General features: G+C 46.1%; 92 protein-coding genes, 1 pseudogene and 1 CRISPR repeat array (1 of these 94 running past the window's edge). Of the genes and pseudogenes, 45 read left to right on the top strand and 48 right to left on the bottom strand.

Annotation, left to right across the window (positions count from 1 at the left end; genetic code table 11):
- Positions 1-160: 160 nt before the first annotated feature.
- The 9 genes from FTO70_RS04780 to FTO70_RS04740 form a co-directional block, all read right to left on the bottom strand.
- The gene (locus FTO70_RS04780) at positions 161-856 is read right to left on the bottom strand and encodes a hypothetical protein (RefSeq protein WP_255334561.1); all 696 of its coding nucleotides are present in this window, start codon (positions 854-856) and stop codon (positions 161-163) included.
- Between the two features lie 437 nt (positions 857-1,293).
- Complete coding sequence (locus FTO70_RS04775) at positions 1,294-3,567, bottom strand: bifunctional DNA primase/polymerase (protein ID WP_255334560.1); 2,274 nt, start codon at positions 3,565-3,567, stop codon at positions 1,294-1,296.
- A 2-nt stretch (positions 3,568-3,569) separates the two neighbouring features.
- The gene (locus FTO70_RS04770) at positions 3,570-3,749 is read right to left on the bottom strand and encodes a hypothetical protein (RefSeq protein ID WP_255334559.1); all 180 of its coding nucleotides are present in this window, start codon (positions 3,747-3,749) and stop codon (positions 3,570-3,572) included.
- A gap of 174 nt (positions 3,750-3,923) precedes the next feature.
- Positions 3,924-4,115: a hypothetical protein gene (locus FTO70_RS04765; protein ID WP_255334558.1), complete on the bottom strand. Its 192-nt coding sequence runs from the start codon at positions 4,113-4,115 to the stop codon at positions 3,924-3,926.
- Positions 4,112-4,258 (bottom strand): hypothetical protein, encoded by a 147-nt coding sequence (locus FTO70_RS04760; protein ID WP_255334557.1) that lies wholly within the window; start codon positions 4,256-4,258, stop codon positions 4,112-4,114. Before FTO70_RS04760 ends, FTO70_RS04765 begins: the two co-directional genes overlap by 4 nt.
- Positions 4,259-4,467: 209 nt before the next feature.
- Positions 4,468-5,637 (bottom strand): site-specific integrase, encoded by a 1,170-nt coding sequence (locus FTO70_RS04755; RefSeq protein ID WP_255334556.1) that lies wholly within the window; start codon positions 5,635-5,637, stop codon positions 4,468-4,470.
- 239 nt (positions 5,638-5,876) lie between these two features.
- Positions 5,877-6,239 (bottom strand): hypothetical protein, encoded by a 363-nt coding sequence (locus FTO70_RS04750; RefSeq protein WP_255334555.1) that lies wholly within the window; start codon positions 6,237-6,239, stop codon positions 5,877-5,879.
- A gap of 448 nt (positions 6,240-6,687) precedes the next feature.
- The gene (locus tag FTO70_RS04745) at positions 6,688-7,086 is read right to left on the bottom strand and encodes a DUF1699 family protein (RefSeq protein WP_255334554.1); all 399 of its coding nucleotides are present in this window, start codon (positions 7,084-7,086) and stop codon (positions 6,688-6,690) included.
- 853 nt (positions 7,087-7,939) lie between these two features.
- Entirely contained in the window at positions 7,940-8,896 is a 957-nt protein-coding gene (locus FTO70_RS04740) for a hypothetical protein (RefSeq protein ID WP_255334553.1), read from the bottom strand.
- 181 nt (positions 8,897-9,077) lie between these two features.
- Between FTO70_RS04740 and FTO70_RS04735 the strand changes: the two genes are divergently transcribed.
- The 11 genes from FTO70_RS04735 to FTO70_RS04685 all read left to right on the top strand — a co-directional run bounded on the left by FTO70_RS04735 (position 9,078) and on the right by FTO70_RS04685 (position 24,360).
- Entirely contained in the window at positions 9,078-9,338 is a 261-nt protein-coding gene (locus FTO70_RS04735; RefSeq protein WP_255334552.1) for a hypothetical protein, read from the top strand.
- Complete coding sequence (locus FTO70_RS04730; protein WP_255334551.1) at positions 9,335-9,550, top strand: hypothetical protein; 216 nt, start codon at positions 9,335-9,337, stop codon at positions 9,548-9,550. Before FTO70_RS04735 ends, FTO70_RS04730 begins: the two co-directional genes overlap by 4 nt.
- Before the next feature lie 889 nt (positions 9,551-10,439).
- The gene (locus FTO70_RS04725; protein WP_255334550.1) at positions 10,440-12,458 is read left to right on the top strand and encodes an S-layer protein domain-containing protein; all 2,019 of its coding nucleotides are present in this window, start codon (positions 10,440-10,442) and stop codon (positions 12,456-12,458) included.
- Positions 12,459-13,803: 1,345 nt separating this feature from the next.
- Positions 13,804-15,984 carry a CRISPR-associated helicase Cas3' gene (gene cas3 / locus FTO70_RS04720; RefSeq protein ID WP_255334549.1) on the top strand — a complete coding sequence of 727 codons (2,181 nt, stop codon included), beginning with the start codon at positions 13,804-13,806 and terminating at the stop codon, positions 15,982-15,984.
- 74 nt (positions 15,985-16,058) lie between these two features.
- On the top strand, positions 16,059-16,739 hold the full coding sequence (gene cas5c / locus FTO70_RS04715; protein ID WP_255334548.1) for a type I-C CRISPR-associated protein Cas5c: 681 nt from the start codon (positions 16,059-16,061) through the stop codon (positions 16,737-16,739).
- A complete protein-coding gene (gene cas8c, locus FTO70_RS04710) occupies positions 16,736-18,649 on the top strand; it encodes a type I-C CRISPR-associated protein Cas8c/Csd1 (protein WP_255334547.1) in 1,914 nt (637 codons plus the stop codon). The genes cas5c and cas8c overlap by 4 nt, the downstream gene beginning before the upstream one ends.
- Positions 18,646-19,494 carry a type I-C CRISPR-associated protein Cas7/Csd2 gene (gene cas7c, locus FTO70_RS04705; RefSeq protein WP_255334546.1) on the top strand — a complete coding sequence of 283 codons (849 nt, stop codon included), beginning with the start codon at positions 18,646-18,648 and terminating at the stop codon, positions 19,492-19,494. The genes cas8c and cas7c overlap by 4 nt, the downstream gene beginning before the upstream one ends.
- Positions 19,491-20,177 carry a CRISPR-associated protein Cas4 gene (cas4, locus tag FTO70_RS04700; RefSeq protein WP_255334545.1) on the top strand — a complete coding sequence of 229 codons (687 nt, stop codon included), beginning with the start codon at positions 19,491-19,493 and terminating at the stop codon, positions 20,175-20,177. The genes cas7c and cas4 overlap by 4 nt, the downstream gene beginning before the upstream one ends.
- A gap of 68 nt (positions 20,178-20,245) precedes the next feature.
- Positions 20,246-21,277 carry a type I-C CRISPR-associated endonuclease Cas1c gene (gene cas1c / locus FTO70_RS04695; RefSeq protein ID WP_255334544.1) on the top strand — a complete coding sequence of 344 codons (1,032 nt, stop codon included), beginning with the start codon at positions 20,246-20,248 and terminating at the stop codon, positions 21,275-21,277.
- A gap of 13 nt (positions 21,278-21,290) precedes the next feature.
- Entirely contained in the window at positions 21,291-21,578 is a 288-nt protein-coding gene (gene cas2, locus FTO70_RS04690; RefSeq protein ID WP_255334543.1) for a CRISPR-associated endonuclease Cas2, read from the top strand.
- Between the two features lie 164 nt (positions 21,579-21,742).
- Positions 21,743-23,494: direct repeats of the CRISPR family, unit length 32 nt; unit sequence GTCGCACCCTTCACGGGTGTGTGGATTGAAAT.
- Between the two features lie 287 nt (positions 23,495-23,781).
- On the top strand, positions 23,782-24,360 hold the full coding sequence (locus tag FTO70_RS04685) for a TetR/AcrR family transcriptional regulator (protein ID WP_255334542.1): 579 nt from the start codon (positions 23,782-23,784) through the stop codon (positions 24,358-24,360).
- 111 nt (positions 24,361-24,471) lie between these two features.
- Here FTO70_RS04685 and FTO70_RS04680 read toward each other — a convergent pair whose 3' ends face one another.
- The 5 genes from FTO70_RS04680 to FTO70_RS04660 form a co-directional block, all read right to left on the bottom strand.
- Positions 24,472-24,723 carry a hypothetical protein gene (locus FTO70_RS04680; RefSeq protein ID WP_255334541.1) on the bottom strand — a complete coding sequence of 84 codons (252 nt, stop codon included), beginning with the start codon at positions 24,721-24,723 and terminating at the stop codon, positions 24,472-24,474.
- 161 nt (positions 24,724-24,884) lie between these two features.
- Positions 24,885-25,568: an ABC transporter ATP-binding protein gene (locus tag FTO70_RS04675; RefSeq protein WP_255334540.1), complete on the bottom strand. Its 684-nt coding sequence runs from the start codon at positions 25,566-25,568 to the stop codon at positions 24,885-24,887.
- A gap of 21 nt (positions 25,569-25,589) precedes the next feature.
- Entirely contained in the window at positions 25,590-26,756 is a 1,167-nt protein-coding gene (locus FTO70_RS04670) for an ABC transporter permease (protein WP_255334539.1), read from the bottom strand.
- A gap of 120 nt (positions 26,757-26,876) precedes the next feature.
- Positions 26,877-28,046 carry an ABC transporter permease gene (locus tag FTO70_RS04665; protein WP_255334538.1) on the bottom strand — a complete coding sequence of 390 codons (1,170 nt, stop codon included), beginning with the start codon at positions 28,044-28,046 and terminating at the stop codon, positions 26,877-26,879.
- A 5-nt stretch (positions 28,047-28,051) separates the two neighbouring features.
- A complete protein-coding gene (locus FTO70_RS04660) occupies positions 28,052-29,221 on the bottom strand; it encodes a hypothetical protein (RefSeq protein WP_255334537.1) in 1,170 nt (389 codons plus the stop codon).
- 284 nt (positions 29,222-29,505) lie between these two features.
- Between FTO70_RS04660 and FTO70_RS04655 the strand changes: the two genes are divergently transcribed.
- Entirely contained in the window at positions 29,506-29,610 is a 105-nt protein-coding gene (locus FTO70_RS04655) for a TetR/AcrR family transcriptional regulator (protein WP_255334536.1), read from the top strand.
- 112 nt (positions 29,611-29,722) lie between these two features.
- Complete coding sequence (locus FTO70_RS04650; RefSeq protein WP_255334535.1) at positions 29,723-30,529, top strand: DUF169 domain-containing protein; 807 nt, start codon at positions 29,723-29,725, stop codon at positions 30,527-30,529.
- Between the two features lie 57 nt (positions 30,530-30,586).
- Here the strand turns inward: FTO70_RS04650 and FTO70_RS04645 are convergent.
- A pseudogene (locus tag FTO70_RS04645) lies at positions 30,587-30,910 on the bottom strand (IS1634 family transposase); the annotation flags it as partial.
- A gap of 183 nt (positions 30,911-31,093) precedes the next feature.
- On the opposite strand from FTO70_RS04645, the gene FTO70_RS04640 reads away from it, so the two are divergent.
- The 4 genes from FTO70_RS04640 (at position 31,094) to FTO70_RS04625 (ending at position 35,839) form a co-directional block, all read left to right on the top strand.
- Positions 31,094-31,783 carry a hypothetical protein gene (locus FTO70_RS04640; RefSeq protein WP_255334534.1) on the top strand — a complete coding sequence of 230 codons (690 nt, stop codon included), beginning with the start codon at positions 31,094-31,096 and terminating at the stop codon, positions 31,781-31,783.
- Positions 31,784-31,948: 165 nt separating this feature from the next.
- Entirely contained in the window at positions 31,949-34,042 is a 2,094-nt protein-coding gene (locus FTO70_RS04635) for a BACON domain-containing protein (protein ID WP_255334533.1), read from the top strand.
- Between the two features lie 358 nt (positions 34,043-34,400).
- Positions 34,401-35,243, top strand: coding sequence for a fumarate hydratase (locus FTO70_RS04630; RefSeq protein ID WP_255334532.1), 843 nt, complete (start codon positions 34,401-34,403; stop codon positions 35,241-35,243).
- Entirely contained in the window at positions 35,243-35,839 is a 597-nt protein-coding gene (locus FTO70_RS04625; protein ID WP_255334531.1) for a FumA C-terminus/TtdB family hydratase beta subunit, read from the top strand. The genes FTO70_RS04630 and FTO70_RS04625 overlap by 1 nt, the downstream gene beginning before the upstream one ends.
- A 198-nt stretch (positions 35,840-36,037) precedes the next feature.
- Here the strand turns inward: FTO70_RS04625 and FTO70_RS04620 are convergent, their stop codons facing one another.
- The 4 genes from FTO70_RS04620 to FTO70_RS04605 all read right to left on the bottom strand — a co-directional run bounded on the left by FTO70_RS04620 (position 36,038) and on the right by FTO70_RS04605 (position 42,105).
- On the bottom strand, positions 36,038-38,881 hold the full coding sequence (locus FTO70_RS04620) for a cation-transporting P-type ATPase (RefSeq protein ID WP_255334530.1): 2,844 nt from the start codon (positions 38,879-38,881) through the stop codon (positions 36,038-36,040).
- A 78-nt stretch (positions 38,882-38,959) separates the two neighbouring features.
- Positions 38,960-39,946 carry a polyphosphate kinase 2 family protein gene (locus FTO70_RS04615; RefSeq protein ID WP_255334529.1) on the bottom strand — a complete coding sequence of 329 codons (987 nt, stop codon included), beginning with the start codon at positions 39,944-39,946 and terminating at the stop codon, positions 38,960-38,962.
- 83 nt (positions 39,947-40,029) lie between these two features.
- A complete protein-coding gene (locus tag FTO70_RS04610) occupies positions 40,030-41,592 on the bottom strand; it encodes an MFS transporter (RefSeq protein ID WP_255334572.1) in 1,563 nt (520 codons plus the stop codon).
- Positions 41,593-41,796: 204 nt separating this feature from the next.
- On the bottom strand, positions 41,797-42,105 hold the full coding sequence (locus FTO70_RS04605; protein WP_255334528.1) for a hypothetical protein: 309 nt from the start codon (positions 42,103-42,105) through the stop codon (positions 41,797-41,799).
- A 37-nt stretch (positions 42,106-42,142) separates the two neighbouring features.
- On the opposite strand from FTO70_RS04605, the gene FTO70_RS04600 reads away from it, so the two are divergent.
- Complete coding sequence (locus FTO70_RS04600; protein WP_255334527.1) at positions 42,143-42,280, top strand: hypothetical protein; 138 nt, start codon at positions 42,143-42,145, stop codon at positions 42,278-42,280.
- A 113-nt stretch (positions 42,281-42,393) separates the two neighbouring features.
- On the opposite strand, the gene FTO70_RS04595 is transcribed toward FTO70_RS04600, so the two are convergent.
- Both FTO70_RS04595 and FTO70_RS04590 read right to left on the bottom strand, forming a co-directional pair.
- Positions 42,394-42,774 (bottom strand): hypothetical protein, encoded by a 381-nt coding sequence (locus tag FTO70_RS04595; protein WP_255334526.1) that lies wholly within the window; start codon positions 42,772-42,774, stop codon positions 42,394-42,396.
- A gap of 38 nt (positions 42,775-42,812) precedes the next feature.
- Positions 42,813-43,361 (bottom strand): HdeD family acid-resistance protein, encoded by a 549-nt coding sequence (locus tag FTO70_RS04590; protein ID WP_255334525.1) that lies wholly within the window; start codon positions 43,359-43,361, stop codon positions 42,813-42,815.
- 1,741 nt (positions 43,362-45,102) lie between these two features.
- Between FTO70_RS04590 and FTO70_RS04585 the strand changes: the two genes are divergently transcribed.
- The 4 genes from FTO70_RS04585 to FTO70_RS04570 all read left to right on the top strand — a co-directional run bounded on the left by FTO70_RS04585 (position 45,103) and on the right by FTO70_RS04570 (position 50,212).
- Positions 45,103-45,624 carry a DUF367 family protein gene (locus FTO70_RS04585; RefSeq protein WP_255334524.1) on the top strand — a complete coding sequence of 174 codons (522 nt, stop codon included), beginning with the start codon at positions 45,103-45,105 and terminating at the stop codon, positions 45,622-45,624.
- 92 nt (positions 45,625-45,716) lie between these two features.
- A complete protein-coding gene (locus FTO70_RS04580) occupies positions 45,717-46,187 on the top strand; it encodes a TIGR00725 family protein (RefSeq protein WP_255334523.1) in 471 nt (156 codons plus the stop codon).
- Between the two features lie 277 nt (positions 46,188-46,464).
- The gene (locus tag FTO70_RS04575; RefSeq protein WP_255334522.1) at positions 46,465-48,720 is read left to right on the top strand and encodes a DNA topoisomerase I; all 2,256 of its coding nucleotides are present in this window, start codon (positions 46,465-46,467) and stop codon (positions 48,718-48,720) included.
- 250 nt (positions 48,721-48,970) lie between these two features.
- Positions 48,971-50,212: an MBL fold metallo-hydrolase gene (locus FTO70_RS04570; RefSeq protein ID WP_255334521.1), complete on the top strand. Its 1,242-nt coding sequence runs from the start codon at positions 48,971-48,973 to the stop codon at positions 50,210-50,212.
- A 334-nt stretch (positions 50,213-50,546) separates the two neighbouring features.
- Here the strand turns inward: FTO70_RS04570 and FTO70_RS04565 are convergent, their stop codons facing one another.
- Complete coding sequence (locus FTO70_RS04565; RefSeq protein WP_255334520.1) at positions 50,547-51,521, bottom strand: hypothetical protein; 975 nt, start codon at positions 51,519-51,521, stop codon at positions 50,547-50,549.
- 364 nt (positions 51,522-51,885) lie between these two features.
- Here FTO70_RS04565 and FTO70_RS04560 point away from each other — a divergent pair, with 364 nt between their 5' ends.
- Positions 51,886-52,431, top strand: coding sequence for a ferredoxin domain-containing protein (locus FTO70_RS04560; RefSeq protein WP_255334519.1), 546 nt, complete (start codon positions 51,886-51,888; stop codon positions 52,429-52,431).
- Between the two features lie 60 nt (positions 52,432-52,491).
- Here the strand turns inward: FTO70_RS04560 and FTO70_RS04555 are convergent, their stop codons facing one another.
- Entirely contained in the window at positions 52,492-54,477 is a 1,986-nt protein-coding gene (locus tag FTO70_RS04555; RefSeq protein ID WP_255334518.1) for a DUF460 domain-containing protein, read from the bottom strand.
- A 271-nt stretch (positions 54,478-54,748) separates the two neighbouring features.
- Here FTO70_RS04555 and FTO70_RS04550 point away from each other — a divergent pair, with 271 nt between their 5' ends.
- Positions 54,749-57,742 carry a PAS domain S-box protein gene (locus tag FTO70_RS04550; protein ID WP_255334517.1) on the top strand — a complete coding sequence of 998 codons (2,994 nt, stop codon included), beginning with the start codon at positions 54,749-54,751 and terminating at the stop codon, positions 57,740-57,742.
- Positions 57,743-57,756: 14 nt separating this feature from the next.
- Here the strand turns inward: FTO70_RS04550 and FTO70_RS04545 are convergent, their stop codons facing one another.
- The 5 genes from FTO70_RS04545 to FTO70_RS04525 all read right to left on the bottom strand — a co-directional run bounded on the left by FTO70_RS04545 (position 57,757) and on the right by FTO70_RS04525 (position 61,605).
- Positions 57,757-58,680 (bottom strand): serine/threonine-protein kinase RIO2, encoded by a 924-nt coding sequence (locus tag FTO70_RS04545; RefSeq protein ID WP_255334516.1) that lies wholly within the window; start codon positions 58,678-58,680, stop codon positions 57,757-57,759.
- A 282-nt stretch (positions 58,681-58,962) separates the two neighbouring features.
- Positions 58,963-59,463, bottom strand: coding sequence for a type 1 glutamine amidotransferase domain-containing protein (locus tag FTO70_RS04540; protein WP_255334515.1), 501 nt, complete (start codon positions 59,461-59,463; stop codon positions 58,963-58,965).
- 120 nt (positions 59,464-59,583) lie between these two features.
- Complete coding sequence (locus tag FTO70_RS04535; RefSeq protein ID WP_255334514.1) at positions 59,584-60,768, bottom strand: PLP-dependent aspartate aminotransferase family protein; 1,185 nt, start codon at positions 60,766-60,768, stop codon at positions 59,584-59,586.
- Positions 60,769-60,823: 55 nt separating this feature from the next.
- A complete protein-coding gene (locus FTO70_RS04530; RefSeq protein WP_255334513.1) occupies positions 60,824-60,964 on the bottom strand; it encodes a hypothetical protein in 141 nt (46 codons plus the stop codon).
- Positions 60,965-61,356: 392 nt separating this feature from the next.
- Positions 61,357-61,605, bottom strand: a complete 249-nt coding sequence (locus tag FTO70_RS04525) for a hypothetical protein (RefSeq protein ID WP_255334512.1) — start codon at positions 61,603-61,605, stop codon at positions 61,357-61,359.
- A 159-nt stretch (positions 61,606-61,764) separates the two neighbouring features.
- Here FTO70_RS04525 and pncB point away from each other — a divergent pair, with 159 nt between their 5' ends.
- Positions 61,765-62,946: a nicotinate phosphoribosyltransferase gene (pncB, locus tag FTO70_RS04520; RefSeq protein ID WP_255334511.1), complete on the top strand. Its 1,182-nt coding sequence runs from the start codon at positions 61,765-61,767 to the stop codon at positions 62,944-62,946.
- A gap of 138 nt (positions 62,947-63,084) precedes the next feature.
- Here the strand turns inward: pncB and FTO70_RS04515 are convergent, their stop codons facing one another.
- The gene (locus tag FTO70_RS04515; RefSeq protein WP_255334510.1) at positions 63,085-63,834 is read right to left on the bottom strand and encodes a carbonic anhydrase; all 750 of its coding nucleotides are present in this window, start codon (positions 63,832-63,834) and stop codon (positions 63,085-63,087) included.
- Between the two features lie 58 nt (positions 63,835-63,892).
- Between FTO70_RS04515 and FTO70_RS04510 the strand changes: the two genes are divergently transcribed.
- The 4 genes from FTO70_RS04510 to FTO70_RS04495 all read left to right on the top strand — a co-directional run bounded on the left by FTO70_RS04510 (position 63,893) and on the right by FTO70_RS04495 (position 68,472).
- Complete coding sequence (locus tag FTO70_RS04510) at positions 63,893-64,303, top strand: GNAT family N-acetyltransferase (protein WP_255334509.1); 411 nt, start codon at positions 63,893-63,895, stop codon at positions 64,301-64,303.
- Positions 64,304-64,515: 212 nt separating this feature from the next.
- A complete protein-coding gene (locus FTO70_RS04505; RefSeq protein ID WP_255334508.1) occupies positions 64,516-64,899 on the top strand; it encodes a hypothetical protein in 384 nt (127 codons plus the stop codon).
- 211 nt (positions 64,900-65,110) lie between these two features.
- Positions 65,111-65,809 (top strand): dolichol kinase, encoded by a 699-nt coding sequence (locus tag FTO70_RS04500; protein WP_255334507.1) that lies wholly within the window; start codon positions 65,111-65,113, stop codon positions 65,807-65,809.
- Between the two features lie 509 nt (positions 65,810-66,318).
- On the top strand, positions 66,319-68,472 hold the full coding sequence (locus FTO70_RS04495; RefSeq protein ID WP_255334506.1) for a HEAT repeat domain-containing protein: 2,154 nt from the start codon (positions 66,319-66,321) through the stop codon (positions 68,470-68,472).
- Positions 68,473-68,944: 472 nt separating this feature from the next.
- Here FTO70_RS04495 and FTO70_RS04490 read toward each other — a convergent pair whose 3' ends face one another.
- The 4 genes from FTO70_RS04490 to FTO70_RS04475 form a co-directional block, all read right to left on the bottom strand.
- Complete coding sequence (locus FTO70_RS04490) at positions 68,945-69,229, bottom strand: DUF4405 domain-containing protein (protein ID WP_255334505.1); 285 nt, start codon at positions 69,227-69,229, stop codon at positions 68,945-68,947.
- 320 nt (positions 69,230-69,549) lie between these two features.
- The gene (locus tag FTO70_RS04485) at positions 69,550-69,837 is read right to left on the bottom strand and encodes a WD40 repeat domain-containing protein (RefSeq protein WP_369694330.1); all 288 of its coding nucleotides are present in this window, start codon (positions 69,835-69,837) and stop codon (positions 69,550-69,552) included.
- 654 nt (positions 69,838-70,491) lie between these two features.
- Positions 70,492-71,064 carry a hypothetical protein gene (locus FTO70_RS04480; protein ID WP_255334504.1) on the bottom strand — a complete coding sequence of 191 codons (573 nt, stop codon included), beginning with the start codon at positions 71,062-71,064 and terminating at the stop codon, positions 70,492-70,494.
- 684 nt (positions 71,065-71,748) lie between these two features.
- A complete protein-coding gene (locus tag FTO70_RS04475) occupies positions 71,749-72,594 on the bottom strand; it encodes a hypothetical protein (protein WP_255334503.1) in 846 nt (281 codons plus the stop codon).
- Between the two features lie 1,575 nt (positions 72,595-74,169).
- On the opposite strand from FTO70_RS04475, the gene FTO70_RS04470 reads away from it, so the two are divergent.
- The 7 genes from FTO70_RS04470 to FTO70_RS04440 all read left to right on the top strand — a co-directional run bounded on the left by FTO70_RS04470 (position 74,170) and on the right by FTO70_RS04440 (position 83,559).
- Positions 74,170-74,580, top strand: coding sequence for a transcriptional regulator (locus FTO70_RS04470; RefSeq protein WP_255334502.1), 411 nt, complete (start codon positions 74,170-74,172; stop codon positions 74,578-74,580).
- Positions 74,581-74,913: 333 nt separating this feature from the next.
- On the top strand, positions 74,914-76,011 hold the full coding sequence (locus FTO70_RS04465; protein WP_255334501.1) for a hypothetical protein: 1,098 nt from the start codon (positions 74,914-74,916) through the stop codon (positions 76,009-76,011).
- 57 nt (positions 76,012-76,068) lie between these two features.
- Positions 76,069-77,316 (top strand): hypothetical protein, encoded by a 1,248-nt coding sequence (locus tag FTO70_RS04460; RefSeq protein WP_255334500.1) that lies wholly within the window; start codon positions 76,069-76,071, stop codon positions 77,314-77,316.
- Between the two features lie 1,331 nt (positions 77,317-78,647).
- Positions 78,648-79,622 (top strand): ABC transporter ATP-binding protein, encoded by a 975-nt coding sequence (locus FTO70_RS04455; RefSeq protein ID WP_255334499.1) that lies wholly within the window; start codon positions 78,648-78,650, stop codon positions 79,620-79,622.
- Positions 79,623-79,654: 32 nt separating this feature from the next.
- Positions 79,655-80,992, top strand: coding sequence for a COG1361 S-layer family protein (locus FTO70_RS04450; protein WP_369694334.1), 1,338 nt, complete (start codon positions 79,655-79,657; stop codon positions 80,990-80,992).
- An 83-nt stretch (positions 80,993-81,075) separates the two neighbouring features.
- Positions 81,076-82,323 (top strand): ABC transporter permease, encoded by a 1,248-nt coding sequence (locus FTO70_RS04445; RefSeq protein ID WP_255334497.1) that lies wholly within the window; start codon positions 81,076-81,078, stop codon positions 82,321-82,323.
- 132 nt (positions 82,324-82,455) lie between these two features.
- Positions 82,456-83,559: a transglutaminase-like domain-containing protein gene (locus tag FTO70_RS04440; protein WP_255334496.1), complete on the top strand. Its 1,104-nt coding sequence runs from the start codon at positions 82,456-82,458 to the stop codon at positions 83,557-83,559.
- Between the two features lie 56 nt (positions 83,560-83,615).
- Here the strand turns inward: FTO70_RS04440 and FTO70_RS04435 are convergent, their stop codons facing one another.
- Positions 83,616-85,760: a CHASE4 domain-containing protein gene (locus tag FTO70_RS04435; RefSeq protein WP_255334495.1), complete on the bottom strand. Its 2,145-nt coding sequence runs from the start codon at positions 85,758-85,760 to the stop codon at positions 83,616-83,618.
- Positions 85,761-86,363: 603 nt separating this feature from the next.
- Between FTO70_RS04435 and FTO70_RS04430 the strand changes: the two genes are divergently transcribed.
- The gene (locus FTO70_RS04430) at positions 86,364-86,858 is read left to right on the top strand and encodes a YkgJ family cysteine cluster protein (RefSeq protein WP_255334494.1); all 495 of its coding nucleotides are present in this window, start codon (positions 86,364-86,366) and stop codon (positions 86,856-86,858) included.
- A 252-nt stretch (positions 86,859-87,110) separates the two neighbouring features.
- Here FTO70_RS04430 and FTO70_RS04425 read toward each other — a convergent pair whose 3' ends face one another.
- Entirely contained in the window at positions 87,111-87,269 is a 159-nt protein-coding gene (locus FTO70_RS04425; protein WP_255334493.1) for a hypothetical protein, read from the bottom strand.
- 402 nt (positions 87,270-87,671) lie between these two features.
- Here FTO70_RS04425 and FTO70_RS04420 point away from each other — a divergent pair, with 402 nt between their 5' ends.
- Both FTO70_RS04420 and FTO70_RS04415 read left to right on the top strand, forming a co-directional pair.
- Positions 87,672-89,057 (top strand): AAA family ATPase, encoded by a 1,386-nt coding sequence (locus FTO70_RS04420; RefSeq protein ID WP_255334492.1) that lies wholly within the window; start codon positions 87,672-87,674, stop codon positions 89,055-89,057.
- Entirely contained in the window at positions 89,038-90,519 is a 1,482-nt protein-coding gene (locus FTO70_RS04415) for a VWA domain-containing protein (RefSeq protein ID WP_255334491.1), read from the top strand. The genes FTO70_RS04420 and FTO70_RS04415 overlap by 20 nt, the downstream gene beginning before the upstream one ends.
- Before the next feature lie 49 nt (positions 90,520-90,568).
- On the opposite strand, the gene FTO70_RS04410 is transcribed toward FTO70_RS04415, so the two are convergent.
- The 8 genes from FTO70_RS04410 to FTO70_RS04375 all read right to left on the bottom strand — a co-directional run bounded on the left by FTO70_RS04410 (position 90,569) and on the right by FTO70_RS04375 (position 101,556).
- Positions 90,569-91,057, bottom strand: a complete 489-nt coding sequence (locus tag FTO70_RS04410; RefSeq protein WP_255334490.1) for a GbsR/MarR family transcriptional regulator — start codon at positions 91,055-91,057, stop codon at positions 90,569-90,571.
- A gap of 52 nt (positions 91,058-91,109) precedes the next feature.
- The gene (locus FTO70_RS04405; protein ID WP_255334489.1) at positions 91,110-91,427 is read right to left on the bottom strand and encodes a multidrug efflux SMR transporter; all 318 of its coding nucleotides are present in this window, start codon (positions 91,425-91,427) and stop codon (positions 91,110-91,112) included.
- A gap of 621 nt (positions 91,428-92,048) precedes the next feature.
- Complete coding sequence (locus FTO70_RS04400; protein WP_255334488.1) at positions 92,049-94,937, bottom strand: HEAT repeat domain-containing protein; 2,889 nt, start codon at positions 94,935-94,937, stop codon at positions 92,049-92,051.
- 1,369 nt (positions 94,938-96,306) lie between these two features.
- Positions 96,307-98,430, bottom strand: coding sequence for a CHASE4 domain-containing protein (locus tag FTO70_RS04395; RefSeq protein ID WP_255334487.1), 2,124 nt, complete (start codon positions 98,428-98,430; stop codon positions 96,307-96,309).
- Positions 98,431-98,873: 443 nt separating this feature from the next.
- On the bottom strand, positions 98,874-99,722 hold the full coding sequence (locus FTO70_RS04390; RefSeq protein WP_304364397.1) for a DUF1638 domain-containing protein: 849 nt from the start codon (positions 99,720-99,722) through the stop codon (positions 98,874-98,876).
- Positions 99,723-99,844: 122 nt separating this feature from the next.
- Positions 99,845-100,648: a DUF1638 domain-containing protein gene (locus FTO70_RS04385; RefSeq protein WP_255334486.1), complete on the bottom strand. Its 804-nt coding sequence runs from the start codon at positions 100,646-100,648 to the stop codon at positions 99,845-99,847.
- 245 nt (positions 100,649-100,893) lie between these two features.
- Positions 100,894-101,106, bottom strand: coding sequence for a hypothetical protein (locus FTO70_RS04380; RefSeq protein ID WP_255334485.1), 213 nt, complete (start codon positions 101,104-101,106; stop codon positions 100,894-100,896).
- Positions 101,107-101,151: 45 nt separating this feature from the next.
- Positions 101,152-101,556, bottom strand: a complete 405-nt coding sequence (locus FTO70_RS04375) for a pyridoxamine 5'-phosphate oxidase family protein (protein ID WP_255334570.1) — start codon at positions 101,554-101,556, stop codon at positions 101,152-101,154.
- A gap of 149 nt (positions 101,557-101,705) precedes the next feature.
- Here FTO70_RS04375 and FTO70_RS04370 point away from each other — a divergent pair, with 149 nt between their 5' ends.
- Positions 101,706-102,365 (top strand): nucleoside deaminase, encoded by a 660-nt coding sequence (locus FTO70_RS04370; protein ID WP_255334484.1) that lies wholly within the window; start codon positions 101,706-101,708, stop codon positions 102,363-102,365.
- Between the two features lie 173 nt (positions 102,366-102,538).
- On the top strand, positions 102,539-103,183 hold the full coding sequence (locus FTO70_RS04365) for a fasciclin domain-containing protein (RefSeq protein ID WP_255334483.1): 645 nt from the start codon (positions 102,539-102,541) through the stop codon (positions 103,181-103,183).
- A 133-nt stretch (positions 103,184-103,316) separates the two neighbouring features.
- Here FTO70_RS04365 and FTO70_RS04360 read toward each other — a convergent pair whose 3' ends face one another.
- A complete protein-coding gene (locus FTO70_RS04360; protein ID WP_255334482.1) occupies positions 103,317-103,757 on the bottom strand; it encodes a pyridoxamine 5'-phosphate oxidase family protein in 441 nt (146 codons plus the stop codon).
- A gap of 585 nt (positions 103,758-104,342) precedes the next feature.
- Here FTO70_RS04360 and FTO70_RS04355 point away from each other — a divergent pair.
- Both FTO70_RS04355 and FTO70_RS04350 read left to right on the top strand, forming a co-directional pair.
- Complete coding sequence (locus tag FTO70_RS04355) at positions 104,343-104,822, top strand: hypothetical protein (protein ID WP_255334481.1); 480 nt, start codon at positions 104,343-104,345, stop codon at positions 104,820-104,822.
- Between the two features lie 46 nt (positions 104,823-104,868).
- A complete protein-coding gene (locus tag FTO70_RS04350; RefSeq protein WP_255334480.1) occupies positions 104,869-105,393 on the top strand; it encodes a CIA30 family protein in 525 nt (174 codons plus the stop codon).
- Positions 105,394-105,478: 85 nt separating this feature from the next.
- On the opposite strand, the gene FTO70_RS04345 is transcribed toward FTO70_RS04350, so the two are convergent.
- From FTO70_RS04345 to FTO70_RS04335, 3 genes are all read right to left on the bottom strand, one after another.
- Positions 105,479-106,021, bottom strand: coding sequence for a DUF2227 family putative metal-binding protein (locus FTO70_RS04345; protein ID WP_255334479.1), 543 nt, complete (start codon positions 106,019-106,021; stop codon positions 105,479-105,481).
- Positions 106,022-106,138: 117 nt separating this feature from the next.
- Entirely contained in the window at positions 106,139-107,065 is a 927-nt protein-coding gene (locus FTO70_RS04340; RefSeq protein WP_255334478.1) for a GAF domain-containing protein, read from the bottom strand.
- Positions 107,066-107,673: 608 nt separating this feature from the next.
- Complete coding sequence (locus FTO70_RS04335; protein ID WP_255334477.1) at positions 107,674-108,777, bottom strand: HEAT repeat domain-containing protein; 1,104 nt, start codon at positions 108,775-108,777, stop codon at positions 107,674-107,676.
- Between the two features lie 391 nt (positions 108,778-109,168).
- Here FTO70_RS04335 and glgP point away from each other — a divergent pair, with 391 nt between their 5' ends.
- A complete protein-coding gene (gene glgP / locus FTO70_RS04330) occupies positions 109,169-110,854 on the top strand; it encodes an alpha-glucan family phosphorylase (RefSeq protein WP_255334476.1) in 1,686 nt (561 codons plus the stop codon).
- Positions 110,855-111,249: 395 nt separating this feature from the next.
- Here glgP and FTO70_RS04325 read toward each other — a convergent pair whose 3' ends face one another.
- The gene (locus tag FTO70_RS04325) at positions 111,250-112,425 is read right to left on the bottom strand and encodes a tetratricopeptide repeat protein (RefSeq protein WP_255334475.1); all 1,176 of its coding nucleotides are present in this window, start codon (positions 112,423-112,425) and stop codon (positions 111,250-111,252) included.
- Positions 112,426-112,665: 240 nt separating this feature from the next.
- Here FTO70_RS04325 and FTO70_RS04320 point away from each other — a divergent pair, with 240 nt between their 5' ends.
- Positions 112,666-114,186, top strand: the 5' portion of a protein-coding gene (locus FTO70_RS04320; RefSeq protein WP_255334474.1) for a PAS domain-containing protein. 393 nt of this gene lie beyond the right edge of the window; 1,521 of the gene's 1,914 nt are visible here — the first part of the coding sequence; the start codon lies at positions 112,666-112,668; its stop codon lies off the right edge, out of view.

Below are 114,186 nucleotides of genomic sequence, written 5' to 3'. Positions count from 1 at the left end.
CTAAGAACCTTGTACGTTTTAATGAGGATTCAACTCTTCTAATGCTGTTTTTCTCTGCCATGGGAAGACCAAGAAAGAGATATAAAATTAATGATATTAATTTATATGTTTACCTGCCGAAAGCAGGTTTTATATCTTTTCAAAGAATCTTTATAGTTTTTCATTTCTTCCAGGAAGGCAACCTTAATTTTACACCCACGGGCTTTACCCTAAACCCAGGCTTCCCGGGTTTCCTGCGTTCCTGTGATTTCAGGGCCTTACACAGCTTCTTAATATTCCCTTCCCCACCTGCGGGGGCCAGGACTCCCACACTAAACAGGGTTAAAAGCTCGCCATTTAGTAACTGCGCTTTCTCTGATGCCTTCTCCATGAGTTCAACCCTTTCACGCTGCAAGGCTGCCAGGATATCAGCCTTTGCCTGTGCTGCCTCAGTGAGTTCGTTTAATCCCCTGTCCAGGTCCACAAGTTCGCATACATTTCCCCCGGCTCCCTCAATTCCTTCGTTAGCCTTAAGCGTGCATCTTTCAAGGTCCCGGATAAGTGCCAGGGCTTCCGCGCCTTCCTGAGATAATAGATTAGTCCGCATACTAAGCTGGCAAAACGCTTCCAGGACTTCCACAAATGCCCGGGAAAAGGGTTTCATAGGGTCCGGAATACTTCCCTGTTCTTCGGCTGTTACGGCTATGTGACGGCTTGTATATTGGTACAGGATTTCACAGTATTTCTGGGAAGTGACATAATCAGGAAATGGCATTCTTTCCAGATTTTTTAATACGTTTCCCCATTGATAGCCGATTGCATCAAGTACTAAAGCGACTTTTTCCGCATATTTTTGGTTTTCGTCTATTTGTTGCATGGTTTATACTTCCACAAATTGAGGTTATTTTATGGCTTCCGTTAACGATTCATACGAATGTGATATTTTATAATGATGTCTACCGCCTATTTTTTCCCCACGTTTCCCCATATTTCCCCATTATTTCCCCATTTTTGAACCATATAATAATACTATATTTTCAATATCATTAGACAGGAAAATCACAGTAACACGTTAATTATTTCCCCAAAATGGGAAAATGATCCATCGTTTACAAAGTTACGTTTTACAAAGTCTATTTTTTACAAAGTTATTTTTTCTCTTAGAATATGTCTTAGTATTTTTTTCTCTCATTTTCCGGGCAAAATGGGGAAAAAATTCGCCCGATAGCGTTTTAGTGGGGAAAAAATGGGGAAAAAATGGGGATTAGCGGGGAAAAAATGGGGAAAAATTATCGAGTGACATCATCCAATAATTCACACCAATGTTATAAACTCCCCATCAAAAAGCTGCCATACGTCCACATTATCCACGTAAAACACCTTTTCTTTTCGCCCCACCCTCACACCTTCGCGCTCTTCCGCGCTCGTTGTTTCGTCCGTCATTGTGAGCCCGGGGCACTTTTCCAGTAATCCGCCGTGCTCCCTGTCCTTTCTGCCAATCAGGGTATTATACACGGTCTTGTATGCGTATCCTGTGCCTGTGGCTATGTTGTTAATATTGCTCCGGGGGTGCTGTGCTATAAACTGAATAATCCGCCTTTCCCTATCGTTCAGCTTTGACACAAGCCCGTCCTTCTGTGACTCAAAAAGCCTTTTTGCCCGGGTGAAGTCCTCAATATCTGCCAGTAAATACCCGTCTGTGTCTGTTTTCCTCTGCTGATACTTGAATATTGTAAACCCTTTAATCATGTCAAGAAACATGGGGAATAGGCGCGCATTCGACTTGTTTTTAAGGTCTATCCGGTCAACGAATGGTATTTTAACCTTGAATAGTCCAGTTTTCAGGGTTGCATAAATCCGCCTGCAGACTAATACCGCTGGGGTAACTTCAAGTATGAGCATTTCCCCGGCTGCGGCTTCCTTCTTCTGCATCTCAAAAATAGCGTTCTTCTGCGTCTCCCCTGCATCAGTTGAGAAAGTCAGTTGACGGTTTAAAAGCTGGTCCGAAACATTACTTTCCACGCTGGTTAAGTACCAATTCACGCGCGGGGGAATCGTCACATATTTTATTGCCTGATCCTTCACTGTGGCGTGTGTTGTAAAATCCTGGTAGTTAGTGGTTGCCCGCTTTATGACTTCTTCGAAATCCTCATTTGGCTCCTTATCATCAGAAAACAAGATCATCCCCTGAGCCAGATCCATATAATAAGCCGCCTTTGCTGAAAGGCTAGTTTCCCGTTTGTATCTCCGGGGGACTAAGTGGAGATGTGCTTTTAGTCCATGTGATTTCCCGCTTCCCGACTCCCCATTAACCGATATTTGAAGCCCTGCGGTATTTTCGCAAGACTGCCCGGCTATTGATACGGCTATGCCTTCCTGCGTGTTTTCGTCCCCTGTGTGCCGCCCCCTGATCACATTAAGGATGTACTCCACCGGGTCCCCTTCCGCAAGTATGCGCCGGGCTTCCTCTTCTGCTGCTTTAATCGCTTCTTCTGTCTGGTCTGCCTCGTCGTGATCCACGTCAAGCGGGTTAATCTCCGTTTCCTGTGGGCTTTCCGGCTGTTTCGGGGTATTCTTCTGGGTTGCCTTCTTCTCTTCCGGCTTCCCTCTGAAAGGACAGGCATCACACCGGCTTTTCATGTCCGGGGTTAAGGTATATCTCCCCAGCTTCTGTTGGATTGTGTCGCATTTCCACGGTTTGCCGATCTTATCCCCGAGTGGCCCTAACTCGCCCTCACACTGTGACCGGCTGTACCCATCCCGGAAAATGTACCGGCAAACCAGATCCATTGTTTCCGCCGTTGCTCCGTTTGCTTTGAGATCCGCCATCAGTGCGAGTGTCAGGTGTCTGCCTGTGCTTCCGTGCCATATCCCGGTATCGTGATATGTGGGGGATTGGTGCATTTTGTCCCACACTGAATAATACACGCAGGCATCCCGCAGGCATGGCTTGCACTTCGAAAGGATCACATTAAGCTGATTATTTGCGTTAAATAGTGCCTGTAGCCTGCCTTTAAATTCCTCTGGCATCTCCGGCAGGTCCGCCGGGGTCATTGGGTCATTTCCAAACCTGTACCGCGCTCCCGTCTTATGTTTGCTCGGGGGAAGCACTGCATTGCTACCATCGGAAAGAACTTCAATTCCTAAGTCGTGGTGTTTTTGTGCTTTCAGGTCAGGCACATACCTAAAAAAAATGTGACCGCGCCCTTTAGTTCTGCCGGACTGCATCCAGTTCCGGGTATCTATGCCGGCTGTGATTGCATCGGCGCCCGCCCAGATAGCTGGGTTCATATCGTCCACGTCTATAACGGTAACTCCCGATCTTTCCCCACACTGCAAGCCCATGTTGTACTTACTTCCCGCCTTCCAGAATTTCTTAATTTCCGCTTCGGTCCTGCAGGTTTTCCTGTGCTGCCAGTCCTTTTCTATTGGTGCCTTTCCGGGAGACAGTTTTTTACCTTTCGGGCTTGTTTCCGGTCCGTCCGGGTCGCTCAGTGGATGAATAATCCAGCCTAAGCCCGTGTATCTCTCCGCAGCTTCGAGTATGTCCGGCTCTGCCTGCGGTCCCTGTGACTCTTCGCCGCCCATAGTTAATACTCCCCCGAAACTCTGCAGGCAGCATAGACATCTTTTCGCCCCTCATAATCATCTTTCGGGGCTTTCCATGGGTTGAAGTCCCGCAGGGCTGCGCCATTCTTTCCCCGATAAGTTTCATCAGCCTGGAAGGTCACAATCTCGACCTTTCCGTGTTCATCCTTACTTGTATTCATTGTTCTAGCTCCTATTGGAGCCCGGACATGACCAGAAAAACAGGAACAAAGTTATATGCAGTTGCGTGCATAATATTAATTATGCAGGGTCAACTCAGTGGTCGCTCTCTGAACGGTGTTCCTGCTTTCTGGCCTGGTTGTTTGAGATATTGGTAGTATCTCAAATGCCCAGGCTCAATTAACTCTTCGAAGTCTCATGATCTCGTTTTCGATCGTGGTATTCCCGGCCCTGACGTTTTCAAGAATTTTTTTAACCTCGTCTACTGCCTCTTTTTGGATCGAGTAGAACATCTGAAAGGATTTGGGCAGGTGGGCGAGAATTTCCGGGTCAACTTCTTGAAAAATCTGTCCTATTTCTGCGCTCATGCTATCACCATCTGCTCAAACTTTCTTTCGATGAAAGAGCTTCTCTTCTCGAATCCGCGCACTTTTTCGAGCTTTGCAAAAAGGTCTGGCCTGAAATAGACCACCACTGGAATTTTATCTGTAGTTCTACCGCTTTTCGACATCTTAACACCTTATATTTTTACAATATATCATATGTCATGTATGTATATAAAACTTGGGCAAATCTATAGTTTCTACTTAGTAAGTAAGTAAACTATTGGTATACTACATAGGTCACATAGATAACATAGTTAACATAGATAACAGTAAAAAAGCCCGGCAAAGTACAAAAAGAGAAAAACAAAAAAAATGAATTAAAAATATAAAATAGTCATTGGAGTCGTTTTATCCTCTCCAACATTTCCGCCGTGAGTTCATTTAAAAACTGTTCCCTCAGAGCATCATTGCCCATTACTGCACCGATGCCACCATCGATTAAACTTGTTTTTGAATCCATTTCTAAGGCTGTCGCTTGATCCAGGACAAGGGAGCAAGTCGTGCAATATTTGGCTCCTATTGGGTTCTTTGTCTTGCATCTGGGACACTCCACCGGCTTAAGCTTCTGTTCAGTCTCTTTAGTGTCGTCTTCAATGATTCCATTCTTAAGAAGAATTTTCTTCTCTATGTCAGCCCCTGAAAGGTGTAAGTATGTCGCAGGCATCGCGCTTGTTTTCTCCCATCCGGCGAAAATTCGGAGCTCCATTTCATTAAAACCTCTTTTAGCCAAATCTGTGAGTCTTCCATGTCTAAATGCATGTGGATGAATATTTTTTGACATGTTTGATTTATCGGCTAATCCAATCAACATGGTGTTAACGCTTTGGGGATCAAGTCTTTTGAATTTCCCCCCCTGCTTTCTGTCCGTGACGAATAGCGGAGCATGTGGTTTATCCCTGTCCGGGTGTTGGTTCAGCCAGAGCTGCAAGTCCGGCACGGAATCGATTAACCGAATTCTTCTCATTCCGGTTTTACCGGAGACTATGAGGACCGCCCCGTATTTGTCAAAAGAAACCTGACTTATGTTAAGTCCTAAGATTTCCCCTATCCTCGCCCCAGAATCCCACATGAGCATAACAAGGGCTCTATTTCTCTGCGTGTTGGCATGATCTACCAAGACTTTGACATCATCCGGCAAAATCAGCTCGTCCACAGGTAAATTATTTTTCGGCTGCTTCGTTTTAATGTTCTCAAAAAGGTTTTCGGGTATGTCATAATCCCGGCGCAGGAAGTTGTAAAGGTTCCGAATCGCTATGAAGTTGTTGTGCGTGGTTGTTTGGCTTACCTGCTGCCTTCTGTGCAGGAAATAGTCTTCAATCTCACTTTTCGTAATTTCTGTAAAAGGCTTATTATCAAAAAAGTCCTTCAGGGGCACAAATTGCCAAAACTCGCCCTTTATTGTAGATTCCTTTTTACCCGCAAGCCGGCAATGCTTCTTGTATTGCTCGATTAGATCGGCGTTTTCTCCTATGAATTCAGGATAGAACTTAACCAGTTTAAACACTCCTAATATTTATAAAATATATAAGGAGTGCAAAGCATATAAATCTAAGTCTTCTCGCGTAAATCTGGTAAGACTCAAGATCTGTTCGCGCAGGCGTTCAGGGGTTCGAATCCCTTCTCCCGCACTAAGATCCCTATTTTTCTTTGGCATGAAAGTGTGGCATGTACTTTCATTTCTTTGTGCCTGTTATTCAGGGAATTTCATGTGCGTTTTCTTCCTTACTAATTTGCTGCCTTCCGTTACTTTAATGTTCTCATCGGCTTTACATAGTACAGATGCCTGCAACCCGGACAGTACATATCCATCTCTATTTTCAACCGGGTCACCAGATCGCAACAATAGGCAGCCGCAACCCTGTATGTTCTTTTGAGAATGCGGCATAGCTCCTTGACCTCGAACCCGTCGTGCACATAGGGCCGCATATTCCTCAGGACCTCGCGGGCAAGCTCATCTTCGGTCACTGTATCGGAAACTTCAATGTATTCAATCGTATACCTGGCTGCGCTGTCCAGGTCCGTGAATTGTTTTGTCTCCAGGGCATGCAGTTTAATGTTGCGGTACTGTTCGGTACCGCATACAGGGCAACGTGTTTTAATGTACACTTAACCACTCCTTGTTTTTACAAACATCAAAATACACCTGAAATATATAAAAAGTAATAAAGCGATATGAAAGTAATAAAAATTCAGGATGAAAAAAGGAACAGTTTTATTATTTTACTATTGTATTGGACTAAAATTACAACTGAGCCTAAATAATTTATAACTGTTTTTTGAAAAAAATCATAATACCCCCCTCAAAATTCCCACAAGTTATTTATATTTAGAAACTGTTTGCTAAATACCAGGTTCTTACGAACTTAGAAAAACGGAAAAACAAACCCACCAAAATGATCCAACCCATGCGATTGAGAGGAAACCCTATTCTAAAACTCTTATATAAACATGGGAAAACTAAAAAACGGAACTCAAACCCTATCAAAACCCTGTGGTCGAGAGGAAAACCCGGCCCTCTCGATCCCTGCTCTTTTCTCTAATCTTTTTCCTCAGGTTATGTATCCCTGGAAAGCATATAGGCAATCATTTCCGGGGTCAGTTTGTTTTCCTTTACAATCTTTTGTATCTCCTCGTCGGACGCGCCTTCCAGTTCTAATTTCCTTATATCTACAATAACGGAAGGCGGAGCTACATAGTATTCGTAGACGTCTGTCCTGTGGCCCCATACTTCCCCTTTCATAAGCTGGATTCCCTGTATTTCCAGGAACACTTCGGCTGACTTTGAAACCGTCCGACGGTAAGAGCCAGGAATCTGGATTACCTCAATTTTCGGGCAGGCTTCAACCAGCGCAAAGAGATCCTTGTTCGAGGGACGAAACGCCATGTGAACCACTCTTTCATTAGGATTAAGCGCGATAATCTCGCTTCTAGAACTGACTACACGTATCTTCATTAAAGTTCCCACTCCAGTATTTTTTTACTATTGTTACAGTACATACACTTTCAATAAATATTTTACCCTGAATATCTTTTATAAAACTTAAAAATAAGAATTTTTCCGACCCCCCGGCGTATAAGCTTCTGAAGCTTTCGATATAATGAGGCCCATGCAATGGATCCATCTGTTGAAAACTCACCATGTGAACCTGGAGCATAGAATACACCCAGGTATCAACCACACATATTGAGTGAATAAAAAAAGGAAGCAAGAATAGAAGAGTACCAGTTTCATCATATTGGAGACGAGTCGGAATAAAATACGTGAAACTGACCCATATATAAATGGACTTTATTACTAAATAAAGTTATGCAGCATCCAGCCAGAACAGGCAGGACCGTTCCTGGAGAATTAGAAACATCAACTTATTGGCGGAAAATCACCGGAATTTTGGAAGAGCAATAAATTAACACACCAGGTGTTGCAATATTTGAAGAGACAACTATGCAATAATATTATAAAGGTAGAATCACGTTAAACTAACGAAATAATATTTGATAGATGTATTAATAATATGAATTGAGAGTAACATTATGTGTTACATATATTTTCAAAAGTATTAAATACTGGAAGGTCGTAGTGTACATTGCGTTCTCATCCCTTTACCCCCTTAGCGAACACTTCCCCACACGAAAGAATGAAAACCGGGAATTAGGGATTAGGAATAAATAAACAAAAAATACAACCTCAACAACCAAACATCGAATTCGACATTTAGAATCTCTTCCTTGAAAAAACTCTCTTGCATGCCTTTCAGGAATTCCGGGTTTTCTCGGATGGGAGCGCAAACATTTCTGTTTTTAGAGCTTCATAAATCAGAATCGTTATTTGCAGACCCCCCGAATTTCAAAAACAGAATTAACCTCGATCCCGTCGAGGGTAAAGACTTCTGGGGCTTATCCTCCCATTCCTCCTCTCTTATTCCTGCCCCTGTTTCCTTTCCCTCCTTCCTCGAACTCTCTGCATAAAAGTTTTCGAAACTTCTTCCATCAGAATTTTCGTTCAAGTTTAAAATGACATCGATTTCGCTCTCAATAGCAAAAATCGCACTTTCAATATATCCCATAGATCTTTTTGCTATATCTTCAGTCACTTTAATGGAAGTTCCCAAATATTCGTCACGCTTTTCACTATTTAATCCTAAGCAGGAAATTGCATGTCCATTGATTTTTCCACAATTGTGCATCAGTAAATTCCGGACAGTTACAATCTTCGCCAGGTTCCTGAATATATCCGGGTCTGCCTGGTCTAAAATATGTTTAATGTTGAGGCCAAAAGCTTTTACATATAGTTCCTTAACCCGATCCAGGCTTTTAAAATCAGGTTCTTTTGCAAAAAGTTCACCAAATTTATATTTGCTATTGCTGTTCACAATCGAAACAAACCTGTCACGAAAATACGACTCGACAGCAGATACTGCCATAACAACGGACTGCTCGGGATACTGAGCGCAAAGTTCTTTCGATTTTCCAATATTATACCTGAAAGCACTCCCCGGATCCATACAGTATAAAAACTGATCAGTAACCACGCGTTTCACTCTAAAATTGTAACCCTGGTGACAGTCCCAACACAAGTAAACGTCTTGATCAACCTCTCGGTCTTTTGTTGCACAATAAGCGCAAGCTCCATCAAAATAACCTTCACACTGAATAGTGTAGCCACCATAAAAGGAACATTTTATAGCCACGTCAACATTATCAGAATCACAAAAGGGGCATCTCCCATTTTCATAAGATTCAACAATTTCTTTTTCAGTCAGCAAATGTAATCCCACTCTTCCTTTTTGATCGGGCAGTTTCTTATCTGCTCGTTAAAACTGTGAATAAACAAAAAAAATAAAAAAATAAAAAAATAAATTTATATCGCGCTACCTAATAAGGTATAAAAATAGACGTGCAACTAAATAAATTTTCCTATATTGTAATTTAATCACAACTTTTTCTGTGAACATTACACGCCCGAAAGCACCGAGACCTCAGTCTTTCGAGGAATGGAAAGCTGGCCTTAAATTCCACCTCGCAAAAAACAACATCACCGTAGAAGAGCTTCCGGACGGCTCCATAGTCGCCAAATTCGGAACCGAAAAACGGGTCATGACCCCCGAAATGCAACAAGAAAACTACCGGAACTACCTTGACCGGCTCTTTGCCCGCGAAACAGAAGAAGAGTCAAAAGAAGCAGTCGAGGAGGCAGCCAGCGCGTGAGACCCACACCCGAGCAAGAAGCGGATTGCAGAGCCCTGGCAAACATACCCGATTGGATATACGAGATACACAAAAAGAGTGGAAACACCCTCATGATCAAATGTGTGGACTTTGCGCGCAGGATGGTAGCCCGCTGGGACGCACAGGATCAGTCCCCACAGAAAAATCCGTGTGCCCCCCAGCAAAAAGAAATGTCCGAATGCTCGGTGTGATAGTATGAAATTGTTATCCTTACCTGAAATATTCAACAGAAAAAGAGTTACTGAACATAGGTCCATAACGCCGTTTACCAGGAGAGGACTCTTACTTTCGAGATCAATCCCTACCGTTTTTACTTCCGAAGCCCACTCGAATGTTTTGGGAGGTAGTAATTCAGAATTAGAGTGGGGGGTCACCAGAGAGGCTTCGGAGGCATTGGGTTTCGAAACCACAACAGTATGGAATTGTAAATCATATTAAAAAAAGTGTGCGAAATAAAGTTACGAAACAAAGATCAGTCGCGCCGTTGACCAGGGGAGGACCTTTTTTCCTGTGTCAGACCAACACCCCCGACTCCCCACAACCCGGTTCAAACCTGGGCAACGGCTCCCCAAATTTTCCTTTTGCCACCGAAGCTCAACAGGACGAGCAAGCCCCCCGTAAGGGCAAGGGTGGGGTTCGAATCCCTTCTCCCGCACTAAACTCATTGTAATTTTCCGGTTCTCTTTTAGGTTCTGTTTTCGCTCAAATTCTCTAATATTATCAAATTACTTTTAAGTGAGGCAAGTAGCAAGGTTATCGCCATCTTACTACGATTTGGTTCTTGATTTGATATGTGCCGTTGCCTACGATATTTCCTATTCAAGAAATACCATAAAATTTACAATCCTGGTCAGGACAGAGGACATCGGTAAACTCTGGTTTTGCTCATCGTTTTCCCATTAAGATCATATATATTATGGCTAATATATACTATCGATTAAATACAATTGGAGCACCGGATTTCCACCAAGCCAAAAGACAGGTCTGATCTGGTGAAGAATGGTGAAATCCTTAAGGGTTTGATCCAGACACTTCTTCTTACATACGATATATCTTAACAAACGTGGGGGGAACAATAAAATGAAGAGATTTGCAGCGGTATCACTGGCTGTTCTCATGCTTCTCACTGTGTTTGCATCAGCTGCAAGTGCACAGGATGTAATTGAGGTCCGCAGTTCAGTGTTCAATGGCACTGATATCGACGACATTATTGATACATATGGCGACGGTACCACCCTTTCAATCGATGCTTCTCGATTTCCAATATTCTACTATGACATTGACGACAACGTATCAACCGAGATTGTTTTCATTGTCGATGTTCCGGGCACTGAAAACAACGTCATTGGAGAGGGCGGTCTCATTTACGTAACTCAGATTCAGCCAATCAGATACGAATATGAAAACCCGGCTGCTGGCTGGGACAACTACAGCATGATCGGTTTCGGGGCACAGAAGGTCATCCCACTCAAACCTGACAAAGCTGACAAACTTGCCTGGCTCGTCCTTGACAGCGATGCCAAGTACACCCTCAGAACCGGCGAAACCCTTGATCTCGGTCATGGATACACTCTTGAGGCAAAGCAGGTCGATGTTAACGGGGAGAAAGTCTGGCTCCAGTTCAACAGGAACGGAGAATATGTAGACGATGAAATCATCTCAGTCGGTACAGATGGCAATACTACCGGTAGAACCTGGGACGTCGAACTCGATGATATCGAGGACGAAGACGATGTCGTTGTCCTCAGAGTCCACGTCAACCAGGTCTTCCAGGGCGCAGCCGACAGCATTGCCCAGATCGAAGGGCTCTGGCTCATTGACTACGCAAACGCAAGGACCATAGAGTCTGATGACGAATTCGGCGAATTAGATGATGTTTCCATCCTGGGAGACACCCTCATGGTTACCAACAAGGACACCATCACCCTTACCAGGGATAGCACAGACAAAATTCTTGAAAACGTGTCCTTCAAGACAGCTGACACCAGCTCCGATGTGCTCAGGTTCTATATCATGAGGGAAATCAAGTATCCAGGTGTCCATGTTATCGGGGGAGCAGCCTCCTTCGGTACAGGTAACTTCACATGGGATGCATCCAACTTTGCAGGCTTCTTCTACGACCTCGATGACAATGTCGAAACAGAATCCCTCAGTGTCTCCAACATTGACAGAAACGTGATTCCTGAAGGCGGCCTTGTTTACGAGACAAGAATTGAGAACGTTTCATACGAATACGATAATGTGGATGCTGGCTGGGACAAGTACCCTATCCTCGGATTCTTCGCACAGAAGTACATCCCACTCAAACCTGACAAAGCTGACAAACTTGCCAGGCTCGTTCTTGATAGCGATGACAAGTACACCCTCAGGACCGGTGAACTACTCGACCTTGGTGAAGGCTATTCTATCGAAGCCAGGCAGGTCGATGTTGACGGTGAGAAAGTCTGGCTCGAATTCACCAGGGACGGAGAATTCGTAGATGACGAGATCATCTCAGTCGCCACTGGCGCCAACACCTGGGAAGTCGAACTTGATGACATCCAGGATGAAGACGATGTTGTTGTCCTTAGAATACACGTCAACCAGGTCTTCCAGGGTGCGGCCGACAGCATTGCCCAGATCGAAGGGCTCTGGCTCATTGACTACGCAAACGCAAGGACTATAGAGTCTGATGACGAATTTGGTAAGCTCGACGATGTTTCAGTCGAGGGTGACACCCTTACCATCAGCAATGATAATATATTCACCCTGAGCATGGGCTCTGAAGAAGAAATCGCTGAAGGCATGTTCTTCAAAATAGGTGATACCCCTGTCAATGAACTCAGATACTTCCCATTCGTTGTGAGGATTCTTGGTGAAATAAACGAAACCGCAGGACTTCCAGAAGAGAATGAAACCGAAGTTGGAGAGAACGTAACTGAAACCCCGAGCGAGAACGTAACTGAAGAACCAACTGAGGAAGCAACTGAGGAAGCAACTGAAGAAGAAACTGCAGACAACAACGCCACTGGTGGAGAAGAAGGAGCTCCTGGATTCGGAGTTGTCCCTGGCCTTGTAGGACTCCTTGCAGTCGTCTACCTCTTCAGGAGGAAAAACTAAATTTCCTGATTGAAGGGTTTTCCTTACCCTTCTCTCTTTCAAATTCTTTTTTAAATTTCTTTTTGCAGATAACTTATTATTACTACGGGAGCACGAAGGGTCACGAATACCCCTACCTTCACTGGCTGTCCGACAATTACCACCAGTAATAAAGAAAATCCTTCTTTTTCGATTTAAAGGCTTTAAATGCCTTTTTTTATATGATTTTGCCCTGAAATTGAATTATCTGACAGCCTGTTTTATCTGACAGCCTGTTTTGGTTGGGGTTGCCGCCCGCAATTTGATTTTGCCGTCGCTTTTTTTCGGAAATTTCGGGAAGGGCCGCTAGCTTCGCAAGCGGTGAGGGCCCTTGTTGCCGATATTAAGAAAGAAATATAGAGCCCTTCTTTCAGTTATTGATACTCTTCTTTTGAAATGACGACAATAATACTGTCTTATCTCAGGGCACGAAATTTTTGAAGCAATAAAACTGCGTTCACAACAGGGACGAAAAGCTGAGAAAAGAAACAAAAGATGGAAAAAGCAGTAAAAGATGAGGAAACAGTATCAATAGGCTTGAGTGTTGAGTATAAAAGCTGGTAAGGTGGTTCACAAGGGCTATCCTGCACCAATGAAGTAATTACGGGTCAAGTTTGGAACCGTCCTGAATTTGCTCCATTTAACAGTCTGCACGCCAATGAAGTATATTACGGGATCGGGTTTGATACCGTCCTGAATTTGCTCCATTTAACAGTCTGCACGCCAATGAAGTATATTTCGGGATCAGGTTTTCAACCGTCCGAATTTGCTCCATTTAACAGCTTACTCCCCGGTGAACCAATCTATAATATGCAAGTAATATTATAAAATGCTGACGATAGTATTGTAGTTTGTTTATTCAGTTGTCCACTTTTCAGCCAGCTCTGTTAGTACCTAATTCATAAAAACCTTCGACTATTTAAAGCAATCATATCTATTATTATAATTAAATTTTGATTAAATATTAACAAACTTAAAAACTCAATCGTTAAATATCAGAAGAGAAAACTACCTTAAAATATTAAGAGAAAAACCATGAAAAATCCAAGAAACTAGGCAGAGTTCAAGACCTTTAATGATTACGGCGGGGACTGCATATCCAGGTTTATAAATAGAATTAACCGTCACGTAAAGAGTTGGGGAGTTCTTCCAACATGACTGCATGTTCTTCTGCTTGGAAGCCTGAATCTCATCTTATGTGAGACCTTAAGAAACCACTCTCTGCCCTACAATCTTGATTCCCCAGAAAATTCATTTTGAGTATATTGACCCTGTATCAATGAGAAGCGTGATCAGGGTTACAAGGATGACCACAGAGTGAAATACTATGTATTATGCTCATTCTACTAACGACACACAGGATAAGAATAACTGGCAACCCCTAAAAGATCATCTGGAAAATGTGGCCAATATTGCCTCCAGATTTTCCAGGGAATTCTATGCTGAACAATTGGGATATGTATCGGGACTATTGCATGATATTGGAAAATACTCACCTGAATTTCAGAGACGTTTAGATGGCGCCAACGTTAGAGTAGATCATTCAACTGCAGGGGCAAAAGAGGCTAGAAAACTCTATGGTGAGTTTCAAAGCAACATACTCGCATACATCATAACCGGTCATCATGGAGGCCTTCTCAATAGTGGAAGTACGGAATGTGGACTCCAAAAACGCCTACTTGAGACGTTTCTACCGGATTATTCAGCATACAAAAGTGAGATCCTAACTCCAAATATAAATGAATTTCGTCCTCGTCTTACTCCTATCCACAATGGGATGGGGTTTACGATTTCGTATTATATCCGTATGCTCTTTTCATGCTTAGTTGATGCCGATTTTCTGGATACCGAAAGATTTCTTTCACCTGATAAATCCTCTCTAAGAGGGAAATATGAACCTTTCGATACACTTTTTAAAAAATTCGATGACCATATGAATACTGTACATTTAAAGGCTGAAGATAACCCGATCAACAGATATCGAAGAGAAATCTATGAACAATGCAGAGAAAAAGCAGAATTGCCGCCACAGATGTTTTCTCTGACTGTCCCGACAGGAGGAGGAAAAACCCTCTCTTCAATGGCATTTGCTCTGGATCATTTAAAAAAGCACGATTTGAACAGAATTTTCTATGTCATACCATATACGAGCATCATAGAACAGAATGCAGATATATTCCGCAAGATCTTTGGAAACCAAAATGTGCTCGAACACCATAGCAATTATGATCCAAAAAACGAAAACTCTGAAAATACCGATATTGCACAGGAGAAATTGAAACTCTCATCTGAAAACTGGGATATTCCTATAGTCGTTACAACTAATGTACAGTTTTTTGAATCTCTCTTTTCCAATCGTGTTTCCAGATGTCGTAAGCTGCATAATCTTGCAAAGAGTGTGATTATTCTTGATGAAGCTCAGATGCTACCTACTGGCTTTTTGAAACCTTGCCTTGCTACGCTCTCTGAACTGGTTGTCAATTATGGATCAACAGTCGTAATCTGTACGGCGACTCAACCGAATCTTAATGGACTTCTGGACGAGAGAGTCAAGCCTGTTGAGATTATGCGTTCGCCTCAAGAACTGTATGAAGCATTCCGGCGAGTCCATGTGACAGACCTTGGGGATTTAGATGATTCTAATCTTTCAGCCAGACTAAACGCGCGTAACCAGGTTTTATGTATTGTTAATACCAGAACCCATGCGCAAAAACTGTATGAACAACTCTCTAGGTCTAATGGATGCTATCACCTGAGTGCAAGAATGTGTCCGGTTCACAGAAGAAATAAACTAAATGAGATCAAAGATCTACTAAAAAATGGGGCAGAATGCCGCGTTGTTTCCACCCAGCTTATCGAGGCTGGTGTTGATATTGATTTCCCTGCTGTCTACAGGTCTAAGGCTGGCATTGATTCTGTCTGCCAGGCTTCAGGAAGATGTAACCGTGAGGGAAAGCTGGATTTCGGAGAGGTGTATGTCTTCCGATCCACCGAAACCTATGGCAAGGCGACATCCTGGCAAAGCCGTGTTGCCGAGATTGGAAGTATGATTTTTGATGAATGGGATGATCCTTTGTCACTGCCTGCTATGAATAGATATTTCCAGAAACTTTATTCCTATGAAGGCGACGAGCTTGATAAAAAACGGATTCTACCTTCTTTTGAAGAACGATGGAGAGATATTGCATTTCCTTTTGAGGACGTGGCTGGAAAATTCAACCTTATTGAGAATAATACGCGGGATATTATTATTCCTTACGATGACAAGGTCAAATATATTATCAAACAGATCCAGCAGACTGGATTTCCCGGGAAATATATGCGACGTTTACAGGGGTATACAGTAAGCATTTATCTGGAAGAGTTTAAAGCACTGGAAAAAATCAATGCAATTTCCTCCATAGCTGACAGATTTTTTATTTTGGAGGGGGGAGAGGATTATTACTCTGAAAATATTGGACTTTTAAGCCGAAAATATGATAGTGAGAATCCATTATTTATTATTTAACAAGGTTATCTACTTATTATTCTTTACTATATACCGAAGAGTTATATCTTTAATTATTCATTCTATATGGTGAGGTGATTGGAATAGGATTTGGAATCAAACTGAAAGTATGGGGAGACTATGCCTGCTTCACGCGACCGGAAATGAAAGTTGAACGTGTAAGTTATGATGTCATAACTCCCTCAGCAGCGCGAGGACTTCTTGAAGCGATTTACTGGAAGCCTGCAATTTTCTGGAAGATTGACAAAATTCACGTTCTGAACCCTATCAAGTTTGACAATATTCGCAGGAATGAAAGGCCAGGAAAAATATCCGCACGTGACGTGAAAACTGCGTTAAAAGGAGGGGATGTTGCCCTTTATCAGGATTCAACGGCAGATACGGTTCAAAGGGCTTCCCTTGTTCTGCGTGATGTCTGTTATGTTATTGAGGCACACTTTGAAATGACAGATCGTGCAGGACCTGATGACACCATCGAAAAACATTACAATATTGCACTTCGGAGGATGAGAAAAGGACAGTGTTTCCATCACCCATATTTTGGCTGTCGTGAATTTCCTGTTCAATTTGAATTAATTGAAGGAGAAGTTCCTGTGTCTTATTATTGTGGAAAGAAAGACGGAGAAAGAGATCTTGGATTCATGCTCTATGATATTGATTTTTCTGACGAGATGAAAGCCGTCTTTTTCCGTGCCTGTATGGTAGACGGGGTGATTGATGTTCAGAAATGCCTGTGCTATGGGGGTGTCTCATGATTATCCAGTCCCTTTGCCGCCATTATGAGATCCTTGAAGGAGACGAGCACGTCAATATTCCAAGGCTGGGGTACAGCAGTGCCAAGGTCTCATTTGCCCTTGTCATTTCTTCTGATGGCATTCTTTCACATGTTGTTGACCTCAGGAGCGATGAAAAGAAGCCGAAGCCCAAAATTAGGGACGTTCCTATTCAGAAGTCTCGTTCTAGCGGAGTGTTTCCATATTTTGTCTGCGATAACGCAAAGTATGTTTTTGGTGTTGAAAAGCTGAAAAGAAGTGAATTTGAAAAGAGATTTGATCTTCCTTCGTCGGAGGGCAATCTTACTGAGTATACGATATTGGAGGAGAACGATAAAGAAGTCACTTTGGTATATAGACGTTCCAGAGAGTGCTTTGAGGCCTTCAGAGTCCTTCACCACAGTATACTGGATGGCCTGGATGATCCTGGAATCAGTGGATTCCTTGCTTTTCTGGACAGATGGAATCCAGAAGAATTTCTTGAAAATTCAAAGATTCTTCAGTACAAAGATGACCTTCTTGCTGGTGGAAACTGTGTTTTTGAGTGTAACGGGGAATTATTACATAAGAAAAGTATCGTGAGAAATGCCTGGGAAACTTATTCTCAGGATGAAAACGACGGCACAGTTATTGCCCAGTGCCTGGTAAGTGGAAAAGTGGAATCGACAGCCAAAGTACATCAAAAGATAAAAGGCGTTGTCGGGGCTCAGTCAGCAGGGGCTTCCCTTGTCAGTTTCAATGATGATGCGTTCTGTTCTTATGGAAAAGAACAGAGTTTTAATTCTCCTATAAGCGAATCATCAATGTTCAAGTACACAACTGCCCTGAATCATCTTCTTTCAAGCCAGAGTAATAAAATTCGGATTGCTGATACAACAGTTGTTTTCTGGGCTGAGACAAGTGAAAAATCCTGTGAAAATCTTGTGAAATTCTTTTTTGACACCCAGGAAACAGAGAAGAATGAAAATAATCTTGAAAGTGAGATGAACGAAGAAAAGGATGTCAGAGTCTCGCGAGTACAGGACTCCGGCAAGGCCAAACAGATCGAGGACATTCTTAATAAGGTCCGAATCGGCAAAAAAGTAAATCAAGAGGATATCGGGACGGATCCAGAGACGAATTTCTATATCCTTGGTTTGTCTCCTAATAATGCAAGGCTTGCCGTCCGTTTCTGGTTTGTCGATAGCATTGGGAACTTTATTGAAAAGGTAGCCCGCCACTATCTGGACATGGAGATCATCCGGGATGATTATAGTCCTCGATACGTCTCAGTATATCGGCTGTTGAATGAGACTGTCCCTCAGAGTTCAGAAAAAAAAGCAGCATCACCACTCCTTGGTGGCCTTGTTATGCGCTCGATCCTTAGCAATACGATCTATCCGATCTCTTTATACAGTGCGATTCTGAGCCGTGTGAAGGTAGAAGGTTCAATAAATTCTGTTAGAGCTGGTTTTATCAAGGCATATTTACTCAGATTGAGCAGAGTAGGATTATTGGATATAAAGCAGGATTTGATTACCATGAGTTTAAACGAGGAAAGTCCAAACGTGCCATATCGTCTTGGAAGGTTATTTGCTGTTCTTGAAAAAGCACAGAATGATACAAACAGAGAGATGAAGAGCACTATTAACAGCAAGTATTTCAGCAGCGCTTCTGCAACTCCTGCTGTTGTGTTTCCGGTGCTGTTAAAACTTGCACAACACCACATAGCCAAGTCTGAATGGGGTTTCAGATCAAATCAGCTAATAGAACAGATACTTTTGGGGGTGGATGAGTTTCCTGCATACCTGAATCTCGAAGATCAGGGTATGTTCATGCTTGGTTATTACCACCAACGTAAGGCATTTTTCACAAAAAAAGAGGTTCCTTCAATTGAGGAGGTGTCATCATGAGCGAAATCATAAAGAATCGATATGAATTTGTGTTGTTGTTTGATGTTGAGAATGGAAACCCTAATGGCGATCCTGATATGGGCAATATGCCCAGGGTTGATCCACAGACAGGTCACGGAATTGTCACTGATGTATGTCTCAAGAGAAAGATCAGAGATTATGTTGACCTTGTGAAAAGTGGAAACGCAGGCTACGATATATATGTTAAGTCCGGTGCCGTCCTTAATGATCAGCACAAGAAGGCCTACGATTACCTCGGAATAAATCCGGACTCGAAGAAACCGAAGGAAGATGAACTGACAAAATTCATGTGTCAGAATTTTTTTGACATTCGAACATTCGGTGCCGTAATGACTACGGAGATAAACTGTGGTCAGGTCAGAGGGCCTGTACAGTTTAGTTTTGGCCGCAGCATTGACCCGATCTTCCAGCAGGAAGTAACAGTTACCCGTTGTGCGGTCACCAATGAGAAAGATGCTGAAAAAGGCCAGACTATGGGCAAAAAACAGATTGTTCCGTACGGCCTGTACCGTGCAGAGGGATATATCTCCGCTCATCTGGCTAAAAGGACCGAATTTAGGGAAGAGGACCTGGAACTTCTCTGGGACAGTCTGATCAATATGTTTGAGCATGATCACTCAGCGGCAAGGGGAAAAATGTCCGCAAGAAAACTTATTGTTTTCAAGCATAACAATGAACTTGGATGCTGCCAGTCTCACGTCCTGTTCGACAAAGTGAAGGTGGAACGGCTTTCTCATGACCTTCCTTCCCGGTCCTTTGATGATTATAAAGTAACGATCTCTGGCGACATGCCAAACGGCGTTGAGTTGATCGAGAAATTATGATAGAAAAGAAATATGCCGAAGACGAGATGCTCTCGTTATCCGGCATACAACATTTCCATTTTTGTAAGCGCCAATGGGCTTTGATTCATATTGAGCGCCAGTGGGAAGAAAATCTTCAGACAACCGAAGGTCGCTTTCTCCATGAGCGTGTGGATAATCCATTCCTTAAAGAAAGCAGAGGTGACGTTGTGATGTCAAGAGCTTTTCCATTGGTTTCGGATCAGCTTGGGCTGTATGGTGTGGCAGACGTCGTTGAGTATATTCGCTCTGAAAATGGCATTTCTCTTCCTGGCTATGAGGGTTTTTGGAAAATGAATCCTGTAGAGTATAAAAGGGGTAAACCGAAGATTGACGAACGCGATGAAGTGCAACTCTGTGCACAGGCAATGTGCCTGGAGGAGATGTTTAATGTCAACATAAACTCCGCTGATTTTTATTATAACGAAATTCGGAGAAGAATTCAGCTTAATATAAGCGAAGAATTGAGAGCTCTTGTGATATCTTTGTCCGATGAAATGCATTATCTCTTTAAAAAAGGACTTACTCCACCTGCTGAAAAATCCCGAAACTGCAAATATTGCTCTCTTGTAGATGTCTGTGTCCCTAAATTAACGAAAAAGTCTGTTTCTGCTCGCTCGTATGTTAGCAAGCATTTTAACGATGCATGTACTGGTGATCCATAAGATCCTCCCATTTTTTCAAGAATTATTTATCTATCCAAACTTGTCTGTTAAGTAAAGGGGTTATATTCATGAGAAAATTGCTGAATACACTATATGTCACAACCCCCGAATCCTATCTTTTTAAAGAGGGGACGAATGTTGTTATTAAGGTAAAAGATGTTGAAAAGTTTCGTATTCCGATACATAATCTTGAGGGTATAGTTTGCTTTGCATATATGGGCGCCAGCCCTCAGCTGATGCGACTTTGCACTGACAATAATGTAGGCCTATCTTTTTTAACCCCGAATGGAAAATTTCTGGCGCGCGTTCAAGGGAGAGTAAGAGGGAATGTTCTTCTGCGGCGTACTCAGTACCGAAAAGCAGACAGTGAAGAAGATTCTCTGGATCTCGCTAAGTGTTTCATTATAGGAAAAGTCGTCAACTGCCGGACTGTTCTTGGGAGAAGCATCCGTGACCACGGAGACGTAGTAGATACCAATAAAATCCGTTCAGTTGATGATTTGCTGATAGAAAATCTCAAGAATATTGATTCCTGTTTAAATTTGGATTCTCTTCGTGGAATTGAGGGAAATTGTGCAAAATTTTATTTTGGTGCATTAGACGAACTTATTCTTAAGCAAAAGGATAATTTTTTCATACATCATAGGAATCGGAGGCCTCCTCTTGACAATATGAATGCACTGCTGTCTTTTTTGTATACATTGCTTGCTCATGATGTTGAATCAGCTTTGGAAACTGTTGGGCTTGATCCATATGTCGGCTTTTTCCACACTGACCGTCCTGGAAGGCCCAGTCTTGCGCTTGACTTGATGGAGGAACTCCGGCCTTTCATGGCTGACAGACTTGCATTGAATATGGTAAACCTCAAGCAGATTGATGCAAAAGATTTTCTAAGAAAGGAAAACGGAGCTGTCCTCATGACTGAAGATGGAAGGAAAGAAATACTGGCAACCTGGCAAAAGAGAAAACAGGATCAAATTACCCATCCTTATTTAAATGAGAAGATCCCCGTCGGGTTGATTCCGTATGTGCAAGCAATGTTGTTGGCTCACTATTTAAGGGGAGACATTGATGGTTATCCGCCATTTTTTATGAATTGAGGTGTTTTAAGTGATGGTATTGGTAACGTATGATGTGAATACAGAATCACAAGGTGGAAAAAGCAGACTGAGAAAGGTGGCAAAAGAGTGCGAAAATTACGGACAGAGGGTCCAGAACTCTGTATTTGAGTGCCTTGTAGATCCTGCTCAATTTGCACAGCTTAAACATTATTTATGTGATATCATGGATGAGGAGAAAGATAGTCTCAGATTTTATTATTTGGGTAAAAATTGGAAAAATCGGGTGGAGCACTTTGGTGCAAAAAAGGGGTACGATCCGGAAGGTTTATTAGTCGCATAATCTCTGCGAACCTATAGTGAACATTGATTTGTTGGGAGGTTCGCAGAAAAAATTAGTTCATCATATTTATTTTTTGTGGCTGTTTATCGCTGAACTCAAAAAAGTATATTTTAGAAAAAGTATCTATATCAACGAGGTTGATGTATAATCTGAATTAATTTACGGTCGCACCCTTCACGGGTGTGTGGATTGAAATTGCTATGGAGGATTTCCACCAATTATAAAATAACGTCGCACCCTTCACGGGTGTGTGGATTGAAATATACAGGAGATGGATAACTGATGAGGAAACCACAGGTCGCACCCTTCACGGGTGTGTGGATTGAAATTAAAGGCGACTGTTTCAAGTTGTTGAAAGGAGGTCGCACCCTTCACGGGTGTGTGGATTGAAATTTTTTATGCCGATGCTCACGGGCTGCATTTGCACGTCGCACCCTTCACGGGTGTGTGGATTGAAATCTCCAGGAACTCCGGGGAGATGTCAGGAAAGAAGCGTCGCACCCTTCACGGGTGTGTGGATTGAAATTTTTTTCGTGCGATATGCGAAATAAAAAGCAAGTCGCACCCTTCACGGGTGTGTGGATTGAAATTGTTTCGATTGTTGCGCCCCCTGTCAAATTGGTTGTCGCACCCTTCACGGGTGTGTGGATTGAAATCTAAGAAGGATAACAAAGCTACCTTAGAAGTATGTAGTCGCACCCTTCACGGGTGTGTGGATTGAAATTAGTATTGCCCGGCTTAGGGTCTGATCTCTTACGAGTCGCACCCTTCACGGGTGTGTGGATTGAAATCCTGTCGTATATTCTGTCATTTGCTTCTATCCTGTGTCGCACCCTTCACGGGTGTGTGGATTGAAATCGGCTGCATTACTGCGGCTGTACATCTGGTCTCCTGTCGCACCCTTCACGGGTGTGTGGATTGAAATTTCTGCGTTGTTTGCTGTCCCTGAGAGACGTTTCGTCGCACCCTTCACGGGTGTGTGGATTGAAATAATCATGCTATACGGAATATCATTCCCTATGACAGTCGCACCCTTCACGGGTGTGTGGATTGAAATTCACACTCGATGTGCTCGGAACTGAACCCGCAAGGTCGCACCCTTCACGGGTGTGTGGATTGAAATCCCCACATCCCTCTGGCCCACCCACGGCGACCTCTCGTCGCACCCTTCACGGGTGTGTGGATTGAAATATATCTACCTCGACGTCAGAAGGCTGTGCTACTTGTCGCACCCTTCACGGGTGTGTGGATTGAAATAACGGGTGGAGCTTGGAAGGCGTGCACATCCCCGAGTCGCACCCTTCACGGGTGTGTGGATTGAAATATGGAGTTGGGATTTTGACAACGATGGAACCCCGGTCGCACCCTTCACGGGTGTGTGGATTGAAATCACAGTTACTGGAAGTGATCAACAGGGATTGTTGGTCGCACCTTCACGGGTGTGTGGATTGAAATAAAATATCCGCCGAAATCGCCCCACTCGGCCCCGTCGCACCCTTCACGGGTGTGTGGATTGAAATCTTTAAATCTCCAGAATTTAGAACCTATCTATTTGTCGCACCCTTCACGGGTGTGTGGATTGAAATCATCAGTTAATCCTCCTGGATTACCTGCGGATATCGTCGCACCCTTCACGGGTGTGTGGATTGAAATCAGGAAGAAACAGGGAAGAAGGAGAAGGCCCTGCGTCGCACCCTTCACGGGTGTGTGGATTGAAATCAGGAAGAAACAGGGAAGAAGGAGAAGGCCCTGCGTCGCACCCTTCACGGGTGTGTGGATTGAAATAGGTAAATACCGTAATAATCGAGTATAAAGAAGTCACACCACGTAAGGTGTGTGGATTGAAATGGTATATAGTAAAGAATAAATAAGAAAAACAATACTGTCGCACCCCTTGTGGGTGTGTGGATTGAAATAAGTATGTCATCCTTGCCAACAAAGAGCACTGGCAGCACAACTGCGACCGCTGGATAGAAAAGGGCTGGCTCTGAATCCTGGCCTTGAATTTCCAGAAAAACCGGTGTCTCCTGTGAAAATATATTAATGCAGAATTTCAGGGATTCGAATTCCCTCTCCTGCATAAATTTATTTTGACCCTCCTGTATTCATTTGATGTAAGACTCTAAATTTCTCCTGGCAAACCTCTTTATACAAGATCAGATGCTCTATGTTATATAACATAGGTTATTCAAAAGAGGTATGTATGCCGCCCAAAACAAAATTTGACAAAGAAACCATTGTAGAAGCCGCTTTTGACATCGCGAAAGAAGAAGGCTTTGCCGGCATCACCACGCGCAGCGTGGCGAAACGGCTCAGGTGTTCTGTTGCGCCTATCTATCTCAATTTCGGGACGATTGACGATTTGATTAAGGCTGTGGTCGAGCGTGTTTTTGTCCTAACGGATGAACTGCTGGCAAAACAAAAGGGCCCGAACCTTTTCGAAAACATCGGGAAAGCCAGTCTGGTGTTTGCGCGGGAGTATCCTGTCCTTTTTCGTGAACTGGTAATGCAGAAAAACTCATACATGGCTTCGTATGAAACCGTTCTGGAGGCTATGGTCGAAGCCCTGGCTGAAGATGAAACCATGCGCAGTTTGACATACGATGAGCGCAGGCGCTTGCTTTTGAAGATGCGGATCTTCCAGACGGGGATCTCGGTCATGGCCGCCAACGGTCATCTGCCGTCCTGGCTTGATGACCGGGCCGCTGAAAAGCTGCTTCTGGAAATGGGGGAGGACCTCCTGCGTATACAGCAAATAAAACATAAGGAGACGGGGGAATGAAAAAAATAATTATTATCGGTGAGGGTATCGCCGGGACCCCGATTCATGACCCCCGGGTCACGGTTGGCGCTCTCGAGGGGGTTGAAATTATCCATCCATTACATGCTTCCGTTATTTATTCTTTAGCTTATCCCATACCTCAGAGCCCGGTGCATTGCCAGTCAGGTAAATAATAATCTGAAAGACTATCAGGATTACAGCAAGAATGGCATAACGAGTTGCCGTTTTCTCGAGATAACTTATGCTAGCAAAAATCGCAACTAAAAATATTATAGTTACCAACCAACCCTCTAAGCTGATGGGACGATAACCCCATCCAAGAATTCTCTTGCCAAACCATGCTTTTTTAGTAATTCTTGTCATATTTCACATCTCCGTTTAAATTTTGGTCTTATAAACAATCTCATGAGAATCGACGAAAATAGCGCAAATATAATCCAACAAAGAAAATCTTCTAATGTGACCCATTTCCTCAAGTTTAAGTTTTTTTGTGTTCAGTTGCTATTTTTTTAACATTTTTCTCCTTACTGAACGGTGATTTTTCCATCTACAAGCCTGATAATTATATCGGCTTTTGAAGCCAGGTCCTCATTATGAGTAACTACAATAAACGTCTGGTTATATTCCTTGTTCAACCTGCGGAGCAGTTCATAGATCATGTCACCGGTTTTTGTATCAAGGTTGCCTGTGGGTTCGTCTCCGAGCACGATTGCAGGAGAGCAGCTCAAGGCTCTTGCTATTGCAACCCTCTGGTTCTGCCCTCCTGAAAGTTCTCCTGGCCTGTGTTCCATTCTCCCTTCGAGCCCGACCTCTTTCAGAAGTTTTTCGGCGACATCTTTTGCTTTCTCCCTGCTCTTGCCTGCAATCAGGAGTGGCATCATTACGTTTTCCAGGGCTGTGAAATCGGGAAGCAGGTGATGGTACTGAAAGACAAAGCCCAGTATCCTGTTTCTCATTCCGGAACGCTCCTTATCCGACATTTTTGTTACATCTTTGCCGTCTATAAGGAGAGTCCCTGAACTGGGCGTGTCGAGCAGACCTATGAGATGCATAAGCGTACTTTTGCCTGAGCCGGAAGGGCCTACAATTGCAACAAATTCCCCTTTTTTAATTCTCAGGTTTGCATTGTCGAGAGTGCGAAATTCAACTCCGTTTTGGTAAACTTTGGTCAGGTTTTTAAGCTCTATAACCGGGCTTTCATCTGTCATGGTTTCGATACCTCTTTAAAATTATCTTTCAATGGCTTTTACAGGATCAAGTTTTGCAGCCTTCCGCGCAGGATAGATTCCTGAAAGAATATTGACAATAAAAGCAAAGAAAGCCGCATACACAAAATTAAGCGGTTCGACTTCAAGAGGAAGAGTCTGAAGCCCGAAATACGTCTCCGGAGGAATTTCTATCTCATAGCTCTGGAGCGCAACTGTCGCAATATAACCGAGAATTGTACCGAGCACGAGGCCTGCTGCTCCAAGGATCATGGATTGGAAAAGAAAGACAAACATAATGCTCTTTTGCGAAGTTCCCATAGCTTTCAGGATACCTATTTCCCTGGTTCTCTGAGCAACAATTGTGATCAGGGTGTTTGCAATTCCGAAGCCTGCAACTCCGTAAATCAGGAAGTAGAAAATTTTTACAAAGGCCGCCTGGGCCTCCAAGAAGCTGAAGATTTCAACATTTGCTTCGCTCCAGCTTACAGCATCAAGTCCGGTTTCTCTCTCAATAGAACCTGCAATGGCGTCTGCCTGATAAGGATCTGCTACTCTGACCTCTATGGTGCTTGCAACTCCCGGTTCATTGAAAAAATCCTGAACCGAGTCGAACCTCGCATAGGCTGTGACCTCATCTGCAGAAGTCCCGGTATGAATCAGACCTACAACCTTAAAAGAGGTTGTTTGCGAGCCCGGAAAAACGACATCTACTCGATCTCCCACATTTACCTCCAGGTTTTCTGCAAGTTGATCCCCAAGCAGGATCCCGTATCTTGTATGAACAAGGGTCATGAGATCGCCTTCAACAACATCCTCACTTACCCTCATAACACTCTCTTCAGCCATAGGGTCAACTCCCTGAAGATAAACCCCTTCGGCATTGTCCCTGTACTCAAGCGCCGCCTGACCCAGGTATTTGGGGGATACGGCTATAACTCCTTCCTTTTCGGAGATCAGGGCAGACTTATACCTGTAAAGATGGATGGACTCTTCTTCCTCATCCTGAGGATTGATGACAATATGCGGATTATTCTCTATACTTGAGGTTACGACTTCGTCCTGAAAACCCGAAATCATTGCCATCATTACCGTAATCACGGAAACTGCAAGAGCAACAGCAAGTATGGCAAAAAGGGTCTGCTTTTTACTGGAAAATACCTGCCTCAAAGCGATTTTCAGTTCATACATCTGAATAAGCTCCTGGTTATGATTATGTATCAGAGTTTTTAGTCAACCCAATTTTATAATTTCCAAAATATCAAATCTGTTAAGATTTTAACAGGCTGTGAAATAGTATTACAGCTGCACTCACTTTGAACTTATAGCCTTTACAGGGTCCAGTTTCGCCGCCTGTCGCGCAGGATAAACTCCGGTAATCAGGTTTAGCAGAAAAACGGCAAAAATGATGAATACGATATCCTGAAAGCGCACGACAATGGGGATAAAGGAAATACTTCCGTAAACATCGGATGGATCTGCCGGGATCTCATACTGTCCTATTGCCAGGGCTATAAGGACTCCTGCAAAAGTGCCGAAAAGAGCGCCCAGCAGGCCAAGAATCCCGCTCTGGAGGATGAAAATCCTCTGGATGCCTGAGACCTGCGCACCCATAGCGCGAAGCATACCTATCTGACCCTTTGCACTGATAACCGAAAGGTTCAGTGTGCTGACCACGCCAAAAGAGGCTATGACAACAATAAGCCCGTATATGACAGCGTTTGAAGTGCTTTCGATAGCAATGAAGCGGAGGATTGCAGGGTCTGTTTCCGTCCAGCCCTTTGCATTATAACCAAGTTTTTTGATCTCGTTTGCGACTTCCGTATCCCTGTTAAAATCCCTGAGACGGACAGAAACCCCATTAACCGCGTTCGAGGCATCATAGAATTCCCGGGCAGTACCCAGGGAGGTATATGCCAGGACCTCGTCAAGAGGAGATCCGGTATGAAAGATCCCCACAACTCTAAGAGAGAGGAGATTTGCATTCGGAAAAGACACATCTACGGAGTCCCCGGGATTAACCTCCAGTTTTTCCGCCAGCTTTGAGCCTATAACCACCGTATTTCTCGAAAACTCGATTTCCTGGAAACTACCTTCAACCATATCCTCTTCGATAGAGCTGATTTCATTTTCCTGTGAAGGAACCACACCTCTAAGCTCGCAGTTAAGGGAATTGTCCTTGAACCTGAAAGAAGCCTGCCCTGTAAGGAAAGGAGAAACTGCGGTAACTCCTTCAATTGAGCCAATCCTTCCTACCAGAGTACCGTAGAGATAGATGTAGTCCTCACCTTCCTCCGGAGAGACCGAGACATGAGGAAGTTTGTCCACGGTAATGTTATAAATCTCCCCTGTAACACCTAGCAGAAGAGAATGGGAAACCGTAAGTATCATTACAGCGAGAGCTATTGCTCCTACCGAAAGCAGGGTCTGGAATTTTCTTGCCCGAAGCTGCCTGAGAGCAATTAAAAGTTCATAACGCATGGGATTCACGGCCTTTTTGGGTTTTTATTCCGGTTTTTAAAAAAGGAAAAAACCATTGCAAGCCCCGCAGTTCCGGCAATAACCGAAGAGCCGTTGATACCATTCCCGGCGTCTTCGTCTGAGCTTTCATTTCCTGTATCAGGGCCTGACTCACTCTCATCTACGGGTGAAAGGTCAGATTCAATAATGGTTTCCCTGCGTTCGATAACATCTCCGTCGTTGCCGATAAGTTCAATATCAAGCCTGTAAACTCCTTCAGTGAGCCTTTCTTTCCAGGCGACCTCAACGGTTTCATCGTCATCGGTCAAAAGAACCGGGACTCTTTCACGGACGGATTCAACAAACATCGGACTGCCGCGTCCTGAAGTTTCCTGTACTTTATATACGGAAAAAACCAGACTTCCTTCAAAAGGCACCTGGGAACGCCCTAAAACAGTTGCACTTGCTCCGGTCTCATCTTCATAGATGTCAGTAATCTCGGCATCGTCTCTGGCAGTGAAACGCTCTGTTAGAGCTATAAACCCCTGGCCCGGGGAGTAAACATGAACCTTTACTCTTCCGGCATACTCCTTATTGTTCTCAAGGAGAGTACCCCAGGATGCAGAAAAGGTTTCCGGAACGCTGGTCAAGGATGCCTTTTCGGTTTTTGTTTCATGGATTACGTCGTGGCCGTTTACAAGCATATATTCGATATCAAAAAGTGAAGCCTGATTTGGGGAGAGTACAACAGAGATCCCGTCGGAGTTAGGGACAAGATCATCTACATGAAGTCGGGAAGCTGAGTAGCTGCCGTAAACAAAATCATACTCCGCTTCTGAAAGTACCTGCCCCTGTTCCATAAGCCTTGCTCTCAGAGTATAAGACCCACGCTCGGGATTCCTGATATTCCAGAAGCCAACTTTCGTAACTCTTGTATTAGCAGGAAGACTACCGGTTGAAAATTCCTGTCTGGCAATGGTTTCTTCACTCCCTCTTCCCGGCCTGATCAGAGATGTCTCAAGGGTCAGGTTCTCTTCCGGCTTGGCTGAGTAGAGTGTTACATCAAAGGACTCTATGTCACTGTAGAGTTCGGCTATGCGGGCCGGACCTGTTCCATCGGCCTGTGTGGTATCTGCTGCAGAGGCCTGGAGGGCCGATAACAGAAGTAAAGCAAGTACGAAAAGCATGGATTTCATGATTTTTCCCCTCTTCGATAACAAAACATTGTAATCAAATCATCAAGTGTTTCGAAATTGAGTCTGTCAAATTTTGTTCTGGACGGCAGATAGACCGCCGTTGAATAACATATGTTATATAACATATGTTATTTTATCTTCTATATATAGGTTTGCCTCCAGTTGGTGAACAATGTTCACTTAGGAGATTTCATATGCCACCTAAAAAACGTGTTCAGGACAATCAGATGAGTGTCAAACGGGACAGAAAGGCGAAAATTATCTCTATTCAGGAGGCTACGTGCATGCTGATAGAGATAAAAGGTTACGAAAATGTGACCATCCGGGACATAGCTGAGGCTGCCGGTGTGAGCATAGGGCTGATCTATAAATATTTCCCGGACGCTTGAAGATATGGGGTTATCAGGCACCATGAGATTTGCCAGGCCCGCTTAACAGGTAAAGTAATTATACGAGAAAAGTTACTCTGTGAAGAAAATGATCCCGCAGGGAAGTGATTCTATGGGGAAAGCTACAAGGTTAAGCATTGAAGAGCTGGGGAAAAAGCTCATCGAGGCCGGCAGGCTCAAACTGCGCCCTCTCTGTGTCTACAGTGCAGATGAGATTCCGGAGAATGCGGTCCCATCGTATACGGTAGACCGCTGTATAGCGAAGGCGGCTTACACTTACGCCCTCTTTAAAGAAACACCTGCTCTTTACATTGAGGCATCTCACGGACAGTGCTGCCCTGGCGGGCTTACGTGGATGGGGCTCGCAGAACCGCACCCGAAACTGAAGTACTTCGTGACTGTAGGCACTCCGGACTTCAGGGGCGGGGCTGCTGAACATTTAAAAGCAACCCCGGAACTTTTCGATGAGCAGAAAGAACGTGCAGGGAAAATCATTCCTCAAAGCAAATACACAGTCATTGCACCGTGTACTGATGATATTGCACCTGAGACTGTCAGAGCCTTTATCCTGTTTGCAGGCAGTGAACAGATCCGGAACCTCTGCGGGCTGGCGCAGTTCAGCAACTCCGACCCTTTTTTCAGGACAATAATACCCGGAGGTCCCGTCTGTGCTATGATGATTGCTTTTCCAGCGGGTATGGCAGAAAATGCTCCAGAAGATTCGGCTTTTGTCGGGCCTGTTGATCCGACAGGGAATCCCTGGCTTCCACCCGAGTTAATGATTATGGGCATCCCTGCAGGACTCGCACAGCAGATGGCAGCAGATCTGGAGGATTCCTTTATTTGCAAACGGAGCAGGATAGCGTATCCTGAAAGCCGGATTCTTATCAAGCCACGGGAAAAGGACATACCGAAATAAAAATACCAGGAGATGGATGTTGCAAAGATGAAGAAATTGCGTACCTGAAAAATTACTTTTCTCTTTGTTACTTCCAATTGTTTCAAGGGTTCTGTAAAGGACTCTTTCATTGAAGGACTTAAGGTTTAAGAGGTCGAGAACTTCATCTTGATTCATCCACTTACTTGCTTTCTTGATACTGAAATTTTCGGTGAGCTTATAGCTCACCAATCCGGTCAGCAAACCATTGATGTCAAGGCCTTTACTTTTATACTTGCCAAAAATGGCAAAAAAATTGAGCTTTTCAAAAAAGTATTGAACAGCCAGTGTTGTTCCAATAGGAAGACATATATTCTTGTTAGGAATTGCAGGAAATGCTCTTAGTTTAATGTTTTTATTCATTTGACCGAATAAAACAAAACAAAGAGTACTTATTTTTATTTAAATACCAAAATGAAGTTAAAAATAGTGGGAACTGTCAAAGTTAGGTTTCATTTTGTGATCAGCTACTTTTTTCCTGACTTATTTTTCTGCTACCCTCATACCCTCAAAAACAGATATTATTATATATTTATATAAAAATAAATGATATTTATAATTAGAATTAAAGGATTTTTAAGCGCTTATTTGGAGTTTAGGATCTTTATAATACATATTTCAGAAGAGGTCAGGGATATGGGGGAGAAAGAAAATTCAAACGTGAAAACCGGAGTAAAGGAGAGTATCGATGAACTGTGCAAGGATAATTATGATCTACTGAAAGATGAAATCGTTTCTGCCATAATTGAAGGAGCCGAGAAGGGACTGGAAGAAGGGGTTGAAAATGGGATATTAAGCGGGTTGAATGAATGTTTTGAGATTGAATTCCTGAATGTCAGAAATGCCCGTATAAAAAATATAGAGGAAATTCTGGAAGAAATAGCTTCGGAGACTGCCAAAGACCAGGTAAAAGAGCACGTAAAAAGGGAGACGTGCCCTGTCCTGAAACAGAGAGGAGACCGGTTATGTGACAGGATATTAATTGAAATAAAAAACGACAGGGAAGAGGTTCTCGAAGCAGACATTGATTTGATACGAGCCCTGAATATAGAAAAAATTTGTAAGGACAAAGCAGGCGAAATCAAGCAGGAGATTGAGAAAAAACTTCCACAAAATTTCATTTCGCTTGCTTTATTCGACGGAATGCTGGAAGCAATATCCGAATGTATGGTTGAAAACGTTGAAAGTTGCACTGAAAAAATCCGGGAAGCCGCCAGGCAAAACAGGTCCGTTTAAAAAGAGGTCCGTCTAAGTTCACGGGGGGAGATTATGGGGGACAGTCAAGGACATGAAGAAATCAAAGAGCCAATCGAGCACCTGACAGAGGAAATAACGCAAATGTATGTCCAGGAGCTGACAAAAGAAGCAGTTAAAAAAGCCATAAAAAATAAGAGCAAGGATTTGAGTAAAAAAGAAATCAAAAATTTAGAAACCCGACTTAAGAACCTGACTGACAAAGAGAAGGTCGCCCGGTTCAAAGATGCCTCTGAAGAAATATCCAGAGGAATTCTTGAGGGCAACATAACGGGCGAGGAAGCAATCGAGGAAATAAGCACCGTCCTGGAAAACTCACTTGAAACCAAAGCATCTTTTTTAGCCAGAGCAGCACTTTCTTTTAAAAACATACCCCTTCCGGTAAAAATAGCAATACTTGTAATGCTCCCCGTTACGGCTGTCATAGCTCTGGTAATCATGCCCTCTCTATCGATGTCCGAAGGAGACATGAACTTCAACCTCGCTGAAGGGGAATCTGATTTCGATCAATTCCAGGTATCCAATGCCGGCGGTGGAATTCTGTTATGGACGGCAAGCTCGGACCAGCCGTGGATAACCCTGAGCCCGAAAAGAGGAGGAAATTCCGATACTGTCACCGTTATTGTTGATGCGGGGGGTATGAAAGAGGGGACATACGAAGGAACTATTACCGTAGAATCACCTGCAGGAACGGAACAATGCCCGGTCTACCTGTCGGTAGAACCTTCATATAAAAATCTGAATCCTGTCCTGGAGGTGTCTCCGGATCCTCTATCCTTTAACTTCGATTTGATTGAAGGGGAATCGGACTATGGGGAATTCGACGTATCAAATGACGGAGAGGGGATCCTTGAATGGGAAGTGAGTGCCGATGAACCGTGGATAACCCTGAGCCTGGAGAACGGGACAAATTCGGACACTGTGACTGTCACAGTGAATACAGAGGAACTGAGCCCGGGAGAAGAATACGAAGGAACAATCACAATAGAATCGAACGGGGGGGACGAAGAAGGCATAATATACCTGAATGTGCTGCCAGAGGGAGAAAAACCAGAGGAAAAACCCATTTTAGCTGTTGATCCGGACCCCCTATACTTTAATTTCGAGTTGATTGAAGGGGAATCGGATTCAGAGGAATTCTACATATCTAATGATGGAGAAGGCGACCTTGAGTGGGAAGTGAATGCAGACCCTGACCGGCCCTCCTGGATATCCATAGGCCCGATAAGCGGTACAAATGAAGAGACCGTTACCGTTACAGTTGATGCTGCTGATTTGATTCCGGGGGAGTATAATACAACCTTTAGGGTAGAATCAAATGGAGGAAATGAAGAGGGCACGGTAAACCTGATAGTGCCGGGAGAGAAGGAAGGTCCCGATCTTGTGACGTCCCTGGAAGTCACAGGCCCTGTGACTCATGCAATGGACGAGGATGCCTACAATTTCTCAGTACCCGTAAGTGTAGTGGTAAGGAATCAGGGGGATGAAGCCGCCGAGATCTTCAAAGTAGGAGCAGTATACTCCATGTATGATGGGACTTACATGGTAGCTCTCAGAGTTCCCGGGGAAAGTGACACCCGTTTTCCCTATACTGATGAGCCCCTGGACCCGGGAGAAGAAGTGACTTTTGAGGGAGAGGTTCTTTTCAGTGATTCATTTCCCGGCGAAATAGTTTATTTGAAAGCGATAGCAGATAGTTGCATCGGGGACGAGGGTTTCTCTGACTATTGCCGCGTTGAAGAAAGCAACGAGGACAACAATGAATCGCCGGAAGTAGAAGTGTATTTGCCATATCCCGAGCTTGAGGGTCCCGATCTTGTGACTTCCCTGGAGGTTACGGGCCCGGCGACTCTGAAACCAGTAGATGGTGTATACCTTATCAATGTACCAATAACTGTCGTGGTTAGAAATCAGGGCGATGAAGCTGCCGATATTTTCAAAGTCGAAGCGATGTACGCCATGTATGATGAGACACACACGGTAGCCTTCAGAGTTCCCGGGGAAAGTAACACGAGGTATCCCTATACGGATGCCACACTTGGCCCGGGGGAAGAAGTGTTTTTTGAGGGAGAGGTTCTTTTCAGTGACTCATTGAGCGGTGAAACAGTCTATTTAACAGCTATAGCGGACAGCTGTATTGAGGATGAATTCGTTCCTGATTATTGCCGCGTTGAAGAAAGTGATGAGGACAACAATGAATCACCACCAGAAGAAGTTTATTTACCCATTTTCATTGAATGAACGATCAGCCTTCCAGAAGAGAACGTGCCACATCCAATAAAGGAGATGCAGCCACGTTATTTCCTGAAACTTTATCCGTATGTATCTCCCTCATGTACTTCCCAGTCTTTTACAGAAAACTGAAAACCATATATTTTGCCTTTGTAAGCTAAAGCTCTCATTCAAAAAAGTGAGACCGATTTAGAGAATTTCAGGCGCTCAATATTTAAACATCAAGACAAAAGACTATTCGATATCCTAACAAATACTACGAACCCAACGCACTGCAACTCACATATTCTAAACCAATTCAATTTCTTCATTCATGCCCAGCTCTTAAATTATAAGAAATTCCATTCTCCCATACAATGGTGGTCTTTTGTCTTCGAAAATCAACCGTGAAACTTTTATCCGGTCTCTTGTGGACCTTCTCAGAAAAGCGGAAACCGAACTTTCCGATGATGTTGTAAATGCGATCCGAAAAGCCGAAGCCCGGGAAAAAAGCCCTGTTGCAAAGTCCCAGTTACAGGCAATCCTGAAAAACATCGAAATTGCCGAAACCCACGGCGTGCCCATGTGCCAGGACACAGGCATCCTGATCTTTTTCGTGGAGCTCGGGAGCGAATTTCATCCAGGGTTTGACCTTGAGGCCGCAATCAGGGAAGCCGCTGCCCTTGCAACTAAAGAAGTCCCGCTCCGCCCCAATGCCGTGGACCCCCTGACCCGCAGGAACAGCGGGGACAATACAGGAAAAGGGATCCCGGACATCAACTGGAAACTAGTGCCCGGAAAGCAGCTGAAGATCACGGTTGCCCCGAAAGGTGCGGGCTCGGAAAATATGAGCGCCCTTCGGATGTTGAACCCGACCGAAGTAGGGAGCATCAAAGACTTCGTGCTCGAAACGGTGATTAACGCAGGCGGGATGCCCTGTCCCCCCCTTACACTCGGGGTGGGGATAGGAGGTTCCTTTGACAAAGCTGCCAGGCTTGCAAAAGAAGCTCTCTTAGAACCCCTGGACATTCCCATGAGCGAGTTTGAAAAGGAAATCCTGAATGCTGTAAACGCCCTCGGGATCGGGTGCATGGGGCTTGGGGGCAGTACAACCGCCCTTGCAGTCCACGTAAAAACCGCCCACTGCCACACGGCTTCCCTTCCCGTGGCAGTGAACATCCAGTGCTGGGCGAACCGGCACGCTTCAATCGTATTAGGAGGGGATGAATGATGGAATGGCACCTGAAAACCCCGCTGAGCGGAGAGGATGTAAAGAAGCTCGAGGCCGGGGACATAGTCTATATTTCCGGAGAGATCCTGACAGCCCGGGACGAAGCCCATGCCCGCATCCTGGAATTTGCAGAAAATGGAGAAGAGCTTCCTTTCTCCCTGGAAGGAGCGGTGATTTACCACTGCGGCCCCCTCATGCAGCAAACGGGGGAAGGAAAAGAAGGTAAGCCCGAATGGAAAGTGGTTTCAGCCGGCCCCACCACCAGCGGCAGGATGTCAAAGATGACCCCCCCGCTCCTGGAAGCCCACAACGTGCGGGCAATCATCGGGAAAGGAGGGATGAAAAATGTTTCCGAAGCCTTGAAAGACAAATGCGTCTATCTTGCCTACACCGGAGGCTGTGCAGCCCTTGCCGCGGAACTGATAAAGGAAGTAAAAACCGTCCACTGGCTTGACCTGGGGATGCCCGAAGCTGTCTGGGTCCTGAGGGTGGAAGAGTTCGGCCCCCTTATCGTGGGGATTGATTCGAAAGGCAGGGACATTTTTGCGGAAGTAAGGGAAAAGGCTGAGAAAGTGTTTTCAGAAATAAAAAGCTAAAAAAGTGATTGCAGAAATAAAAAACTGAAAAGTGATTGCAGAAATAAAAAACTGAAAAGTGATTGCAGAAACAAAAAACGGAATTAACTAAAATAAAAAACTGAGCTCAAATCTGAGCTCAAACAAATTTTCATTCTTTTTTAGACACAGGGATTTCGGGTGGCAGGAAGATCAAGACGACATTTTAGATGTTCCAGATTATACCTTGGCTGGCGCTGCAGCGGCAGGAGTTGCCGTATCATGCCTGCGGCGGCTGCGCAGGAAGACCTTGATGACCTCGTCAACGAGCAGCAGGGCGATTGCAGCTGCGATGCAGATCCTCCACTGGTCTCCGCTCAGCGAGGTCAGGCCCAGGAGACGCTGCAGGAAGCCGAGCTCGGTCGCCAGGATGGTTATCAACAACGCCAGGCCATAGAGGGACAGCTGGTTTCGATCATGAATAATGTCCCGGTCAAAAGCGGTATCGGTCTCACTGCGAACGCTGAACCCCCTGGAGATGCTGAGTAAGGCGAAGGCCACAAAGCCCATGGTGGCCGCCGTGGCCGTGCCGGCAGCCTCGTAGATCGCTTCCAGATAGACCGTGGCGATCGCCATAAGGATGCCGAGGAAGGCGATGCGTACCCATTGTGAAGTTGACAGGAGGGGCTGTTTCAGCGGCCGGGGCTTCTTTTCCATCAGGCCTGAAGCCGGCTTGTCGAACCCCAGTGCCATAGCCACCGGAACCGAGATAAGGAAGTTCAGAAACAGGACGACGAGCGCCCCAAACGGGGTTCCTCCGAGTACGAAGAAGAAAGCAGCCAGCAGGTAGCATGTGATGTACGCCACCAGCTGTCCCATCTGGAAGCGGACGAAGTTGAACAGGTTGTTGTAGATGTGCCGGCCATACTCCACCGCCTTGACGATTGTGGCGAAGTTGTCGTCGGTCAGGATCATCACAGCTGCGTCCTTGGATACTTCGGTACCTGTGATGCCCATGGCCACGCCAATGTCGGCCTTCTTCAGCGCAGGGGCATCGTTAACGCCATCACCCGTCATCGCCACGATGTTGTCCTTCTGCTGGAGCAGGGTCACCAGCCGGATTTTGTCCTCCGGGGTCACGCGGGCCACCACACCGATCTGATCCAGCTGTGGCTTCAACTGCTCATCAGGAATGGCGGCAAATTCTGCCCCTGTCAAAGCCTGGCCTTCGATGCCCAGTTCGTGGCCTATGGCAGCGGCGGTCACCGCATGGTCGCCCGTGATCATACGCACCTGGATCCCGGCACTGTGGCAGCTGGCAATCGCATCCTTTGCCTCACCTCGCGGCGGATCAACTATTCCAACCATCGCTAGAAGGGTCAGGTCCTGCACCAGGTCGAGCAGATTACTTTTCGGATCGAAGGTTGCCGGATCGAAGTCCCGGCGTGCCATGACCATGACCCGTTCACCGGCGGCCGCCATGCGGTCGTTTTCTGCCAGTGCCAGATGACGATTTTCATCGTTAACTGCCAACGGTTCTCCCCCCGGGATCCAGTAATATCCACCACGGGCGATCAACACGTCAGGCGCTCCCTTGACGCAGCAACGCACAACCGGCTTTCCCTGCTCATCTGTCATGTTATGGAAGGTCGCCATGAACTTATATTCGGCATCGAACGGCACCTCAGCCACACGCGGGAACAGCTCTCTCGCACTGTCCACATGGATGCCCCCCTTCTCAGCCAGCACGATCAGAGCGCCCTCGGTGGGGTCGCCAATCAGCGTTTCACCGTCCAGCCGCGCGTCGGCGCACAGGGCCATGGGCAGCAAGACCTGGTCAAGATCGATCCTTTTCCCACCTGCACTCTGGATCTTACCCTCAGTACTGTAAGGCGTTGTATTTTTCTGCCACGGCTGGCCGGGCGGAATGCCCCTGGTCAGTTTCAACTCTCCCGCGGTGCCGTAGCCTTCGCCCGTCACATGATAGCGGTTCTGGCCGGGAATAGTGAACTCTACCGCTGTCATCTTGTTAAGCGTCAGCGTGCCGGTCTTGTCCGTGCAGATGGCTGAGACCGAGCCAAGCGTCTCCACCGATGGCAGCCGTTTGACAATGGCATTCTGGGCCGCCAGCTCCCGCGTACCCGTGGAATACATGGTGATGACCACAACCGGCAGACCGGTGGGGATGGCTGCAATAGCCAGAGCCACGCCGGCAATGAAGATAGAGTCCAGGGGCTGCCCGTTGTGAAGTCCCATTATGACCATCAGGATGAAGGCAAGACCTGCCAGCGCTGCAATGATCATCGTCAGCCGGTCGAGCTGTTTCTGCAAGGGCGTCTTATCCGCCTTTGTCTTGTTGAGCAGGTCGGCGATGTGGCCCATCTCGGTGCCCATGCCGGTGGTGGTGACAATCATCTCGCCTCGGCCTCTGGTGACTGAAGTGTTCATGTAGGCCATGTTGTGGCGGTCACCCAGGGGTACCTCGACCCTGTCTATAACCTCGCTGTTCTTGGCTGAGGCAACGCTTTCCCCGGTCAGAGCTGCTTCTTCGATTTCCAGCGTAGCCGTCACAAACAGGCGTCCGTCGGCAGGGACGACATCCCCAGCCTCCATCAACACGACATCGCCCGGCACCACCTGCGCAATATCTACTTCCTGCGTCACGCCATCCCGGCGCACATGAGTGATGCTTTTCATTGTCCCGGCTAGCTCCGCCAGGCTGGCAGCAGCCTTGGATTCGCCGCGCAGGCCCAGCATCGCGTTGAAGACGGTCAGACTCGCCAGAACCAGCGTGGTTCCCCACTTCCCTGTGAATATCTGGTTGATGAGCGCCGCCGACAGGAGGACGATTTGCATCAGGTCTTTGTACTGCCGCAGGAATGCCTGCCATCCCGGCTCTTTATTCATCTCCACCAGGTGATTCGGACCATACTGCTGCAAGCGCTGCTGCACCTCAGCCGTGCTCAAGCCCCTGCCAGGATCGACCTGGAACCGGCTGGCGACTTCTGCGGGCGTAAGCGCGTACCATTTAGCGTCTGACACCTTTTGCGCCGGACCCGTCGATGTGGTTTGATTGGATGACATATTTCTTCACCTTGAGTTCGAAGAGTGCAGGGGCTCTGTTGTCCTCCGGCTGCGAATGCCCTGCTTTTCGGCGTGGTTTTACTTTTTCTTCTTCTTGCCTTTCTTCCCGCCTTTCCTCTCAGCTTCGGCTTTTACGGCAGTTTTCTTCTTCAGCCCGCCGCCTTCTCTCTCGAGCTCTTCCTTAGCCTCAAGCAAAGCTTGTTTCTGCTCCTCGCTGACGGTAGGATAGGAAAGGTTGAGTTTCTTCATCGTGTAGTAAAGCACAGCCGCCACAGCCAGCCGTGTGAACCACTTATGATCGGCAGGTACGATATACCAGGGTGCCCACTCGGTACTTGTATGGTTGAACATGTCTTCGTAGGCATCGATATAATCGTCCCAATGAGCCCGCTCTTTAATGTCAGCTGCAGAGAACTTCCAGTTCTTCTCAGGCAACATGGTCCGCTTCAGGAAACGCTCCCTCTGGGCCTCCTTGGACACGTAGAGGAAGAACTTGACGACAATAATGCCGTTGTCAACCAGATACTTCTCGAAGTTGTTGATCTCTTCGAAACGCCGCTTCCAGATACCCTCGTCCTTCAGTGCGGGAGGGAGCTGCTGGCCGGTGAGGATCTCGGGATGTACGCGCACAACCAGGACTTCTTCATAGTAGGAACGATTGAAAATTCCGATGTCACCGCGAGCAGGCAGGGCCTTGAAGTTCCTCCACATATAATCGTGGTCTCGTTCCTCACCGGAAGGTGCCTTGAAACTGTAGACATCGACCCCCTGCGGGTTGACGCCCGACATGACGTGCTTGATTGTGCCGTCCTTGCCTGCGGCATCGAGGGCCTGAAGGACCATGAGCAGAGCATACTGGTTCTGGGCCCAGAGCTTGTCCTGCATCTCGGCGAGCCTCTGGATGCCTATTGCCAGGGTCTCTTTTGCTTCTGCTTTCGTCATCCATTTGCCGGTGAAGCCTGGGTCGTAGTCCTTCCTCAGGTTTATCTTCTTGCCGGGCGGGACCCTCATGACGTCCATCAATGCTTCAATTCTTGCTTCCACATCTTCATTTATGGTTGCCATTGTTTGATTCCCTCTATTATTCCCTGTACTGAATGTTCAAGACCGGTCGAAATTCCGAGGTTCATCCGGGCGTGTTTGAAGCTTCATTCTTTTTTAGAGACCAGGATTTCAGGCGGCAGGAAAATCGAGATGACTATGCCGAATATTGTGACGATCACCAGCCCCAATAAGGTAGTTCTTATCCCCTGAATGCGGGATATTTCATTGATCCTCAGGATTTCCTCGGCAAGGTCGGGGGGGACACCTTCCAGAGCGGCCTGCAGTTCCTCATCGCTCAAAAATTGCACATTCTCTTCTACTGCCGATACCAGGTCGGGCTTGAGGTCCTCTGGAATGGCAGTGCTGTCCTCGATTAAGGTAATGGCTCCTACTGCCAGGCCTGCGACCAGGAGAGAGCCCATAAGCGCAGTCCCGATGGCCATGCCCAGGTTCTGGGAAGTGCCCATAAGGGCAGCCGTCTCGCTTGTCCTTTCGGGAACGACCTGGGAAAGAACGAGGTTCATCACCTGGGACGCTATAAGCCCCCCGCCTATCCCTATCAGGGCAAACCCGGTCATAAGGCCAAGCCCTCTGACCTCCACGTCAATGGTTGCGATAGCCAGGAAAAGCCCTGCCAGGAGTATGACCAGGCCGGCCTGGATGATGCGCTTCGGGGCAATGAAGATCGAGAGCCGGGATGCCGTTAGCGAGGCGATCAAAAGCGGTATGGAAAGAGGCAGGTAGACAAAGCCGGTCTGCATCGCGTTTAAGCCCAGGACGATCTGAAGGAAGAGGGCCATGCTGAACAGGAAACCCCCGAAAAGGAGGGTCTGGACCAGCTGAATGAGGATTCCCGATGTGACCCTGCGGTCCCTGAGCACATCGAGTCTTACAAGCGGCATTCCTCCGCTGGTGATGATATGGCGTTCCCAGGCGGCAAAGCCCAGCAGGATAACGGCTCCTGCTGCAATGAATACGGGAGTTGGGGAAAGGCCGAACGGGGAAATTTCGATCCCTGCTATGGAGAAAGTCTGGCGTGCCTCCCACCAGCCGTAAGTCCCTGCCAGCAGTACGCCAAAAACGATAAGCCCCATTCCCAGCGCGGAGAGGATAGACCCGATTACATCCAGCTTCGGTTCTTCTCCGGCCTCGAGAAGTGCGTCCAGGATAGCACGGCTTAACGCCAGGACAATGATCACGATCACCACCTCTCCGGCAAAGGCAAGCCGCCAGGTGTATGCAGTTGTCAGCCAGCCTCCTATGATAGGGCCAAGAGCAATTCCGCTTGCAACGACCCCACCAATTATCCCGTAAGCAATGGCACGGTCCTCCCCCTCATAGTTTGAGGTCACGAGGGTCTGGATGGCAGGCATGACAAGAGTTGCCCCAAGCCCTTCAAGGATCGACCAGCCCACAAACAGCACACCTATTGTCGGGCTGATTGCCGTCAGGAAAGACCCCACCCCGTATATCACCAGTCCGAGCCTGAATGCCCGTTTTCTCCCGATAATATCTCCTATCTTTCCCCCTGTGATCATGAAGGATGCCATAACAAGTGCATACAGGGTAATGGCACCCTGGACGGTGGTTACGTTCGTATTGAAATCACTGATAAGTGCCGAAATAGAAACGTTCATGATTGTCGTATCAATTACGAGCACGAACATTGCAAGCACGAGTGCAACAAGTACGGTCTTTCTCTCTATCTTACCGCCTCCGATAAATGGGAAGAAAAGGGCACAGTTGCGGCAGACAAGTTTCCGTCATCCATTTCAGCCAGAGCTCCTCCAGGTAATTAAGCAGGGACAGAAGGTCAGGAACTCTTTTTGATCTTCCTGAAAATCATTATCTTTTGCCTTCATCTTCACTCCTTAATCTCTTCCGAATGCTTCCCTCACCCCGGGTAACATGATGTAGATAAGAACAAGGGCGTTAACGATAACTGACAGATTAACGTCATACCATGAGCCTCCGGTAACCAGCACCACAAAAGCCAGGCACAGGTTAAAGACTGAAATGACAGCGAGGAAGAGCCATGCCTGCGGGTCTACCTGCCAGAGCATCTGAGCCACCCACACCCATATGTAGGCGAGCAGGCCGTACAATAGGGCATACCAGAGGTTGAAAATACGGATGTTCAGAGGCCCGAGAAATGGCAAAAATCCAAGAAAACGAAGCATTGCAATTCCGTTTAAAAACGCCAGCAATACAGCCAGAATGGCTAGAATAGTAACACCAATAGGTCTTTCCATATTCCTTTCTCCTTATTTTTGTCTTGAAAAACTCCTTCTTCAGGTCACATATTTAGCTCTCGGTGACTGCCCCGATTCCTCCCTAAATAAGGAAAAAAACTGAACACCTGCGAAAGAACGAGGGTTACTGTCAGAAGAATGGTCAGCAGGAGCAGGACTGAGGTTGTGAAGACAACAAAGTTTCTCAGCCCTCAGCCTCCTTTTGGTCAAATATGTTTAATCTGTCCCGAAAGCCTCTCTCACCCCCGGCAGCATGATATAGATGAGGATAAGGGCGTTAATTATGACTGAGAAATTAACGTCAAACCATGAACCGCCTGTAATCAGGATCACAAAATCCAGGCACAGATTGAATACCGCAATAACAGCCAGAAACATCCAGCCCTGCGGATCTACCTGCCAGAGCATACGAGCCACCCACACCCATATGTAGGTCATCAGCCCATACAGCAGGGCATACCATAAGTTGAAAGTCCGGATATCAAGAGGCCCCAGAAAGGGTAAAAACCCCAGGAAGCGAAGCGTTATAATACCGTTTAAAACCGCCAGCAATACAGATACGATAGCCAGAATAGTAACACCGATTGGTCTTTCCATGTTGTATACCTCCTTATGTTTCAGGTCCTTTACTCCCGTCAGGACCTCATTTTAAGTCCTCCGATGATTCCCCCGATTCCTCCTGCAATCAGGAAAATCCCGAATATCCACGGCAGGACAAGGATACCGGACATCGGGTTAACCAGTAACAGCAAGCCCAGGATAATGGTAAGGACACCCAGGAGTCCCATCCCCCATCCGCCTCCCTTGAATGACCAGGCGACTTTGATAGCCCCGGCAATGATAGCCCAGACCCCGATAAAGATGATGAATAATGTAAGGACGATGAAGGGGCTTAAGACCGGGTAAATCAGTATCACGGCTCCGGCAAGGATGCTCAGGACACCCGACACCAGCTTCCAGAACCAGCTTTCCCTGTTTATCAGGAGCCCTACGATCGAAAAGATGCCTCCGATAATCCAGAAGATTGCGAGAACCTGTAAAAGCACCACAGTGGTGGCTCCCGGGGTGAATAACAGGAATAAACCTATAATGAGGGCGACAATTCCCTCCAGAAGAACTGCCCACCAGGGTACATCCAGTACTTCATACCCACCCCCATAAGCTGCAGCAGTTGTTTGTTCCATTTATCTGTACCTCCAGAATTCCTTTGAGTGCCTGTCCGTCAGTACAACTTCAGTACAACGTCAGTACAACGTCAATACCATCCGCTCTGTACGCTGCCCAGGTTCAGGTGCAGGTTCAGGTAGTTAAGGAGGTCTTAACGGATGCCTCATTTATCTCCCATTTTTCCTTAACCACGGGCTCCCTATCCCGGGATAATTGCAACTATAACAAAGCCAGAGTCAAGAAGCAATACCGTCTTTCCCCACTTATAAAGACGGATACGTTCTCCTGCCGGGAGCAGTGCATAGGTGAATAAACCACGAATGTAATACAGCTCGTCCCGCCAATCCCCGTTTTTGGGATAGACCCTTTACGAAAGGTGACGGGCTGAAACGGTATCATTTCCACTGCTGCAGGTACCTGGCATGACGCAGGCGATATTGAAATTCTTCAGTTATGCATCACTACATCAAAATAGAGAAAGGGTTTTTAGTACCTGTTTTGTTTCAACGTTTCAATATATGTTAAATGCCCTTTCACATTTGATCGGATTTGATCAGATTTTGAGTAGTGATATATAAATATATATTAACCATTTTATATAAACTAGTTCATTTTTAATTCTCAAAAAAGGCTTAATAGACCCCCGGTGGATCAGTTGATATTATTTTGAAGTTATTATTTTGAAGTATCCGTAAATAATTTCTTACTACCTTTTTTCCCACAGAAAATGCGCTTATAGCCATCCTGCCGCAGGAAGAAGAATAGCGGTAGAATCATAAGACCAAACCCAATACTTTCAAAAGAACCTGAATGCTGTGGAGAATGAACCAGAATACTGTGGAGAATATTTTACTTATACTCCGCCTGGATCGAGAAATGCTTCTCTTAACCCCGAAAACCTTTTTCAATCCAAATGTCACAAAATACCCCCGCCAGCTTGCCTGGCGGAGCCTCCCCAAAAAGAAATGAAAGAAATATGGAAGATAAATATAAATGAAAAAATATAGATGAGAACTATATTTATATTTTTTAGTTTGTGACGGCTAGTGCACTAATTTCAAATTGAATTCCTGTATTTTTTTCGGAACTCTTCCTTTCAGTCAACCGGAGGCTCTTTTTGGTTATCACATACCCTATTTGGTCATCACAATACCCTTTTTGGTCATCACAGACCCTTTTTGGTCATCACAATGCCCTTTTTGGTCATCACAATACCCTTTTGAGTCATCACAATGCCCTTTTTGGTCATCACAATACCCTTTTTGGTTATCACAATACCCTTTTGAGTCATCACAATGCCCTTTTGAGTCATCACAATGCCCTTTTGAGTTATCCTAATATACTACTCAGTAGTCTGCTACTCTTTTGCTCTTACATATACATTTTATAGAAAAGGCCGGCCGACTTCGCGGCCGGTGAGAGTGTCGGTACCTGAAAAGCAGATTGAAAAAAGTTTTATTCTGTTCTGTTTAATCGAATAAATATCAACCGTGTAAAGTGGATGAATACCGTAGCTATTACAGCTCGATCTATTTTTTCAGGAAAATATCCCCAGGACATGTTCCCTGCTCTTGGGCCTCAAAGCATTTCCCTGTTATTCGGGATAGAAGAAAAAAGATAAACAAACGAAACAGGTAAATAAACAGGTAAAAAAGGAAAGTAAACAAAGAAAAGGTAAACAAAGAAACATACAAACAAGGAAACACCTGAACAAGAAATAAATAAAACCTGTAACCTTCACATTCCAGAGGATCACCGATGAATTCGATAAAGCAACGAGACATTCCCCTTTATATTTACCATGCCGGGCAGTGCGACCCGAAAAAATGCACGGGAAGAAAAATGGCACGTTTCGAGCTTGCCCGCCTTTTTGATAAGGTTTCGAAACTGCCTCGCTCCGCAATTCTCATGGATCCCTTTGCCGAAAAAGCCTTATCTCCGGCTGACAACCCGGGGAGGGGGATTATCGTGCTTGACTGCTCCTGGGAGGAGGTCGAAAGGGTCTTTCCGGAGCTGGAAAAGCTTGACCTGCAGCACAGGGCTCTGCCTTACCTCCTTGCAGGCAACCCGGTTAACTTCGGAAGGCCCTTAAAGCTCAATTCCGCCGAAGCCTTCGCTGCAGCCCTTTACATCCTGGGATACAAAGAGCAGGCCGAAAAAGTCCTCTCGAAGTTCAACTGGGGACACAGTTTCCTTGAGCTGAACCACGAACCTCTGGAGGATTACTCAAAAGCCAGAAACAGCACTGAAATTGTGGAAATCCAGAGCCACTACATCTGAACCAATACATCTGAACCAATACATCGAGCCACCACATCCGAACCAATACATCTGAACCAATACATCGAGCCACCACATATGAGGCATTGCTTTTGAAAACCGGACCCAAAAAACAGGTAGGTGTTATCGGGGCAGGGGCCTGCGGGGAATACGTGAAAAACCTTGCCGAAAAAGTGGGCAGGGAAATTGCAAGGAGAGGAGCCGTGCTAATCTGTGGGGGGCTCGGAGGGGTTATGGAGGCTGCTGCCTGCGGGGCAAAGCGGGGAGGAGGAGTTACCCTGGGGGTCCTCCCGGGCAGCCGGAGAGAAGATGCAAACCCGTGGATAGACGTTGCCGTCCTTAGCGGGCTGGGACATGCCCGAAACGCCCTTATCGCCCAGTCTGCAGACGCCCTGATAGCTGTGGACGGGGAATACGGGACCCTCTCGGAGATAGCGCTTGGCCTTAAGATGGGAAAGCCCGTGATCGTACTTGAGTCCAGGTGGGAGATCGAGGGGGTGCACAGGGCAAAGACTCCCGAAGAAGCTGTCGAACTCGCTTTCAGGCTGATGAAAGAAATATAATAGAAATATAACAGAAAGATGAAAGAATGGTAAAAGAATGATGAAAAAATGATGAAAGAAAGGCAGAGGGTCCGAAAGAGGGAAAAAGTCGGGGATAATTATATCAGGTCATGATTTTACATACGGATGGCAGTATAATTCTGGATTCAATCCAAAAATATATATTACAAAAGGAAACTTCAAGAAATAAGGCCAGTCTTTGACTCAGGCTGGCAGGAATTTCGGGGTAGTTGGAATTCCTCCATAAAATATAAGAGAAGTTTCACTGGAGTTTTAAATGCACCTTATCGTGACGGAAAAAAATATCGCAGCCAGGAGGATAGCTGCGATTCTGGCACCAAAAAGCCCTAAGAAGGAAAGGGTCAGCGGCGTGGATACCTACCGGTATGAGGCAGGCTCCGGCAAGGATAAGCAGGAGACCGTGGTTATAGGGCTTTCCGGCCATATTGTGGGAATCGATTTCCCAAAAGAATACAACAACTGGCAGAAAGTCGATGCAAAAGCCCTCATAGACGCCGAGATCATAACGACCCCCATCAACCGGAAGATCGTGACGGCCTTAAAGAGCCTGGGAAAAGAGGCAGAACGAGTCACAATCGGCACTGACTACGACCGGGAAGGAGAACTCATAGGGGTCGAAGCCCTCAATATCATAAAAAAAGTAAACCCTGATGCCACTTTTAACAGGGTACGCTACAGTGCCATAACCCCGAAAGCCATCGAAACTGCTTTTGCAAACCCCACCAGCGTGGACTTCAACCTGGCAGACGCCGGCCATTCCAGGCAGGTCATCGACCTGGTCTGGGGCGCAGCCCTCACCCGCTATATCTCCCTTGCCGCAGGCAGGCTCGGGAAGATGTTCCTCTCCGTCGGGAGGGTGCAGTCACCTACCCTTTCCCTCATAGTGGACCGGGAAAAAGAAAGGAACGCCTTTGTCCCCACCCCGTACTGGGAAATCCACGCCGAGCTGGAAAACAACAAAGGGGAATCGTTTTCCGCCCAGCACGCGACCCGGCGCTTCCTGGATAAAGAAGAAGCTTCCACCGTATTCAAGAAACTGGGGAAAAAAGCCGAAGTACGGGAAATCGAGAGGGGGACAAGAGCCGACCAGCCCCCTACCCCATTCAACACCACAGGCTTCATCAGCGCGGCAAACGCTGTCGGACTCAGCCCTTCAAACGCCATGCGCATAGCCGAGTCTCTCTATACTAACGGGTACATCTCCTACCCGAGGACAGACAATACTGTTTATCCGGATACCCTCGACCTGCGGGCCCAGATCGAGATTTTCAAGACCGGCATTTTTGAGGAGTACGCAAACGCCCTCCTTGCAAAAAAGGAGCTAACCCCTACCCGCGGGAAGAAAGAAACCACGGACCACCCCCCTATCTACCCGGCTTCACTGGCACAAAAGTCTGAGCTGAAAGAAGACGAGTGGAAGGTCTACGAACTCGTGGTCAGGCGCTTTTTTGCAACCTTTGCCGAACCCAGCGAATGGGAAACCCTGAAAATAAAGCTCGACGTCAACGGAGAAGAGTTCAGGGCAAACGGAGCCAGGCTTGTTGTGCCCGGCTGGCGCTGGTACTATCCCTATAACGCCCCTGAAGACAGGCTGCTTCCTGAACTCAAGGAAGGGGACTTGCTAAAGGTGGCAAAAAAAGAGATGCTGGACAAGGAGACCCAGCCTCCGGGCCGCTACGGGCAGGGAAGGCTTATCAACATGATGGAAGAACTCGGGCTCGGGACCAAGGCCACAAGGCACGAGATCATCAGCAAGCTCTATTCCAGGGCCTACATCCACGGCAACCCCGTGCAGCCCACGAATACCTCTTTTGCTGTCCTGGACACCCTGGAAAAATATTCCCCCACAATTACGAAACCTGACATGACCCGTATCCTTGAGGAAAACATGGACAGGATTGCCGAAGGCCAGATCCCGGAAGAAACTGCCCTCGAAGAGTCAAGGGAAATGCTAAAACAGGTCTTTTCCGAACTTGATAAGAACAGGGAAAGGATCGTGGAATCCCTTCATGCCGGCCTCCGGGAAGACAAGATCACAGGCACCTGCCCCGAATGCGGAAACGAGCTCATGGTCCGCCGCTCGAAAAGGGGAGGCCGTTTCATAGGCTGCAACAACTACCCTAACTGCAACTTCTCCCTGCCCCTGCCCAGGAGCGGGCAGATCGTGGTCACGGATAAGTTCTGTGAGGGGCACGGGATGTACCACCTGAGGATAATCAATACCGGAAAGCGGCCCTGGGACCTGGGCTGCCCCCAGTGCAATTTCATCGAGTGGCAGAAAGCCCAGAAAGAAGAGCAGGCCCAGCAGCCGAAAAAAGAGCGCCCGAAGTCCCTCAAGGACATTGAAGGAGTGGGCAAGGTCACGGCTGAAAAGCTCGAGGAAGCAGGGATTTCCAGCGTCGAAGACCTGATCGGAGCCGACCCAGTGGAACTTTCAAAGCTTACGAAAATCAGTGTGAAAAAGATTAAAAACTGGCAGGACTCCTGCGGCGGGGAAGCCGAAAGCTGCTGAAAATATTTTTAGTTCAACTGAAAATATTTTTCCTGTCAGATAGTTATTTATTGAAGCCTGTCCATTTTTTTCTTAGAAATTTTTACGGCTGTAAGCCGGCTAATTCAAGCCGGCTAATTTAAGCTGGCTAATTTCAAACAGTTTTTCAAAAAATTATTTTAAGAGAACATGGCGACTGCCAGGAATGGCGGCCGGCATACCCACTCTACATACTTAACAATTTTTTAATTAGCGAAAGGAGTGTTTTATCTTGGAGCTTACATTTAAAGGCGGATGCAGGGAAGTCGGACGTTCGGGACTGCTTGTCAACGGAGAAATCCTGCTCGATTACGGCATCAAGGCCGGGAATATTCCCGAGTACCCCATGAACGGGATGGAACCAAAAGCCGTGCTCGTCTCCCACGGGCACCTGGACCACTGCGGAGCAGTCCCGAACCTCATGTACATGAACCCGGAAGTCTTCATGACCCCTCCTACTGCCGAGTTTACCGAACTCCTGGGGAGAGACACACTGAAACTCGCGGAAAGGACCCTCTCGGGGGTTGCCCCCTTTGACCCTGACGACCTGCAAAAGCTCAGCCGCTTAACCCGGAGAAAGGACTACGGGGAACAGTTTAAAACCCACGGGTACAGCGCCTGTTTCTATGGAGCCGGGCACATCCCGGGAGCCGCAGGAATCCACCTGGAAGCCGAATCCGGAGAAAGCCTCTTTTACACAGGCGACCTCAGCCTGAAAGAAACGAGGCTGGTCCCGGGGGCAGAGCCGTTTCCTGAGGCAGACTCCCTTGTGCTCGAAAGCACCTATTTCGGGGAAGACCACACCCCCAGGAAAGAAACCGAAGAGAGGTTCATAGAATCGATCTGGGAAACCCTGGACCGGGGAGGGACAGCACTTATCCCTGCCTTTGCCATAGGCAGGACCCAGGAAATCCTCCTGCTCCTGGACGCCCACGGGATCAGGCCCTATGTGGACGGCATGGGAAAAGACGTGTACAAGATCCTCAAAAAATACCCCGAATACCTTAAAACCCCCGAGCTCCTTGACAGGGCCTTCGATCACGCAACCCTCGTAAAAGAGCACAAAAGGGACTCAGTCCTGGAAGAGCCCTCGGTCATTGTTACAACCGCCGGGATGCTGAACGGAGGCCCCATCCTTTCCTACCTTAGCAAGCTCTACAAAGACCCGGACTCAAAGGTCCTGCTCACAGGCTACCAGGTTGAGGGCACAAACGGCAGGCTGGCCGCAGAAAAAAGGCTCATTGAAATCAACGGGGAAGTCCTTACCTTAAAGCCGAAGGTTGAGCAGTACGACTTTTCCGCCCACTGCGGCGACCTGGAACTGAAACAGCTGGTAAAGGACTTCTGCAACAAGGGCACGGAAAGGGTCTTTGTAATGCACGGGGACAAGACCGAAACATTTGCACAGTGGATTTCTGAAGAAATCGGCGTTGAAGCGTATGCGCCTGCAATCGGGGAGTCTTTCAGCTTTTAACGAAGGTTTCAGCTTTTAACGAAGGTTGATCACAATTGATCAACCATGGACATATTTATGAGGAATAATAAAACTGGTGCGGCGTTATTACCGTCTCCCGTGGTTATTTCTCCGAGCGCCAGCGAGGCCTGCTCGTTAAAACTGCCATGAGTAAGAAGCGTGAATAGAAGAAGAATTAACCGCCGGTTTCAATACTTATTTTTTATTTTATGCAGGTTGGCGGGCGGCTGAGAGCGTTTAGTCGGAGCAACCTGCTTCAAAAATGAAAACGTGTTAAAACCCATGAATCTTCTCATCTGAATCCAAGCATAAAGCGACCTTCTTATGTACATGATTACCTCAAAATCCCGCTTTCCCAAACAAAATCTTCTCTTGGATCATGATAGTATTTCCGTATCGAATGCATAGGAAGCTTCGGATTTTTGGCTACCTCAAGGGGTACGCAAAATACTTCTGCAGGAGAATTTGGTCTGCCCTCAAGGCCTAATACTACGTAAAAGAGTATCTGTCTTTCCTGCGCAAAAGAAAAGTATCTATTCATTTGGTCAGGGTACGACCAAGCAAAGTCACCATTCACCAATCGAGATCGATACTTGCATTCAACACAAAAAATTTCATTTGATTCCCTGTGGCGAATCACCAAGTCAGGGTTGCATTCTGACTCAACAAAACGATTGTGTTTTCTGGTCATATCAGTTGTCCAGTCTACAATAGAAAAAAACTCATCCCTAAACCGGTCTACAACATATCTTTCGAATTCGTCTCCCTTTTTAACACTTTCATTTGTCTGGTCCGGTTCAAAATGAGTATTAATGTGAATCTTTGAATCCAATTTGTAATCCTTGAGATTTTCCAGTCTTGTAAAAGACTCACCTTCATAAGCTTCAGATGGTATATTTTCTTCAAAAGGAAAACTGGTTCTCAGTACAGATTTTATTGGAGTATTGTGTGTTTTGTTTGTAGGGATTTTGTTTCTGGAGGAGTTTGTATTCCAAACTGTTTCTTCAGGAACATTATATATCCTGTTGACAGCGCCTTCATATTCGGAATAATTTTTATCCAGAGGGTCATTTGATCTTCTTTTGGCGAATTTAAGATGGATAATCAAAGCTATTAATCCGAGTATTATGACAACATAATAATATGTAATTATGAACTGAATAATGGCTCCTATTATCAATAAAGTACCGCCTAAGAGTATGAGTATGGCTACTCCATCGCCCATATCCTCATTCGACTTTCGTTTTTTGTAAGACTTATAGTACCTTCTTTTCCCGGATCTATACCTTGTTTTACTTGTCACTTCCATTGACCCCCACTAAATTTATTGGTCACTTTTACACTTGAATCAATAAAATATAAATAACTTATGTAATAATTTTAAAAATGAGATTTATTTTGTTGAAGTACGGTTTTCCTCTATTAGTTGGTTGATGTTATTCCAAAATACCTGAATAATTTCAATTTACTTTAAAGAAAAGGCCGGCCTCCTTCGTCAGCAGAGTTGCGGCTCTGCAGTCCGCGATCCTTTTCGCTCGCTACACTCCCTCAAGAGGACTTGAATTTTAAAATCCGGTCATTTTATATTTTATGTGGACGGCCACCCGGTGAGAGTTCTGGTACTGTGAAGCAGATCGAAAAACCTTAAGCCGGAAAAACCCCAATACCTCTACATGATTCTCAATCCCGAATCCGAAGTGCTCGAAACGCTTGCAAAAAGCATCCTTCTTGCCGCCCGGACCGCCCCGAAGGCTAAAGGAGTGGACGACATCGTAACGGCCCTGGTCGAAAAAGAGGACATCGAAGTCCTTGCCTCTACCATGGAAAAACTCGCCTCCAGGAAAGGCGAAGGCTTTTCCTTCCTGAAAAGGGATGCAGGCAACCTCAGGAACGCCGGGGCTGCCGTCCTTATAGGGGTTAAAGCCAGCGGGGCTGCAGGCCTGAACTGCGGAGCCTGCGGCTTTGCAACCTGCAAAGAGATGCTTGCACAGCAGAAAATAGAAGAAGAATTCCGGGGCCCCAACTGCATGCTCAAGTACGCCGACCTCGGGATAGCTGTCGGCTCAGCCGTTGCCAGGGCAAAAGACCTCTGCATCGATAACCGGGTCATGTACACTTTGGGAGCAGCTGCCAGGGTCTCGGGGCTGCTGGATGCGGACGTGGCGTTCGGGATCCCGCTGAGCGTGAAGGGGAAGAACATTTTCTTTGACAGGAAATGACGTTTTTCTTTGACAGAAAATGGCGCCTTTTTTAAGGAGGGGGGCCTTTTTTAGGGGGCTTTAAATCAGCCCTCTCCTCCGCTCGCTCCTGTACTCGTCAAAGAGGCTCTGCAATTCGTCTTCTTTGGCTTTCTGGCGCCTTTTTTCGGCTGCTTTTTCCCATTCGGAAATGGCGGTTTTCAGGGCTTCGGGCTCGGCCATTGCAAAGTCGTCGGCTCTCTCGAGCTGGACTTCTTTTAAGACGGGCACGGCTCCTTTGAAAAAGACCTCTTCGGCTGCATGGGAGATGTCTTCGGGGATGAGGACTGCTCTTATCCCGGCTTCCACAAGGAGCTGGGCGGTTGCGGCCCCGCCTCCGCTTGGGTTTTCCAGGAAGACGACGTCGCCTGCTTTGAGCCCGTATTTCTCGTTTGTTTCGGCAATGGACTCCTTCGTAAAGGCGGAAATGACCTTGACGGGGGTACCTTCGCCCCGGATTTCCATTTTACGGATTTTACGGAGTTTGTTGTTCCTCCGCCTGAGCTCTTTTATGGTTTTGTTCTTTTTGCCTAGCTCGTTTCTCAGGGTCTCGATGGTCCCTTCCCGGATCTGGATCTCTTTTTGCTTCCGGACTTCAGCGTAGGCATCCCTTTTGAAGCCTTTTAACCTTGCCTCAAGCTTCGAGAGTTTCCGGTCTTTTGCAGCCAGTTCCCGCTTTAACTCCTCGACGTATTCCTGCAGGTTCTGGACCTGATCCCCCTGCCGCTGGATGGTCTCCCTCATTTTCAGGAGGGTTTCATCGGCTGCCCCTTCCCCGGGCTTTTCAGGCAGCCGGGCTTTCCGGGTTTTTTCCGGCTCCTCCGGCCCTGCAAGGACTTTTTCGATAGCTGCCTCTATCGAATCTCCCTGAATTACCCGCAGCTTGATGAGTTCGAGATCTGCGCCTTCGGGCGCTTTCTTTTCAATCCGGGTAAAGATGTTCTTATAACCCCTGTAAGTGAGGAGGGCTGCGGTAAGGGCGTCCCTCTCGTGGTCGTTTGAGTAGCCGAAGGTCTTTCCCAGGGAGATCTTTTCCTCGGCCGAGACCTCCATCCCCGGGCTTGCAGGGACTGCATTGAAACTGCGCCTGATCTTTTCAACCGAACCCGGCATCGGGGTCACGTCGCTGGCAATGACAGCGGGTTTTCCGTATTCGGCAATTAACTTGACCACTTCGTCAGGGGCAATGCCCCGGAAGCTTTTCAAGAAGAGCAGGTCCCCGTCCAGGGAGAGGATGGCAATGCCCACGGTGGTCCCGGGGTCGATCCCCACGATGGTAAATTTGCGCCTGGGCTCCTTCTGTTTGAGGGGGATATAGCGGATCTTGTCGCGTTCGACGCTTTTTACGCTTACCTGCGCGTCACTGGTGGCCATTGAGTGTATTGGTATCTCTCCGCGTTTCGCATAGACTGTATATTCGGAGCGGACGTAGCCTCCGAACCCTTTTACGTTTACGGCTTCAAACCTGATGCCCTTTTCCCGGGCAAGGCTCTTGAGGACGTTTTCGATCTCCCGGCTCCGCTCCATCACCGCCCCGTGGACCTTTCTCCGGTAGCGGTTCTGGCTCCAGCCCCCCCGCCCGAGGGAGCGGGCCCTGCTGACCTTGATCCTTGTCATGTCCTCAAAAAGGGAAACCTCATGCCCGACTCCCATATCCGCAAGGCGGGCACAGGCTTCGGCTTCTTCATTGGGGTTTGCCGGGTCAAAGGAAAGCCCGTGTTTTTTCCCGAGCCTGATAAGGGGTTCGAGGTGCATCCCGCCTGTTACCTGGACAAGTTTCACTCCGTCAGGCAGGCGCCCCATGATGGCTAGAAGCTCGCTTTTGTCAGCAGCAAGCTCGAAGATATTGTCCACGGCAATTATCTCCGGCCGGTCCCTTATGATCATATTAAGGACCTTCTGGCGGCGGAGCATGCTGTGGTGGGAAACTTCCCCGTCCCTGAGAACAGCCAGGGCATACCTGGGAAGCTCCTTTGCCCGCGGAGAACCCCGGGCAATGTCAATTCCATAGATAATCCTGTTTTGCATGAATACCTATATTTTATTTTTTGTTGGATATATATTTAACTGTTTTCTACCTTCATTATATATATTTCGTACTATCTATAAAGTCCTGATCTTCACACAGGTTCTGCCCCCTCACAGATTCTGCCCCTCTCGTATCAGCTAACCCTCAACTTTTAAAATTTATCTCCTTTAAGCTTTCCCGGAAAAATAGGCCCGGTAATTAGCTTTTTTCTAGAGTATCCTATAATAAACAAGAACTTATATATATAAAAATCAAAGAGATAAATACTGGATGAGCGGCCACAATAAAAACGGATACAACGAACCATTTGAAACCGGTTCGAATTCATTTGATTATATCGAGCGTCTGCATGAACTTCAGGTCGTTAACGACATCTTAACCAAAACATACCAGCTCGAAGATACTGACATCATATGTGAGTTAACCGGAGAAGCCGTTCACAAGTTAAACAGGGATTGCTATGTCATTGTATCACTTTATGATGGCAGTACAAATGCTGTCAGGATAAGAGCAGCAATAGGGCTTGAGGGCTTGACGGAGAAAGCGGCTGGCATTCCGGAAAAAGGTCTTGATGACATTTCCTTCCGGATGAAAGATATGGAGTTAAATAGCCACCTATTTACAAGCGGCAAACTTGAATCTTTTAAAGATGGCCTCCATGCCTTGCTGGCAAAAAAAGTACCCTCCGATTCCTGTAAAAAAGTTGAAGAGATTCTTAACATCGACTCCATCCGGGTTATTGGTTTTTCAAACGAAGAGAAGGTTTTTGGGAGCATCTCCATTCTGGTGCCGAAAGGACAAAAAGTTAAAAATGTTTCTGCCATTGAAACAATTGCCTCCCACATTTCAACAAAAATTCAAGCTATTTACACAAAAAAAGACCTTCTTGAAGCTGAAAACCGATTCAAACTCCTTTTCCAGCAAGCTCCCCTGAGCTATCATTCCCTTGATGAATACGGATATTTCATTGATGTAAATAATACATGGCTCGAAAACCTCGGTTATTCCTACGAAGAAGTCGTTGGAAAGTGGTTAGGGGATTTTCTTGCACCTGAGTATGTTGAAATATTCAAACAGAATTTTCTCAAATTCGGGGCACAGGGAGAAACGCATGGCTCCGAATATGAAGTGATAAGGAAAGACGGTAAAAGGATCAATATAGTCATTGACGGGAAAATAGCCTATAACGAGGATGGCAGTTTCAAGCAGACACATTGTGTTTTCAAAGATATCACGGCCCAGAAGAAAGCCGAAAGAAAAGCTTTCGAAAATGAAAAACTTTTGCGCTCGATGATGGATGCTATTACAGAATCTGCGATTCTTGTGGAGCCGGATAGTACAGTTGTTTATATTAATGAAACCGCAGCCAGGCGGCTTAAGACCACACCGGAAGAATGCATTGGGCGTAAACTCAATAGATTACTTCCTGAAGAAATAAAGAACTCTCGGAAACAAATGTTCGATTCCGCTCTGGCTGAGCGCAGACCTGTAAAGTTTAAGGATATGCGAGGTGGGCATTATTGTCTCAACAACATCTACCCCGTTTATGACTCATCCAACCAATTGTCCTATTTCGCAATTTTTTCAATGAACATTACCGAATACAAAGAATCCAAAAATAAATTGAAATGGGAACTTGCCGTCAACAGGTCACTTGCAGAACTGGCAGATGCCCTGATAGACCCGAATAATTCCATTGAGACGATTGCAAACATTGTCCTTTCGGTCTCTCAGGAGCTGACAGGAAGCGAACACGGATATGTTTCTTCCATTGACCCCGAAACCGGCGATAACGTCTGCCATACTCTGACCAGAATGATGGAAAATTGCAGCATAAAGGAAAACGCTAAAAGAATTGCTTTTCCAAAAAGGCCGGATGGCCTTTATCCCAAATTACTCGGCCACTCTTTAAACACGAAAAAAGGCTTTTATACAAATTCTCCGGAGATGTATCCGGGATCAGGAGGAGCCCCCGAGGGGCACATTTCCCTGAACAATTTTTTAAGTGTCCCGGCAATTGTCGGGGATGAACTCATGGGACAGATATCCCTTGCAAATTCAAAACGCGGGTATTCAGATTCCGAATTTGAAGCAATCAGAAAAGTTGCCGCACTTTATGCACTTGCACTTCAGCAAAAGCGGGCTTCAATGGAACTCCAGTATAGGGACACGATTCTAAAATCTATTTTTGAATCAACTGTTGACGGTATTTTTGTTGTTGACAAAAACCATAAAATCCTTTTTTCAAATTCAAAGCTTGTCAAAATGTTGAAAATACCTGAAGCTCTGGCCAGCACTAAAAATTACGAAAAGTTATTTGCTTTTTTTTTAGGCCAGGTGAAATGCCCTGAAGAGTATGTATTGAAGGAGCAGACCATTTACAGCTCAAATGAAACCGATAATTCTTATATTCATTTTAAAGATGGACGGACATTTGAAAGTCTATCAACTCCGCTCATAAGCAATGGAATAACTAAAGGCCGTGTATGGAGTATCAGGGATGTTACTGAAAAGGCTGAGGCGGAAAAAGCTCTTGTTAACGCAAAAATCCATGCAGAGGAAGCTAACCGAACCAAAAGTGAGTTCCTCACGACGATGAGCCATGAACTGCGAACACCTCTCAATTCGGTAATAGGTTACTCCAATATATTGCTCACCCAGATGTTCGGTCCCCTGAATGAAAGGCAATTGAAGTATCTTAACAACATTTCCATAAGTGGAAACCACCTTCTTAACCTGATCAATGATATTCTCGATATTTCCAGAATAGAATCCGGAGATGTTTCGCTATCTTTTGAAACCGTATCTGTTGCAGATGTTTTTGAAGATGTAAAGAATATCGCAGTTCCATTAGCCACTTCTAAAAAAATATCCATGGATTTCTCAGCCGAACCTCTTAACCTGGAGATATATGCAGATAAAATAAAGTTCAAGCAAATTCTCCATAACCTTGTGAATAATGCCCTGAAATTTACCCCCGAAAATGGATACGTACAGGTTGAGACTAAAAAGTCAAGAAACATAATAGAAATATCAGTAAGGGATAGCGGAATCGGAATTCCGGAGGATAAACAAAAAACAATTTTTGAACCCTTTAAACAGGTTGATTCCTCGCTTTCCAGAATGTACAACGGGACAGGGTTAGGCCTGACGATAGTCAAAAAATTCGTTGAAATGCATGGTGGAGAAATAAGGGTTAAAAGTGAAGTGGAAAAAGGAAGCACATTCACAATTATAATGCCCTGTAGACGGGAAATAATTTAATTTGCCGGGGAAATTTATGCCTCGCCTGCAGCTTCTTCTTCACCTTTGCCCGATTCCCTTTTGATCTCTTCGATAACCTCACCGAGTTCTCTTTTGATCCCGTATTTCCGGGCAAAGTGGGCCAGCACGTTCGAGACGTCCCTTTCGAGCAGTTCGTCGGCATGGGGGTGCTCAGGGGTGACGTACTGGGGCCAGTCGATTAACTGGACGCGGTCTTCGGCAACGAATATGTTGTATTCGCTGAGGTCTGCGTGAATGACTCCCATAGAATAGGTAATTTTTACCTGGCGGAGGATCTCGTCAAGGTACCATTCGGGCTCGATAAGCTTTGTCTTTGCAAGGAGGCTTCCTTCTGCCACCTCCATGACTATGGCGTGCCTGCTCTGGTCCAGGGGTTTCGGGATGGAGACCTTCGGGTAAAGCGTCTGCATGATTTCGTATTCCCGCTGGGCGGCAAGGCGGGCTGCATAGACCCAGGAGAAGTGTTCCCTTTCCCCGAGATGGTCGCGGACCCTTTTTACCTGCTTGAAACTGGTCCTGCCTTCCCTGTGGAATTTGATTATGACAGGGACGGGGCCCCCTATTGCAAGTTCGGGTTCCCTGATGGCTTCGTAGATTACGGATTCCTTTCCTACCCCCACCTCGTCTCCGATAGCGCTGATGCTCTTCCTTTTCACAAAGGTGTTGAGGGCCAGGGCATCGTAGCCTTCGAAATAGATCTGGTAGCCTTCATAGGGCTGGGTGGTCCTGACCACAAGGTTCTTCCTGACCAGCTTCTGCATCCTGTATTCCAGCTTTTCCAGGGGCATTTTGCTGTATTTGCCTACGTCTTCCACAGGCACCCATTCAAAATGCTTCATTCCCGTTTCGATACCCATCAGTATCCTGAAATCTTTCCTGTCAAGCTCCTTAAAAACTTTCAGCACTTCGTCGATCATTTGCTATTAGATATAATCCTCGATATTTAAATAATCGCTCTCAGGACGCTTATCCTATTTCGGACTGGAAAAACCGTGAAACTATACATGAAACTATACATGAAACTATACATGAAACTATACATGAAACTATACATGAAACTATACATGAAACTATGCGTATATTTGCTCAAATCACCCGGGACACAAACACCCACAACTCTTTATCGGGATGCTACTCTCGAAAAATCATTGTACACGGTTTTAACAGTTATATCACTTCCTTCACTTCCGGCACCCCATTCATTTTAAAAGCCTGACCATCTCCCTTCCGAAGGCATACAGGTCAAACGGCTGCCTTGAAGTCACAAGGTTTCCGTCCACGACAACCTCGCTGTCCTCGTAAAGGGCTCCTGCGGCTATCAGGTCATCCCTGATTCCTATCCAACAGGTGGCTTTCCGGGCCTTTATGACTCCTGCGGAGATAAGGACCTGGGGGCCGTGGCAGATTGCAGCAACCGGTTTGTTTTCCCTGAAAAAGTGTTTTACGATTTCAAGGGCGGCTTTATCAAGCCTGACCTTTTCCGGGCCTTTTCCTCCGGCTATCACGAGGATGTCGTAGTCAGCAGGGTCCGCGTCCCTGAAAGCGAGATCTGCTGCGATCTCATACCCGTGCTTTCCCCTTATGGGGCCCTTTTGCATCGAGGCGACATGTACGGTGATTCCTTTTTCCTTCAAACGCTGGTGAGGGTAGAAAAGTTCCAGGTCTTCAAAACCATCGGCTCCGAATATGATTGCTTTCATAAGATCCCCCCTTTTGTATACTGCCTTTTGTTTAAGTGCTGCAGGCATAAGATTATCCCTGTGTCAGATATACCTTATCTGGTTCCGAAAATGAAAAATGGTCAGGGCCTGCCCGCCCTTTCAAACCTTTTCCAGGGCCTGTTCCAGGTCAGCGATTATGTCTTCTGCGTCTTCCACGCCAACTGACAGCCTTACCAGGTCGTCCGTGATGCCCACCCTTTTTCGGACGTCCAGAGGGACGCAGGCATGGGTCATAGAAGCCGGGTGCTGGATAAGGGTATCGGTAGCCCCGAGGCTTACGGCAAGGGAGCAGAGCCTGACACTGTCCATGAGCCTGCGCCCGGCCTCAACCCCGCCCAGGATCCCGAAAGAGAGCATCCCGCTGTACCCGCTCATCTGCTTTTTTGCAACTGCGTGCTGGGGGTGGCTCGGAAGCCCGGGGTACCTGACCCAGGCGATTTTCGGATGTGCCTCCAAAAATTCCGCAACCTTCAGGGCATTTCCAGCATGCCTTTCCATCCTGAGGTGCAGGGTCTTAAGCCCCCTTATGCAGAGCCAGGCTTCATGGGGACCCATGATGCCTCCGGTATACCCCACAACCGGGTACAGGCTCCGCATGAAATCCAGGCTCCCGACAACAATTCCCCCCAGCAGGTCGGCATGCCCCCCGATATATTTGGTGCAGCTGCTGAGGGAGACATCAGCCCCAAGCTGAAGGGGCCTCTGGAAATAGGGCGTTGAGAAGGTGTTATCGACCACTGAAAGGGCCCCATGCTCCCGGGCCATACAGGCGATTTCTCCTATATCGCAGACGGTCATTGTAGGGTTGGCAGGCGTTTCCAGAAAGACCATCCCCGTGTTTTCTTTAAATGCGGCCTTCACCGCTGCCAGGTCTGAGGTATCAATGAAACTGACCTCTATGCCGAGCCGCGGGAGCACTTCCCGAAAGAGGCTGTAGGTGCAGCCGTAGACCACGTCCGTTGAGATCAGGTGGTCCCCCTGTTTCAGGCGGGAAAGCACGACTGCCGTGATTGCGGCCATCCCGGAAGCAAAGGTCTGCCCTGCATCCCCGCCTTCAAGTACCGCAACCTTTTCAGCCAGGACAGAGTGGGTGGGCGTGTTAGGTGGGATCCGGGTGTACACGTACCCGGCTTCCTCCCCCGAAAACCGTGCTGCCCCCTGCCCTGCATTTTCGAACACGAAAGTGGATGTCTGGAATATCGGCGTCGTATGCGCCCCGAAAACAGGGTCAGGTTTCTCCCCGGCATGCACGCATTTTGTCCCGAACTTTATGGCATCTTTCATTTCCAAAACCCCCTTGAAAAACGTCCCTTAAATCCCTCATGTAGATCTAAGTCCCTTATGAGATCTCAAAGTTCCTTATGCGATCCATGTCCCTTATGAGATCCATGTCCCTTATGAGATCCATGTCCCTTATGAGATCCATGTCCCTTATGAGATCCATGTCCCTTATGAGATCCATGTCCCTTATGAGATCCATGTCCCTTATGAGATCTAAGTCCTTTATGAGATATTTGTTTAAGGAGAATTAAGGGTTATGGAACTTCTATTAAGAAAAGGCAGGAAAGTTTTCCGATGATCCGGGTTTGGGGAGGAAACAATCAAACCTGCACCCCGGGATTCCAGAGTACTGGAAATATTCTGGGAAAAACAGGAAAAACAGGACTCTAAAACAGAGAAAACAGGACCCTAAAACAGAGAAAACAGGACCCTAAAACAGAGAAAACAGGACCCTAAAACAGAGAAAACAGGACCCTAAAACAGAGAAAACAGGACCCTAAAAAAGGAAGAAAGAGCCATAAAAAAGGAAAAGCTGAGCCCTAAAAAAGCCTTTACATCAGGTTTATTGATATCCGATTCACTTCTCATGCCTCAGGCCGAGCTTTCTTCTTCTCCCACGACTTCTCCCGAAGTGGTCAGGTATTCCCCTTCCGGCACCCAGTAAATTGGCTTCTCATTCCTGAGCATATCCGCGATGTATACTGCATTTTCTTTTGGGGGGAACCAGTTGACGTTGCGCCATATCCCGTCTTCCTTGTAGTGGAAGATGATCCAGGGCCTTTCATTTTTCCGGTCGTAGCGAAGCACGTAATTTTCTACCATAAAAATCTTGTATGCCATACTGTCTCCTCATTTCATTTTTTGAACATTTTTTGATATTTTTTGAATAGATGTGAATGGTTGTACTTCCGATACTAATTAAGCATGTTATGCATATAAATATATATCCTGAAACGCTTCCATATAAGTAAACTAAAAACGTAAGAAGGAAGGGCCCGCGTGATTGAATCAATACTGGACAATGACCTTTACAAATTCACAATGCAGATGGCGGTACTGGAACTCTTTCCCGAAGCCGAAGCAGAATACCGCTTTACCAATCGGGGAACCCAGCGCTTTTCCGAAGGCTTTGTTGAAGAACTCAGGAGAGTAATAGACGAGGACATCTCGAAATTAACACTGACGGATGAGGAGTACCACTGGCTCCGGGAACACTGCCCTTACCTTAAGCCCATGTACCTCGAGTACCTTAAAAACTTCCGGTTCAGGCCGGAAGAGGTGACAGTCTGCCTCACCGAAGAAAAGGGCCTGGACATGCGGGTCAAAGGCCCCTGGCACAGCACCATCCTCTGGGAAATTGTGCTCATGGCCTCAGTTTCCGAACTATACTTCAGCACCATCGAAACCGGGTGGAATGGAAATGGGAGCCTTGAAGCCTACGGGGAAAAGATCATTGAAATAGGAAAATCCCTTGAAGAAAACGGCTGCCTTTTTTCAGAATTCGGGACCAGGCGCCGGCGGAGCTTTGAACTCCACGACCACGTCATGAAAGCCCTGACCGGGATAAAAAACCTTTCAGGCACCAGCAATGTCTATTTTGCAAAGAAATACGGCTTAAAAGCCATAGGGACTGTGGGACACGAATGGATCATGGGAACTTCAGCCCTTGTCGGGCTCCGCTATGCCAACCGCTTTGCCTTTGAAAACTGGGTAGAGGTCTATAAAGGAGACCTGGGAATAGCCCTTACCGACACCTTCGGCTCTGATGCCTTTTTCAAGGACTTCAACCTGAAACTCTCAAAAATCTATGACGGCGTCCGCCACGACAGCGGAGACCCCCTGGTCTTTGTGGAAAAGGTGATCGCCCACTACAATAAAATGGGCATCGACCCCATGAAAAAGGTCGTTGTTTTCAGTGACGCCCTTAACGCCGAAGACGCAATAAAGTTGAAAAAATACTGCAGCGGCAAAATAAACTGCAGTTTCGGGATAGGGACCAGCCTGACCAACAACTCCGAGTTTTTCCGGGAAAGCCCGCCCCTGAACATGGTCATAAAGCTGCACAGCATCAACGGCATCCCCGTGGTGAAACTGAGCGACTCCCCTGAAAAAGAGACCGGAGGCCGGGATGCCCTGAGGGTTGCAAACTACATTTTCGGAAGAAAAGGACTGGACGAGTAATCGAAAACGATCAATAGTCCGAAAGAAAAGATAGAAAAGAAAAAACAGAAAAAATCCGTTTTTAAAAATCCGTTTTTCTCCGGACATCCGTATTTTTTAGTTGATTGCAGGAGGGGGAATGGATGTCCGGGAAATTATTTACACTGCGTTGTAACCGTCGGCCAGGTTGACGTTGACGTACACAACGGCTTCGTTGGTGTGCCTGTAGGCGTAGTCGTCCGTTATTTCAGGTAGTTTGTCAGCCTCGGCCTGGGAAGTGACCACGGTGCCTGCCGGGACGTACCTGCCGTCAGGGATGGTCACGCCGATTGCAGCTGAAGTAGGCTCAAGCACGCAGTTGTTTCCGACCTTTGCCTTGAAGACCATCGCCTTCATGCCGATGAAAGTATCATCGCCAACGTAAGCAGGGCCGTGGATCTGGGCCTGGTGGGCAAGGGAAACCCGTTCTCCCACGTAGACAGCGTATTCTTCCCCGTCAACTTCAATAATGTGGCTTTCCACAGGCTCGCCTTCTTCGTCGATTGTCTCAAGGGCGTGGAGTATAACCCCGTCCTGGATGTTGCTTTCATCCCCGACAAAAATCGGCATTCCTTCGTCGCTCCGGACCGAAGCGAAGGGAGAGACCATGACCCTGGCCCCGATCGTCGCATCTCCGATAACCGACGCCTGGGGGTGGATGTAGGCAGTCGAATCGATCGTCGGCTCAGTCGGTTCGGGATTCCAGGGGGTCACGGGATTCGCCCAGACATTCGAGGCCGAACCCTCGACCGCAGTTTCCGCGTGTTCTCCTTCTTCTGCTCCTTCTCCCTGGGAGACGCAACCGCTCCCGGCAAGGGCCAGCACCAGGGACAGAATAAGGACTATACAGACCTTTTTGTCAAACCTCATAACAATCCTCCGTTCACATTGTGAAGAATATAAAATATATAGCACTTTCTATTTTTATTTGAAAAAAGATAAAATAATAAAAGTAAAAGGATTAATTATAGGAAAAACATCAAGAAGAAAGCAAGTAAGGGATAAGGAAAGGAAACGGAAAAGTATGAACATAAGATATTCTGATGATAAAAATATCGAAATAGAAAGGCTTGTTTCTCTGTTTAAGTCTGTTGAATGGGAGTCGGCAAAGTATCCGCAAGAACTGCAGTTAGCAATTGCAAACTCACATTCCGTTTATACAGCATGGGATGGGGACAAATTGGTTGGGCTCATGAACGCCCTGTCCGATGGGGTTATGACAGTTTACTATCACTACCTTTTAGTCAGGCCGGAATACCATAAGCAAAAAATCGGTGCAACTCTCGTAAAAATGATGACTGATAAATATTCCAGGTGTAGAACACAGGTTGTAATTTAATATTCAAACAAAGTTAATTTTTATAAGAATTGTGGTTTCACCGTTGGGGATGATGAGATTCCTCTATTTATTTCGGATCTGGTATAGTTCCGTTCATTCCATTAAAACTGAGAAAAACAGCATTAGACTCATACCTGAACAAAGAAATATACCTGAACAAAGAAATACTACCCTTGTTCCGAAAATAGGTTTTCAGTCTAGGAGTTATAGGAATGCCCCCGCCAGCTTGCCTGGCGGCGCCTCCCCAAAAGGAAATAAAACATAGATATGGAAAAGAGTATTTTTCAGGCTTTATCGGTCTTTGCTTTATTTACATCCCTGCCTTTTTTCCGATTGCTGTTACTTCAGATCGCTTTCACTATCTTCAGATCGCTTTCACTATCTTCAGATCGCTTTTACTTTCTACCTTCTTTGGCAAACCCAATTTTTTCAGCCAGCCTGCTATTCATTTTGGAGATTCCAATATAGTCAGTCATCGGGATGAACTTTTTAGTTATTACAATACAGTTTTAAGTTATCATGATAAGTTTTTTAGCATACGAATATACTTTGGAAAAACCAGCTGCAAAGCAGCCGGTGAGAGCGAAGGTGCCTGAAAAAGGTGTCTGAAAAAGGTGTCGAAAATGGTGTCGAAAATGGTGTCGAAAAAGGTTTCCATGGATGACTGAACAATATAATTACGGTTACTTTATCCGGACTGAAATACAAACTTTTCCCCGGATTAAAATATAAATAATGTAATAACAGATGAACAAACTTTGAAAAAAATCCAAAAAAACCTTATATCTGAAAGATATACAGGGTGTCATGGAAGCTGTGCTTCAAATAACGTGGGAGTCCATAGTTGCTGACCTGCCCATATTTGCGGTACTGGCCATCTGGAATTTATTTGTTCTGCTTGTATTATCAAAGAAGGTCTATACCTTCGCTTTAAAAAAGGGAAGGTCGAACAATTCTTCAATATATTTTTCCAGAAAATCAATCCATTTCCTGGCAGGAGGGGTGACGGCAATGCTGCTGCCCTTTGTTGCCCGTGAACCCATTTTGCCGGCAATGATGGCATTTGGGTTTGCCTTTACGACTTATATCCCGCATAAAACAGACAGGTTGATTTACTGGTTCCAGGACCCTGAAAATTTATATGAGGTAGATTTCACCCTGAGCTGGGGATTGATAGTGCTTTTTACCTGGTACATTGACAAAAGCTTCTGGCTTGGAGTAATACCTGTGCTTTTTATGGCTTACGGGGACGGGATAACCGGAATAATAAGGAACCTCAAGTATAACAAACGGACAAAAGCCTGGGAAGGCACTGCGGGTATGCTGGTATTGTGCATAATTATCGGCGCTAAAATGGGTATTGCCGGGATTCTTGCGGGAATATTGTGCTCATTTGTCGAAAGGATAGAAAACGTAGACGACAACATCACCGTGCCGGCAGTTGGCTTATTTATCCTGCTGGTGGCTTACTATTACTTCCCTTCATTTACCGTTCCGTTCTATTGATATGAACCTTTACTTGGCATGAAAGTGCCCATGCACTTTCATTTTTTTGTGCCTGTTATTCAACGAATTTCATATACTTTTCTGAAATTTTCTGAATAGATGTTCACAGGAGCACTTCTGATGACTATTGATTTTAAAATTTGATATTTTCTTTTCCGTAAGAACTTGCAAAACGGGGGAACTGTTTAAATTATTTGGTTTTAACCATATATAAAACTTAATATATTACTGTTAGCAATATATTAGGAATAATATATTGTGAGAAGGGGTTCGGACCTTAGGTCCGGATAGAGTTTTTCTCGGGTTTATAGGCCTGAATGCAGTTGGGAAGGCATAGCCGTAAAAAGAGCCCAGCTACTTCTGGCTATCGGTATCGGCTTCGAAAAAAATATACCTTGAATAAAATTGCTTAAATTTTAAGGTATAAGTATATAAATTTTCAAAGCAATTTAAAATGTGACCAGAGATTAGTCCAGATTAATCTTTGTGCTAAATGGGGGTGGAAGGAATTGGAAATCCAAACAAAAAATCTGGTAAAGAAGCTGGAGCACTCTGTTCTTGCAGGGACAAGGGTAACAGCAGCAGAAGAGCTTGGAAAAATCGGGGACTCGGGCGCAGTTCCTGCCCTGGTAAAAGCCCTGGGCAATACTAACCCGAAGGTACGGGCCGCTGCGGCAGAAGCCCTTGGAAAGATAGGCACGCCTGAGGCAGTCCCGGGCCTTGTAGAAGTGCTTGATGACCCCGAGAGTTCTATTAGAAAAGCTGCAGTGAGTGCTCTTGGGAAAATAGGAACACCTGAAGCAGTTTCAGGCCTTCCAAAAGTTTTTGATGACCCTGATAAGTTTGTTCAAAAAGAAGCAGTAAAAGCCCTCCTGAGAATAGGTTCAAAAGAAGCAATCTCCTGCCTTATTGGAGCGCTTGACCACCCGGAAGTTTTTGTCAGGAAGGCTTCTGTAGTGGCCCTTGAAAAAATCGGTACACCTGAGGCTATCCATGGGCTGGTAAAAGCCCTGAAAGACGCTGACAACTCGGTCAGGCAGTATGCTGTGAACTCCCTTGGAAAAATATCTGCAAGCGAAGCTGTTCCTGAGCTGCTGGAAACCCTGGGGGACTCCAGGCTGCCGGTACAGGAAGCTGCTTCGGAAGCCCTCTGCAGAATAATCTCCGTATCAGGTTCAGTGCCCTTGCTTATCAAAGTGTTCGGAGCTCCGGACAGGGACGTGAGGAAAGCCTCAATAGAAGCCCTCTGTAATATCGGCACACCTGAAGCTGTATCAGGTCTTATAAGGGCTCTTGATGATCCCGACTGGTATTTGCGGAGGAGGGCCGTAGAAACCCTCGGAAAAATCAATTCCCCCGAAGCAATTATGGGCCTTGTCAAAGCCCTCGACGTCCATGAGAATGCCATGAGAAAGACAATCGTAAGCGCCCTTGGGAGCAGCGGCACCCCCGGAGCCGTTTCAGGGCTTATCAAATCCCTTAAGGACCCGGACAGTTCGGTCAGAGAAACTGCTGTAGTCTGCCTTGAAAAGACAGGCACGCCTGAAGCTGTATCGGGCCTTATTGAAGCCCTCAAGGACTCAAAAAGCTCCGTTCGAGAAGCCGCAGTAGCAGCTCTGGGAGAACTGGGAATAGAAGACGCGGTCCCGGACATTGTAAAAGCCCTGGACGACCCTGAGGTATCCGTACAGAGAACTGCAGTATGCGCCCTTGAGAAAATCGGGACCCATGATGCCATTTCAGGCCTTAATGTGGCCCTGGACAACCCTGATACTTCCGTCCGGAAGGTTGCATTAAAAGCTCTTGAGAACATTGAGAAATCAGCTGCATGGCAGGGCTCTGGAATACCTGGAATAACTCCTGATGTTTCTGAAATTTCAGAGAAAAAGGCTGCAACCGAAAGCCCCGTGAAAATCAATGCATCAAAAGCCATTTCGGATCTCCTGGATTCCCTCGATGACCCTGATACTTCCGTGAGGGTAGCAGCAAGAAACGCCCTTTTAGATACCCTGAGCACCTCAAGGTCTGTACCGATTCTCATTATGGGGCTCGATGCTTCTGATAAGGATGTAAGGAAAGTCTCGGTAGAAGCCCTCGGAAGAGTAGGCACACCCGATACGGTGCCCGGACTTATTAAAGCCCTGGATGACCACAGGTGGGATGTCCGGAGCAGTGCGGTAAAAGCCCTGGAAAAAATAGGAAGCTCGGATGTTGTGAGGCTTTTGAGGAACTGCCTCAGGGACGAAGACCCTAATGTCCGGATAGAAGCCGCAAGAGCCCTCGGGAGAATAAACGGCACAAATGCCCTGGAAGAATTCGAGTCCGTAATGAAACTTGAAGAAGAGGAAGAAGCAGAAGAATACGAAGAAGAATACATTCCTGAAAGCACAGCATGTGGCTCGTTTACCGGGCCTGCCTCTCCCCAGCTTAACTTTGAGGACCAGGTTAACTGTTTCGGCGGCTCAGAAGGACAGACAAAAGTCCTGAAGACCGGAAACTATCCCGGCATTTCGGGGAAAAACGGAGCAATCGGAATCACACAAAAAAGAAGTTATGCGAGAGAAGAGGAATACGTCCCGTCCTGCCCGGCCTGCTCCAGTTCTCTTGACCTTCCGATCGATCCGAATTTCTGCCCCTTCTGCGGGCTGAGATTGAAAAGATAAAAGGGAAATTAAGAGGGAAAGAAAAAATTTCACCTGCAGGCAAACAGTTAATCTGCAGTCCGACAATTCCGGAGGCTGGCATGCCCGGGAATTTCGCTTAGCTGATCTAGTCGCCAGCCTCACCTCCCCACTTTTCTCACATTTCCCCTTTAAATGCATCCGAAAAATTCCAACCCGCTCCGGGCAAGCCTCAGTGTAACCTGCAACTCATCGGCGACCGCAGTTTATCGACAGACTCCTGCCCGGATACAGGATTTTTCGAAAACTCAGCTCTTTTCGGAAACCCGGACCCCGGCTTAAAAAGTGCCACTCTGGCATTTTTCAAGGAGTTTGAAGGCTATAACTATCATGAGGAAAAGAGTTACAAAGATCGGAATTTTCCCGGTTAAATTCATGTAAAACACCTTTATGTTAAAAAGGGGATGGGGGAATGTCGTAATCGAGGGAATATTTTCCCTTTCTCCCGTTACCTTTAATCCGATGAACCTGTACAGCTTATTCCTCTTACGTCAACCTCTTTACGCCCATTTTCCCTTCTGAAAAGGTTCTTTGTGGTGCATGTTATCCATTTCGAGTGAAGCGCCATGTGGATAATGAAAAAGACCAGCATCACGATCCCGAGCTTCTCATGGATCATCTTCCAGAAGGGGCCTGTGCCGTGGTCGTTAAAGAACAATAAAAGCCCTGAATACCCGACCAGGACAAACTGGACGAAAAGGCTGAGGTCCACCAGATAGTTAAGTGTTATTCGTTTCATTTATTCACACCATTCTAACTTTTAAATATATATAACATTGAAAATTCCTTCAATTGATTAGAGTTCCTTTGATTGGTTTAATTGATTCGACGGATTTCCATATTACAGCTAATTGACCGGCAGGCAATTGACCGCCGCAGTCATGCTGTTTTCCAGCTTCCCGCTGTCCATACCCCTGATTGCCAGAAAAAGAAATAAAGATACTTGCAGAAAAAGAATGAAAAAAGGAATTTATTTTAAGTTTAAAGGAATTTTAAAGATTTATTACAAAAATAAAGTTTTATTAACAAATATAATCTTAATTTGGTTGTTTTCAAGCTTTAATTCATTTCCTTCCGGCATTTCCCTCCTGAAAAGCAAAAAATGCACCTTCCGCTTTCTTCCCCTGCAACAATTATTGTGTTATCAGGTGAGAACACAATACATAGAGAAGGACTATCACAACCAAAAGCAGCCACTTCCTTTCCGGTTTTAAGATCCCAGACTTTAAGCGTATTGTCACTTGAGGCTGAAACAGCATAATTTCCATCAGGGGCGGCGAAAACCGCTCTGACCTTGGAGGAATAACCGGTTAAGGTGTAGACTTCCTTGCCGGTTTTAAGATCCAAAACTTTAAGCGTACTGTCAGATGAGACTGTTTAAATATCTGCTGTATGGCTTAATTCTATCTTAAATTTTTATAAGTGACACTCAAGCTAAACAATTCCTGCTCAAACAACTCGATTTTTGTACTTTTCCGGGAAAGGCCGATGCTTCGCATCGGTGAGTTTGCGGGGTTTAGCAAAGCGGGAAGAAAAACGGTTTTTTGAGGGTTTGCACCTCCACAGGCATGGAAAAAAAGTTCCGTGAAAGGGAAAAATGAGAGGGAGAAAATGAGAGGGAGAAAATATGAGAGGGAGAAAATATGAGAGGGAGAAAATATGAGAGGGAGAAAATATGAGAGGGAGAAAATATGAGAGGGAGAAAATATGAGAGGGAGAAAATATGAGAGGAAAAAAATATGAGAGGAAAAAAATATGAGAGGGAGAAGATAAGCTTATTTTCAGAGCCTTTCACAGCCATGTGAGCCATTTTCGTAAATCCCTGTACCCCGGACCGGCATTTCTATCTTCTCCAGCCGGACCTTCCTGGAGTCTACAGGTTTTAAAACTGTTCTAAAATCCGGAAAGCGCCTACCCGAGTTTTCGTGGAAGGTTCCGGAATTCAGTCGGGGTATACGGGGATTTTCATTCATGGATATCTTGTTTAGTTGATGGGAATTCTTAGCTGAAAAGGGACTTTATACTGTTGATGAGCCTCCCAAAAAAGCCGACATTTTCGGACCCGGTTTCTTCAGCACTGCCGTTCATCTGACTGCCGTTTCCTCGTTCTCCGCCGGGAGCCTGGCCGGGCATCTTCCTATCCTCCATTGTCATGTTCGCATCCCTTACCTGGCTCTTGTTCTGCATCATTTCAGGGTTCTCGGTCCCGTTAAAGCCCTGTGGAGGCATTTCCCCTCTGTCTCCCGGAGATCCGGAACCCTGACCCATCTGACCGGCAGGGCCGAGGATACTCTTCAACTCTTCGGGGGCCTCTTCTATTAAGGAGTTAAGCTCATCCCTTATTTCCATCAGTTCGGAATCCGTCCCAGCAGCTTCAAGATCTTCTTTTATTGATTCGAGTCCTTCTTTAAGCCCTTCGGCATCCTCAAGCAGATCATCATCAAGGTCTTCCATTGAGCCCTCAAGATTTCCTATCATGCTGTCAATTGATTCGGTCATCCGGCTCTTCATCATGCCAAAAGCTTCTTCATCCGAAGCCGGATACCGCGGCACATTCCCTTCTTCCTCTGCCATCCCGCAATAGGGAATTACACTGAACAGAATTAACAAAGCTGAAAAAAGGGGAATTATTTTCCTGAAACTTAATCTCTTATAAAAAATCTTCATGTATCTCACCTTCAAGCACAGCAATTAACACAGCAATTAAAAGTACAAGAGAAAATACAGGTCGTATACCGGAAGAGAGATGGAACGAATGAATGAGACATTCCAGCCATCATTCCATCTCAGTTCCAGCAGCCCGGGCAGGTGTCTTTGCAAGGGCATCTTTTGGGTCTGAGGTCTGTTTCTGATGTGGTTTTTCCGATTTTTAGTTTGGGTTTTCTTGTTGGGTTTCTTTTTGGTTTCTCAGGGTTGTTTTGTTGCTGGGTTTTCTCGTGGTTTCCTTTTTGGGTTTCTCAGGGTTGTTTTGTTGTTGGGTTTTCTCGTGGTTTTCCTTTTCGGGTTTTTTGCGGGCTTCTTTTTTGGGTTTATCGGGGTTGATTTTGGGTGGGTTTCTACGTGTTACGTGGTGGTTTTTCATCGAGGGGATTTTTGGTGGCTTTCTGCAGTGTTGGTGGCTTTCTGCAGGTTTTTCTCTTTTTTGAGGTACAGTTCGTGGTATCCTATTATTGGAAGCTGCAGGGTAAGCGTACCCCGGACTCTATCCGTTAGCAGTGAATCTTATTCGGGATCAGCTTCCTCAGGTCAGACTCCCGTTCAGGCGCGGGACATCCTGCCCTGCACCCTCATCGAACAGCTGTCCGGCTTGTCCATCGGGCATGATCCCATCAGACCTTCGCCCTGCTCAATTCCGGCTGCTTCCCGGAAGGCGTCATTGATTCCCCGAAGGGCTTCTCCGATTGACATGAGGGCTTCACTGTCTTCAGCACTGTCTACCTGTTCCTGAAGGGCCTGTAGGTCCTCAATGGTTTCTGCCAGTAATTCTTTGGTGATGTTTTCGTTTTCAATTGAGTCGAGGTTTTCTGTCATTGTTTCGAACCTTCCGATCTCCCTGTCAATGGCATCGCTCATTCCTTCTTTTGCATGGGAGAAAGCTATTGCCTTGAGGTCATCAAGGTTCCCGGCACCTTCGATTTCATCGTAAAGGGCATTGAGTTCAGCGAGCCTTTCAGCCTGTGCTTCGGCTCTTGCTTCAGCCCTGGCTTCTGCTGCCTCTTCATCCACACCCTCGGGAAGCTCTTTTTCTTCAGGCATTTCCGGCTGGTCGTTCATCCTCTCGATCTGCTGGCCCAGGCACTCAAGCATTGCTGCCTGAATTTCAGGGAAATAATCTTCATCTGCGTATTCCAGGGCAACGGTTCCAATCATGCCTTTTCCGGAAATTCCCGCCGGTCCCATTCCGGGCATTCCACGGCCCCCGTCAGCCCCCGGGCCCATACCCCTCATCATTTTTTCAAATCTCATATTATTCGTTCCGTCTGCAGCTGCCGTATCATCAGCAGACGTCCCATCATCTGCAGCAAAGGCGCCTGATGGAATGATGCTTAAGACCATCAGCACCACCGCAAAGCGAGCGATTGATTTTACTGATTTTGTATTCATAATAATCTCCGTCAATTACTTTGTTACGTTTTACTTTGTTCCGTTCCAGTTTGTTACGGCTTGTCCCGTACCTTTTTCCGTTTCAACCTGTTACGGATCGTTTCGTCGGCTTCTCGCCGGTCGACATTCCCAAAATTGGCAGGCTTAAATATAAGCTTACTTTCAGAAACAAGATTTAAAAAGAGATTTAATTTAGAAAATAAGCTTTTTTGAAGCTTCAATATTTTAATAAAGCTTAAAAATCACTCATAATACTTATTAAGATGCTAAAAAACCTTTATTCCCAGAACAAAATGGGACATATAAAAAATTTGTTGATCCCTGAAGTGGCGGGCACAAATTCCGTTCTCCTTCAGCCGGAGAAATGCCCCGAGGACGTGTTTACCTTCCAGGACAGAAATTAAATGGGTCGTACACCTTACGCGGTTGATATTTATTCGATTAAATCGAAAAAAATAAAACCTTTTTTCATTTGCTTTTCAGGTACCGGCACTCTCACCGGTCAGCTTGCTGACCGGCCTTTTCCATGATGTATACATGGATGAATAAAAAAGTCACTCTGATGACTGAAAAGTGCATTGGAATAACCAAAAGGAGCGGCCAGATGACTGAAAAAATGTGCTTAACCAGCCAAAAATAACAGCAAAATGACTGAAAAGTACATTGGGATAATCAAAAAGAGTAGCCAGATGACTGAAAGAAAGAGTTCAGAATAAATACAGGGATTCAATTTGAAATTAGTGCGCTAACCGCCACAACCTGGATAATATTCTTTTTCAGATATATTTTTTATTTCTTTTTGGAAGGCGCCGCCAGGCAAGCTGGCAGGGGTTTTTCCTCTTACACGGGACTAAAAAAGGTTTTCAGAGTTAAGAGAAGTATTGATCGGACAAGCCGGAGTATTTTTCCGTGCATCGGGTTCTCTTCTCTTAATAGCATCTGGATCCTGTTGTATAGGTTTGGCCTCCGTTTTTTTCTTTCCTGGCCGAAAGGACGGCTCAAATCTGGTGTGGAGCAGGGAAATAGCCAAAATTAGTAATGACTGCTGCAGAACTTCAGTGAATGCCCGGTGCAGAGCGGAGACCTGAGACCTGAGTATACCTCCTCAAACCCTGTGCCCATACCACAGATGGGAAAAAAAGATCAACCATTTTACAATTAAAGGGAACAATAGAACTTTAAAGCGGTCATTTAAGAATTGTAAAGGATTAAAATGACAAATAAGCACCATTAAAGTTTTAATTTGAAATTCAAATCTTCAATTCTCCTAAAAAAGTAAGTATGCTTTTATTATTAAATCCAAATACAGGCCCTGCAGTCGGGAACACCCGGAATAAAACCCCATACAGAAAATTGAGTATCTCTGAAGAGTAATACCATACAGAACCGTGCTGTACGAGATCCGTACCGTACGATTGGAGACACCACATCACATACCTACCTGCACATGCCAGCTGCCGGGTGTTCCTGATCTGTGCGCTCCAGAACTGAAAGGCGCGAGCTGGAGAGACGAATTGAAATAAGCTTTTTTGAATTTTAAATAAACGACATTAAAAAATCAATGGAGAGAAAAAAATGCCTGAAGCCAGGGTGGAGAGCCAGGATGAAGAAAAACTACTGATCCTCCCGCTTTCCGCAGATTCCAGGAAAATTGTCAGGGTCCTTTCAAACGAGACCTCAACAGAGATCCTGAACCTGCTTGAAAGAAGGTCCATGTCCGCAGGTGACCTTGCGGACGAACTTGAGGTCCGACTGAACACCCTGAAATACAACCTGGACTCCCTGCTCGAAGCCGGGCTGATCAGGGTGAGGCAGGTTAAGTGGAGCCGGAAAGGAAGAGAAATAAAGGTCTACGAAGCCGTGGAAAAGGTAATCATCCTCCTGCCCGGAAAAAAGAACCAGGACTTTTCTTTTATCTTCACGGCGCTCAGGCAGCACAGCCCGGAAAGTTTCAGGGGAAAGGAAGTCCCCGGAGAATTTATTTGATCTTATCGATCCTATTGGGTCCTATAGAGCCCTATGAAGCCCAATCTGATCCTATGCATATTAAACGATGGGAGTACTCTTGCATATTAAATGATGTGTGGTACATCAGACCCCATATCGGCCTATGGTCCTTACCCAGGCTTATTCGATTCTCTTCAACCCCTTCTCTTCAAAAAATAGCCGAGAAGTAAACTTTCAAAAAAGTATAGATCAAAAAAAGTATAATATTCCAGGAAAGATTCCAGGAACTGAAGCAAATATTAAAATATATGAACTCAAATAAAAAAATGCTCTCAAGCTGTTGAAGTTTCTTGCCAGAGGACGTGAACCCGCATGAAAATCAAATACATATTCCTGCTCCTTATCCTTACAGGAATTATCATAAACTCAGGCTGTGTGGATGCAAAAGCACAGCCTTTCACCTATAAAGCTCCGGGAAACATATACAGGAGCATCTTTTTCCCTTATGCAGGGCTTCTGAACTCAGGAGCGCCGGGGATGCCAGGGGAGCAGCAGTACCCCCATAATCCATATCAAGAGAGGCCGCCTTCCGGAGACTTCAACCCGGAGGATTCTGCGCAGGAATACTCCAGGGCCCTGAGAGAAGCGACAGCCCTGCTTGACAGCAATATCGAAAAAGCCGAGGAGATTTCCCTGAGGCTTGAGTTTGGAATTCAGCAGCTGCAGGCAAGCGGTGAGGACGTCAGCAGGCTTCAGGAACTCTTTGGGGAATACACCCGTCTTGTGGAGGAGGCAAAAAAGTACAGGGAACTTGCCGATTCGGCTTCCGGGGAGGAAAACAATTACGAAACCCAGAGGGAATATCTGGTCCGCTCCCAGAAAAACATGATACAGGCTAACATTGTGCTGAAGGCGATCTTCGGGGAATTCCAGCGCCTTATGCCGGGGACCGAACAGTTAAATGAAAGCTCCAGGCTCAATGCAGAGGGGAGCGGAAGAGCTTTCCTAACAGGCAGTTTCACCCTCAATGCACACCTGGAAAACGGGGTAATGGCTATCCTGGACATTTCCCGCGACTCTGCAATTTACATAAAAGGAGATTTCACATTCGAAGAGCAAAAAGAAGGCCCCCACAATGTGCTCCTGTACAATATACACTCTGCGGACGTGAAAATCCCCGGCTCCTCCAAGACAGTCATGCTCAGTGCCCGGAGCATCTCCCTTACAGCAGCCGGAGGGAAGGGCGCCGCGACTTTCTTCGGAAACGGCACATACACCATTGAAGGCGCCGACGGGACGAAGAAGGAAGAAAGCTGGGCAAACACGTCCTTTAAAATGAACGGCCCGCATGAGTTCGCACCGGATAATCCGGGTTTTGAAAGGGCAGAAGACATAAGGACCGGGGCACATATGCCCGGGCCGGGGACCCTGCCCTCTGACACAAAAAGATTTATTGAGTGGAACCCTTAAACCACCCGGGACAGCCAGGAAAATAAAAGAAACTGAACCCCCGGGTTTCCTGATACCATGAATCTGAGGCTTTATATCATCTGCATTGCTGCGGCACTTATGCTGGCCGGACCTGCCGCGGCAGACATCCCCGCCACCATCCACGGAGTAGTCTACGGCTGGGACACCTTCGACCCCCTGGACAACGCGGTGGTCGAGGTAAACTCCACACCCTCCCAGTCCATGGTGGCAAAATACGGGCTGTATTCCTTTGAACTGGCCTCCGGAGATTACACTATCACAGCCAGCTATTACCAGAACAGCACCCTCACCTACCAGGCAGAAGAAACAATAACCATCGAAGGGGAAGGAAACTACGTCCTCGACCTCCTCCTCCTCCCTGTCTATTCCGAAGAACTCATGGACAGCCCCGAGGCCGGTGAAGTGCCCGAAAACCAGGAAACAGGAACGCAAAGCACAGCCTCCCCCGATAAAACCGCAGATGAAAGTCCTGCCGAACCCGGTGAAACCGGCGAAAATGCCTCTGGAAACGAAGCCTCTTTCGCGACTGCTTCCTACCTTCTCGGAGCCCTTTTATTAACTCTGCTGCTCGCTGGCGGCTACAAGTTCTCCCGAAAGCAAAAAAGCAAAGAGGAAATCGCAGTTCCGGTGAAAAAAGAAGCACACCGGACTGAAACCGCACCAGGACCCGAGAAGCTTCCATCCGGAAACCTTCCTGAGCCCCAGGCAAAAACCCCTGAAACGAATTCAGGAATGCCGGAACAGGAAAAAACGGAAGAAATCAGAGAAATGTATACGGAACCGGAAGCCGGAATGCCCGAATTCAGGAAGGAAACAGAAATATCCGAGCCAATACCTGAAAAAGAAATTACCGGGCCCGGACCGAAAATAGAAATTGCCGAGCCGGTGCCTGAAAAAGAAATTACCGAACCCGGACTAAAAGCAGAAATTCCAGAGCCAGAGCCTGAAAAGGAAATTACCGAACCCGGACTAAAAACAGAAATTACCGGGCCAGTGCCCGAAAAGAAAATTCCGGAAGCCCTCCCACCGGAACCTGCAGATACTTCCGCAGCCGAACCCCCGGCTCCAAAAAAGCCCCTCCCCCTCCCCGCCGACCTCCAGGAAATCATGGACATAATCCGGGGCCAGGGCGGCAGGATCACACAGAAAGATCTCCGCAGCCGGTTGAAGTACTCCGAAGGGAAAGTCAGCCTTATGCTTGCCGACCTTGAGCGGAGAGAACTGATTGAAAAGTTTAAAAGGGGCAGAGGAAATGTTGTGATCCTTAGGGATGAGAAAAAATAAGATTTTCGGGGGTCCGGCATTCTGCATGATCTGACATTTCGTACTATCTGACATTCCGGACTGTTTCAGTACTTTTATTTCAGTCGAATACCCCGCAGCTTGCTGCGGGGATGAACGCTTCCCCGAGAACCGTTGATGATAATACGATTTATCGAATCCATTTTTTGTTTGTTGACTTCTGCTCGAACTAAACCGTATTATGTTTAATATCTCCTTTTACGGAATTTGCAGCGGTGGCGCGAACATACCCAGTTGCTTGCAGCGGGGTGCGCCAGAGCAACTTTGATTCTTATGCAGTATATTTGAGTAACTTTTTTGTATACAAGAATGAACTTTTTGTATACATGAATAACTCTTTTGTACATCTGAATAACCAGGATTTCCCTGAATTATACCAGGATAAATCCGTGGAAATATAGCCTCTCTCTAATTTCAGTCTATTTACTTCCATTTTCTTTTCTGAAAAGATTCTTTGTCTTTCATGTTATCCATCTCCAGTGCAGTATAATGTGGACAGCAAAAAGCCCAAACCCGAATTTACTGTTTGATTCTACTTTTAATTTTTTTCAGGAAAAGGCCGGCCGCTGCGGCGGCCGATGAGAGCCCGGGGACCTGAACAGCAGCGTATTAACGGTTTCAGGGCATTGAGCCACTTCAAAACAAGCCGGCTCCTTGCCTGGTGAAGCCGCCTCCCCGGGCCATAAAACTTTATCGGAGATTTAATTCTATTTTCAAGTCATATTAAAGAATAAATTAATCAAAAAACCCCTAAAAAAGCTTCATTGCTAAATTTATCCCTCAAATTCCCTCTTTTCCTTTAAGTATGCTTTTATTATTAAATGCCAATGAGGGGGTTGACTGCCTCAAACAATCCCTCCTGCACAGTCAGTCAATAACTCCACCCATACAAGAAATACAGGTGAGCCGCCTTTCACCTCGGTAAGCGGCTCATCCATGGCGGGGATACAAAATAAGAAACGAACACCTGAAGCCTCCTTTAAATCCCCGTAAAACCGGAGGGAAGAGGCAGCCACAAGAGATGAAAACCCCCTGCAATGAGGCACCTTACACCTCGCGGGTGCCTCATCAACTCATGATTAAACCGTTAACCCACGATAAACCACCAATTCACGATAAACCACCAATTCACGATTAAACATCAAACCAATTCAAAAACCCACATAAATCAGCATAAATCCACATAAAAAAGTAAATCCACATAAAAAAGTAAATCCACATAAAAAAGACACCGGACAAAATAGGACAGATGAGAAAACAAAACCGCACTCCTGTAACCCGGAACCTGTGCGAATATAATTATGAGGTTATGTATGACACTTTCTGAAGCAATAGAGACACTAAAAACAACACTGGATCCCCGAAAATTCCTGCAGTCGCTCGAAAGAGCGGCGGATTTCTACAGCGAATCGGACAGCGAGCAGGATTCGGATTCAGGGGATGATTCGGGAAACGGTCCATCTGACAGTTCATCCGGAAGTCAATCTGGAGATTCCTTTAAAGGTTCCGGTGCAGCCGTGAAAACCGCAGCTCTTAGCAACGGAACGACTCCCCTTATCAAACTGACCGATGTCTGGAAAATCTACCAGATGGGAGAGGTTGAGTTTGCAGCCCTCAAAGGCATTGACCTGGAGATCTATGAAGGGGAGTTCGTGGTGGTGCTCGGGCCAAGCGGGAGCGGGAAAAGTACGCTTATGAACCTGCTGGGCTGCCTGGACCTGCCTTCGAGGGGGGCGGTCTTCCTGCAAGACAGGGACATTTCCGAACTGGACGAATCGGAACTTGCCAGGATCAGGGGACAGATGATAGGCTTCATTTTCCAGAGCTTCAACCTGATCCCAACCCTGGGCACCCTGGAAAACGTCACCCTGCCCCTGGAGTTTCAGGAGATGGACCCGGGAAAGGCCAGAAGGAGGGCCGAATACCTGTTAGACATCGTCGGGCTCTCGGATAAGAAGAAAAACCTGCCTTCCCAGCTCTCAGGAGGACAGCGGCAGAGGGTGGCAATAGCCCGGTCCCTGGCCGTAAACCCGCCCGTGATCCTCGCAGATGAGCCCACCGGGAACCTGGACAGCAAGACAGGGAATTACATTCTGGAATTTCTTGAAAAGCTGCACGAGCAGGAAGGCAAGACGATCATCATTGTAACCCATGACCTGGAACTGGTAAAATATGCGACGAGAGTCGTGTACATCAGGGACGGGGAGATAGAGAAAATCGAACATGCAGAAAAACATGCAGAAAAACATGCAGAAAAACATGCAGAAAAAAACGAAATGGAGGAATAAGAATGAAAAAGTTTTCCTTGTTAACGGTCCTGGTGCTTTTTTTGGCAATAAATTCGCTGAGCACCGGAACTGCCCTTGCTGCCACGGGCCTGATAGAATCCTCAGCCGTGCAGGTAGAGCTGATAAACCAGAACCCTGATGCTGCCCGACCCGGAGAAACCGTGGAGCTTACTCTCAGTGTGCAAAACGTAGGAACCAATAATCTGGAAGACATCTCTGTCGAAATAAAACCCGAATACCCGTTTGGCAAAGTATCCGGAGAGAGCCTGACAAAAGAGATATCCTACCTGAACGCCAGACAGGATGATGATGACGCAGCCGTCCTGAAATTCAAGCTCATGACCGATGCCGGGGCTTCCGAGGGAATATACGAAATAGACATCACCACAACTGCAACAAGCGGGGACGGGTCATCGGCAAAAACCATCACCAGCACAAAAACCATCGAGCTAGAGATAAGGGGAAAAGAATACGCCCAGATCGTGACCATAAACAAGGCAAACATCGACCTGGCAACGGAAGAACCCCTTGAATTCATCATCACAAATACCGGAAACTCTCCCCTGAAAAACATGGTCATCTCCTGGGAAGACCCCGAAGGCGTAATCCTGCCGGTCTACTCGGACAACACCAAGTACATCAAGTACCTGGAACCCGATGAGTCCGTAACGGTTGCCTACACGGTCATGGCAGACGTAAATGCAGACCCGGGGCTCTATACCCTCGACATAAACCTGACCTTTGAAGACTACGAATCCAATACCAACACCATTGAGACCACTGCAGGGCTCTTCGTCGGCGGAGAAACCGATTTCGATGTTTCCTTCTCGGAAAGCGACGCCGGGGAAATCTCCCTTTCCGTAGCAAACGTGGGCAACAACCAGGCATATTCCGTAAAGGTATCGATCCCGGAGCAGGAAAACTTCAGGACAAGCGGAAGTTCCTCCACAATTGTGGGAAACCTTGAGAAAGGAGACTACACGATCACATCTTTCGATGTTATGAGTACACAGGCCTCAGTTTCTGAATCCGGAGAGTCCTCAGATGCCGGGACAGCAAAAGCTGCAGCTTTCGGCGGCAGGCCGTCCCTGGAAGTCCAGATTGAATACACGGATTCAAAAGGAGAACGGATCACGGTTTTAAAGGACGTAAAGGTAGAGATTACAGCCCCCACGGGAGTTGAAGGAAGCACAAGCAGGCCCGGAGCAGGCACAAGCAGCGGGACCAGTTCCTACGTTTACTATGCCCTGGTAGTTATAGTTGCAGGCGCAGGAGTCTTCCTCTACCGCAGGCAAAAACAGAGTAAGAAAGGCTCCGAAGAAAAAGAATCCGGGGAAGGGAAATACAGCTTCGGAATTCTGAATAAGTGAGGAATAAGTGAGCTATGATACGGAAAAATGAAATTGAAAAGAACCGGAAACATGAAAGCCAGTAAAAACCGGAGGGATGCGCAATGAGAAACGCAACCTACGTTAAAATGGCCCTGAATATGCTCCTGCACAGCAAACTGCGAAGCTGGCTGACCATCATCGGGATTGTCATAGGGGTAGGAGCTGTGGTCGGGATTATCTCCCTGGGGGATGCCATGGAGGCCCAGGTCCAGAGCAGGCTTGCCGACATGGACCTGACGAAAATTACCATTACACCGGGTTACTCAGGTGCCCAATCAAGGATGCCCGGGCCGGGAGGGCCCGGGGGCGGAGGCTCTTCATCCACAGACGCCGAACTGACCGATGACGACGTTGACGCGCTCCAGGGGATAGACGGCGTACTGTACATTGACACCCAGATCTCAGGGAGTGAAGAAGTGGACTACGCCGGAGAAACCGCAACTCTTTCCATCACGGGAGTGGACCCCCAGGTCTGGCAGTACATGAACACCCTGGAAGTGGGGTCAGGAAGGCTGCTCGAGCCTGCCGATAAGAACGTAGCGGTCATAGGAAGCAGTATTGCCACGGAAATTTTCGACCAGGAAATAGGGGTCAACCAGGTTATAACGGTCAACGGCAAGTCCGTGAGGGTTGTCGGGGTCCTGGAAGAGGAAGGCGGTAGTGAAGATCGGAAGATCTACATGCCGCTCGATGCGGCAGTCAACCTGATTGAAGATGCGGAAGAAGATGTTTTCGATTCCATCGTGGTCAAGGTCGAAAGTGAAGACCTTGTGGACCCCACAATCGAGGAAATCGAAGAGAGATTGATGGTCTCCCGCCAGATCCACCAGGAAAAAGACAGGGACTTTAGCTTATCATCCTCGCTGTCCATGGCAGAGTCGGTAACCGAAATGACCAGTTCCATGACCCTCTTCCTGGGGGCCATTGCCGCCGTGTCCCTGCTTGTCGGAGCCGTAGGGATTGCAAACACGATGTTTACCTCGGTGCTTGAAAAGACAAAGGAAATCGGCACAATGAAAGCCATAGGGGCCAAAAACCGGGACATCCTGATGATCTTTGTTGTCAACTCCGCGATGGTCGGATTCGTAGGAGGAGTCTTCGGGGTGATGCTCGGAGGGTTTGTTTCCACACTGTTCCCTTATCTGGGCGTGACCCTGATGAGAGGAGGAAGCGGGGCAGGTACAGGCCTTTCTCCAGACCTGATGGCTTTCGGGCTTGGCCTCGCGGTCCTGATCGGGGTGCTATCGGGAGCGGTCCCGGCATACAGGGCTTCGAAACTGAAACCCGTGGACGCCCTGCGGTACGAGTGATTTGAAAAGATAGAAATTGGAAAGAGAAGTTGAAAAGAAAGGGTCTACAGCCCTTTTTAACCGGTTTATTGAAAAAACAAGATGTAGATAGCGAAAATGGAAGGTCAAGAAGGATAGGGGGCAGGAATCTGCATGAAAAGAATCGCTATTATTCTCCCGGCTGCCCTTCTGGTGCTGGCTATATTGACAGCTTCGGCCTGCGCCGGCGGAATCCTGGGAACAGGAAATTCCGGAAATGGCCCGGAAACTGAGTGCGAAACTGAGTATGAGGCAATTTACGACATGCTCTGCACCGAAGCCCGGAACTCTGCAATGCAGCACAGCAGCTGGATATTCGCCATTGAGAGTGAAAGCGAAAGCCGAATCATGCAAGTTCGCAACTATCCTGAAGGATTTAAGCTCCCTGCACCTGCCGGTAACGGTAATATCCCGCAAAACATCCGGCCCGGGTTGGACAGCGAACAAAACAAACAGATACATCCTTTCTTCCAGGGAGGAAGCCCGGCCAACAGGGAAGTGCTTGATAGGGAAGAACTGACCCGCGTTCTGGAAAACCAGAATCGGAATCAAAACCCGAACCCAAACCAGAACCTTCAGCAGGAAGCCGGATCTTACTCCCAGGCCTATGTTACCCCTGATGATGAGGCCGTAAGCGCCTATCTCGAAGAAAACGGCCTTGACGATAAATATGAGATATATGAAGCCGCCCTTTCCTGGGCATGGGTGTCGGACGAAGCCCTCAACGGCATGAAAGAGAAATGGCTGACCCCGGTAGAGTTCCTGGAAGAGACCCCTGACTACTCCAAAAACCCCATACCCGGAGAACCTGTAAGCGACTGCGAGGAGCAGGCAAACACCCTTGCCTCCCTCCTGATCGCATCGGAAGAATACGATGAGAGCACGGTGAGGGTAGCCGTAGGAGAAGCCGATTTCGGGGAAGTTTCAGGCGGGCATGCCTGGGTTGAGGTCTGCGAGGACGGCATCTGGTTCCCTCTTGACCCTACAGGCGGGCCTTACTATGACGAGGAAAATTCCGAACTTGTCCCCGTGGATACCTCAAAAATAGCGTATGAGGAGTACCGCGATAGCTCGTACCCGGCTGTGGAAGTCTGGTATTACTACAACAACGAGTACTTCCTTGACCTGGGAGCCCGGAGTGGAGACGCCCCTGTTTCCTGGCAGAAGCTCCCTGAAAGTTACCAGGGCAGCAGGAGCGAACAGGCAGTTAAGGAATAATCCTGTTTTTGTAAAACGGTTTTTGTAAAGCATGCCTGTGTCGGGGGTGAGATCGTTTAGAGGTTTTCACCCCAGCCGTTTATTGGGATAGAAAACCCGAAGGTGCTCCCCTTTCCGGCTTCACTTTTAAACCAGACGCTGCCTCCGTGGAGCTGCACTACTTCTTTTACAAGAGCCAGGCCAAGTCCGGTCCCCGGATATATTTTGGAAGAGGAGGAATCGATCTGGCTGAAGGGTTTGAAGAGCTTTTCATGGTCCTCCTCTGCAATGCCGATCCCGTCGTCAGATACCGAGATTTCGACCAGGCCGGCCCTGGGGGACGCTTCGACCCTTACCTGCCCGTCTTCGTTTGAGAACTTGATGGCATTTTCCATGAGGTTGCAGAGGACCTGCACAAACCTGGCCCTGTCTGCAGAGATTTCGGACAGGCACCTGTCAATGTTGAGTTCAACCGTTATCCCTTTTCCTGCTGCCAGGGGGAAAAGCATCTCCCTGACTTCCTCAAATGCTTCAGCCAGCCTGAACCTGCTGTAATTCAGTTCAAACTTCCCGGATTCTACCTTCGAGAGGTCCAGGATCTCGTTTATGATTTTTAAAAGATGTTTTCCGCTTATGGAGATGTTCCGGACGTATTTCAACTGTTTTCCGTTCAATTCCCCGAAGACCTGCTCGGAAAGGATATCCGAAAAACCTATAACCGAATTTAAGGGAGTCCTCAGTTCATGGCTCATGTTTGCAAGAAACTCGCTCTTTGCACGGTTCGCTTTCTCAGCATTCTGTTTTTCCCGGAAGAGTTCCAATTCGTAGTTTTTCCGGTCCGTAATTTCCATTCCGGTCACCAGAACGGCAACTATATTCCCGGCTTCGTCTCTGACGGGTTTTGACCGGAAGAGCCAGGTCTTTCCTTCCGGGGATTCGAATTCCCCACCCGGCCAGCTGCCGTCAGCCGAAAACTGCAAACACCCTGGATTTGTGAAAAATAGCCTGCCCATAGCCTCAAGGTCCCTGCCGGTAAGCCCTTTGAGGTCTTCCAGCTCCATTTTCAGCAGTTCCAGGGCCGCCCTGTTCGCCCAGAGGATTTTAAAATCCGGGTCCTGAAGTACCACCATTTCTTCAAGGGAATCCAGGATAAACTTTTTTTCGTGTTCCCTGGCTTTGCTCTCCTGTTCTGCAAGCCTTATGCTGGCAAGCATCTCGTTGATGCCCCCGGAAAGCCTGTGGATCTCGTCATCTCCCTCAATTTCAAGCCGCCTGGACAGGTCTTTTTCCTTTTTCACCTTATTCAGGAAATTGTCGACAGCAATCAGCCTCAGGACAAGGAGGCGGTCCAGGCTGAGTTTTGTTGCGGTCCCCACAAGCACCACGCTCAGCAGCAGGAAGCCGTACATGCAATACAGGGTCTTTTTTCCCTGGGCATAAAGGTCACGGGGATAATCGGTCCTCACCAGAGCCACAGGGCTCTCTTCCGGATCTTTCAACACGAAATACCCGGCTATCCGCTCCTCTCCCAGAGGGTTTACCACGATTTTCAGGAGAGCTTCATCGAATATTTCCCGAAGATCCGGGGGCATCTCTTCCTCAACCGTAAAGAGAGATAAGGAGGATTGGGTGCGCTCTTCAAGGGATTCTATGAAAACATCATCAAGGTACTTCCCCAGGATGAGAGTCCCCCTTACGGGACCTTCCTCGAGGCTGTTGAGGATAGGGCGGCCGATAACAAGCATCGGGCCTTCTTCAAGCAGGATTACTCCCGCTATGCTGTCCGTACTGTCCCGGGTTACAAGAAGGCCACTGCCAACCCTTTCCAGGACACCCGGGGGCACGGGAACAGCCTCCTCATTTACAAGGTCCATGGACTTCGCGTAGACCGGGACCCCGGATTCATTAATAAAGAGCATGAGGTTCAGGTCGAGTTCGAAGAGAGTATCGTCCCCCAGGTTTGACTGGATATATCCGGGGTCCAGGGTCCTGACAAATCCGCAGGTATCGTCCCAATAAGCCCAGTCCATAGCGGTCTTGTCAAGATATGAAGCCTCACTTGCAATAGCATACTGGACTCTTTCCGTATTCTCCATAGTATCCCGGGTCTCCAGGCCGGAAAAGCTCGACAGGAGGACGGTATGGGAAGCAGCTATCAAAAGGGTGATTAATAGACCGAACATTACGAAAATAATAACCATCAGTTTTTTACCGAGATCCATTAATATTCACCCGCAGCAGAAACAACCATTTACAGCATAATGCCATTACCCAGCATAAACAGCTACGAACCAATTGCCAGACCGAAATGATACACCTGTCTCAGGATAACAGGAAAAAACTTTACTCTGGCCCACGAGGCTCAACTTCAATACACTTGTTCATAAAAATAAAATTGAGATATATATAAAGATTCCTTAATGACAGACGAAATATTTTTTATAATTTAAGATGAAGCAGCTGCATTGGCTGTATTGGCTGCATTGGCTGCTTCAGGACCTGCTGGAAAGAGGGACTTCCGGTTGACTACCCGGACCTGCGGCAACTTAAATTATGCAGCCTGATATATGCAGCTTAAATTCTGAAAAAAATTCATGATTACATTGTATATTTTTCTGCATGAACTCTTTTTACTTTTCATAAGGCACCAGGCGCTGTATCACCCCGTTTTAGATTCAGATCGAACCTGCGCATTTATTGCATAAACATGACAAAAAAACGCGCAGAAAGCATAGACGTAAATATAATTCCAGAAAAATACAACCAATTATATTTTGTTGCCAGGCAGAGGTTCGAGGTTGATCTTTAAAAAAATACCAGTTCACATGTTCGAAAAATTTCATAATATTTTTAGCGGAAGTACTAAAAATACTTTCAAGATTTGCAGAAAATGCGGAGGGGCATGTGAGCATAAAAAAGTCGGGACCCTGCTCCCCGGTGAAAAAGAATACATGGCAGGGAAAATGGGCATAAGTGTTTCAGAATTCGAAGCCCGGTACCTGGATATCCTGGAAATGGATGACGGGACCCAAATCTATGTATTAAAATTAGGAGAGTTGTGCCCTTTTTTAAACACGGAAACTGACAGGTGCGAGTGTGCGGAATTTAAGCCCCTCCTCTGCAAAATCTACCCCCTTGCTTTCACGGTTAAAGCCCAAAAAATAAAGTTCATGATAGACAATTGGTGCCAGCTCTCCAAAAAAAAGGAATGCAGGAACTATTTCGAAACTGCAATACCCCTTTTTTCAGCTCTCCCTGTTCCTCCGGAATGGTTCGGATATGTAGCGGGTTACGATAGCCTTTGTTTTGACTATGATTAGATTGGAAAACACAGGAAAGGCAAAAACCGCTGCGAAGTGTTCTTGCTCGATGAGCTTTTGGACCTGCAGGGAAGGGATGAAAAACTTGCCCGCCTGAGTGTTGACCTGGATAAAGAAATTGGAGAACTCACATTTTAAGTTCCGGGCTGAAATAGCGGTCTTCATTTCTTTTACGTTTTCATTCAGGATTCTCGCATCCTCTTCAAATTTGATGGATTTTCAGTCACAGGAAAAATATAATAGTTGATCCATTTACCTATATTCACATTTTGCCGGGATCATGGCTGCCGGTAACTGACCTACAAGCAGGGCTACTTTCCTGCAGCGGGCAAGGGGATATTTCTCGTTCCTTATTTCTTCAAGGCAGGCAAGCCGGGCTTTATTCCGGATTTCCTTAAGGGTTTCTTTCATCTTTTGCTCCTACAGCTTTATCGAAAGGGCAGGGTACTCCTTTTTCACAAACTTCTTTGCATGGATAGAGAGTTTTGTTCTTAGGACTTACGCACTTGACGAATGAAATCAAGTTTTTGGATATTCACCTGAAAACCGTGCTCCAGACCTCTTTACATATATGTAAACACCTTTGACGGTATAACGTCAACGTATAAATCGATAAATATTAAAAATAAAATATAAGTGTATATATATAGTAGTTAACTCGATAACCTTTCTTCGGGTGATTTTAATGGTAGATGAACGTGATTCAAAAACAGGGACTACTAAAATAATGAATGAAACTCCCTTAATTATAGGGTCAAATGAATATTAAATGGGCGGAAATCAAAAATGAGTCATCAGCAAGCAAATATTTCCATGAAAACGAGAGTTACGGATTTAATTGTTATCCTTTCTGATGGACTGTACGAACGAGAAGAGATCGTTGCAGTTTCTCTTCTTTCAGCCCTTTCAGGGCAGCCAATTTTTTTATATGGCTTGCCAGGCACAGCGAAAAGTCTAATTGCCCGTCGTATATCAAAGGTGTTTAAAGATGCAACTCATTTTGAGTATCTGATGCAAAGATTCAGCACTCCTGAAGATGTTTTTGGACCTGTAAGTATTCGAGAACTAAAACAGGACAATTACATTCGCAAAACGGAAGGCTACTTACCCACTGCTGACTTTGCTTTTCTTGATGAGATATGGAAAAGCAGTCCGGCTATTTTAAACACACTATTGACTATTATAAATGAGAGAATTTATTGCAATGGCGGAAAAGACGAAAAAGTTCCATTAAAAGCATTGATTGCTGCAAGTAATGAGACTCCGCCACCCAATCAAGGATTAGAAGCTCTCTATGATCGCTTTGTAATGCGAATAATAGTAAATCCTATGGAAGAGAGAGAGAATTTTGAAAAACTATTGGAGGGAGGGGCTGTCTCTGCTGACATTGAAATTCCGGACGGACTACAGTTTTCTCACGATGAGTTTGAGCAACTTTCCAGGGAAATCGTTAATGTAAAAATTTCCAGAGAAGTATTTACCATCATAAATTCAATCAGAGTTTCACTTGATGAATTTAATAAAGATAATCCCAAAATTGCGGTTTATGTTTCTGATCGCAGGTGGCAGAAAATTGCACTCATTTTGAAAACATCTGCATTTTTGTGTGACCGCACTGAGGTAATACCCGTTGATACCCTTATATTACGACATTGTTTGTGGACACTTGAACAAAATAGAGAGCAGATTAATGAAATAATTGAAAACTGTGTGAAACAGTTTGGCGGCGCTAACAATGAGAAGTTAAATAGCTGGGAATTGAACCATAAGGATCTTGAAAAAGGTATCTCTGATACATTCTTTTATACGGAAAATATTTACGACACCGAGATAACAGAAGATGTGCTTAATTATAGTGGGAAATCCGGTTATGACAACGATTCATTTACCAAATGGTTTGATTCAACTCCACCCATAAAAATTAGAAAGGGGACTCAAAAGGCTGTGGACCCAAGGACTAAAGATACTTTTGTTAAAGCTTGTGAAGATTCTTTGAGTTCACTTCTGGAAATTATTGATGACACAAAATCTTATCTCACCATTCAAAAAAAATCGAATGAAACACCCTTTGTACCTTCAGAAAAAAGAGAATTAGTGCTTGATATATCCAGCTCTTTTCTTAAAGATTTGGAAAACCACAAATTGAATGCCGAGCATTTGCTGGAAAAGGTGCAATCTTATGCAATCTCCGAATCGTGAAATTGCTAAAACAAAGGAATTAGTCGATGCTCTTTGTTCAAAAGATTTTCCCGATCTAACCAGTGGAGAACTTGAAAAAAAATTGAGTAGAAAAATTAGTTACTGGGAAAAATCAACTCGCAATTATTTAGAAAACGCAAACCCTTTTGAAAGACATCGGTCTAAATTGGTTTCCGCGGAATGGGATTTTAAGGCACATGGCGGGTGTGAAGAATCAATTATGAGCGATTTAGAGGGATATAAATCACTCAAACCATCCGCAGATGTTATTTTTTGGGAAGAAAAAACACTTGATGTGGAAAAAAAGCTGGAGGAAGAGACGGAAAAGGAGAAAGAGTCAATCATAGAAGACCTTAATGCTATTCGCAGGAATGAGCAGGAAGCATGGAGACAAGAGTATGAAAAACAATTACTTGAATGGCAACTCAAAGAAATCCAGAATCGCCGGGAACAATTGTTAAAAGAGGTAAAAGAATGGCTTGAACCTTTACAGCAAATGAAAAAGGTATTTGATGAGCTGGGTATTGAGCCTGGACTTTTGTGGGATTCAAGTGTTGGCAAATTATGTACGCAAGACATATCTTTCCTTAAACAATGGGCAGAATATCTGAAAAATAATGAAAGCGTCCGTAATTTATGTGAATTAATGGGAAGATTAAGTAAAGAACAACAATCTCGTCGCACAGAGATTATTAATTCAACCGTTCAATACTCTGTTATAAAACCCGATATACATTCCAATGAAGAGATTGTTGGTATTAAGCTTGGTAGAGATTTAGAAAATGTTATTCCACAGGAATTGGCTCTATTAAGTGACCCTGATATTGCGTTGCTTTTCGACCTGAAATATGTTGAAAATCGGCTGATGTGTTTTTCCAAACAGGGCGACGAAACAGAAATCATTGAAGAGGATATTCAGAAGACCGTAAGCATTGTTGATGACAAGATGGGGCCGATAATTATTTGTGTTGATACAAGCCGATCTATGTCCGGGGCTCCGGAGAATATCGCTAAAGCATTAACTCTTAGTTTGTCATCCCGGGCGGTTTCCCAAAAGAGAAACTGTTATTTGATCAATTTCAGTACTTCAATAGAGACCCTTGATCTTACCCCTCCGAAAGGCATTCAGGATTTGATAGACTTTCTTAAAATGAGTTTTCATGGGGGCACCAACGTTGCACCGGCTTTATACGAGGGGGTACGGATGATGTCGGAAGCTGATTACAAAAAAGCGGATTTACTGGTTATTTCAGATTTTGTTCTCTATGGTTTATCTTCTGATATTGTTTCCCGGTGCAAAAAGCAAAAACAAGAGGGTAATCGCTTTTTTTCATTGTCCGTCGGTAGTTTTGGCACTCAGCGTGTTGATGAAGGTGTTTTTGATCAGAATTGGACATATAACCCTCTAAGTGGCGACATTTCAGAAATCAACAATGTAGTTGAATGGGTTACCCGGAAATGATGGAACCGGAAAATATTAAAAGTTCATTCGAAAGGGAGTTAGTGACAGCTTAAACATAATTATTTTTTAATTGATCGATTTGGCCGTATATATGATGAATCAAAACTTCAAATTTATTGATTTCTAATAGATAATTTTCATACGTATGGAGTTTGATTTTTTGTTCTTGAGTAGTGACATTGCACCTGTATTCTTCTATGAGAGGAGTTATTTTCGTTTTTGCAATGTCTAATTCAGTCGCAAAACCATTCCTTATCTGGATAGCAAAAGCATCTAGCAGGTTTTTTTCCATAAGCAGGTATGTCTTGCGGGATCCGGGCTTATGTATTCTTTTTATACCCCAAAAATGTTCTATATTTTTTATCTTAAGGCTGATAGAAGCAAGGCTATACCCGGTCCTCTCTGCCAGTTCCTCCATACTTATCTCATTGGGCTCAAAATTAAGTATCGATAGAATTTGTGCAGTGGAATTATCAACTCCATAGCTTTTAAAGATCTCATGACCAATGTCAATTATTTTTTTTTCAATATCAGGCATTTTTCTCCTCTATGAATCTGAATGTTTCTTTAATATATTGGGCTTATGTGCATCAGGCAGATACCAGTTTTAAGCCACCAATACCAACAGCAATTAGTCCAATGAAAAAAATCCTGGACAAATTCATTGATTCGTTGAAAAGGACTATTCCCAATAAGGTTGTTCCAATGATTCCAATACCTGTCCAGACAGCATAGGCTGTTCCAACGGGCAATGTTCTCAAAGCTCTTTCCAATAAATACATGCTCAAAATTAAAGTAATTACTGTAAACATCGTTGGATAAAACTTGGTTAATCCATCACTATATTTCAGTCCAACTGCCCATCCAGTTTCAAATATTCCTGCAATTAATAAGTATATCCATTCCATATACATCACGTTTTAGTGTTTTTAATAAATATTAAAAGCTAAGTGTGCCTAAGTTTTATTTATACCCTTTGTCAAAATACCACCGTTTAATTTTTCCTTAAAGTTTAGTATGAGAGATTATGTTTGGACCATATGTAAACCTGACAACTATACACCTTACTCTCGGCAGGTCGACATTTATATTCTAATAATTTTGATGATGGCGATTTTGAAATGATGCTCTATAATTATGTGTAGTTTTTAGGTTTACATATGACTAATTATTAAGCTCTCATGCTAAACTTTAATGAAAAAATGATTTAGTGCTTACATATGTCTTGGGAGTTGAGCCACAAGTTAACTAACTTTAAACCTAATATATAGTTAGCTAATGTTCAAAAACGGCATCAAGAAAAATATTCTGATTTCTTATGTCGACCTGCCGAACGTAGGATACACAATTATGGGGCATTATTTAAAAATCGCCATCTTTAGAAATCATCAAAAATTAAATGTCGACCTGCCGAAAGCAGGTGCTAAGACATAATTTCTTTTTTATCTGGGTTTTCGAGTAAAAAAAGAAAATTCCAGGGCATATTCGGGGCCCTTTCACTAACCTTTCATTAACCTTTCTTAAGACTTTCAAAAGCCAATCGCCCTTTCGGCCGGGATCATAGCCATTGGCACCTGGCCTACGAGGCGGGCTACTATCCTGCAGCGTGAAAGGAGATGTTTTTCGTTCCTGATGTCCTCAAGGCGGTCGAAGATGTGGCTGTTTTCAGGGCTTTCGGGAATATTTATCCGGATGATTTTTTCGAGAGATTCCATTTTTTGCATGAGGACTTTTTTGTCGGCCGGGGTTTCGAAGGTCCAGTCCCGGACTTCACGGCTGACTGCAGAGGCGATTTCTTCGGAGGAAGTGCCTTTTACCAGGAAGCAGGCAAAACGGGCTTTTTCCCTGATTTCCTCAAGGGTGTCTTTCAACCTCTGTTCCGAGACCTGCTGCTTTAGGGCAGGATGTCCTTTTTGCTCAAATTTCTTTGAAAGGACGACTTCTTCTTCAGCCCGCTCGAAAAGGGCGCAGGAATCCTCAAAGATCCGGAGAGAAGATTCAAGAAGCTTCTTCCTAAAAGCAAGGTCGATTGAGTCGGGTTTGGCAGCGTCCTGAAGGATTTTTTCAAACTTCCTGAATGTCCTGGAGAGGGCGTCGATTTCGTCTGCATCTCCCATTTCACAGACCATGGCTGAAAAGTACTTATCGGACTCTTCCCTGCCGATCTCGGAAGGATCAGAAGAAACGGAGAATTTTCCGGAAGATCCGGCAGACAGAAGGTTCAGGAAGGCTTCGTAGAAGTTCAGGTAGAAGCCTGGAAGGGGGTGGTTGGAAGCTGTTTTGGCCGAATTCCTGAAATCCAGGACGGCTTCTTTAAGCCTGCCCATGTATTCGGCTTCGGATTTTGCCTTTGCCGCGGCATGGAGGGAGGCTATGCCGAGGGAGCGGAAAGCATACTTCCGCACATAAGCGCGCTCCGAACCTGTTAGTTTCTCAAGGCTCTCCAGGGCCTGATGAGGGTCGGGATGCAACGTATAGGCAGACTCAAAGGTCCGGGCAGCTGCCCTCTGGACAGAATTGTCCCTGTGGTTTGTAAGGGACAGGAGATCAGCCCAGGCTTTATTTTTGTTCGGGACCAGCGGAAAAGAAGGAGCAAAAGCCTTTGCGGCTCCTTTCCGGACATCTTTATCCCAGTGGGATGAAAGCTGCACAAGTCGGCCCCAGGCGTCCTGTTTATCCTCTGCTAAGGGGAAGGCCAGAACGAGCAGGTCCGATGCACTTTTCCGGAGGTAATTGTCCGGTCCTGAACAGAGAGCGGAAAGGTTGTAAAAGATACTCGTTTTATCTTCCAGCCGGGGGAGAACCAGGGAGAGAAGGTCGGCAGCATCCTTGCGGACAGAGGATTCATGGTCGACACCCATCCGCAAAACCTCTTCCCAGACATCTGTCATAATTTCTTGTCCCAGGATTGCTTTTATGTCCTGTTCTGAACCTGCTTTTATGTTCTGTTCTGAACCTGCTTCCATGTCCTTCTCTGAACCTTCGTTCATGCCTGTATTTTGGTCTCCTTGCAGGGAAAAGAGAGATCGGAGGGACACGGATGCACCCTTCCGAATTATGGGGTTGGGGTGTGCTGAAAGGTTTAGCAGTCTGTTACAGATCCTTTTCTTTTCCGGCAGGTGCGGGAAAGCCAATGCAAGGGAGTCGGCAGCATCCATCCGGACATAACTGTCCTCATCTATCGCAAGTTTCAAAAGTTCTATACAGAGTTGTTTTTCCGGGTTTCCCGGTCCTTTTGCATTTCCTTCCTTGAAGACAGAAGCGAGGGAATACGCTACACTCCTGCGGGCAAAGGTAGGATTTCTTGTAATTTTTGAGAATTCTTCAGAAGCTTCCTCATCGGAAGCAAGGTAAGGATAGGCAGAAGCGAGGGCATGCATTGCCCGCCTGATCACATAACTATGGCTTTCGGCTGTCAGGATAAGGAGGTCTTCCCATGCTTTTTTCTTGTCGGAGAGGTGTGGAAAAGCCTGGACAAGGGTGTCGGCAGCTCTTCCCCGTACATAGCTAACTTTACTTCCCGCAAGTTCGGTAAGGTCTTCCCAGGCACTGTCTTTATCCTCAAGGTGCGGGAATAACGAAGCAATGGAGTCCGCTGCCCTGTTCCTCACATGACTGTCTGCGACTCCGCTGAGTCGTAGAAGGGTAGACCAGGCTCTATTCCTGTCAGGAAGGTGAGGAAAAACCAGAAACATGGTATCTGCCGCACGCCGCCGGAGAGTCCCCTTTTCAGAGGCAATCAGCCCTAAAAGGTCCTGCCATTCCTTTTCTTTATTCCGGGAACGGATAAAAGCGGAAGCAAGGGCTTCAAAAGCTTCTTTCTGGAGAGTTCCTCTCTCTTCCAGAGCAAGCTTGAAGAGCTCTTTCCAGGCTACATCCTGGTCTTCAACGTGCGAAAATACCACCCCGAGAGCTCGGGTAGCCTCAACCCTGGTGTTAATGTCTGCAGACTCCCTCAGCTCAAACAGGTCTTTCCATGCCTGTGTTTTATCAGGGATCAGAGGGAAAACCGATTTGAGGCAGGAAAAAGCATATTCCTTTACAGAATCGGTTCCGGAACCCGCAAGTTTCAGAAAGTCGTTCCAGACCCTCTGTTCTCCGGGCATAAGGGTATAGGAGGAAGCAAGGGCATGCACCGCTGCCTTCTGCACCCCCGGAGCCGGACTGGCCGTGAGGCCTGCAAGTTTCGTCCAGAGCTTTATCCTATCCGGCACATGAGGATAAACCACTTCAAGAGCTTTGACTGCAGTTTCCGCTACAAGGTTGTCCTTATCTGAGGAGAGCCTGAGCATATAATCGAAAGCCTGCTCCCTATCAGGAAGGAATTCAAAATTAGCACTCAACTGGCTCAGTGTATCGATTTTCTCCTCCATAAAGGGATTTAAAGTCCTGTCGTGTAGGGTTTCCTGGTCGATCACGTTTTCACCAACTTATTCCTGCTGTTAACATAAGTCCAGTCGACTGTCTGTCCCACCAGCAATTTCCGGTCTATAAAAAATAAGTCCTTCAACTTTCCTGATACAAACTCTGTTTTCCTTTATTCACAGTTTGTGTTATAGCTTATTAAATATTTTGTTTTTTATTTAATTTTTGTAACGTTAAAAAGTTTGGAAAATTCTATATGCAATATTTATACCCATATTTTTTATATTGGTTGCTTGAATGCGGATTTCTCATAAATGCTGTTCTTTTTAACCTGAATTTAAGTTTTTTCAATTTCCTTTAATTAACTTTCCAACTTAACTAATAATTATACAAAGTGCGTAATTATTCTTTGTTATTTACTTTTTAGTGTTTGGAGAGGGGGGAGGGGTTGCTTTTTGCATAGAATAGAGACATTTAATTCCCCTTCTGAGCACAAAACATATTCTGCTGGATTGCCACAGGGTATTGAAGGTGAATTTGGTCCTGGAATCAGATCTCTTATTATCACTCTTAACCACGTTGCTAATGTTTCAGAACCAAAGATCCTTTGTAATCCGCATTATGCTGCTTATTTTACAGTTCCTAACAAGAATCGAGTATCGCCCTTCTGACCCTAGTTTCAAAGAGATCCCACTTTCCGCAGATGTATTTTCAATTTTCGTCATTTTTTCAAGAACATCTGCGGAAAGTCAGAGATATCGGCTGAATGGTCCTCTTGCTATTGAAAATACGTAGTACCTAAAATACAAAAATCATAAAACTGGCCCTACTGATTATGAAAAAAATATTTTCAATGTTTGAGTTTGGTCAATTCATAAAGTCTTGCCTATTTAGGATAATTGTCTTGATTTGTGAGATATATTGGCAGAAATAACTCTGCCAAATCACCATAATGTATTATGAATTATTATAAAAAGGCCAATGATTTGAAAGTGAAATGTACTACCAACTTCAAATTAGTATTAAGTGGCGTGGGCTCTACTCATATCGATTTTAAATCCTAAAAATATGTACAAGTCATGCAAAATCGCTATTATTAGGACCATTTTTCCGTTAAATTAGTGATTTTAGCGTCTGTTGCTATCGTTCTCATTTTCTCTTTAAAAGTAGAGTCTGAGTGATGATGCACGCCAATCCAAGCAAATTACATACAATCATGCTCTTTGCTGGATTCATGATGGAAGAAACTACAAGAAATTAAGTCCAATAGTGCCTTATCATGAAAAAGATGGAAGCTTTTCTGGACAGATACTGGGACTTTTATGTGAAGCTCTGTGAGTTCAGAGAAAATCCAAAATCAGGGGCAGCAAAGCGGTTATCCACTTAGTTTGATCAGTTGTTTTCTACCAAAACAAAATATGATCAGCTGGATTGCTGCTCCTCATTACCTTCTGCTCCTTTTTGTTCCAGTTCGCCGCTGTCGGCACTTCCCCCATCGCCGTTTATAGGAATTGTAAAGGCAAAGGTGCTGCCCTCTCCCACATTGCTCCTGAACCAGACATACCCGCCATGCAGGTGGACGATCTTCTTAACCAGTGAGAGGCCGAGTCCTGTTCCCTGGAATTTTTTGGAGGCAAAGGAATCAACCTGGCTGAACGGTTTGAAGAGCTTTTTCTGGTCCTCGGTCTTGATTCCGATTCCCGTATCTTTAACCGTTATTTCCACCATGTCCCCTTTTTTCCTCGCCCCTACCTTCACGAGACCTTTTTCATCGGAGAATTTTATGGCGTTGTCAAGAAGGTTATACAAGACCTGAATGAAGCGGTCCTCATCCGCCCGGATGCTGGTGAGTTTGCTGTCCACAGCAATTTCAATTTCAATATTTTTCCTGTCTGCGATTGGTGAGAGCAGGGTTTTTACCATATTGAGCTTACTAACGAGCCTGAATTCCCTGTAATCCAGTTCCAGTTTTCCGGCTTCTATTTTTGAAAGGTCCAGGATGTCATTGATAAGATTGAGGAGATGTTTTCCACTCCTTGAGATGTTCCCTACTGATTTTAGCTGTTTTTCATTCAGCTCCCCGAAGGCCTGCTCATACAAAAGGTCCGAAAACCCTATTATTGAGTTCAGGGGGGTCCTGAGTTCGTGGCTCATATTTGCCAGAAACTCGCTCTTAGTGCGATTTGCGACCTCTGCAATCTGCTTTTCCTGAAAAAGTTTCTCGGCCTTCTTCCTTTCTGTGATATCCCACCAGGTTTCCAGGATCCCTATGATATTTCCCTCTTCGTCAGCCACGGGAATTGCCTGGGCAAACCATACCTTTCCGTCTTCGGCTGTGAATTCCCCGGATTTTTTCCCTCCTGTCACAAAAGCCGGTTCGAGCTGCAGGTACTCCACGAGGCGCCTGCTTATTCCGGGAGCGGCTTTCTGGTAGGTCCCTACAGCCTCCTCAAGGTTCATTTCCATATGTTCGAGGGCAGCCTTGTTTGCCCATATTATGTTCAGGCTCGGGTCCACAAAAACAACCAGTTCGTTAAGAGAGTCGAGGAGGACCTTCTTTTCTCGTTCCTGGGCCTTCAGTTCCTGCTCTGCAAGGTCTATCTCGTTCAGCATGCCGTTAATCTCACGAGACAGCCTGAACAGTTCGTCGTTGTCCTTGAGTTCAAGCTTCTTGGACAGGTCTTTTTCGGACCTGACATTCGTTACGAAATCGTCAATTTCGATTAACCTGGAAATGAAGAGCCTGTCAAGGGCAAACTTGACTCCTACCCCTGTCAGAAGCCCGGTTAAAAGCAGGAAAAAATACATGTAGTCAAGGGTTTTCTTGCCGTGTGAATACAGTTCCCTCGGAAAATCCGCCCGGATGATGAGGGCAGGCTGGTCTGCTATATCCCTTAACTCAAAATAACCTGCCACCCTTTCTTCGCTGAGGGGCTCAACCACTATCCCACCGGGAGTTTTGGAAACTTGCGCATATTGATTCTGGAAGTCAGGAGGGAGATTTTCGTCAGCTCTGTACATGAAAAGGGAAGAGCAGGTAACTTCTTTAAAGGACTCGAGAAGGGCACTGTCAAAATATCTCCCAAAAACCAGAGTCCCCTTGGCTGGCCCTTCGTACTTCGTCGTGAGGATAGGGTGACACGCAATAAACATGGGGTCCTCGTCAAGCAGGACAAAACCACTTATGGAGTCATCTTCCCCCTCTGTCAGGAGAGCCCCGTCTTCTATCAGTTTCAGCAGCCCTTCAGGCACCGGTTTTTCTTCCGCAGTCTCGATATCCACGGATTTTGCATAAACAAGTGTCCCGGAATCGTTAACAAAAAGCATGATGTTAACGTTAATCCCGGCAAGCGTCTCATTCTGGAGGTCCACGTCGATGTACTGCTGGTTCTGGTCTTCGATAAACTGATAGGTGTCATCCCAGCAAGCCCAGTCCTGAACAATATAATCAAGATAACCCTGCTCGGTGGAAACGGCATTCTGCACCCGTTCCACATTCTCCAGGGTATCTCTCTCTTCAAGCTCCAGAAAATTAGAAAGCTGCATGTTATGAGTAAACGTAAATACGGCAGTCAAAACTGCAAAAATCAGAAGAGTTATTATGAGTACCTTTTTACTGATATCCGTAGGGGACACCTCTGGAGGTTTTTTAGGGGTTGAAGCAGGAACTGCCAATAAACATAGATGAAGAAAAAAATATAAATATTTATTTACTAAATGTTACTGAATAAAATAATTATTATAAATGAACCCTGCTCTCTAATGGAGAAATTATGGTATCATAAGAGAAAAAGACCTGAAAACGGCTTTCAAGGTATGAAAACTCTTTTAATTTCGTAAAGTATTGAGATACAATATACCCCCAAAAAAGTTAATATTTACTTTCCACCTGAGCCCCATGCCATCTTTTAAGGCCAGGAAAAGCCTGCAAAGGTACAAACAAAACAGAAACATACAGCCTCAAAAATACTCTTTTTTATACCTATTTTTTAATACCCTTTTCCATTACAGGCCCTGATAACAGCTTCCCTGGCATTTTCGTAGGACCGTTTCGCAAGTTCCACACTACCTTTCATGTTCCTGATATTCATGTTGAAGCAGCGGGCAAATTCCCTCACATTGTTATGGAAATCCGGATCGTAATCAAGGCCGGTGTCGAGCTTTACAGCCAGACTGTATTTAGGGTCCTTCAGGTATTTACTGTCAAAATCTACTGCTTTCTTGCCCTTGTTTTCCATAAGCTTCCAGCTGGAAGCCCACATGGGGGTCAGGTAAATAGCTCCCGTTCCCCGGCAAGCCAGCATGGCTTCCGCATAGGCATCGTTTCCCCCAAAAGCCACACTTATGCAGTCTTCCAGGTTTTCTCCGCTTGAATCCTTAAGGAAATAAAGGGGACACCCAAGATCTGCAAAATCCTCTTCCAGTTTCCCCAGGGTGTGGCCGCAGGTACCGTAAAATACGAGTATCCCGTCCGAAAAGGAAGCCATCTCCCGGATGTTCCTGTAGACCTCGGATTTCAAGAGGTCAAGGTCCGCATGGAGCCCGAGCCTTAACAGGTTTACGACCACAGTTACCTTTTGCCCTCCCCTGAGCTTCATATCCTCATGCATTTTCCGGAAAAAAGGAAACAGCATCAGGGGTTTTGCAAGCCGCCGGAAATCACTGCCGTGCCCGCTTTTCAGCAGCATGGGAACCCTGTCAAGAGGAGCGGTACGGTGGGCACAACCTTCGGACTTCAGTTTTCGAAGGAACCCGAAACTATCCCTGTTTTCCGCAATGATCAGCTGCTTGAGGTCCCTGTCATGGGAAAGTACGTATGCAAGCTCATCTTCGAGCATCCCGCAGGCTATAATACTTAAAACGGGAATTTCAAGACCTCCATTTTGTACACGGGTATCGGGTAATGTTCTCAAGGCAAACTGTGATAGTCCGGATAAGGCAAGCTTCGATAGTCCGGAATTCAATTACAGATTTCTGCCTTAAGTTCCCTATAACATTTATCAAATACCTTTTGGTTTCCTTCAAGCTCTATTACTTCAAAGCCAAAAAGATCCGCAAATTCCATGATGTTTTCGTCAAAGTTTTCGGTATACGAAAGCCCCGTCTTGAGCTTTGCCACCCTTCCGTACCCTGTAATCTCATGGGTCTTCTTCATCATCTTGAGGGCTTTTTCCGGGTCTTTGTGCAGCTTGTCCACATGTAGAAACTCTTCCCAGGCTGCAGAATACATGGGAGTAAAAAGGTAAGTTCCCACGTTGCTGACACTCTTAAGCACTTTCAGGTACTGCGCAGAACCCCCGAGAGTTGCCCCTATGCAGTCATCGACAACCCTGCAGGCGTCGTCCCTGAGGATCCGGACAGGGCAGTCCGGCAGGCGGGAAGCGAAGTCCTCTTCCACGTTCCCGAGTACGTTTCCGCAGAGCCCGTAGAAGAGCAGGATCCCTGAAGAACCGGAAGCAAGCATCTCTACGGTCTCATAGACCTTGTTTTTCAACTTCTCAGGCCGTTCGTGCAGGGCCAGCTCAAGCATGTAGACCAGCACGGTATATTTTCCAGGGGCATCTCCAGCAGCCGGAGAAAGTTTGGGGATTTCATCCTGAGGCAGGACCTTATGCGGGAATCCGGCGGTTTTCAACTTAGCCAGGAGCCCCCTACAGTTTCCGTTTTCAACAACTGCGACCTCATCTATCGAAGGGTCATTTTCAAGGACCCAGAGGATTTCATCCTCTAAAATCCTGCATGAAATCATGCACATTACCGGCATCAATGAAACCTCACATACTGTTTTGTAAAGTATTTATTCTGGACAAAGTAATTATTATGGAAATACTCTGGAAATAAGGGCTTGAACCGTATATCAACAGCTATCATATATCAATAGCGTAAGCTGGCAGTGAATCGCAGTAGACAGCAGGCCAGAAAGAAAAGTTTCTTGAATAAACAAACGGTGGGCAGGAGGGGGCCTGAAAAACACATTCCCTCCTGATATTTTTGCTGCCGCCTGTCCCCTTACTTTTTCGATTTCGCAGGGATTTTCTTGTCCGGGGTGACCCCGTAATATTTTGTCCTTGCAGAACCCCAGATGCAGCCGTTTTTCCCGAAAATCTTCAGTTCCAGGTTCTGGATAGATTTGCATATCCCGTTTCCTGCCCTTGCACCCTTGCAAACTATGCAGTAATTTTCACAAAAAACAGGGGGTTTGCCCTTATCAGTTTCAACCATTTCTTCACTCCCGCCTTTCCGGATACTTTGTATCCGGATTTAACCTTAGAGAAGCTTCTTTCCTGCTTCCGGGCCTGGAGCACACTGGAAGACGTCTGTGATTGTGACTTCTATCAGGTTCTTTGCAGGAAGTCCGGGCTTTGCAGCGTGGACGATTTCTTTCATTTTCTCGAACTTTTCCCCGGAATTGATGATCGCGGCTTCGCCCTTTATCTGGAAGCAGCCTCCTGTTTCGGGCCCCCATACGTAGATTGCTACACTGGGATTTTCCTCCAGATTTGTCAGGGACTTGACCATGAAGTTGTCTGCAATCCAGATAGTTTCGTCGTCTACAAGCTGGCAGAAGCCTATTGGCACAACGTTAGGAACCCCTTCTTTTGAAGCAGTAGCTACCGGAAAGATCTTTACCTTTGAAAATGCGGTTTTCATATTTTCATTTAACTTTACCATAATATTCACCGACATGATGGTTTGCAGTATAAATTTATATATTTAAGCGTTAGAATTCTGTACCATAGGTTTTATTTGTGTACTATAATGACCTGCAAAAGCAGAAAAAAGTTTGCAGGAGGATTAATTTAGAAAAATGGGGGATAAAAATGTACTTTCAGGAAATCAGGGAACTCGGAGAGGGCATCCTGGGGAAAATTGACCAGGGAAAAGAAAAGCTTATGAACTGGAAGAACTGGCTGAGCGAATACGGGTTTAACCCGAAATTCCCTGACGACCCCTATTCCTGGCTTACGGTCGTGCTGGCCTTACAGTCCGTAGACTCGGGAAACTACGGGGTTGGAAGCGTCCTGGTTGGCGCCTCCGGAAAGATAGTTTCCATGGGACACAACCTTGTATATTCCCCGTACTTCAGGAGCGACCTGCATGGGGAAATGGTGGTTATAAACCACTTTGAAGACGAACACCCGGAAATAACTACCCTTGAAGGCTATACACTCTACACTTCCCTTGAGTCCTGCCCCATGTGCCTGGTAAGGTTGATTTCCTCCGGCGTAAACAGGGTCCTTCACGCAGCCTCCGACCCCATTGCCGGGGCTGTCAGTACAATAGAGCTTCTGCCTCCCCTCTGGAAAGACCTTTCGGAACACCAGTTCTTTGTAAAGGCAGAGTGTTCGGAGGAGCTCTCAAAAGCTGCACTGGAAATTATGCATATCAACGCAGAAGAACTGCTTGAGGTCCTGAAAAACAGAGCAGGGTCTGCCGGGGAAGAAGAGGGGAAAGAAAAGTATCGGAAAACGGTTAATTAAAGAGATGCAGGCCCGTCATTTAAATCCCAAGGACACCAGTTTTTTATATAGATATGGTTATATAAAGGGATTTATAATTATATAGCGTTTATATACATTATTGTATAATCTTCCAATCAAAATAGGGAGGGGGAACAATGAAGAAACTGGTATTTTTAACCGCCCTACTTGTAGTGGCGCTGGTATTCGTTTCCGGCTGTACAACTACAGATCAAAATGAAAGCCAGACACCTACAGTAACGCCGACCGAACCGGTAGAACCGACAGAACCGGTAGAAGAAGTCACCACCGAAGAGGAAATGGTTACTGAAGAAGGAACGCCTCAAGAAGGAATGACTGAAGAAGGAACGCCTCAAGAAGGAATGACTGAAGAAGGAACGCCTCAAGAAGGAATGACTGAAGAAGGAACGCCTCAAGAAGGAATGAATATCGTGGAAACTGCCGCTGCAGCAGGTGATTTTGACACATTGGTCACGGCAATCCAGACCGCAGGTCTTGAAGAAACCTTAAGCGGAGACGGGCCCTATACAGTCTTTGCCCCTACAGATGCGGCTTTTGGCGAACTTCCAGCAGGTACTCTTGATGATCTCCTTCAAGATGAAGCAGCCCTGAACAATGTTCTTCTCTACCACGTATCTGACGGGGAATATGATGTCACGGAAATGGAGTCCGTTGAAACCCTGCAGGGTGGAGAACTTATAGTTGACGCTACTGGCGACCCAGTAACAATAGATGGCGCAAACATCATAGGGGAAAGAATTGAAACCAGCAATGGATATATCTACCCGATAGATACGGTAATGATCCCGCCTGAGTGAAGGTGAAATGAAAAAACATTCCTTTTTACTTTTACTTTTTTCTTCATTTCCTTTTTGGGATTCTTTTTTCATAAAAATGGAAAAAATAAAACGGAAAAGCGGAATTTTTTACCCGGAGTTGACAGTGCGCCTATTAAAAAGTAACCATTTCCCTGTGCCAGAATTCGACGCTGTAATCCAGGTAATAAACGACCTCAGGCTCGACTTTTATAAGGATGGTATCAGGGTCCGGAGGCATATCTGCAGTGACCGGGAACTTGGCTGCCATGATCTCCCCCACTTCCCGAAGTTCCCCTTCATCCGTAACGATTGAGGCTTTTCCCTCCACCTGGAGGGCCTGCATATCAAACCAGTTAGGGTCGTCCTCATCAACCGTGTAAGCCACAGCCGGGTTGTGCATGATGTTTTGGACTTTCCGGGTATCTTTGTTTGTTGCAAAATATACGGTTGCTTTTTCGGAGACGTAGGCCATGGTATGAGCCATCGGCCTGCCTTCAGGGCTTACGGTTGCCAGGTTCAGGTAGTAATGAGTTGCAAGATATTCGCAAATCTTTGCTTTGAGTTCTTCTGTCATCTTCCCCCACCAGGATTTTGTAATATTTTTAAGCAAAACTTCTGTCTCAGGACCCCGGATATTCGCATATCCTGATGCAGTCCTGTAAATCCCCTTAAGCCTGCACGGGAAAAAACCTTGCTCCCTATTTCGCAGTCTTTTTCCCCCATACAGTTCTATATTGATCGAATTTATAAATTTTGCTTATAAACTTTACTTACGTATTTTGATTACGTATTTTGATTACGTATTTTGATTACGTATTTTGATTACGTATTTTGATTACGTATTTTGATTACGTATTTTGATTACATATTTTGATTACGAATTTCTGCTTTCATCCTGCTTGATAGCTACCTTTACAAAAATATACAGCACATATTATAATTTCCTATCAATATATGTATTCCGAAATCATTGGAGTAAAATAAGGGGAGACTATCAACGAAAGATGAGGGGAAACGATCAATGAGAGACCAGGGGAGACTATCAATGAAAGATGAGGGAATGATAGATGAGAGGAGATTATCAACGAAGGCTGAAGTATTGAAGGCTGGAATACTGAAATCGTCCTTGCTTCGAAAAATTCCGGTTTTAGTTTTGTTGTTGGCACTTATATCGATTGCAGCATATCCTGCAGGAACCTCAGCTGCGGATACCTCAAGCACCGAGGCAGTCTCTGGGGTGAAAGGGCAGGCAGAAGCCATGGATGTGGAAATCATTGTCAATCCGGACAGGGAGGTCAACTGCCTGAAAACCATGGATAAGGGCAGCTTTAAGGTTGCAGTTCTCGGATCTGAGAAGCTGGACGTAGAAAAAATAAATGTTGACTCCGTGACCATAAGCTGCGAAAAGTCAGAAGAGTCTGTGAAGCCGATTGATTTTGAATACAGAGATGTTTCTTCTGACGGGCAAAAAGACCTGGTTATGGCATTTGACTGCCATGAAATGATGGTGAAACTGGACCTGAGAAACTGTTTCTGCGAGGAGGCACCCATGCAAGTTACGGGCTCAATGGATGAAACTGCAGGAGCCGGGATAATCCAGGGAAGCGCCAGTACCCTTATCCTGCCACGTTTCAGGTGATAAAAACCTGGAATATACAAAAATCTGAAATTCAAAAATCTGAAATATGCATAACATAAATGAAGTGCGGGGCGAAATGTTTCTCTTTAATTTTAAAAACCCCGAAGAAACCCTGAAATGGGTCAGCCTGGACGACAGGGTAATGGGCGGAGCCTCAAGAAGCCGGTTGGACTACTCCGGAGAAAATGCAGCCTTCAAAGGAGAGGTCAGGCTGGTTGAAAACAGACCCGGGTTCGCTTCCGTTCGTTCGAAAAACAGTTCCATTGACCTGAAAGCCTTTGAAGGCCTTTCAGTCCGGGTAAGGGGGGACGGAAAGGTTTACAGGCTCAACATTAAAACCGACAGGCACCACGATGGGTTCCTTTATCAGTACGCCTTTAAAACCGAAGAGGGGGAGTGGATGGACATAGCAGTCCCCTTTGAAAATTTCCGTCCCTCTTTCAGGGGCAGAGCCGCAAAAGATGCAAGACCTCCGGATGCAGGGAAGATAATGTCCTTAGGGCTCATGATTTCCGGGCAGGAAGGCAAGTTTGTCCTTGAAATCGAACACATCAAAGCATATCGGAAATGAAAACCTTCCTGGAAAACTGCATCTAATCTCTAAAATTTATCGGATCTCCAGGACTGCACCTGATCTCTAAAAATTCACCGGCTATCTATTTTAAAAACCTTACTTTTCCCCATATGAAATCCAGAAGGTAATGGACCTCCATAGAAAGGACAAGCCCGAGCAGCGCAGCTACTCCTGCCCAGACGGGAGGCAAATTCGTGCCGAGGTCCAGCAGGGCCTTTAACCGGGTAATAACGGCAAAATCCGCACTTTCGACCGGGATCCGGTTCACCCCGAGGTCCAGCAAGGCCAGAGGGAAGTAGAGCATAAAGGCAAGGGTGAGGGAAAGGATTATCGGGCCGAAAACAGGGTGGTGTAAAACTCCCCTGTGCCCGAAAAGCCGCTGGTAAGGGCGCCAGATAACCTTCAGAGCTCCCCACCTCCTGTAGGGGCCGCTCTTGATGTCAAGGTCCGGGCTTAAGAAGAAGGTGCCAAAGAGGTAAGCAAGGGAAAAAACCGTTATCCTCCGGCTTTCAAGGTAGCTTTCAGGGAAAGGGAGCAGGGGCCTTTCAAGGAGAGGAAAGAGGCCTAAAAGAATAATAAACAGGACAATAATATTGAACTTATCGTGGGTTTTTCCGCCTGGCAAGTTTTCATTCACCTTTTTTCCGTTTTTTAATTAAGGAAATAAACCTGCTTCAGGTTTCGATAACCAGAAACAGGCCCTAAAACGAATAAGAAGGTGAAAGGAAGAAAAAAAGCCTATTTAAGAGTTGCGCTTTTTCACACATTCCTTTAGCTTTTCTTCAAGCCGGATCCTGGAGATGAAGACTCCGAACTGGGTTGCAATGGTCTCGATGACAGTGCGCACGCTGTCGGAAAGCTCATACTCACGCTCGGATGCCAGGTAAAAGGCAGCAATAACCTTTTTTCCATGCTTGACAGGGAGAATTGCCGTAGCTCTCAGGTTTTCCTGCCTGAGCGCATCGTCCCTGGAGGTCAGGAGGAGGTCTATGTGCTGCTTGTAGACGGGCTGCCCTATCATTACAAGCTTGGCATTGGGAGAACTGGCACTGTAATGGGAAGCATACTCAACGAAGGTTGGAGAAAAGCCGCGGTAGATCCCAAGAGACATGTCCCCGGTTTCCTCATCGATCAGGTATATGCCGCCTGCATCGATTTCGTCTATCTGGAGGCAGGAGTCAAGCAGCAGCCCCAGGGTTTCATGCAGGTCTTCCGAAGTGCTGAGGGCAATGCCCAGGTCCCGCTGGATGTAAAGCAGTTTTTCTTTTTGCTTGCGTTCGGTGATATCCAGGATAATACCTTTTAAATATTTTACAACCCCGTTCTCATCGGCTTCGATAAAAGTCCTCTCTTCAACCCAACGCACTTCCCCGCCCCTGGTCAGGACCCGGTATTCATGGGTGAAATCCACGTAATCTTCTTCAATCCGCCTGGAGAGTTCCCTTTCAACCCTTTCAAGGTCGTCGGGATGCACAATATTCCCGTACAGCAGCTTTCCGGATGTGAACTCTTCTATTGTATACCCGAACTGCCTTATGTTCTCGGATACGAATTCCGCAGGCCAGTATTTCTCGGGCCTCCACAGGAAAACAGTCACCGGAACCTTGTTTATTACCGAGATAAGTTCCTTTGCCATCTCCAGGGCACTGCATAGAGCCTGTTCGCTCATGCATTTACTGGGTTTCTGCCTTCCATGATTGCCATTCCTACCTGAACTCGAAGCCACTTTAGCCATTTTAGTCTCCGTCTTGCGCATAGGGTATTGTGCACAGGATTTAGTGAATAGAATATTTTGTGAATAGAATATTTTGTGAATAGAATATTATTGCAGGAAGCTAGGAGAAAGTTTCGCCTATTTAGGTTTTTTGCTTCAAGTAACAAGTAATACCCAATAAATTAAAAAGCTTGTGATTTGAACTTTTGGGAAGTATCAGGATGCTGCGGCCTGAAATATGAATCCGGCCAGAACCGGGAGCAGCTGTTGGAAACAAAAAAAGAGGGGAAAAATATATATATTTAAAAACGCCAGCCCGGGCAGAGTCAACCCGGAAATAATCTGCACCTCATAAACCACGCCGAAAACGGTCCACGAAGCTCAGTGGTGCAGGTAATTCATGAGTTGACCGGATCATAACTGTAGAGAAAACATTTTGGAAGTTAAATTTACAAAGGTAACTCATCTATAAACTCAGCTACATCCCGGGTCTGCCAGCCGTCAATCAATTCCTGGACCGCCGCATTCCTTACAAACTCGTCTTTTTCCCTGAGAGCCATTTTCTATATAAAAGGAAGGGTCCCGGGTTCATCATGCCACCCTTTTGCAAGTTCCTGGACCGCCGTAATCCTTACAAAATTATCAGTGTCGTTGAGCAGCCTGTCCCTGACAAGCTCCAGGGTTTCCGGCCTCTCACGCCAGACATTTGCAAGTTCCTCAATAGAATTTTTCCTGACAGAATAATGCCTGTCTGAAACGGCTTTTTCCTGCACCAGCTCAAAGGTCCCGGGTTTACCGTGCCAGATGGAAGCAAGCAGGTGAACAGCAATTCCCCGCACCATGTTGTCCTCATCATGCAGGCACCTGTCCCTGACCAGCTCCAGGATTTCCGGGTCATCCTTCCAGTTCGCTGCAAGCTCCTGGAGGGCAGCACCCCTGACTGAATAGTGTTCGTCCTTTACTGCCCTTTCCTTTACCAGAGGAAGGATCCCGGCTTCTTCGGGCCAGCCCTCGGTGAGCTCCTGCAAAGCGGCATACCTGACAGAATAATGTGCATCACTCAGGGTTTTGTCCCTGACCAGCGAAAGGGTCTCAGGTTTTTCTTTCCAGTATTTTGCCAGGCTCTGGACTGCGACAGCCCGGACAAAACCGTCCTTTTCCTTTAGCACCCTTTCCGCTATGAAGCCAAAAGTGCAGCAGGTATTTCCCCAGCACCTGGACAGCTCCTGAATTGCCGCACTCCGGACAAATTTGTCCTCCGCATTTACCATCCAGTCCCTGAGAAGTTCCGGGATTTCAGGCCTGTCTCCCCAGGAAGCTGCAAGCTCCCTAACAGCAGCCCTTCGGACCTCGTAATTGACATCCTCAAGAGCTCTTCCCCTCACAAGGGCCAGGACCCCGGGTTTTTCTTTCCAGAGCCCTGCCAGCACCTGAAGGGCAGTTTTCCTGACCGTATAATTGCTGTCCCTGACAGCCCTTTCCCTGATCAACTCAAAGACTTCATCATTATTTTCGAACTTTTCCGCAAGTTCAAGGAGGGCCTCCCGCCTTACGGTGTGATCCCTGTCCTTTACTGCCCTTTCCTTCATTAACTTCATTGATCGTAAAGAAAGCTCTTCATTTTCTTCAGGATCATCAGGGGGCAGAGCTACAGCGCTTTCGTGCATTTCCATCCACCTATTTTACGTCCACCTTTAGAATATATCCACCTGAATAATATATTGACATTATATATTTAAAATCATACTTAAAAACATTTGATTTATTAAGTTTTTCGATGAAAATATTTAAAACAGCAGAAAACATCCTCCTGAACTCTGAAACTTCTTTCTTTTTTCTGCTGCCAGGAATCAACTTGATGCCATAGATCAACTTGATATATCATCAAATATATTTTTCTTAATTACCGGAAATTTGAACTTGAACATAAAATTTGAACGTTTACAGAAAATAGACGTTGTCTAACCTGTCCATATTATCAATTTATATTGTCCATATTATCAATTTATATTGTCCACATCATCAATTTTAACCTAATTTAAAATACTGGGGGAACGAATGGCTGGCACGGAAGATTTACAGGGAGTGTTGAAAGGGCAAAAAGTCGCTTATTTTTCTATGGAAATAGGGATCAAGAGTGAAATCCCTACGTACGCGGGAGGCCTTGGCGTGCTTGCAGGCGATACCATCCGCTCGGCTGCAGACCTGAAAATCCCGCTGGTAGCCGTAACGCTGGTCAGCAACAAAGGTTATTTCCGGCAGGCGCTTGATGCCTCGGGCAACCAGACAGAAAACAAGGAAGAATGGGAACCTTCGCGGTTTATGACCCCCCTCCCGAAAGAAGTGAGCGTAAATATCCAGGGCCGCGAAGTGAGAATCCGGGCCTGGCTTTACAACTGCAAAAGCCTTACAGGAGGCTGCGTACCCATCATCCTGCTGGACACGGATGTGGAAGGGAACTCGGAAGAAGACCGAGGAATCACCGATTTCCTCTACGGGGGGGACTACCACTACAGGCTCAAGCAGGAAATCGTGCTTGGGATAGGAGGAGTCAGGATGCTCGATGCCCTGGGCTTTAAGGTCCGGAAGTACCACATGAACGAAGGGCATTCCTGCCTGCTCGCCCTTGAGCTTTTGAACCGCAACGGGCTGGATGTTACAGGCGTAAAGGACCTGTGTATCTTTACAACCCACACCCCTGTGGAAGCCGGGCACGACAAGTTCGACTACGGGCTCGTAGAGGAGCTGCTTACGGAACGGGGCGATATGGAAGTCCTCAAGCGGTTCGGGGGTGCAGACCGCCTGAACCTGAGCCTCTTTGCCCTTAACCTGTCCAACTACGTTAACGGGGTCACGAAGCGGCACAGCCACATCTCCCAGGAAATTTTCCCGGGCTACAAGATACAGGCAATAACAAACGGCGTCCACTCCTATACCTGGACCTCTCCTTTTTTCAGGGAACTCTATGACCGCTACCTCCCTGGCTGGGCAAACGAGCCCGAACTCCTGGTAAGGGTTGGGGGAATCCCTGACGATGAGGTCTGGACTGCCCACAGGAAAGCGAAAAAAGCCCTTATAGACGAGGTAAACAGGCAGACCGGGGCAGGCATGGACTACGAGACCCTGACAATCGGCTTTGCCCGGCGCATGACAGAATACAAGCGCTCGACTCTCATCTTCTCCGACCTGGAGAGGCTCAGGAAGGTAAACAGAAGAGGGAAAATCCAGCTTATTTTTGCAGGTAAGGCCCACCCGAAAGACGAAGCAGGAAAAGCACTTATCAGGGAAATTTTCAGGTACATAGAGGAACTGAAAGGCGAAATGAAAATTGTCTTCCTGGAAAACTACGACATGGATATGGCAGCCCTGATGGTCTCAGGCGTAGACCTCTGGCTGAACACACCCCACCGCCCCTATGAGGCCTCGGGCACAAGCGGCATGAAAGCCGCCCACAACGGCGTGGTGAACTTCAGCGTACTCGACGGCTGGTGGATTGAAGGCTGGATCGAAGGCGTGACCGGCTGGTCCATTGGGCCCCAGACCGAAGAGAATCTCACGGAAGAAGAGTGCAAAACCTGTGAAATCAACGACCTTTACAACAAGCTCTACTATATCATCGTCCCCATGTACTACGACAGAAAGGACGAATGGTTGAAGCTAATCAACAACTCCATAGGCATGGTCGCCTACTACTTCAACAGCCACAGGATGATGCGGCGTTACGTGACCCACGCCTACCTGTGAAGCAGGGAAAAAATAAAGCAGGGAAAAAACAATCTCATTCCAGGTTACCGGCCAATTAAGGATCATTTACGGAAGGATAATTTACGGAAGGATCATTTATGGATCCATAACCTGATTGCCATTTTCATTCAGGCGAATCTGGCGGAGCACCCTGACTCAACAGTGCCCGTCGGGAATTGGTATATCCAATTGGAAAACAGAGGTCCAATTGGAAAACAGAGGTCCAATTGGAAAACAGAGGTCCAATTGGAAAACAGAGGTCCAATTGGAAAACAGCAGCCTGAAATTGCTACATCCTATTGAAAAGCAGCTGCCAGGAAAATCCGGAAAGACCGGAACCGCCGGACCTGTTTCGGGACTTCGAGCATAGAAATTCCTGCCCCTTCATTTTAGCCTTATTTCCTTATTTTCCGAATTTTTTCGCGGGCTTTTTCTGCCTTTCCAGGTTCCCTGGCGCTTTCCCATAAGTCCGCAGCGATTTTGAATGCGTTTTCTGCCCCCCTGGGGTTTTCAAGTTTCAGGAAGGCCTTACCTTTTTCATACCAGGCTTCCGGGTAACCGGGTTTCAGCCGGGTTGCCTTTTCAAAGGCATTAAGGGCTTCTTTTCCAGGCTCCATTTCGAAAAGGACTTTACCCCTCAGGAACCAGGCCTCGGCGTTGTCAGGTGTTCTTTTGAGAGCAGTTTCAAAGGCTTCCCTGGCTTTTTCCTGCTCCCCGAGCTTCAAATTGAGCTTTCCCTTTTCAAACCAGGCCTCGGCGTTTTCGGGATTTACTTCCAGGGCCTGTTCGTATGTTTCCAGGGCTTCTTTTGAGTGGCGTATCTGCACAAGCACGGCATCTTTCCCTTCCCAGGCATTTTTCTGGACCGGGTTCAGGTAGAGGGACTTTTCGAAAGCTTCGAGCGCAGCCTGAAATCGTTCCAGTTTTACGAGTACGATTCCCTTATTTGTCCAGGTAGCGGCGTGGTCCGGATTGAGTTTTATGGCAGTTTCGAAAGCTGCCAGGGCTTCCTCATAGCGTTTGAGCTTCAGCAGGGCAACCCCTTTATAAAACCAGGTCCCGAAATGTTCCTGGTTTCCGGCAAGCACCCTGTCGAAAGCTTCCAGAGCCATTTTTAACCGGCCCTGCTTGTAAAGAGCCAGGCCTTCTTCATACAGGGCCCCGGGACTTTTTCGCTCCTCTGCCCCGGCTTCTCCGGCACCCCTTTGAACGTCGGCTTCCGCGAGGTATTTGAATCCCGCATCCTCCCCTTCCTTTCCGAAGGCAGGCCGGACATCGATGTAGACAAACTCCGGTTTCGGCACGAAAACCTTGCAGATGCCGTCAGGTTCCGGGATCCTGTTAGTAATGATACAGTAGCCGTTCACGTATTTTGAACAGGTCCCGCAGCAGTAGATTCGCCTCTCCAGCCGGTAGCGGATCTGGTCAAGCTCGGTGGTGACAAGGCCCTGGTTCAGCCGGGTCTTGAAAGTCTCGTAGGGGATGTTCTTGATTTTGATGTAGACGGTTGAGGGGGCCGGAGGGTCCCGTATAGGGGGGTTTTCGGTTCCACTTTTGTTTTTGCGTTTCATGGTTTGATGAGAAGTTTTAGGCAATTTATCTAATAAAGATAATCCCATGCCTTTCATAGAGGACATAGGTTTGATCTTGAAGAGTTTGGATCCTGAAAATTTTGGATTGCAGATAAATCTGAACAGGCCTTGCTGCGAAAACTGCTGAGAACCAGGGGGCTGAGAACGGGGTTTTAACTTTCGAATATTATTTAAGCAAAAAAAACATAATAAGTGTTAAGTCTGTGGGTGGCTGACAGCATGATTAAAGAAGAAATTGAAATCTCTTTAAAATCCCGGGTTCCCGAACTTACCCCTGGAAAAAAGCTAATATTCTTCGGCAATAGCCCTGAACAAATTCTGCAAATGGCAGAAAGATACTGTTTTTTTGCTGAGAAGACCGGTAGGATGTTCGTTGATGCGGACCTGGAAAAAAGGGAGATTTATTGGGCGGGAGCGATAAGGGACGTTACAGGATACGACAATGAAGAATTTAAGAAAATCTACCTGGAAGACTTCAAAGAATTTTTGCACACTGAAGATAGAAAACGAATCAGCCGGATAATAGATTATTCCCTTGAAACAGGGGAGGGAATTAATGAAGAATACAGATTGCGCAGGAAAGACGGGAGCTATGTTCATCTGGAGAACAGTGTGATTTTTCTAAAAAGAGAAAGGGGACGCCCTTACAGGGCGCTTGGGATATTTATAGATATGACGGAAAAGGTACTTTCCAGGCAAAAACTGAAGAGAATCGAAGAAAAGTTCCTCTACATTGCAGAACAGACAGGGCAATTGATCTTCGACATCGATACGATGACAAATCAAGTTGAATGGGCAGGAGCAATCGAGGAAATCACCGGCTTTACTCCGGAAGAATTAAGTGGATTCGATCTGCCTTCCCTGATGAACCGGATACATCCAGAAGAAATAGACAATGTATGGGGCTCTCTGGAATATTCCCTAAAAACCGGGAATAAATTCTACCAGGAATTCTGGGTCAGGAAGAAAAGTGGCAACTATATGTACGTGGAAACCAGTGTGGTTTTCCTCAAAGGCAAAGAAGGGCAAGTATATAGGGCTCTGGGTGTAGTTAAAAACATCACCGAAAGGTTGCAGAGCCAGGAAAAATTACAGAAAAGTGAAGAGCGCTTCCGCACGTATATGCAGAATTTCAAAGGGGTCGGGTTCCAGCTGGACCGGAACTTTATTCCTGTGATGATGCAGGGAGCTGTAGAGGATATTCTCGGCTACTCTCCTGAAGAAATTCTTTGTGGAAATATCCAGTGTATTGATCTGGTTCATCCTGAAGACCGGAAAGAATTTCTGGAGAACCAGATAAAGCTGGTTGAGAGCCCGAAAATGGTTATAAATCACGAATACAGAGTCCTGCACAGAGAGGGGACGATTAGATGGGTCCATGAAATCATACAGAGCATCTGTGATTCCGAAGGAAAAAACCAGCTGTTCCAGGGATTTATTCATGACATCACAGACAGGAAAAAAGCCGAAGAAGACCTGAAAAAAGCCGAAGTAATCCGCAAAAAGGAAATCCACCACCGGATAAAAAACAATTTGCAGGTGATTTCCTCTCTTCTTGACCTCCAGGCCGAAAAGTTCAGCGACCGCCGGGTCGTCGAAGCCTTCAGGGAAAGCCAGAACCGGATCATTTCGATGTCTATGATCCACGAGGAACTGTACAGGTCCAGAGATATGGAAAACCTTGATTTTACGGCTTACGTGCAGAAACTCATAGCAGAACTTTTCCGTTCCTATAAGCTC

The organism is Methanosarcina sp. KYL-1 (assembly GCF_024372725.1).
In the GTDB taxonomy this organism is placed as follows: Archaea; Halobacteriota; Methanosarcinia; order Methanosarcinales; family Methanosarcinaceae; genus Methanosarcina.
Note: the sequence above shows the minus strand (reverse complement) of the source record. Positions and strands in the feature narration are given on the sequence as shown.

Excerpts from the sequence above, each read along its gene's own strand:
- FTO70_RS04325 (WP_255334475.1), bottom strand. The coding sequence starts at position 112,425 with ATGAAACGCAAAAACAAAAGTGGAACCGAAAACCCCCCTATACGGGAC.
- cas3 (WP_255334549.1), top strand. The coding sequence starts at position 13,804 with ATGTATTATGCTCATTCTACTAACGACACACAGGATAAGAATAACTGG.
- FTO70_RS04340 (WP_255334478.1), bottom strand. The coding sequence starts at position 107,065 with ATGAGCGAACAGGCTCTATGCAGTGCCCTGGAGATGGCAAAGGAACTT.
- FTO70_RS04650 (WP_255334535.1), top strand. The coding sequence starts at position 29,723 with ATGGGGAAAGCTACAAGGTTAAGCATTGAAGAGCTGGGGAAAAAGCTC.
- FTO70_RS04395 (WP_255334487.1), bottom strand. The coding sequence starts at position 98,430 with ATGCAGCTTTCTAATTTTCTGGAGCTTGAAGAGAGAGATACCCTGGAG.
- FTO70_RS04480 (WP_255334504.1), bottom strand. The coding sequence starts at position 71,064 with ATGGCAGAGGAAGAAGGGAATGTGCCGCGGTATCCGGCTTCGGATGAA.
- FTO70_RS04410 (WP_255334490.1), bottom strand. The coding sequence starts at position 91,057 with ATGCCTGATATTGAAAAAAAAATAATTGACATTGGTCATGAGATCTTT.
- FTO70_RS04605 (WP_255334528.1), bottom strand. The coding sequence starts at position 42,105 with ATGCTTCGTTTTCTTGGATTTTTGCCATTTCTCGGGCCTCTGAACATC.
- FTO70_RS04760 (WP_255334557.1), bottom strand. The coding sequence starts at position 4,258 with ATGTCGAAAAGCGGTAGAACTACAGATAAAATTCCAGTGGTGGTCTAT.
- FTO70_RS04545 (WP_255334516.1), bottom strand. The coding sequence starts at position 58,680 with ATGATCGACGAAGTGCTGAAAGTTTTTAAGGAGCTTGACAGGAAAGAT.
- FTO70_RS04780 (WP_255334561.1), bottom strand. The coding sequence starts at position 856 with ATGCAACAAATAGACGAAAACCAAAAATATGCGGAAAAAGTCGCTTTA.
- FTO70_RS04445 (WP_255334497.1), top strand. The coding sequence starts at position 81,076 with ATGAGAAACGCAACCTACGTTAAAATGGCCCTGAATATGCTCCTGCAC.
- FTO70_RS04420 (WP_255334492.1), top strand. The coding sequence starts at position 87,672 with ATGAAAACGAGAGTTACGGATTTAATTGTTATCCTTTCTGATGGACTG.
- FTO70_RS04380 (WP_255334485.1), bottom strand. The coding sequence starts at position 101,106 with ATGGTTGAAACTGATAAGGGCAAACCCCCTGTTTTTTGTGAAAATTAC.
- FTO70_RS04460 (WP_255334500.1), top strand. The coding sequence starts at position 76,069 with ATGAATCTGAGGCTTTATATCATCTGCATTGCTGCGGCACTTATGCTG.
- FTO70_RS04685 (WP_255334542.1), top strand. The coding sequence starts at position 23,782 with ATGCCGCCCAAAACAAAATTTGACAAAGAAACCATTGTAGAAGCCGCT.
- FTO70_RS04610 (WP_255334572.1), bottom strand. The coding sequence starts at position 41,592 with ATGTTCGTGCTCGTAATTGATACGACAATCATGAACGTTTCTATTTCG.
- FTO70_RS04565 (WP_255334520.1), bottom strand. The coding sequence starts at position 51,521 with ATGGAAGTGACAAGTAAAACAAGGTATAGATCCGGGAAAAGAAGGTAC.
- FTO70_RS04470 (WP_255334502.1), top strand. The coding sequence starts at position 74,170 with ATGCCTGAAGCCAGGGTGGAGAGCCAGGATGAAGAAAAACTACTGATC.
- FTO70_RS04775 (WP_255334560.1), bottom strand. The coding sequence starts at position 3,567 with ATGGGCGGCGAAGAGTCACAGGGACCGCAGGCAGAGCCGGACATACTC.
- cas4 (WP_255334545.1), top strand. The coding sequence starts at position 19,491 with ATGATAGAAAAGAAATATGCCGAAGACGAGATGCTCTCGTTATCCGGC.
- FTO70_RS04515 (WP_255334510.1), bottom strand. The coding sequence starts at position 63,834 with ATGAGGTTTGACAAAAAGGTCTGTATAGTCCTTATTCTGTCCCTGGTG.
- FTO70_RS04425 (WP_255334493.1), bottom strand. The coding sequence starts at position 87,269 with ATGAAAGAAACCCTTAAGGAAATCCGGAATAAAGCCCGGCTTGCCTGC.
- FTO70_RS04625 (WP_255334531.1), top strand. The coding sequence starts at position 35,243 with ATGGAATGGCACCTGAAAACCCCGCTGAGCGGAGAGGATGTAAAGAAG.
- FTO70_RS04415 (WP_255334491.1), top strand. The coding sequence starts at position 89,038 with ATGCAATCTCCGAATCGTGAAATTGCTAAAACAAAGGAATTAGTCGAT.
- FTO70_RS04500 (WP_255334507.1), top strand. The coding sequence starts at position 65,111 with ATGGAAGCTGTGCTTCAAATAACGTGGGAGTCCATAGTTGCTGACCTG.
- FTO70_RS04655 (WP_255334536.1), top strand. The coding sequence starts at position 29,506 with ATGCTGATAGAGATAAAAGGTTACGAAAATGTGACCATCCGGGACATA.
- FTO70_RS04665 (WP_255334538.1), bottom strand. The coding sequence starts at position 28,046 with ATGCGTTATGAACTTTTAATTGCTCTCAGGCAGCTTCGGGCAAGAAAA.
- cas8c (WP_255334547.1), top strand. The coding sequence starts at position 16,736 with ATGATTATCCAGTCCCTTTGCCGCCATTATGAGATCCTTGAAGGAGAC.
- FTO70_RS04770 (WP_255334559.1), bottom strand. The coding sequence starts at position 3,749 with ATGAATACAAGTAAGGATGAACACGGAAAGGTCGAGATTGTGACCTTC.
- FTO70_RS04745 (WP_255334554.1), bottom strand. The coding sequence starts at position 7,086 with ATGAAGATACGTGTAGTCAGTTCTAGAAGCGAGATTATCGCGCTTAAT.
- FTO70_RS04370 (WP_255334484.1), top strand. The coding sequence starts at position 101,706 with ATGTACTTTCAGGAAATCAGGGAACTCGGAGAGGGCATCCTGGGGAAA.
- FTO70_RS04475 (WP_255334503.1), bottom strand. The coding sequence starts at position 72,594 with ATGAATACAAAATCAGTAAAATCAATCGCTCGCTTTGCGGTGGTGCTG.
- FTO70_RS04405 (WP_255334489.1), bottom strand. The coding sequence starts at position 91,427 with ATGGAATGGATATACTTATTAATTGCAGGAATATTTGAAACTGGATGG.
- FTO70_RS04525 (WP_255334512.1), bottom strand. The coding sequence starts at position 61,605 with ATGGCATACAAGATTTTTATGGTAGAAAATTACGTGCTTCGCTACGAC.
- FTO70_RS04620 (WP_255334530.1), bottom strand. The coding sequence starts at position 38,881 with ATGTCATCCAATCAAACCACATCGACGGGTCCGGCGCAAAAGGTGTCA.
- FTO70_RS04530 (WP_255334513.1), bottom strand. The coding sequence starts at position 60,964 with ATGGATCTCATAAGGGACATGGATCTCATAAGGGACATGGATCTCATA.
- FTO70_RS04505 (WP_255334508.1), top strand. The coding sequence starts at position 64,516 with ATGCCCCCGCCAGCTTGCCTGGCGGCGCCTCCCCAAAAGGAAATAAAA.
- FTO70_RS04360 (WP_255334482.1), bottom strand. The coding sequence starts at position 103,757 with ATGACAGAAGAACTCAAAGCAAAGATTTGCGAATATCTTGCAACTCAT.
- FTO70_RS04350 (WP_255334480.1), top strand. The coding sequence starts at position 104,869 with ATGCATAACATAAATGAAGTGCGGGGCGAAATGTTTCTCTTTAATTTT.
- glgP (WP_255334476.1), top strand. The coding sequence starts at position 109,169 with ATGGCTGGCACGGAAGATTTACAGGGAGTGTTGAAAGGGCAAAAAGTC.
- FTO70_RS04585 (WP_255334524.1), top strand. The coding sequence starts at position 45,103 with ATGAATTCGATAAAGCAACGAGACATTCCCCTTTATATTTACCATGCC.
- FTO70_RS04335 (WP_255334477.1), bottom strand. The coding sequence starts at position 108,777 with ATGCACGAAAGCGCTGTAGCTCTGCCCCCTGATGATCCTGAAGAAAAT.
- FTO70_RS04600 (WP_255334527.1), top strand. The coding sequence starts at position 42,143 with ATGGCTAGAATAGTAACACCAATAGGTCTTTCCATATTCCTTTCTCCT.
- FTO70_RS04490 (WP_255334505.1), bottom strand. The coding sequence starts at position 69,229 with ATGAAACGAATAACACTTAACTATCTGGTGGACCTCAGCCTTTTCGTC.
- FTO70_RS04680 (WP_255334541.1), bottom strand. The coding sequence starts at position 24,723 with ATGACAAGAATTACTAAAAAAGCATGGTTTGGCAAGAGAATTCTTGGA.
- FTO70_RS04465 (WP_255334501.1), top strand. The coding sequence starts at position 74,914 with ATGAAAATCAAATACATATTCCTGCTCCTTATCCTTACAGGAATTATC.
- FTO70_RS04615 (WP_255334529.1), bottom strand. The coding sequence starts at position 39,946 with ATGGCAACCATAAATGAAGATGTGGAAGCAAGAATTGAAGCATTGATG.
- FTO70_RS04550 (WP_255334517.1), top strand. The coding sequence starts at position 54,749 with ATGAGCGGCCACAATAAAAACGGATACAACGAACCATTTGAAACCGGT.
- FTO70_RS04390 (WP_304364397.1), bottom strand. The coding sequence starts at position 99,722 with ATGCTCGAAGATGAGCTTGCATACGTACTTTCCCATGACAGGGACCTC.
- FTO70_RS04535 (WP_255334514.1), bottom strand. The coding sequence starts at position 60,768 with ATGAAAGATGCCATAAAGTTCGGGACAAAATGCGTGCATGCCGGGGAG.
- FTO70_RS04595 (WP_255334526.1), bottom strand. The coding sequence starts at position 42,774 with ATGGAAAGACCAATCGGTGTTACTATTCTGGCTATCGTATCTGTATTG.
- FTO70_RS04765 (WP_255334558.1), bottom strand. The coding sequence starts at position 4,115 with ATGAGCGCAGAAATAGGACAGATTTTTCAAGAAGTTGACCCGGAAATT.
- FTO70_RS04430 (WP_255334494.1), top strand. The coding sequence starts at position 86,364 with ATGTTCGAAAAATTTCATAATATTTTTAGCGGAAGTACTAAAAATACT.
- FTO70_RS04455 (WP_255334499.1), top strand. The coding sequence starts at position 78,648 with ATGACACTTTCTGAAGCAATAGAGACACTAAAAACAACACTGGATCCC.
- FTO70_RS04670 (WP_255334539.1), bottom strand. The coding sequence starts at position 26,756 with ATGTATGAACTGAAAATCGCTTTGAGGCAGGTATTTTCCAGTAAAAAG.
- FTO70_RS04575 (WP_255334522.1), top strand. The coding sequence starts at position 46,465 with ATGCACCTTATCGTGACGGAAAAAAATATCGCAGCCAGGAGGATAGCT.
- FTO70_RS04725 (WP_255334550.1), top strand. The coding sequence starts at position 10,440 with ATGAAGAGATTTGCAGCGGTATCACTGGCTGTTCTCATGCTTCTCACT.
- FTO70_RS04660 (WP_255334537.1), bottom strand. The coding sequence starts at position 29,221 with ATGAAATCCATGCTTTTCGTACTTGCTTTACTTCTGTTATCGGCCCTC.
- FTO70_RS04375 (WP_255334570.1), bottom strand. The coding sequence starts at position 101,556 with ATGGTAAAGTTAAATGAAAATATGAAAACCGCATTTTCAAAGGTAAAG.
- FTO70_RS04440 (WP_255334496.1), top strand. The coding sequence starts at position 82,456 with ATGAAAAGAATCGCTATTATTCTCCCGGCTGCCCTTCTGGTGCTGGCT.
- FTO70_RS04435 (WP_255334495.1), bottom strand. The coding sequence starts at position 85,760 with ATGGATCTCGGTAAAAAACTGATGGTTATTATTTTCGTAATGTTCGGT.
- FTO70_RS04560 (WP_255334519.1), top strand. The coding sequence starts at position 51,886 with ATGATTCTCAATCCCGAATCCGAAGTGCTCGAAACGCTTGCAAAAAGC.
- FTO70_RS04555 (WP_255334518.1), bottom strand. The coding sequence starts at position 54,477 with ATGCAAAACAGGATTATCTATGGAATTGACATTGCCCGGGGTTCTCCG.
- FTO70_RS04640 (WP_255334534.1), top strand. The coding sequence starts at position 31,094 with ATGATATTTATAATTAGAATTAAAGGATTTTTAAGCGCTTATTTGGAG.
- cas1c (WP_255334544.1), top strand. The coding sequence starts at position 20,246 with ATGAGAAAATTGCTGAATACACTATATGTCACAACCCCCGAATCCTAT.
- cas2 (WP_255334543.1), top strand. The coding sequence starts at position 21,291 with ATGGTATTGGTAACGTATGATGTGAATACAGAATCACAAGGTGGAAAA.
- FTO70_RS04590 (WP_255334525.1), bottom strand. The coding sequence starts at position 43,361 with ATGGAACAAACAACTGCTGCAGCTTATGGGGGTGGGTATGAAGTACTG.
- FTO70_RS04675 (WP_255334540.1), bottom strand. The coding sequence starts at position 25,568 with ATGACAGATGAAAGCCCGGTTATAGAGCTTAAAAACCTGACCAAAGTT.
- FTO70_RS04540 (WP_255334515.1), bottom strand. The coding sequence starts at position 59,463 with ATGAAAGCAATCATATTCGGAGCCGATGGTTTTGAAGACCTGGAACTT.
- cas7c (WP_255334546.1), top strand. The coding sequence starts at position 18,646 with ATGAGCGAAATCATAAAGAATCGATATGAATTTGTGTTGTTGTTTGAT.
- FTO70_RS04385 (WP_255334486.1), bottom strand. The coding sequence starts at position 100,648 with ATGCCGGTAATGTGCATGATTTCATGCAGGATTTTAGAGGATGAAATC.